General features: G+C 32.5%; 95 protein-coding genes, 6 rRNA genes and 1 pseudogene (1 of these 102 cut by a window edge). 81 read left to right on the forward strand and 21 right to left on the reverse strand.

Annotated elements, in window-relative coordinates; all coding sequences use genetic code 11:
* Window positions 1-42 precede the first annotated feature (42 nt).
* The 29 genes from ACZ5N4_RS02120 to ACZ5N4_RS02260 all read left to right on the forward strand — a co-directional run bounded on the left by ACZ5N4_RS02120 (window position 43) and on the right by ACZ5N4_RS02260 (window position 23,182).
* On the forward strand, window positions 43-1,077 hold the full coding sequence (locus ACZ5N4_RS02120; RefSeq protein ID WP_464206745.1) for a siphovirus Gp157 family protein: 1,035 nt from the start codon (window positions 43-45) through the stop codon (window positions 1,075-1,077).
* A gap of 711 nt (window positions 1,078-1,788) precedes the next feature.
* Entirely contained in the window at window positions 1,789-2,115 is a 327-nt protein-coding gene (locus ACZ5N4_RS02125) for a hypothetical protein (RefSeq protein ID WP_464206747.1), read from the forward strand.
* A gap of 168 nt (window positions 2,116-2,283) precedes the next feature.
* Window positions 2,284-3,252 carry a hypothetical protein gene (locus tag ACZ5N4_RS02130; RefSeq protein ID WP_464206749.1) on the forward strand — a complete coding sequence of 323 codons (969 nt, stop codon included), beginning with the start codon at window positions 2,284-2,286 and terminating at the stop codon, window positions 3,250-3,252.
* Window positions 3,253-3,274: 22 nt separating this feature from the next.
* Entirely contained in the window at window positions 3,275-3,736 is a 462-nt protein-coding gene (locus ACZ5N4_RS02135; protein ID WP_464206751.1) for a hypothetical protein, read from the forward strand.
* Between the two features lie 254 nt (window positions 3,737-3,990).
* Complete coding sequence (locus ACZ5N4_RS02140; RefSeq protein ID WP_464206753.1) at window positions 3,991-4,632, forward strand: tyrosine-type recombinase/integrase; 642 nt, start codon at window positions 3,991-3,993, stop codon at window positions 4,630-4,632.
* Between the two features lie 234 nt (window positions 4,633-4,866).
* The gene (locus ACZ5N4_RS02145) at window positions 4,867-5,346 is read left to right on the forward strand and encodes a Xaa-His dipeptidase (RefSeq protein ID WP_464206755.1); all 480 of its coding nucleotides are present in this window, start codon (window positions 4,867-4,869) and stop codon (window positions 5,344-5,346) included.
* Between the two features lie 12 nt (window positions 5,347-5,358).
* Window positions 5,359-5,685: an HNH endonuclease signature motif containing protein gene (locus ACZ5N4_RS02150; RefSeq protein WP_464206757.1), complete on the forward strand. Its 327-nt coding sequence runs from the start codon at window positions 5,359-5,361 to the stop codon at window positions 5,683-5,685.
* Between the two features lie 112 nt (window positions 5,686-5,797).
* Complete coding sequence (locus tag ACZ5N4_RS02155) at window positions 5,798-6,106, forward strand: P27 family phage terminase small subunit (protein ID WP_464206759.1); 309 nt, start codon at window positions 5,798-5,800, stop codon at window positions 6,104-6,106.
* Window positions 6,093-7,745, forward strand: a complete 1,653-nt coding sequence (locus ACZ5N4_RS02160) for a terminase TerL endonuclease subunit (RefSeq protein WP_464206761.1) — start codon at window positions 6,093-6,095, stop codon at window positions 7,743-7,745. Before ACZ5N4_RS02155 ends, ACZ5N4_RS02160 begins: the two co-directional genes overlap by 14 nt.
* A 56-nt stretch (window positions 7,746-7,801) precedes the next feature.
* Window positions 7,802-8,959 carry a phage portal protein gene (locus ACZ5N4_RS02165; protein WP_464206763.1) on the forward strand — a complete coding sequence of 386 codons (1,158 nt, stop codon included), beginning with the start codon at window positions 7,802-7,804 and terminating at the stop codon, window positions 8,957-8,959.
* Window positions 8,952-9,692 (forward strand): head maturation protease, ClpP-related, encoded by a 741-nt coding sequence (locus ACZ5N4_RS02170; protein WP_464206765.1) that lies wholly within the window; start codon window positions 8,952-8,954, stop codon window positions 9,690-9,692. Before ACZ5N4_RS02165 ends, ACZ5N4_RS02170 begins: the two co-directional genes overlap by 8 nt.
* 2 nt (window positions 9,693-9,694) lie before the next feature.
* Window positions 9,695-11,155, forward strand: coding sequence for a phage major capsid protein (locus ACZ5N4_RS02175; protein WP_464206767.1), 1,461 nt, complete (start codon window positions 9,695-9,697; stop codon window positions 11,153-11,155).
* 14 nt (window positions 11,156-11,169) lie between these two features.
* Window positions 11,170-11,463, forward strand: coding sequence for a phage head-tail connector protein (locus ACZ5N4_RS02180; RefSeq protein ID WP_464206769.1), 294 nt, complete (start codon window positions 11,170-11,172; stop codon window positions 11,461-11,463).
* Window positions 11,460-11,792, forward strand: a complete 333-nt coding sequence (locus ACZ5N4_RS02185) for a hypothetical protein (protein ID WP_464206772.1) — start codon at window positions 11,460-11,462, stop codon at window positions 11,790-11,792. The genes ACZ5N4_RS02180 and ACZ5N4_RS02185 overlap by 4 nt, the downstream gene beginning before the upstream one ends.
* A gap of 8 nt (window positions 11,793-11,800) precedes the next feature.
* Window positions 11,801-12,199, forward strand: a complete 399-nt coding sequence (locus ACZ5N4_RS02190) for a hypothetical protein (protein WP_464206774.1) — start codon at window positions 11,801-11,803, stop codon at window positions 12,197-12,199.
* Window positions 12,183-12,500 (forward strand): hypothetical protein, encoded by a 318-nt coding sequence (locus ACZ5N4_RS02195; protein WP_464206776.1) that lies wholly within the window; start codon window positions 12,183-12,185, stop codon window positions 12,498-12,500. The genes ACZ5N4_RS02190 and ACZ5N4_RS02195 overlap by 17 nt, the downstream gene beginning before the upstream one ends.
* 11 nt (window positions 12,501-12,511) lie before the next feature.
* Window positions 12,512-13,339, forward strand: coding sequence for a hypothetical protein (locus tag ACZ5N4_RS02200; RefSeq protein WP_464206778.1), 828 nt, complete (start codon window positions 12,512-12,514; stop codon window positions 13,337-13,339).
* A gap of 41 nt (window positions 13,340-13,380) precedes the next feature.
* A complete protein-coding gene (locus ACZ5N4_RS02205) occupies window positions 13,381-13,677 on the forward strand; it encodes a hypothetical protein (RefSeq protein ID WP_464206780.1) in 297 nt (98 codons plus the stop codon).
* A gap of 107 nt (window positions 13,678-13,784) precedes the next feature.
* On the forward strand, window positions 13,785-13,949 hold the full coding sequence (locus ACZ5N4_RS02210; protein WP_464206782.1) for a hypothetical protein: 165 nt from the start codon (window positions 13,785-13,787) through the stop codon (window positions 13,947-13,949).
* Window positions 13,950-14,006: 57 nt separating this feature from the next.
* The gene (locus tag ACZ5N4_RS02215) at window positions 14,007-17,357 is read left to right on the forward strand and encodes a phage tail tape measure protein (protein WP_464206784.1); all 3,351 of its coding nucleotides are present in this window, start codon (window positions 14,007-14,009) and stop codon (window positions 17,355-17,357) included.
* Window positions 17,358-17,369: 12 nt separating this feature from the next.
* Window positions 17,370-18,236, forward strand: a complete 867-nt coding sequence (locus ACZ5N4_RS02220; protein WP_464206786.1) for a phage tail family protein — start codon at window positions 17,370-17,372, stop codon at window positions 18,234-18,236.
* A gap of 3 nt (window positions 18,237-18,239) precedes the next feature.
* A complete protein-coding gene (locus tag ACZ5N4_RS02225; RefSeq protein WP_464206788.1) occupies window positions 18,240-19,334 on the forward strand; it encodes a siphovirus ReqiPepy6 Gp37-like family protein in 1,095 nt (364 codons plus the stop codon).
* Between the two features lie 4 nt (window positions 19,335-19,338).
* Entirely contained in the window at window positions 19,339-20,907 is a 1,569-nt protein-coding gene (locus tag ACZ5N4_RS02230) for a hypothetical protein (protein ID WP_464206790.1), read from the forward strand.
* Between the two features lie 13 nt (window positions 20,908-20,920).
* Window positions 20,921-21,214: a hypothetical protein gene (locus tag ACZ5N4_RS02235; RefSeq protein ID WP_464206792.1), complete on the forward strand. Its 294-nt coding sequence runs from the start codon at window positions 20,921-20,923 to the stop codon at window positions 21,212-21,214.
* An 11-nt stretch (window positions 21,215-21,225) separates the two neighbouring features.
* Complete coding sequence (locus ACZ5N4_RS02240; protein WP_464206794.1) at window positions 21,226-21,570, forward strand: hypothetical protein; 345 nt, start codon at window positions 21,226-21,228, stop codon at window positions 21,568-21,570.
* Window positions 21,560-21,778, forward strand: coding sequence for a hypothetical protein (locus ACZ5N4_RS02245; protein WP_464206796.1), 219 nt, complete (start codon window positions 21,560-21,562; stop codon window positions 21,776-21,778). Before ACZ5N4_RS02240 ends, ACZ5N4_RS02245 begins: the two co-directional genes overlap by 11 nt.
* A 66-nt stretch (window positions 21,779-21,844) precedes the next feature.
* Window positions 21,845-22,060, forward strand: coding sequence for a BhlA/UviB family holin-like peptide (locus ACZ5N4_RS02250; protein ID WP_464206798.1), 216 nt, complete (start codon window positions 21,845-21,847; stop codon window positions 22,058-22,060).
* Window positions 22,061-22,072: 12 nt separating this feature from the next.
* Window positions 22,073-22,927, forward strand: a complete 855-nt coding sequence (locus ACZ5N4_RS02255) for a peptidoglycan-binding domain-containing protein (RefSeq protein WP_464206800.1) — start codon at window positions 22,073-22,075, stop codon at window positions 22,925-22,927.
* A 60-nt stretch (window positions 22,928-22,987) separates the two neighbouring features.
* A complete protein-coding gene (locus ACZ5N4_RS02260) occupies window positions 22,988-23,182 on the forward strand; it encodes a phage holin (RefSeq protein WP_464206802.1) in 195 nt (64 codons plus the stop codon).
* 240 nt (window positions 23,183-23,422) lie between these two features.
* Here ACZ5N4_RS02260 and ACZ5N4_RS02265 read toward each other — a convergent pair whose 3' ends face one another.
* The 5 genes and pseudogenes from ACZ5N4_RS02265 to ACZ5N4_RS02285 all read right to left on the reverse strand — a co-directional run bounded on the left by ACZ5N4_RS02265 (window position 23,423) and on the right by ACZ5N4_RS02285 (window position 26,459).
* Window positions 23,423-23,776 carry a DUF5412 domain-containing protein gene (locus tag ACZ5N4_RS02265; RefSeq protein ID WP_464206803.1) on the reverse strand — a complete coding sequence of 118 codons (354 nt, stop codon included), beginning with the start codon at window positions 23,774-23,776 and terminating at the stop codon, window positions 23,423-23,425.
* 219 nt (window positions 23,777-23,995) lie between these two features.
* On the reverse strand, window positions 23,996-24,901 hold the full coding sequence (locus ACZ5N4_RS02270) for a polymorphic toxin type 44 domain-containing protein (RefSeq protein ID WP_464206805.1): 906 nt from the start codon (window positions 24,899-24,901) through the stop codon (window positions 23,996-23,998).
* Between the two features lie 815 nt (window positions 24,902-25,716).
* Window positions 25,717-25,911 (reverse strand): annotated as a pseudogene (locus ACZ5N4_RS02275) (manganese catalase family protein); the annotation flags it as partial.
* 3 nt (window positions 25,912-25,914) lie between these two features.
* On the reverse strand, window positions 25,915-26,199 hold the full coding sequence (locus ACZ5N4_RS02280; protein ID WP_464206807.1) for a spore coat protein CotJB: 285 nt from the start codon (window positions 26,197-26,199) through the stop codon (window positions 25,915-25,917).
* Between the two features lie 14 nt (window positions 26,200-26,213).
* A complete protein-coding gene (locus ACZ5N4_RS02285) occupies window positions 26,214-26,459 on the reverse strand; it encodes a spore coat associated protein CotJA (protein WP_464206808.1) in 246 nt (81 codons plus the stop codon).
* Between the two features lie 342 nt (window positions 26,460-26,801).
* Here ACZ5N4_RS02285 and ACZ5N4_RS02290 point away from each other — a divergent pair, with 342 nt between their 5' ends.
* Window positions 26,802-27,521, forward strand: a complete 720-nt coding sequence (locus ACZ5N4_RS02290) for a Crp/Fnr family transcriptional regulator (RefSeq protein WP_464206810.1) — start codon at window positions 26,802-26,804, stop codon at window positions 27,519-27,521.
* Between the two features lie 81 nt (window positions 27,522-27,602).
* On the opposite strand, the gene ACZ5N4_RS02295 is transcribed toward ACZ5N4_RS02290, so the two are convergent.
* The gene (locus ACZ5N4_RS02295; protein ID WP_464206812.1) at window positions 27,603-28,841 is read right to left on the reverse strand and encodes an FprA family A-type flavoprotein; all 1,239 of its coding nucleotides are present in this window, start codon (window positions 28,839-28,841) and stop codon (window positions 27,603-27,605) included.
* A gap of 265 nt (window positions 28,842-29,106) precedes the next feature.
* Between ACZ5N4_RS02295 and ric the strand changes: the two genes are divergently transcribed.
* The 4 genes from ric (at window position 29,107) to ACZ5N4_RS02315 (ending at window position 34,307) form a co-directional block, all read left to right on the forward strand.
* Window positions 29,107-29,823, forward strand: a complete 717-nt coding sequence (ric, locus tag ACZ5N4_RS02300) for an iron-sulfur cluster repair di-iron protein (RefSeq protein WP_464206814.1) — start codon at window positions 29,107-29,109, stop codon at window positions 29,821-29,823.
* Window positions 29,824-30,040: 217 nt separating this feature from the next.
* Entirely contained in the window at window positions 30,041-31,756 is a 1,716-nt protein-coding gene (gene hcp, locus ACZ5N4_RS02305) for a hydroxylamine reductase (RefSeq protein WP_464206816.1), read from the forward strand.
* Window positions 31,757-31,936: 180 nt separating this feature from the next.
* Window positions 31,937-32,416 carry a spore coat protein gene (locus tag ACZ5N4_RS02310; RefSeq protein ID WP_464206818.1) on the forward strand — a complete coding sequence of 160 codons (480 nt, stop codon included), beginning with the start codon at window positions 31,937-31,939 and terminating at the stop codon, window positions 32,414-32,416.
* A gap of 199 nt (window positions 32,417-32,615) precedes the next feature.
* Window positions 32,616-34,307, forward strand: coding sequence for a sensor histidine kinase (locus tag ACZ5N4_RS02315; protein ID WP_464206820.1), 1,692 nt, complete (start codon window positions 32,616-32,618; stop codon window positions 34,305-34,307).
* 153 nt (window positions 34,308-34,460) lie between these two features.
* Here ACZ5N4_RS02315 and ACZ5N4_RS02320 read toward each other — a convergent pair whose 3' ends face one another.
* The gene (locus tag ACZ5N4_RS02320; protein ID WP_464206822.1) at window positions 34,461-35,009 is read right to left on the reverse strand and encodes a nitroreductase family protein; all 549 of its coding nucleotides are present in this window, start codon (window positions 35,007-35,009) and stop codon (window positions 34,461-34,463) included.
* A gap of 552 nt (window positions 35,010-35,561) precedes the next feature.
* Here ACZ5N4_RS02320 and ACZ5N4_RS02325 point away from each other — a divergent pair.
* The 3 genes from ACZ5N4_RS02325 to rrf (ACZ5N4_RS02335) all read left to right on the forward strand — a co-directional run bounded on the left by ACZ5N4_RS02325 (window position 35,562) and on the right by rrf (ACZ5N4_RS02335) (window position 40,611).
* A 16S ribosomal RNA gene (locus tag ACZ5N4_RS02325) occupies window positions 35,562-37,070 on the forward strand.
* Window positions 37,071-37,413: 343 nt separating this feature from the next.
* A 23S ribosomal RNA gene (locus tag ACZ5N4_RS02330) occupies window positions 37,414-40,307 on the forward strand.
* A 187-nt stretch (window positions 40,308-40,494) separates the two neighbouring features.
* Window positions 40,495-40,611: ribosomal RNA gene (gene rrf, locus ACZ5N4_RS02335) — 5S ribosomal RNA — on the forward strand.
* Together the 16S, 23S and 5S rRNA genes form the textbook arrangement of a ribosomal RNA operon.
* Window positions 40,612-40,905: 294 nt before the next feature.
* Here the strand turns inward: rrf (ACZ5N4_RS02335) and ACZ5N4_RS02340 are convergent.
* On the reverse strand, window positions 40,906-42,576 hold the full coding sequence (locus ACZ5N4_RS02340) for a hydrogenase maturation protein (RefSeq protein ID WP_464206824.1): 1,671 nt from the start codon (window positions 42,574-42,576) through the stop codon (window positions 40,906-40,908).
* Window positions 42,577-42,939: 363 nt separating this feature from the next.
* Here ACZ5N4_RS02340 and ACZ5N4_RS02345 point away from each other — a divergent pair, with 363 nt between their 5' ends.
* From ACZ5N4_RS02345 to treR, 4 genes are all read left to right on the forward strand, one after another.
* Window positions 42,940-43,368, forward strand: a complete 429-nt coding sequence (locus tag ACZ5N4_RS02345; protein ID WP_464206826.1) for a flavodoxin — start codon at window positions 42,940-42,942, stop codon at window positions 43,366-43,368.
* 444 nt (window positions 43,369-43,812) lie between these two features.
* Window positions 43,813-45,234, forward strand: a complete 1,422-nt coding sequence (gene treP, locus ACZ5N4_RS02350; protein WP_464206828.1) for a PTS system trehalose-specific EIIBC component — start codon at window positions 43,813-43,815, stop codon at window positions 45,232-45,234.
* Between the two features lie 99 nt (window positions 45,235-45,333).
* Window positions 45,334-46,998: an alpha,alpha-phosphotrehalase gene (gene treC / locus ACZ5N4_RS02355; RefSeq protein ID WP_464206829.1), complete on the forward strand. Its 1,665-nt coding sequence runs from the start codon at window positions 45,334-45,336 to the stop codon at window positions 46,996-46,998.
* Window positions 46,999-47,033: 35 nt separating this feature from the next.
* Window positions 47,034-47,744: a trehalose operon repressor gene (gene treR / locus ACZ5N4_RS02360; RefSeq protein ID WP_178908881.1), complete on the forward strand. Its 711-nt coding sequence runs from the start codon at window positions 47,034-47,036 to the stop codon at window positions 47,742-47,744.
* A gap of 73 nt (window positions 47,745-47,817) precedes the next feature.
* Here the strand turns inward: treR and ACZ5N4_RS02365 are convergent, their stop codons facing one another.
* From ACZ5N4_RS02365 to ACZ5N4_RS02375, 3 genes are all read right to left on the reverse strand, one after another.
* Window positions 47,818-49,158, reverse strand: coding sequence for an APC family permease (locus ACZ5N4_RS02365; protein ID WP_211143667.1), 1,341 nt, complete (start codon window positions 49,156-49,158; stop codon window positions 47,818-47,820).
* A 94-nt stretch (window positions 49,159-49,252) separates the two neighbouring features.
* Window positions 49,253-50,425: a MalY/PatB family protein gene (locus ACZ5N4_RS02370; RefSeq protein ID WP_464206833.1), complete on the reverse strand. Its 1,173-nt coding sequence runs from the start codon at window positions 50,423-50,425 to the stop codon at window positions 49,253-49,255.
* A 170-nt stretch (window positions 50,426-50,595) separates the two neighbouring features.
* Window positions 50,596-52,671: a sigma-54 interaction domain-containing protein gene (locus tag ACZ5N4_RS02375; RefSeq protein ID WP_464206835.1), complete on the reverse strand. Its 2,076-nt coding sequence runs from the start codon at window positions 52,669-52,671 to the stop codon at window positions 50,596-50,598.
* Between the two features lie 330 nt (window positions 52,672-53,001).
* On the opposite strand from ACZ5N4_RS02375, the gene recQ reads away from it, so the two are divergent.
* The 15 genes from recQ (at window position 53,002) to rrf (ACZ5N4_RS02450) (ending at window position 72,204) form a co-directional block, all read left to right on the forward strand.
* Complete coding sequence (gene recQ / locus ACZ5N4_RS02380) at window positions 53,002-55,122, forward strand: DNA helicase RecQ (protein ID WP_464206837.1); 2,121 nt, start codon at window positions 53,002-53,004, stop codon at window positions 55,120-55,122.
* A 32-nt stretch (window positions 55,123-55,154) separates the two neighbouring features.
* Entirely contained in the window at window positions 55,155-56,030 is an 876-nt protein-coding gene (gene citG / locus ACZ5N4_RS02385; RefSeq protein ID WP_464206839.1) for a triphosphoribosyl-dephospho-CoA synthase CitG, read from the forward strand.
* Between the two features lie 137 nt (window positions 56,031-56,167).
* Complete coding sequence (locus ACZ5N4_RS02390) at window positions 56,168-56,659, forward strand: hypothetical protein (protein ID WP_464206841.1); 492 nt, start codon at window positions 56,168-56,170, stop codon at window positions 56,657-56,659.
* A 37-nt stretch (window positions 56,660-56,696) separates the two neighbouring features.
* Window positions 56,697-56,843 (forward strand): cyclic lactone autoinducer peptide, encoded by a 147-nt coding sequence (locus ACZ5N4_RS02395; protein WP_464206843.1) that lies wholly within the window; start codon window positions 56,697-56,699, stop codon window positions 56,841-56,843.
* 63 nt (window positions 56,844-56,906) lie between these two features.
* A complete protein-coding gene (locus ACZ5N4_RS02400; RefSeq protein WP_464206844.1) occupies window positions 56,907-58,622 on the forward strand; it encodes an HD-GYP domain-containing protein in 1,716 nt (571 codons plus the stop codon).
* Window positions 58,623-58,852: 230 nt separating this feature from the next.
* Window positions 58,853-59,020, forward strand: a complete 168-nt coding sequence (locus ACZ5N4_RS02405; RefSeq protein WP_178908889.1) for a zinc-ribbon domain-containing protein — start codon at window positions 58,853-58,855, stop codon at window positions 59,018-59,020.
* A 229-nt stretch (window positions 59,021-59,249) separates the two neighbouring features.
* Entirely contained in the window at window positions 59,250-60,818 is a 1,569-nt protein-coding gene (locus ACZ5N4_RS02410) for a DEAD/DEAH box helicase (RefSeq protein WP_464206847.1), read from the forward strand.
* A 314-nt stretch (window positions 60,819-61,132) separates the two neighbouring features.
* Complete coding sequence (locus ACZ5N4_RS02415; protein ID WP_464206849.1) at window positions 61,133-61,507, forward strand: Na-translocating system protein MpsC family protein; 375 nt, start codon at window positions 61,133-61,135, stop codon at window positions 61,505-61,507.
* Between the two features lie 113 nt (window positions 61,508-61,620).
* Window positions 61,621-63,756 carry a formate dehydrogenase subunit alpha gene (gene fdhF / locus ACZ5N4_RS02420; protein ID WP_464206850.1) on the forward strand — a complete coding sequence of 712 codons (2,136 nt, stop codon included), beginning with the start codon at window positions 61,621-61,623 and terminating at the stop codon, window positions 63,754-63,756.
* Window positions 63,757-63,915: 159 nt separating this feature from the next.
* Window positions 63,916-64,503, forward strand: coding sequence for a 4Fe-4S dicluster domain-containing protein (locus ACZ5N4_RS02425; RefSeq protein ID WP_464206852.1), 588 nt, complete (start codon window positions 63,916-63,918; stop codon window positions 64,501-64,503).
* Window positions 64,504-64,539: 36 nt separating this feature from the next.
* Window positions 64,540-65,916 carry a [FeFe] hydrogenase, group A gene (locus ACZ5N4_RS02430; protein ID WP_464206854.1) on the forward strand — a complete coding sequence of 459 codons (1,377 nt, stop codon included), beginning with the start codon at window positions 64,540-64,542 and terminating at the stop codon, window positions 65,914-65,916.
* A gap of 5 nt (window positions 65,917-65,921) precedes the next feature.
* Entirely contained in the window at window positions 65,922-66,497 is a 576-nt protein-coding gene (locus tag ACZ5N4_RS02435) for a 4Fe-4S dicluster domain-containing protein (RefSeq protein ID WP_464206856.1), read from the forward strand.
* A gap of 519 nt (window positions 66,498-67,016) precedes the next feature.
* Window positions 67,017-68,525 (forward strand): 16S ribosomal RNA (locus ACZ5N4_RS02440).
* A gap of 343 nt (window positions 68,526-68,868) precedes the next feature.
* A 23S ribosomal RNA gene (locus tag ACZ5N4_RS02445) occupies window positions 68,869-71,762 on the forward strand.
* A 325-nt stretch (window positions 71,763-72,087) separates the two neighbouring features.
* Window positions 72,088-72,204, forward strand: a 5S ribosomal RNA gene (rrf, locus tag ACZ5N4_RS02450).
* 145 nt (window positions 72,205-72,349) lie between these two features.
* On the opposite strand, the gene pfkA is transcribed toward rrf (ACZ5N4_RS02450), so the two are convergent.
* Window positions 72,350-73,303 carry a 6-phosphofructokinase gene (gene pfkA, locus ACZ5N4_RS02455; protein ID WP_464210789.1) on the reverse strand — a complete coding sequence of 318 codons (954 nt, stop codon included), beginning with the start codon at window positions 73,301-73,303 and terminating at the stop codon, window positions 72,350-72,352.
* A 479-nt stretch (window positions 73,304-73,782) separates the two neighbouring features.
* On the opposite strand from pfkA, the gene ACZ5N4_RS02460 reads away from it, so the two are divergent.
* Window positions 73,783-74,940 carry a CapA family protein gene (locus ACZ5N4_RS02460; protein ID WP_464206858.1) on the forward strand — a complete coding sequence of 386 codons (1,158 nt, stop codon included), beginning with the start codon at window positions 73,783-73,785 and terminating at the stop codon, window positions 74,938-74,940.
* Between the two features lie 90 nt (window positions 74,941-75,030).
* Here ACZ5N4_RS02460 and ACZ5N4_RS02465 read toward each other — a convergent pair whose 3' ends face one another.
* Complete coding sequence (locus tag ACZ5N4_RS02465) at window positions 75,031-75,975, reverse strand: glycoside hydrolase family 73 protein (RefSeq protein WP_464206860.1); 945 nt, start codon at window positions 75,973-75,975, stop codon at window positions 75,031-75,033.
* A gap of 273 nt (window positions 75,976-76,248) precedes the next feature.
* Between ACZ5N4_RS02465 and ACZ5N4_RS02470 the strand changes: the two genes are divergently transcribed.
* The 3 genes from ACZ5N4_RS02470 to ACZ5N4_RS02480 all read left to right on the forward strand — a co-directional run bounded on the left by ACZ5N4_RS02470 (window position 76,249) and on the right by ACZ5N4_RS02480 (window position 81,129).
* Window positions 76,249-79,341, forward strand: a complete 3,093-nt coding sequence (locus ACZ5N4_RS02470; RefSeq protein ID WP_464206862.1) for an efflux RND transporter permease subunit — start codon at window positions 76,249-76,251, stop codon at window positions 79,339-79,341.
* The gene (locus ACZ5N4_RS02475; protein WP_464206864.1) at window positions 79,331-80,581 is read left to right on the forward strand and encodes an efflux RND transporter periplasmic adaptor subunit; all 1,251 of its coding nucleotides are present in this window, start codon (window positions 79,331-79,333) and stop codon (window positions 80,579-80,581) included. Before ACZ5N4_RS02470 ends, ACZ5N4_RS02475 begins: the two co-directional genes overlap by 11 nt.
* A gap of 107 nt (window positions 80,582-80,688) precedes the next feature.
* Window positions 80,689-81,129 (forward strand): MarR family winged helix-turn-helix transcriptional regulator, encoded by a 441-nt coding sequence (locus ACZ5N4_RS02480; RefSeq protein ID WP_464206865.1) that lies wholly within the window; start codon window positions 80,689-80,691, stop codon window positions 81,127-81,129.
* A gap of 75 nt (window positions 81,130-81,204) precedes the next feature.
* Here ACZ5N4_RS02480 and ACZ5N4_RS02485 read toward each other — a convergent pair whose 3' ends face one another.
* Window positions 81,205-81,633 (reverse strand): MarR family winged helix-turn-helix transcriptional regulator, encoded by a 429-nt coding sequence (locus tag ACZ5N4_RS02485; RefSeq protein ID WP_464206867.1) that lies wholly within the window; start codon window positions 81,631-81,633, stop codon window positions 81,205-81,207.
* Between the two features lie 391 nt (window positions 81,634-82,024).
* Between ACZ5N4_RS02485 and ACZ5N4_RS02490 the strand changes: the two genes are divergently transcribed.
* From ACZ5N4_RS02490 to ACZ5N4_RS02525, 8 genes are all read left to right on the forward strand, one after another.
* Window positions 82,025-82,837 carry a histidinol-phosphatase HisJ family protein gene (locus ACZ5N4_RS02490; protein ID WP_464206869.1) on the forward strand — a complete coding sequence of 271 codons (813 nt, stop codon included), beginning with the start codon at window positions 82,025-82,027 and terminating at the stop codon, window positions 82,835-82,837.
* 31 nt (window positions 82,838-82,868) lie between these two features.
* Window positions 82,869-83,963: an ABC transporter substrate-binding protein gene (locus ACZ5N4_RS02495; protein ID WP_464206871.1), complete on the forward strand. Its 1,095-nt coding sequence runs from the start codon at window positions 82,869-82,871 to the stop codon at window positions 83,961-83,963.
* Between the two features lie 77 nt (window positions 83,964-84,040).
* The gene (locus ACZ5N4_RS02500) at window positions 84,041-84,886 is read left to right on the forward strand and encodes an ABC transporter permease (protein ID WP_464206873.1); all 846 of its coding nucleotides are present in this window, start codon (window positions 84,041-84,043) and stop codon (window positions 84,884-84,886) included.
* A 4-nt stretch (window positions 84,887-84,890) separates the two neighbouring features.
* On the forward strand, window positions 84,891-85,682 hold the full coding sequence (locus tag ACZ5N4_RS02505) for an ABC transporter permease (RefSeq protein WP_464206875.1): 792 nt from the start codon (window positions 84,891-84,893) through the stop codon (window positions 85,680-85,682).
* Between the two features lie 12 nt (window positions 85,683-85,694).
* The gene (locus tag ACZ5N4_RS02510) at window positions 85,695-86,720 is read left to right on the forward strand and encodes an ABC transporter ATP-binding protein (RefSeq protein WP_464206877.1); all 1,026 of its coding nucleotides are present in this window, start codon (window positions 85,695-85,697) and stop codon (window positions 86,718-86,720) included.
* A gap of 13 nt (window positions 86,721-86,733) precedes the next feature.
* On the forward strand, window positions 86,734-87,546 hold the full coding sequence (locus tag ACZ5N4_RS02515) for an alkaline phosphatase family protein (protein WP_464206879.1): 813 nt from the start codon (window positions 86,734-86,736) through the stop codon (window positions 87,544-87,546).
* Window positions 87,547-87,651: 105 nt separating this feature from the next.
* A complete protein-coding gene (locus tag ACZ5N4_RS02520; RefSeq protein WP_464206881.1) occupies window positions 87,652-88,434 on the forward strand; it encodes a DeoR/GlpR family DNA-binding transcription regulator in 783 nt (260 codons plus the stop codon).
* A 296-nt stretch (window positions 88,435-88,730) separates the two neighbouring features.
* Window positions 88,731-89,132 (forward strand): EamA family transporter, encoded by a 402-nt coding sequence (locus tag ACZ5N4_RS02525; RefSeq protein WP_464206883.1) that lies wholly within the window; start codon window positions 88,731-88,733, stop codon window positions 89,130-89,132.
* A 122-nt stretch (window positions 89,133-89,254) separates the two neighbouring features.
* On the opposite strand, the gene ACZ5N4_RS02530 is transcribed toward ACZ5N4_RS02525, so the two are convergent.
* The 3 genes from ACZ5N4_RS02530 to ACZ5N4_RS02540 all read right to left on the reverse strand — a co-directional run bounded on the left by ACZ5N4_RS02530 (window position 89,255) and on the right by ACZ5N4_RS02540 (window position 91,012).
* Window positions 89,255-89,944 (reverse strand): YjjG family noncanonical pyrimidine nucleotidase, encoded by a 690-nt coding sequence (locus ACZ5N4_RS02530; RefSeq protein WP_464206885.1) that lies wholly within the window; start codon window positions 89,942-89,944, stop codon window positions 89,255-89,257.
* Window positions 89,945-90,034: 90 nt separating this feature from the next.
* Entirely contained in the window at window positions 90,035-90,499 is a 465-nt protein-coding gene (locus tag ACZ5N4_RS02535; protein WP_464206887.1) for a DMT family transporter, read from the reverse strand.
* Window positions 90,500-90,589: 90 nt separating this feature from the next.
* Window positions 90,590-91,012: a DMT family transporter gene (locus tag ACZ5N4_RS02540; RefSeq protein ID WP_464206889.1), complete on the reverse strand. Its 423-nt coding sequence runs from the start codon at window positions 91,010-91,012 to the stop codon at window positions 90,590-90,592.
* A 94-nt stretch (window positions 91,013-91,106) separates the two neighbouring features.
* Here ACZ5N4_RS02540 and ACZ5N4_RS02545 point away from each other — a divergent pair, with 94 nt between their 5' ends.
* Window positions 91,107-91,796: a helix-turn-helix domain-containing protein gene (locus ACZ5N4_RS02545; RefSeq protein WP_464206891.1), complete on the forward strand. Its 690-nt coding sequence runs from the start codon at window positions 91,107-91,109 to the stop codon at window positions 91,794-91,796.
* 78 nt (window positions 91,797-91,874) lie between these two features.
* Here the strand turns inward: ACZ5N4_RS02545 and ACZ5N4_RS02550 are convergent, their stop codons facing one another.
* Both ACZ5N4_RS02550 and ACZ5N4_RS02555 read right to left on the reverse strand, forming a co-directional pair.
* Window positions 91,875-93,413 (reverse strand): sensor histidine kinase, encoded by a 1,539-nt coding sequence (locus ACZ5N4_RS02550; RefSeq protein WP_464206893.1) that lies wholly within the window; start codon window positions 93,411-93,413, stop codon window positions 91,875-91,877.
* The gene (locus ACZ5N4_RS02555) at window positions 93,413-94,099 is read right to left on the reverse strand and encodes a response regulator transcription factor (protein WP_464206895.1); all 687 of its coding nucleotides are present in this window, start codon (window positions 94,097-94,099) and stop codon (window positions 93,413-93,415) included. The genes ACZ5N4_RS02550 and ACZ5N4_RS02555 overlap by 1 nt, the downstream gene beginning before the upstream one ends.
* A 442-nt stretch (window positions 94,100-94,541) precedes the next feature.
* Here ACZ5N4_RS02555 and ACZ5N4_RS02560 point away from each other — a divergent pair, with 442 nt between their 5' ends.
* From ACZ5N4_RS02560 to ACZ5N4_RS02590, 7 genes are all read left to right on the forward strand, one after another.
* On the forward strand, window positions 94,542-95,843 hold the full coding sequence (locus tag ACZ5N4_RS02560) for an FMN-binding protein (protein WP_464206897.1): 1,302 nt from the start codon (window positions 94,542-94,544) through the stop codon (window positions 95,841-95,843).
* Window positions 95,844-96,195: 352 nt separating this feature from the next.
* Window positions 96,196-97,362: a galactokinase gene (locus ACZ5N4_RS02565; protein WP_464206899.1), complete on the forward strand. Its 1,167-nt coding sequence runs from the start codon at window positions 96,196-96,198 to the stop codon at window positions 97,360-97,362.
* A gap of 20 nt (window positions 97,363-97,382) precedes the next feature.
* Complete coding sequence (gene galE, locus ACZ5N4_RS02570) at window positions 97,383-98,372, forward strand: UDP-glucose 4-epimerase GalE (protein WP_464206901.1); 990 nt, start codon at window positions 97,383-97,385, stop codon at window positions 98,370-98,372.
* A 34-nt stretch (window positions 98,373-98,406) separates the two neighbouring features.
* Window positions 98,407-99,921, forward strand: coding sequence for a UDP-glucose--hexose-1-phosphate uridylyltransferase (galT, locus tag ACZ5N4_RS02575; RefSeq protein WP_464206903.1), 1,515 nt, complete (start codon window positions 98,407-98,409; stop codon window positions 99,919-99,921).
* A gap of 46 nt (window positions 99,922-99,967) precedes the next feature.
* Complete coding sequence (locus ACZ5N4_RS02580) at window positions 99,968-100,957, forward strand: LacI family DNA-binding transcriptional regulator (protein WP_464206905.1); 990 nt, start codon at window positions 99,968-99,970, stop codon at window positions 100,955-100,957.
* Window positions 100,958-101,194: 237 nt separating this feature from the next.
* Window positions 101,195-102,244, forward strand: a complete 1,050-nt coding sequence (locus tag ACZ5N4_RS02585) for an aldose epimerase family protein (RefSeq protein ID WP_464206907.1) — start codon at window positions 101,195-101,197, stop codon at window positions 102,242-102,244.
* Between the two features lie 32 nt (window positions 102,245-102,276).
* Window positions 102,277-103,380 carry an ABC transporter ATP-binding protein gene (locus ACZ5N4_RS02590; protein WP_464206909.1) on the forward strand — a complete coding sequence of 368 codons (1,104 nt, stop codon included), beginning with the start codon at window positions 102,277-102,279 and terminating at the stop codon, window positions 103,378-103,380.
* 122 nt (window positions 103,381-103,502) lie between these two features.
* Here ACZ5N4_RS02590 and ACZ5N4_RS02595 read toward each other — a convergent pair whose 3' ends face one another.
* Together ACZ5N4_RS02595 and ACZ5N4_RS02600 are read right to left on the reverse strand one after the other, a co-directional pair.
* Complete coding sequence (locus tag ACZ5N4_RS02595) at window positions 103,503-105,278, reverse strand: sensor histidine kinase (RefSeq protein WP_464206911.1); 1,776 nt, start codon at window positions 105,276-105,278, stop codon at window positions 103,503-103,505.
* A complete protein-coding gene (locus ACZ5N4_RS02600) occupies window positions 105,263-106,849 on the reverse strand; it encodes a response regulator transcription factor (RefSeq protein ID WP_464206913.1) in 1,587 nt (528 codons plus the stop codon). Before ACZ5N4_RS02600 ends, ACZ5N4_RS02595 begins: the two co-directional genes overlap by 16 nt.
* 307 nt (window positions 106,850-107,156) lie before the next feature.
* On the opposite strand from ACZ5N4_RS02600, the gene ACZ5N4_RS02605 reads away from it, so the two are divergent.
* The 5 genes from ACZ5N4_RS02605 to ACZ5N4_RS02625 all read left to right on the forward strand — a co-directional run.
* Complete coding sequence (locus ACZ5N4_RS02605; RefSeq protein WP_464206915.1) at window positions 107,157-108,470, forward strand: ABC transporter substrate-binding protein; 1,314 nt, start codon at window positions 107,157-107,159, stop codon at window positions 108,468-108,470.
* Between the two features lie 122 nt (window positions 108,471-108,592).
* The gene (locus ACZ5N4_RS02610; protein ID WP_464210791.1) at window positions 108,593-109,441 is read left to right on the forward strand and encodes a carbohydrate ABC transporter permease; all 849 of its coding nucleotides are present in this window, start codon (window positions 108,593-108,595) and stop codon (window positions 109,439-109,441) included.
* Complete coding sequence (locus tag ACZ5N4_RS02615) at window positions 109,438-110,256, forward strand: carbohydrate ABC transporter permease (RefSeq protein ID WP_464206917.1); 819 nt, start codon at window positions 109,438-109,440, stop codon at window positions 110,254-110,256. Before ACZ5N4_RS02610 ends, ACZ5N4_RS02615 begins: the two co-directional genes overlap by 4 nt.
* A 113-nt stretch (window positions 110,257-110,369) precedes the next feature.
* Window positions 110,370-113,393 carry a beta-galactosidase, LacZ type gene (lacZ, locus tag ACZ5N4_RS02620; protein WP_464206919.1) on the forward strand — a complete coding sequence of 1,008 codons (3,024 nt, stop codon included), beginning with the start codon at window positions 110,370-110,372 and terminating at the stop codon, window positions 113,391-113,393.
* A 112-nt stretch (window positions 113,394-113,505) separates the two neighbouring features.
* Window positions 113,506-115,343, forward strand: the 5' portion of a protein-coding gene (locus ACZ5N4_RS02625; protein ID WP_464206921.1) for an alpha-galactosidase. The gene runs 232 nt beyond the window's last position; the window shows 1,838 of its 2,070 coding nt (coding positions 1-1,838); the start codon lies at window positions 113,506-113,508; the stop codon falls past the right edge of the window.

The following is a 115,343-nucleotide window of genomic DNA, read 5'->3' on the forward strand; positions in this document are numbered from 1 at the left end:
AAATAGTTTTTGTCGAATAATTAGTTTTGGGAAGGTGTTAGTATGAATTTTGAAAAAGATATACTAAAGAAATTATGTATCATAATCGGGTGCATTTTTTCTGTAGCAATAGTAGGTTATTTTGTATTTTGGCTTACAAAGCTATTAAGTGATTCATTTGGGTATTTTAAAAACTTAAACAATTCAAATGAGGCTATAAGAGCAGTTTTCATATTTTCAATAGGAACTGTACTTGGAGTATTGTTAAAACCTAAATCAAAGAAAAATAATGAAGGTTTAGATACTAATGAGAGCAACAATTGGAGGATTAGAGATTGGGTATGGGTCACAGGAATTTTAGTTGTTATCATTATTGTTTTGCTTACAAAACAGTTTGGAGAAAATGATAAAATAGGAGGATATGTTTCATTTGGTTCGAGTGCTGTTTCTATAGCATTGGCTTTAGTTGCAATAGGATATGCTATATATCAATCACTAGACTCAAGTCAACAAAATTCTATTTTGAGAAAAACTTTAGAAGAAATAAAAATAGAAATAACTAAAGTAAGTCATGCGAAGAGTCAATTAGCAGTATTGCAAAGTGAATCAGAAGAGCAAGCTCAAGTAAAACTCAAAGGAATAGAGGAATTAATAAAGTCGGTTGAAGAAAATAAACCAGATAAATCAGAAGACTACTTAAAAGTTATTGATGATTTGAAAAAACAGATAGAAGGATTCAAAGAAGAAGAAGCTAGAAGAACAAAAAGGATGAATGATTTATATAATCAGACACTATTTTATAAGAATGATACATTAGCAAAAACAAAGAAAAGATTTGAACTAGAAGTAAATGTATTAAATGAAGAATTTAGACCCGTTAGCTTCATGGATAACTTTGCAGAAGTATGTTCAAATGCAGAAATAAGTGTAGCTAGTAAAGGCTTTACGAGAACTAAATCAGGAACTAAGTTCTTATTTCAATTCATCTATGATGCAAGAGATGGATATATTAGTGATGTAACGATGCAAAGAGTTATAAAACAAGCATCTGAAGGTGATCATTCATTTGAAGTAGTCAATTATAATATTTATTATTAATTCAAAAAAAGAGTCATAATGGCTCTTTTTTTATGTAAATGAAATAATTTGCTAACACATAAATTTGGGTCCTTCTGAGAGGGTGGGGGATATGCGGGTCAAACGAGGCCCGAGATTTTTCTCAGTGAAAATTAAAAAACTATTGGTATTTTTGTTATTAGGGAGGTGATAGCTTGGTAGCTAAGCAACTTGTAAAGGTGATTGATGGAAAACCTGTTTAACAAATACAACCATGACAGAAATATTTAGAATATCTCAACAAACATTGTCATTTTGGGAGGGGCAAGGGTGCCCAAAAGAAGCACGAGATTGGTGGAGCATAAAAGATGTTTTACAGTGGAAAGGAATTCTTACATAATTAGGTGTAAAGTCAGATGAAGATCAAGATAATGTATCATGGAATTAAAAAAAGTTAGAGGCAGAGGCAATGTGTAAATCAGAAAGGTAGTGTAGAAGAATAAAAGATAGAGCATTAGAAAAAATAGTTGTAGTTTTCTTTGGCATATAGAATAAGGATGTCCGATTTATGTCCGATTAATGGCCGTTCTTTCTTAAATATATGAGTTATAATAGTATCATAGAAAATTTAATATAAGGCTGCAGCACAGCAGGGAGTACAAAGGCAGCAGTATTATAAAATAATTCCTCGAGAAAAGGTTGGTATTTAGAAAATACCGCCTTTTTATTTTTTTGTAAAAGGAAGTGAGTAAATTGAATCAAATCTATAAGAAAAATGAATATATAATAGTTCCAGTGAATGATGACTTTTTAATTATAAATATTAATAAAGTATTTAAATCCGGGCATACACACGTTAAAAGGTTTGATGTTTGCAAATTACTTATAAGTCTAGCAATTAACAAAAAGCTTTCTAAAAACATTAAGTTTGTTGATAACTTAATAAGAATTAGTGTGGATAGAAATTATATAAAAGAATTAGAAAATTTTAAAAAGAATAATAAAGAAATAAAAATTAAAAATTTGATGAGTGCTTCGATATATAAAAGGCATAAAGGAGCTATTAGGCAAGTTAGATGAACTTTCACTATAATATTTGCACATTTACTAAGTCTAATTATAAAAATATATATAAAATTATATAATTAAGTTATCGTATAAAATAATTATCAAAATTTGCGATATTTAAATTGGAGGATTCTAGTTGTAATTGTAGAAATTATAATTTAGAATAGGGGGAATTATTAAGTGGCAAATGTATATTTTTATAAAATTAGAGTACATGAGGAAAAATATGATTCAAGTGGTAAGCAAGATTTGGTGAAAAAATATAAAAGTCAAGAAGAATTTGTAAAAATGTTCAAGGATATTTTGGAAAAAAGAGATGCAAATAATTGTATAAGTATTAATGATGCTCCAGAATGGGTAGTCTTAGAAGTATTGAATTATGATAAATCTGTTAACTTTCAGGTTGAAAGTCCAGTAAAATGTGAGTTAAAGGACTCAGATTATGTATTTGCTAGAATTGGTCGAAAAAAAGATATAACAAACGTACAGATAAGAGACAGAATTACACATAAACCAGAACAAATAAAAAAAGGAGAACAACAAGATTTAGAGATATATACCTATTTCTATTTATTTTTTGATACTTCAATTATTGTTTACTTAGGAGCTCAAGCGGCACCTGGCATTTCTAAGATAGCAGATATGGTCAATCGGTATTATAAATGTAGTAACCTAAGTGCTCAAATAATTCCAGTAACTGCAGATGACATGATAGAAATATTGAAGAATAAAGATATAGTAAACTCTATTGAAATAATATCTACATTACCTTCTGATGAAGTAATTAATATTGATAATTTAGGCTTAAATGAGGATACTTTTGATGATATGAGAGACATTAAAAATATGAAGATAACAGTTTCAATTGCTGCTAAGCATAGAAACGAAAATCTATTTAAGAACAAAAACCTTATTCGTAGCGTAACAGATAAAATTTTGGGAAAAAAACCATCTAAATTGAGATTTAAAGCTAAAAATAGTGGAGAACACACTCAAACATATGACATAATAGAAAAACTATTTACTAGAAGTGTACATTTTAAATATACTGCTAATGAAGGATTAAATAGACAGAAAGAAATAGAAACAACTTTATTTAGGTTATATAATGAAAATCGTAATGATATACTTAAATATAGTAGAGAGTAAATTCAAATAGGAGTTGATAGAAATGGAATCTCCTAAAAAAAAATATTTAAAAAGAAATAAATTAAACATAATTACTACAGTAGTTTTATGCATTTTGTTATTCTTGGGGTATAAAAATAAGTGTATTACTATTAGCTATGCAGAAAATAGTAGCATACATCTCAATATATTAACAATAAATTCTGTATTAGCGGGGTTTATTTTTACTTCATTGGGTATAATATCAGGATCTATAGATAGGCCAAGAATAGCTAGATTGAATCAAGGAGGTTATCTTGACGACTATTTCAATGGTATGTATATAGCTATATTTTCACATATAATTTCAATAGTATCATCGATTTTTATTATTATGAAAATTATGGAAAAATATAGGTTTACCTTTATATATTTGCAACAGCTTGGCTTGCTTGTTGGAGTAACATTTTTTGTGAAATCTATTTTTAGATTATTTAAAATTATAAAAAAAATAAGAGAAAAATAAGTTTTATAGAGATATTTTATATTTTAGACTATAAACCAATCATAGTTAAGTTCTTAATTTAATGAATAGAGTATTATATATGTTAAAATAATTATATATATTTTTTAAAATTAAACAATTTAAGTAGTAGAGTGCTAAAGAATAGCTAATTCAAGAGCTCATGAAGAGCTCTTTTTCTATGCAATAAAATAAAATCTTATAACAATGAGGTGGTGATAAGCATGAAAATTAGATATAAGGCAGGTGAGAGATAAATGAGTAGAAAAAGGCCTGCTAAACCAATTCCGGAAAGCCATTATGAAAGATTTAAGTATAGGTTGGAAGAGGTCAGCGGTGAGTGGTCTGAAAGAAACCTAACTATTTTTTTATTAGATATTGCAACTGGGTATAGAATTCAGGATATGGTTGGTTTGACTATAGCAGAACTAAGAGAATCTATAAATAATGGTTATTTCGAAATTCAGGAAAAAAAGCAATATAATGCATGGTTAACTCATATGAAAAAAAATCCTAAATCATTAAAGAAAGTCCCAGAAAAGCGAAAGCATGATATTGTACCACAACTAGAAACAGTGTTATCAAAGTATATAAAAGGAAAAAAGAAATCAGAATATGCATTTCCTTCGCAAAAAGGGTCTGGAAGTAATCATATTAGTGCAAAAGCATATGCAGATATTCTAAAGAAAGTTGCAGAAGATAAGGAAATCAATTTGAAAAATATAACTGGACACAGTTTAAGAAAGACATATGCACGTAGATTATATGAAGCTACTAATGATTTAGAGTATGTAAGAATAGCTTTAGGACATTTAAGTATAGAAGTTACGAAGAAATACTTAGGTCTTGATGATGAAGTAAAAGAAAATGCTGCTAAAATAGCTGCTAGAAAGTTATAATCAGCCAATAGATGAAGGTTACTTATTTTAAATAAAAATAAAAATTTCTACTAAATATATGCACAAAAAATAATAATCAGTAATCCTATATGTTATTGCGGATTTTCAAAACAATTAGAAAAGTGGCTCAAAGCATTGATAATGAAAGGCTAGAAAGAAAATGATTTAAAAATGATAAAAAATAAACATTGAGCCCATGTTATAGAGCAATAGCTCAATGTTGGAGGTGATAAAATGAAGTCTATTGAAGAGATTATAAGTAGTAATTTAAGCCTTATAGAATCAATGGTTGAGGATAATAAAACAGATAAACAAATAGCAGAATCATTAGGGATTGGGTATTCAACTTTTAAGAGATATAAAGCCTCAAATGCTGATTTAAAAGAAGCAATAGCTGAAGGTAAAGATAAAAAGAATCAAGCTGTAGAGCAAGCATTATATAAAACCTGTTTAGGCTATGTGTATTATGAGGAAGTAGCGACTAAAGTTAAAGTGCAAGAACTAGCTGAAGATGGGCATACTGTTTTAGAAAGTGAAAAAGTTAATATAAGTGAGGTTAAGAAATATAAAGGTCCTGATTTAGCAGCTCAAAAGTATTGGCTTAACAACAAAAAGAAATCTAATTGGAGTGAAGATCCGAACAAAGTCGCTAATGATAAGAAGCTTACTAAACTTAAAGAGAAAGAAGTTGAAGCCAAGACAGCTCCAATATAAGGGCCAAACAATATGACAAATACTGAACTGGTGCAATGGATAAGAGCTTTGATAAAACATAATAATATCAAAGCTTTTTATAATTCAATACTTTGGTTAAGCAAAAGAGCAGAGGCATTAGACAGAGACAACAACGAATGCCAGAAGTGCAAAGCTAAAGGATTGTTTAGTCCAGCTAACTGTGTACATCATAAGGAGCATGTAAAGCAACATCCTGAGTTAGCGTTAGACTTAGATAACTTAATATCCTTGTGCAATAGCTGTCACGATGAAGAGCATCCAGAGAAGTTAAAAAAATATGTATCGAAAAAAAGATTTATAAATGAGGAAAGGTGGTAGTCCCCCCGGTCGAAAAAAATGAAAAAACTCTGGACACTGGAAGAACGGGTAAAAGGCAAGACAAAACCGATTTGCCTCGCATGTGAGAAAAAATTTATGAAAGGAGAAAATAATGGCAAGTTCAAAAAGTATAAAAGAATCATTAATAAAGCAGCTGGAAAATAAAGGAGCTAATGTAGATCATTTTTTAATCTTAATTGATGATTATGCTAATTATTATGAACGAGAAAAAATTGCACAAAAAGATATTAAAGCTCGTGGTAATATAGTTAAAGCAAAGTCTTCTTCTGGAATTATAATCGAGAAAGAGAATCAATCAATTAAAACTGCAATAAATTGTAATAAACAAAAATTAGCTATTCTTAAGCAACTAGGATTAACAGTTGAAAATACAGTAAGTGATGACGATGACGAATTATAGGCTAATCCCTGAAATACAAAATTATATTGATTTTGTTAGAAGTGGAGAAATTGAAGTTTGTGAAGAACAGCTATTATTATGTGACTATGTTGAGAAATGTTTTAGAGAAGAAAAGCTGTTTGTGAATGAAGAGCAATTAAAAAAATATCTTGATTTACAAAAGTACTTTCCGTATGAACTTTTAGACTGGGAAAAGTTTTGTTTTGCATTACATAATTGCGTGTATAAAGAAAACGGACAGTTAAGATGGCCAGTGCTTTTCATTTTAGTCGGTCGTGGAGCCGGTAAGAATGGATATCTAGCTTTTGAGGATTTTTGTTTATTGACACCAATAAATGGTGTTAAATATTACTTTATAGATATATTTGCTATGGCAGAGGATCAAGCTAAAACAACATTCGAAGATGTTTATAATGTACTTGAAGATAATAAAGCTAAACTAAAAAATCACTTTTATTGGAATAAAGAAGAAATAACAAATTTAAAAACTAAATCAAGATTAAAGTTTCGTACAAGCGGGATTAAGTCAAAGGATGGAGGAAGACCAGGAAAAGTTGATTTTGATGAATACCATGCTTACGAATCTATGAAGCTTGTTGATGTTGCAACAACTGGTTTAGGTAAAAAAGCTCATCCCAGAAGGACGATTATAACAACAAATGGAGATGTAAGAGATGGACCATTAGATACTTTAATATCAAAAAGTGAATTGATTTTAAAAGGTGAAATACACGATAATGGTACGCTGCCTTTTATCTGTAAACTTGATGATAAAAAAGAAATTAAAGATAAAAGAAAGTGGCCTAAAGCTAATCCAAGTTTACCGTTTTTCCCGATATTACAACATGAGCTTGAAATTGAATTTGGGGATTACCTTCTTGATCCTATAGGTAATTCATCCTTTGCAACTAAAAGAATGAATATGCCACAAGGTAATAAAGATGTAGAAGTTACTTCATGGGAAAATATATTAGCAACCAATGAGGAAATTCCAGATTTAACAGGTTGTATGTGTGTAGCTGGTATTGATTATGCTAAAACAACAGACTTTGTAGCTGTAGGATTGCTATTTTTATTTAAAGGAAAATATTATTGGATAACTCATACATGGGTATGTAAAATGTCGGCAGATTTAGGAAGAATAAAGGCACCATTAAAAGAATGGGAAGAGAGAGGTTTATTAACATTTATTGATGGCCCAGAAATACCTCCAGATATTCCTGCTGAATGGCTTGCAGAAAAAGGTCAAATATACAATATAACTACACTTGGCATGGATAATTATAGATATACACTATTAGCAAAAGCACTCAAAGCAGTTGGTTTTGATACAGACAAAAATGGAGCAAATAATATTAAGCTTACAAGACCTAGCAATGAAATGCTAATAGCACCAACTATAACAAGCTTATTTATTAATCATAATATAATTTGGGGAAATAACCCACTTATGAGATGGTATACAAATAATAGTTGTATGATAACTTCTCAAGCTGGGAATATAACATATGGTAAAATTGAGCCTAAGAGTAGAAAAACAGATGGTTTTAAAGCTTTTGTATCAGCAATGTGTGCAAGCGGCGATTTAGAAGATAGTGGAGAAAGTGCAGATGTAGATTTTGATGTACACACATATTAGAAAATAAAGTCTTAGTAGTAAGGCTTTTTTATTTTGCCCTGAAAGGGGGTGAGAAATTGAGATTTTTGGATTGGATAAAAGATTTTTTTGGAGTTGATCAAAGCACTGTATATCTTAATCAGCAAGCTATAGCAACGCAGGAGATTCAGCTTGCTATAGAAGCTTTCGCTATATCATCAGCTATTAGTTTAATATCAAGTGCAATAAGCAAATGCGAGTTTAAGACTTACTTAAATGGAAAAGAGCTAAAAGGTGAGGAATATTATCTTTGGAATATAGAACCTAATAAAAATCAGAATTCAAGCCAGTTTATACAAGAGTTTGTTTCAAAGCTACTCTACAACAAGGAATGTCTTGTAATAGAGATTAATGGACAGCTAATTGCAGCAGACAGTTTCTATCAAAATGAATATGCAACAAAAGAAAATTCTTTTGTAAATGTTGTTAAGGGAACTATGAACTTTGATAAAACATTTAAAATGAATGAAGTTTTATATTTTAAGCTTGGAAATGATGATATAAGAGCTTTATTATCCAATCTGCTAAAAGGGTACAATAACCTTTTAAATATGGCTATAGGAAAGTATAAAAGGTCTGGTGGAAGAAAAGGAATATTAGATATTGATGCAACAGCAAGCGGAAATCCAAATTTTCAGCAAAGATTTGATGATTTGATGAACGACAAATTTAAAAAATATTTTGAAGCAGAAAATGCGGTACTTCCACTTCATAAAGGATTTAAATATGAAGAACAAAATGGAGAGGGGAATAAAAAGTCCACGAGTGAAATGGTGGATATTTCTTCTATAACAAAGGAGGCCTTTGAAAGGGTTGCTCAAGCATTTAAAATGCCACCAGCATTACTTAGAGGTGACATAGCAGATATAGGAAAGCTTACAGATAACTTTCTAACTTTCTGTATAGACCCAATTGTAGATATGATAAGTGAGGAGGCTAACCGTAAGAGATTCGGTAAAAGTGCATTTTTAAAAGGATCATATTTGAAAGTAGACACAACCTGCATTAAACACATAGACATATTTTCTATTTCAGAGGCTTTTGACAAACTTGTTGCAAGTGGTGGATATAGCATAGATGAATTAAGGCAAAAGGCAGGTGATACTCCATTGAATACAGAGTGGAGTAAAAAGCATTGGATGACTAAGAATTATCAAGATATAGAAAATTTGAAAGGAGGCGAAAGCATTGAATAAATCAGTATATTTAATAAAACAATCTGTACAACCTAATGCATTGGATTTATATATTTATGACTATGTAGAGGGTGATAGCTATGATTGGTGGACAGATGAAAAAATAGAAAGTGAAACATCTGCAAATTATATTCAAAAGCAGCTAGAAGGTGCTAAGGAAGTTACTCAAATAAATATATATATAAACTCTTATGGTGGAGAAGTTAAAGAAGGTCTAGCAATTTACAATCAACTTAAAAGGCATCCAGCACAAAAAACAGTATATATAGATGGGTTTGCTTGCTCCATAGCCTCTGTAATTGCTATGGCTGGAGATAAAGTTGTTATGGGGAATAATACTCTCATGATGATACATCATGCTTCTATGGGTGCATTTGGTAATGCAGAAGAATTGAGAAAGGCAGCTAATGATGTTGAAGTGATTGATAAAGCCAGTTGTTCAAGTTATCTTGCAAAAGCTGAGGATAAACTCTCAGAAGAAACATTAAATCAATTATTAGATAATCAAACATGGCTCAATGCTGAACAATGTTTGCAATATGGACTATGTGATGAGATAGCTGGAAAAGAGGATGACAATATATCAAAGGCACAGCAAAGATTTAATAATGCCATAAAGCAACAAATGGAAAGTTTAAGACAAGAGGTTAAGGTGCCAGAAAACTTAGTAAAACAAAAAACCAATGCTGAAAAATTAATGGCAGCATTTAAAAAGAATATGGGAGGAAAATAATTATGGGAATGAAAAGTAAAGATTTAATACAACAGGAATTAAAGGATAATTTAGTACAAGCCTTCAAAAGTGATGATGAAAATGCAATAGCTCAAGCCTTTGCAGCATTTGCAGATTCGGTGCAACAAAATGTAATGGACGAATTTAATGCTTATCAGAGAACAAATGACAGTAATATACTTGCTAACAGAAATATCCATCAACTTACATCAGAAGAAAATAAATTCTATCAAAGTATTATGGGAGCTATGAAGTCAGGAAATCCAAGACAAGCAATTACTGATTTAGACATAGCTTTTCCTGAAACAATAATCGACAACGTAATTGCTGATATAAAGGAAGCTCACCCATTATTGGATGCAATAAGCTTCACAAATACGACTATATTAACTAAGATGATCCTTAATAAGCAAGGAACACAGCTTGCATCATGGGGACCTTTAAATTCTGCAATTACTGAGGAACTAAGCGGAGCAATCGGGAAAATTGATCTTACTATCTGTAAGTTATCTGCATTTATGATTATATCAAAAGATATGCTTGCAGCTGGACCTACCTGGATTGATGCATATGTAAGAGCAACTTTATCAGAAGCAATAGCATTAGCACTAGAAACATCAATTATAACAGGTACTGGTAATAATGAACCTATAGGAATGGACAGAAATGTTGCTGACAATGTAACAGTAACTGGAGGAATTTATCCTAAAAAAGCAGCAGTAGTTATTACTAATCTTGAGGTTCAAACTTACAGTGCATTGTTAGGGAAACTATCCCAAGCACCAAACGGAAAAACAAGAGCAATAGACAAGGTATTACTTATTGTGAATCCTACAGACTATTTTACTAAGGTTATGCCTGCAACTACAATCAGATCAACTGATGGAACATACACAAATAATGTTTTCCCATATCCAACCCAGGTTATTCAGTCTTGTGGAGTTGGGGTAGGAAGTGCAATCATTGGTATAGGAGAGAAATATTTCATGGGAATAGGAGCAGGAACAACTGGTGGAAAAATAGAGTATTCTGATGAATTTAAGTTCCTTGATGACGAAAGAGTATATCTGACTAAGTTATTTGGTAATGGCAGATCTTTAGATGATAATGCATTTATACTGCTTGATATCTCTAATTTAACACCTGCAAAACTTAAAGTTGTAATTGAAAATTATGAACAAGCATTAAAGGCTCTTACTGTTACTTCACAGGCTGGTTCAGCATCTGGTAAGACAAAAATTACTATATCACCATCAATTACTGAAGGTAATACTTATAAATATAAAACAGGTACAACAGTTACATTACCAGTATTCAATCAAGTTCTTACAAGCGGCTGGACTTCATGGGATGGTACTTCTGAAATTACAGCTACTACAGGTAATAAGATTGTAATTACAGAAGTTAATGCAGCTAATGAATGTAAAGCTATCGGTGAGGCAACTGTAACATCTATGGTTTAATTGAGGTGATATAAATGGAGGATGTATTACTTGCTGATGTAAAAAGCTATCTTCATATAACATGGCAGGATGAAAATACAGACAAAAATTTAACTGATGCAATAAATAGTAGTAAGGCACGTTTGCAAGAAATTGCTGGTGTGCCTCTTGATTTTACAGTTGAAGGATTAGCAAAAGATTTACTAAAGGATAGATGTAGGTATATTAATAGTAATGCCCTTGAAATGTTTGAGAAGAATTTTGCTAGTGAGCTTATGAGTTTGCATATTCAAGGCCAAGTATTTGCAATGGGAAGTGAAACTATATGAAAATAAAAGTAGATAATATAGAATTTATTAGTTTCTCTGATGGAATATGTGATATTTATTCTGAGGATGAAGAAGGTAATAAAGTAGGTAAATACACAAATTTAGGATTCAGTAATAGGGTGTTAGGATTTAAGAGATATTTTACAGCTGCAGCTAACCAGATACAAGTTAATAGAGTGATAAGAATACCTCCGGTACCTAATATAGATAATCATGACACTGTAGAGGTCAAGAACGTAGGTAAATATAGTGTTGAGTTGGCACAAGTTGTTTTTGATACTAATCCGCCTAGTATTGATTTAACTCTTAGACAATTAGAAATGTTTTAGGTAGTAAAATGAGTACAGTAGGAATAGATGGACTTGCGGACTTAATAGCTGAGTATATGGAGAATTATTCTCAAGAGGTTACAGATGGTATTAAAAAGGCTATTGATACTGTTGCAGATGAGGCAAATCAAGAAATTAAAAATCATATTATTTTCAAAGAACGTTCAGGTAAGTATGCAAGGGCATTTAGATTAAAAACATCCTATGAAGATAGATATAATAAAAGAAAGACATGGTATGTTGCAAATGGACAACATAGATTAACTCATTTGCTTGAGAAAGGTCATGCGCTTAGACAAGGTGGAAGAACAAGAGCATATCCACATATAAAATATGGCGAGGAGCTTGCACAGAAACGAATGGAGGAATTAGCAAAGGAGGCTATAGAAAATGCTAACGGACGTTAAAGCATGGTTAGAAACTACAGGAATGAAAGTTGCAGAAGAGCGTTTTTTTAAGCCTCCTGCACTTCCATATATCGTATTTTTAGAGGATAGAGCTGTAAGTGGTGCAGATAGCAAAAACTGTATAGCAGATAGGGAAATAAGCATTGAATTATATTCTGATAAAATTAATCAAAGTGATGAACAGGCAATTGAAAACTTGTTAAATGAGAAAGCAATAAACTACAAGAAAGATCGTACATGGATTCAAGCAGAAATGTTTTTTCAAACTGTGTACGATTTTAATTTAATTGAAAAAATTTAGGAGGAGATATAATGTCAACAGCAGGCGAAAAAATTGTTTTAGGCTCAGGAAAACTTTATGTTATTGAGTTTACAAATAAAACTATACCAGATGATGCAACTATCGAAGTTGAGACAAATTTATTAGGGTTAATTTCTGGAGGTGCAAATTTAGAGTATAAACCAAAATTCTACGAAGTTAATGATGATTTAGGGATTGTACAGAAGGTTATTCTTACTGATGAAGACATAACACTTAAGAGCGGTGTACTAACATGGAATGGTAAAACACTTGCTAAGTTATGTTCAACTGCAAGGGTGACTGAAGCAAATGGAAAGAGAACTGTCAAAATAGGTGGTTTAGGCAATCAAGATGGGAAACAATATGTAATTAGATTTGTACATGAAGATAAAATTGATGGAGATATTAGAGTAACAATTGTGGGTAGCAATCAATCAGGATTCTCCTTCAAGTTCTTGAAAGATAAGGAAACAGTAGTAGATGCAGAATTTAAGGCAGCTCCTATGGACAGTGAAGGAACTAAAATTATCTATGAAGAAGATATTCCTGGTGTAATTGGTTCTTTAACTGTAACATCTATAGCTGGCTCAATAAGTGGTAAAACTGCAATAACTGTAAATCCTACGCTTACTAGTGGAAATAGTTATATGTATAAGACAGCAGCTAATGTTGCGTTACCTTCATTTAATGATGTTTGTAATGTATCGGCTGGATATACTTCATGGGATGGAACTGCTGAGATTACTGCTACTACTGGTAATGAAATTGAAATTATTGAAATTAATAGTGAATTCAAAGCTGTTAAAGCTGGTAAGACTACTGTTACAGCAAAGGTATAAAATAATAGGCGGTTAAATACCGCCAGAAAAGAGGTAATATAATGTTTAATATAAATACTGTAAGTAAAAGATATTTTAGTATTAAGATTGGTGACTTGGCACTTGATGTCGAGCCGCCAAAACTTAAAGCTTTAAAGAAAATTACATCATTGGCAAAGTCAAGAAATGAAGATGCTATAGATGATTTGGCGGAAGCTGTAGGGATGATTCTAAGTAAAAATAAAGCTAACTATAAAGTACCAGACGAGTTAATTGATGAATTAGATTTAGATCAAATGAATCAGATTTTAACAGCATATTTTGAATGGCTCGCTAAAACTAAGAATGACCCAAACTAAAACTCCCTTATTATCCTAGTGATGAAGAGGGAGATAAGGGACATTATGAGGTCAATACAATTGAAGAGAAAATTATATGTGAATATACAGGATATAATTTTGATAGGTTGGAAGACTTAGATGTATTTGAATACTGGCTGTTGCTCCGTGACGCGGTAATTTATAACCATATGCAGACTGAAGAGGGTAGAGAATATCTTGAAAATTGCTGGAGAATGGAGCAAACTAAGCCAGATAGAGAAAGCTTAAGAGAAAAAATGAAAAAGAATTAGCTTAGGTAATTTCAGTGAGCTAGCTCTTTTTTTTATTCTCCAGAAAGGAGGTATGTGATGGCTAATAATATAAAAGGTATTACCGTTGAAATTGGTGGAAATACATCACCATTGGAGCAATCTCTTAAAGTAGTAAACAAAACGAGTAGAGATTTACAAAGTGAGCTTAAAGAAGTAAACAAGGCTTTAAAATTAGATCCTACTAATACTACTTTATTGGCTCAAAAGCAAAAATTACTTGCTGAAAGTATCACAAATACAAAAGAAAAACTTGATACTTTAAAAGAGGCAGAAAGACAGGCACAACAACAGTTTTCACAAGGAAAAATAAGCGAAGAACAATATAGAGCCTTACAAAGAGAAGTAATAAATACAGAGAGTAAGCTTGGAGGTTTGAAAAAACAACTAAATGAAACTAGTTCATCAACGAAGAGTTTTTCCAAAAGTGTCACTGAAGTAGGAGAAAATTTAAATAAAGCAGGAGAGAAAATATCTAGTGTAGGCGAATCTATGACCACGAAAGTTACAGCTCCAATAGCAGCAGCAGGAGCTGTAATGGTAAAGGGAGCCTTAGATGCAAGTAATGCACAAGGACAATTACAAGCCTCGTTAGGGATTACATCTAGTGAGGCAGCTAATTTAGAAAAAGTTGCGCAAGATGTATGGAAGAATGGTTTTGGTGAAAATATAGGACAAGTAACAGAAACAATAACAACCATAAGAAAAAATATGAAGGGGCTTTCTGACAGTGAACTGAAAGGTGTAGCAGAAGGTGCTTTAACTATATCTAGGGTATTTAATCAAGATGTAAATGAAGTAACTAAAACAGCAGGCACAATGATGAAAAATTTTGGGATCTCTGGACAGGAAGCACTTGATTTAATAACAGTTGGGTTTCAACAAGGTGGGGACTATTCTGGGGAACTTCTAGATACTTTGAATGAATATTCACCTCAATTTCAAAGTTTAGGATTATCAGCGGATCAGGCTATGAAAATTCTGATAGAGGGTGCCAATAATGGAGCATTCAACCTTGATAAAGTTGGTGATGCCATGAAAGAGTTTAATATAAGGGCACAAGATGGTAGTAAAACAACACAGGAAGGATTTCAAGCCATAGGACTTGATGCAAATGAAATGGGTCAAGCCATAGCGGAAGGTGGAAATAAAGCACAACAGGCATTTATAGCTACCGTAACAGCTCTTGCAAATATGAAAGACCCTTTACAACAGAATCAAGCTGGGGTAACACTTTTTGGAACACAATGGGAAGATGTTCGCTCTAAAGTAATTTTAGCAATGAAAGATGGTACGAGTGGCATAGATAATTTTAAAGGAGCTACTCAAAATGCTGCTGATGCTATAAATAAAAATAATCCAGGATTAGTACTACAAGCAGCATTAAGGCAATTACAAGCAGCTGTTATCCCACTTCTACAGCCAATAGTAAATTTTATAACTAGTTCTCTTATACCAGCAATACAATCTATTGCAATTGGCTTTGCTAATTTATCTCCAGGAGTTCAACAATTTATAATTGTGATGCTTGGGGTATCGGCTGCGATAGGTCCCATATTAGTTATTATAGGGAAAGTTGCAACTGTTATAGGAACAATTAGTGGAGCTATAGGGTTATTAACTGGTACTTTAACAGTTGCGACCCCAGCAGCAACAGCGTTAGCTGGAGCTATTACACTTATAACTGGACCAGTAGGAATAGTTATAGCTGCAATATCAGCATTGATAGCAGTATTTGTAGGATTATATAAATATAACAGTGATTTTAGAGAAAGTGTAAATAATACATGGAATCAAATAAAAAGTATTATAGGTACAGTTATTGAAGAAATAAAAACTATAATTTCTGTATTTGTTCAAGTCGGAAAAGAATTATGGGCAAAGTATGGAGATGACATTGTTACAATAGCTAAGAATAGTTTTAATTTAGTTGCCAGTGTATTACAAACTGCAGTAGATGTATTAAGTAATATTTTAAAAGTTTTTTCAGGCATATTTACAGGTGATTGGAGTAAGGTGCTAGAAGGACTTAAGGGTATATTTAAATCTATATGGGATGGAATGGGTAATATACTCAAAAATGCAATTACTCTTTATAAATCCATAATAACCACAGAGTTTAAAATAATATCTAATACAATAGAGGCAATATTAACACCGATAAAAACTTTCTTTAGTAATTTATGGAATGGTATTGTAAATGGAGTAAAAACAGCAAAAAATAATATATTAAATGTATTTAACAGCATTGGTACTGCATTAACAAATGTGTGGACCAATATAGCAACTAGTGCTGTTACAGCTTGGAATAATATAAAAACTTCTATTATTGCAATAGTTACACCTATTGTTGCATCTATATTAAACATATTCAATAGCATTAAGCCGGGATTACAGACAATATTTACAGGATTAAGTAATATAATAACAGGAATTTGGGAAGGAATCAAAAATATCATATTAGGTGTTGTATTAATAATTTTAGATTTAGTAACAGGAAACTTTACTAAATTATCGCAGGATGTACAAAACATATGGAATAATTTAAAAAATGCATTTGCACAGATTTGGGAAGGAATAAAACAAGTATTTACAGGATATTTACAAGCTATAGCTGATTTCTGTAGCGCTATATGGAACGAAATGGTTTCTAGTGGACAAACAATTTGGAATAGTTTTTTACAGTTTATGTCTAATTTATGGAATAATATAAAAACCACAGCAATAAATGCTTGGAATAATATAAAAACATCTGTAGTAAATACTTGTAACAATATTAAGACAACAGTAATAAATATTTGGAATAGCATCCTTAACTGGTTTTCTGAATTGCCTAGTAAGTTATATAACTACGGTGTTGAGATGTTCACTAGTATGAAGAATGGTATCGAAAGTACTATAGGAAATGTGAAAAGTGCTATTGAGAGCGGAATAAATAGTGCATTAGAGTTTTTGGCAAGTTTACCAGGTAAAGCATGGACTTATGGATCAGATTTTGTTGATGGAATTGTAAAAGGAATTAAGGATTCTATGCAGAAAGTTGAGGATGCAGTATCTGCACTAGCAGCCAAGATAAGATCTTATTTACATTTCAGTGTTCCAGATGAAGGGCCACTTACTGATTATGAGACATGGATGCCTGATTTTATGGATGGGCTCGCAAAAGGTATTGAAAAAAATAAACACCTTGTAACTAATGCTATAAAAGGTTTAAGTGGAGATATGGCTATAGGCGTAAAATACAATGCAATACCAAATACGACTGCAACAGCAAATAATTCTAAAGCTATTACACAGAATATAACAATTAATAGCCCAACTGCTTTAAGTCCTGCAGAAACTGCAAGACAAAATAAAAGAGCGTTACAAGAACTAGCATTAAATTTTTAAGGGGTGAATTAGTTGGCTAAAAAACTAACATATATAAATACTTTAGGAGCAGAGTTAGAGTTAACTAATTCTGCTCCATTCTTATTACAGAATTTTGATACAAATAATAATGTGAATATCTACAATAGTAAAGGTATGGTACAAGATGGATGTACATACTTAGGCAATACTTTGGATATTAGAGAGATGTCTTTAGAGATTGCGGTAATAGCTGATACAGAAGAAGAATTAATAAACTATAAGGATAAAATAAACAAGGTTTTTAATCCTAGAAATGGTGAAGGTTATTTAATATATAAAGATGATATTAAAGAAAGAAGAATAAAGTGTATAGTCAATAAGATTCCTTATTTCTCTGTAATTAATAACAAGGTTAACAAATGTTTAATATCTTTAACTGCTAACAATCCATTTTGGACAGATATTCTTGAAACTAGAGAAGAAATAGCCCTTTGGAAAGGTGATTTTGCTTTTGAACTTGAAATACCTTCTGATGGTATAGAGATGGGACATAGAGAACCTTCTTTAATCGTTAATGTAAATAATACTGGCGATGTAGAAAGTGGTATGAGGATTGAATTCAAAGCACTTGCAACACTTATTAATCCAAGCTTATTAAATGTAAATACGCAAGAATTTATAAAGATAAATAAAACTATGAGTGTTGGAGAAGTAATTAGTGTAAATACTTACTTTGGAAATAAAAGCGTTACAAGCACCTTGAATGGTGTTAATACTAATGCATTCAACTATATAGATTTTCAAAGTACTTTTTTACAATTGCATCAAGGTGATAATCTGCTCCGTTATAATGCTGATAGTGGCTTAGATAATTTAGAAGTGTCAATTTATCACCAAAGTCAATATCTGGGGGTGTAAAGCATGGAATTGTACATTTTCAATAGAAATCTAGAATTTCAAGGTATAATTGATAATTTTACATCTCTAAGATGGGTAAGAAGATACTACAAGAGTGGAGAATTTGAATTACAATGTACTTTAACTCCTGAAAGCTTACAGTTACTACAAAAAGAAAATATTATCTATAAAAAAGGTGATGTTGAAGCTGGATATATTGAGTATAGGAATCTAAAATTAGATTTAGAGGGCAAAGAAATATTAGTAATTAAGGGTAAGTTTTTAGCATGGTATTTAAACCGTAGAATTATTTGGGGTACTGAAATAATTAATGATACTGCGGAAAACGCTATGAGGATACTTGTAGATCATAACTGTATTAATGCAACAGATAGCAATAGGATTATTAATAATTTGATGCTGGGCAACCTAAATAACTTTACTGGAAATGTAAATTATCAAGTGTCTTATAAAAATCTTGCGGATGAAATTGAAAATCTAAGCAATGTAAGTGATTTAGGACATAGAGTAAACTTTGATATAACTAATAGAAAACTTATATTTGATGTATACAAGGGAATTGATAGAAGTATAAACCAATCTGTTAATCCTAGATGTGTTTTTTCTAAAGAGTTTGAAAATATATTAGAACAAGAGTTTACAGATAGTCTTAATAATTATAGAAATTTATGTCTTGTAGGAGGAATAGGAGAGGGGACTGCTCGTAAAATGGCTATTGTAGGAAATGCTACAGGACTAGATAGATTTGAAATATTCAACGATCAGAAGAGCTTATCCAATGTAGATAAAAATAATGATCCTATAAGTGATACTGACTATACTAATCTACTAAATGAGAAAGGCAATGAAACACTTGCAGAAACTAAAGAAATTAAGACATTTGACAGTAAGGTAAACTTAAATTCTAATTTAGTTTATAAAGTAGATTTTGATTTAGGAGATATAGTTACTTGTGTAAGTAAAAAGTGGGGTTTAATTTTAGATACTAGAATTACAGAGGTAGAAGAGATTTATGAAACAAGTGGGAAACAAATTAATGTAGTTTTTGGTAATAATATTCCCACTATAATTGATAAAATAAAGCAGAAATTGAGGTGATAATATGGCTGAGAAAAGTAGCTTTTTTAATAGTGTAAATGGCGATAGGAAGTATAAAGCTAGTGATTTTGCAGAGTTTTTTAATTCCTTTATAACAAACGGTGTGTTCCCTAATCCCTCAACCAAACTCCAGGTATTCGCAAATAACAATATGACAATTACGATAAAAGCAGGGAAGGCATGGATCAATGGTTATAACTATTATAATGATAGCGATTTAATACTTAATATAGATGTCGCAGATGGTGTATTAAATAGAATAGATAGAGTTGTTCTTAGAATGGATACAGTAGGGAGAGCTATAAATGCAAAAGTTAAAAAAGGCACATTTGCAAGTTCTCCAATTGCTCCCGCACTGCAAAGAGATGCCGATGGCTATGAATTAGCCTTAGCTGATATATATGTAGTTAAAGGTGCAGTAAGTATAGTACAAACTAATATAACAGATTTGAGATTAAATGCAGATTTATGTGATTTAGTAAGTTTCATAGCACCTATAGATACAACAGCTATATTTAATCAATACCTGGACTGGTATAACACTAAAACTTCCCAATATCAAACAGAAATGTCTAACATGGAGCAGCAATTCCAAAACGACTTTAATGCATGGTTTAATAGTATAAAAAATACACTTAGCGGAGATGCTGCAGGTAATTTACTTAACATGATAAATGATCTAGCTGGAGTTGGCAGAACCAATCAAACTGTAAAGGGAGTCAGTGATGCTCTTGAGTCGCATAAGGCTGATAATATGTATAAAACTGCAGGAGGAACTGCTACAGCAATAGCCTTAAATATAAATGGCACATTGGTAACAGGATATCCTATAACATTTATAGCAAGTGCTAATAACAATGGCAGTGCTACAACTATAAATAATAAAAAATTATATAAACCAGGAACAACTACGGCACCTAATCTGATATCAGGAAAAGCATATACTGTTTGGTATAATGCTACAGGAGACAACGGTAATGGATGTTTTTTTATCAAAGCTAGTGCTGAGGGAGATGTTACCCCCGATAAAGTACTAGCTAATTATAAATATAGTTCAGATGATGTAGTTGGTGGAGTTGGAACTATGCCAAATCGTGCAGGAAGTGTGTTAGGTAGTGGAGCTACTACTAATGGCTCATATACAGGAAATAAATTTGAATATGATATAGTGTTACCTACTAGTGGTTATATGGATAATACAACTAAACTACACCAGACTTTAACTAATTTACTACCTTCAAATTTCAAGAAAGGCGTTACCATACCAGAAATTGAATTTACTGGTACTATGGTTGAAGCTGATAATTTAGACGGTCGTCCATTCTATGTTGCGGGAAGTGGTACACCAACAACAGATAAAACATTGTTGGAAGTTACAGGGAGTGGTTGGATTATTAGCCTTATGAATTATAATTCATCATCCTACGCATACAGAATTACAATTGATGGTTCACTAGTAGTTAATGATTCAGTCAATGGGAATGGTTCAACTTTATTTATTTATAGGTTTAACTCTTCATTAAAAATTGAAATTTACGGTACATCAGTAAAAGCTTTTTATATTTTAGATTGATAGGAGGTTTATAATGACAAATCATTCTATATCAAATGGGACATATTTAGGTGCAGATTTTTCACCATCTACATTAACTAGTAAATATACTGTTCTTGATATAAGCGGTAGTGGATTTTTAACATCTATTCATGGAAATAATGCCAACATTAGAGTTGAAATTGATGGTCATAAATGTATACCAAATAGTGATTCAAACGTCGGAACAACATTACAGGACACACCTTTAATATTAAGATTTAAGAGTAGTTTGAAAGTGTATACTCAAACTACAGGCGGAGTAAGAGTAAGATATATGTTAGATTAAGGAGGAAAATTATGAATTTAGAAGTACAAGGAAAACAAGTTTTAAAAGTTGAGGAAATCACAACAGAAACACAAACAGCTATAGTAAAATCATTTTACTGTTATTACTATAAGACAATTTTGTTATATGATGCTGTAACTAAGAAAGTAAGAGCAACAGTTTATAATCACTTAGACGAAATTCAATCAGATTTTAATGAGGATATAATATTTGATTATGAAGGTAATAAAATTACTATTACAACAGTACAGGGAGTAGCAACAATAGATTTTAATGTAACTTTATCTGGAGAACATACTATAAAAACAGCTAATGAAATGTTGGATAATGGGGAGGTAGTTGTTCATGTTGAATAAAAGTGATATAGAAGCTACATCTACAGGGTTTAATATAGTTCCTAGTGAGGAATACTTAGCAAAAAAAGATAGGGAACAAAGAATAAAAGAAGCTAAAGGAATTAAAGATAATATAAGCAATGAACAAATTTATTCTTTAATGTTGGACTTCATGGAGAGACAATCAGAAATATATGATATGTTGAAAGAATTAGTTAAGTCAAAATAGAAAAATTATGCGACTTAAATAAGGACCTATAGGTCTTTTTTATTTTACTTTAAATGGAGGTGTAGCGTGGAAGGCAAAGTATTAGACCTAGCAATGCAACAAGGTATATGGGCAGTGCTTTTTGTAGCACTGCTTTTCTTTGTATTAAATGAAAATAGTAAGAGGGAGTCAAAATATCAGGACATAATAGCTAACCTTACAGAGAAATTTGAATGCATAGAGCAAGGGCTTAATTGCATCAAGGATGATGTGAAAGAGGTTAAAGATAAAATATTTAAGTAGGAGGTATAAACCTTGAACATAATAGAAACAAATTTAAATTTCAATGGATTAACATATGGAAATAGCCCTAAGGAAATTATAATGCATCATGCCGAAGCAAAGAATTGTAGTATCTATGACATACATCAATGGCATAAAGAAAATGGTTGGGCTGGTTGTGGTTATCATTTCTTTGTTAGGAAAGATGGAAGTATCTATAGAGGAAGGCCAGAAGGTGCTATTGGATCTCATTGCAAAGGTAAAAACTCAGTTTCTATTGGAATATGTGCCGAGGGTGACTATATGACGGAAACTATGACACTAGCACAGAAACAGGCCATAATAGAGCTTATAGCTTATCTAAGAAGCCAATATGGTAATTTGCCTATATGCGGTCATAAAGAAGCTATGAATTATGAGACAAGTTGCCCAGGAGATAACTATCCATTAGAAGATATTAAAAATTCTATTGTATTAACACAACCACAATATTCATTAGATTTCATAAGATCCGTTCAACATGATTTGCAAAGAGTCAGTTGCCTAGCTGCTGGTGAAGTTAATGCAGATGGAGTATTAGGTCCTAAAACCAAAGCAGCAATAAAACAATTTAGATACGCGGTGGGGTTACCAGACAGTGAAAATATAGATTCTCAGCTTACAGATGCGTTGAATGTAATCACTAAAATGCCGACCATAGGAGCAGGGTGGACAGCAAACGTAGTTGCGACTAGATTTATACAGTGGTTCATAGGCATTAACCCTAAGAGTGGTGCATTTGACCCTAATACAGTACAAAAGGTTAAAGAATGGCAAAAGAAAGAAGGTATATGGGGTAATCCTGATGGTGTAATAAGAGCGAAAGATTGGAATAAAATTTTAAAATAGAAAAATTGGAGAGCTGAAAAGGCTCTTTTTTAATTTATAAAAATTTTGGAGGAATGTAAAATGGATATTAAGAAAAGATTACAAAATAAAGCATTTTGGGTTGCAGTAGCTGCATTTGTAGCACTTATGGGAAAGACATTTAATTTATTTAATGTTCCAGATAACTATAATGAGCTTGTAAATATGTTTTTAGGTTTACTTACTATGTTAGGTATAGTAATAGATCCTACTACTCCAGGAATATCAGATAAGTAATTTTAAGGGAATGTCCCTTTAAATGATTTTTCAATCATTTTGAGACATCCCCATCTTTTGCTTTATCATTAGAAATATATATCATAATGCATAATGCTTGTCTAGGATTAATATTTAGTTATTATATTGATTTAATTTAAAATCAATAACCATTAGAAAAAGGGCTGTTTTTCAACTAAATATTTAGTTCTGAAACACCCACTTCTGATAAGATTAATCATGGTTATGCATGTCCTCATTTTAATGTCGCCTATAATCAAACTTTTCATCAGGCATATTTAACTTATGGCCATTAATTATAACAGTATTATCATCAACCCATTCAATTATAGCTTTGTCTTCTCGATAGTTCCAATATATATTTTTAGGACTCTTTTTAACTTTGTTATAGTTTAATTCTCCTCTTATAGCAAATGAAGTTGTTGCACCTCCACTTGTAATGTATGCTTTAACTGTATATGTGCCATTAGGTGATTGTTTTTCAGATATTAAATCACCTTTTGGCAACCTACTCATACTAAAACCAAACCAGTAAAATATACAAATTAAAAATACCATTATGATTGGAATTGATATTAGTATTTTTTTCCTCAATTTCATTCCTCCTATCTATATATAGTTTTAGAATTTTAAAATAACTTATAACTAAATTATATCATTAATTCTTAAGGCTTACACTATTTTTAAAATATGTCATTTTTATTTAAGTGTCCTTTTAATTTTTTATTACCAGTGATTTTAATACTATGCTATACAAAAGAGCTTCAGGTAAATACACTTGAAGCTCTTTTGTATTTAGTATGTTAAGAAAGCTTATCTAAAGGTATAGGTATCACGCCAGTTTATACCTCTATTAATCTCTACTTGATCGCGTGGGTCATCAAAATAGCTTGACCAAAAACTTGGGTCAGAAGTGCCAGCCGCATACTGTGCTGCTCCTGCTGCTGATCTTAAAGTTATGGCCGGAATTTCAGCTGCTCGTCCTACATATCCATAGTGTATATTTCCGATTTGTTCACCAGTTAATGAAAATGTTGTTCCTCCAATTGTTACTGAATATGTTGAAGTTGATCCAAGAGTTTGTTTATAATCCCATGGGCCACCATTTCTTACAAATTGGTAAAATGTAGCATAAACAGAGGCTCTTCCAGGAATACCAAGTGGTCGTGCTGCGGCTGCAAGTTCAGCCATATATTGTCCGTTTCTCCATGCAGCCCCATTTAAGTCGAAAGTAGCTGCATAGCTTTGTACTCTTGCAAGATTTGTTTTTACTGGACTTTCAAACAAAGCAGTTCTTTTTTCAGTATCCATTTTTTCAAGAGGAATAAATTCAGGTTGAAACATATTATTAAATTTAAAACTACCTTTTTTTATGCAAAAGTTAATACTTGTAAGCCAATTTTTATATTCTTTTTTGAACTTTTTATCCGAAATCAGCTTGTCCAAATTTGAAATCTCAATAGTACCATCTTTATTTAGCTTAATATTGTCTTTGTAGTTTTTAACAATATATTGATGAATTTCATTAATTCCTTTAGCTTGTTCTGATTCATAAAAGTCAGTAGTGCTTGCAGATACTGTAGATTTAGGTATTTCTTGATTTGTTGATATAGTTGATACCTCATTGGGAATTTCTGTGCTAGTAGCTGCATGTGCTGTAATTGAAATTCCAGAAACTAAAGTACCGCACATAATCATAGTAATAATTGATTTTTTCATAAATATTTCTCCTTGTCTCAATATGTTAATTATTGTGCAATTAAATACAAATTATAATTATTTTGTAAAAAAAGTAATGTTTATGTATTTGACACACAATAATTACATTTTAGTAACTTATTACATTATTTTCAATACATTTCGTACTATTTTAACAAGACAATTTTCTACATTTTTACATATTTCAAAATTATGAAAATTCGCAACATACGAAGAAAACAATGAATTATATTCATTTCAACTTATTTGCAGACTTGTATATTAATGAGTTATTTTGTAGACTTTTGACATATTTTTTTTATAAGTCAACATATTTTATTTATGAATTCATAAGAATAAGTTTGTAAATATTTGGCTGGCCAAGAGCAGATTACTTTTGCATATTTAATGATGAATAATCTACTTTTAAGTAATTTAACTTATTAAAAATAAGCAAATTATAGTAAATAAAACCAACATGAGCTATAGTTATTATATACATATATTTTCTACATAAGTCTTCATTTAGTAATTAACGTAATTATGATAAGCATTGAATAAATAAGAAAGAGGATTAGAGATATTAGTGATAATATTATTGAGAATGAAGAGTTTTGCAAATGTCAAAATAAATTAAGCTATTTATTTAATGAGATAAAGAAAAATCTTTTATAAAATCATAGTTATCTACTTTATACTTTAGAAAAGGTTGTAAATATACAATCAGTAATAGCTTAAGAAATTATATATAAATAAGCTGTAAGAAGTAAATTAACTTTAATTATTTTAATAATATAATTTTATTATGCATATTACTTATAACATCATGGCACCTATTCTTCTGTACCAATATCATTTAATGTTGCTATAGCTTGACCTGTAATCATGGTAAATCTTTGGCTTAGATACCTTAAGGATGCGGCTAATTCTCCATCAGGTCCACCGTACTGTGTGATTATTATTTTTGCCATTTCAGGATTAGGATTTTTTATTTTTACAGGATACTCAAGAAACTTTTCGTATGTCCACATATGCTACATCTCCTCTCCACAAAGCTTAAAGTTAGCCTCACATTCCCAAGGCCAAGGTTCATTTATCCATTGCCATGGACAATGACTATAGGATCCATAAGACAATGGTCCGTAGCATTTCTCATACTCCTGTCTTAACATACGAGACTGTGTTACAAGTGAATTATATGCTGTAAGGGCATTCTCATCAGTTGGATGGGTATTAAGATATAAGTGGAGGTCTATTAGTGAAAAATTCACGGCGGTAATTTTTTTTAAAAGTTCTTTTTTACTCATATCATGCTTCATAATAGTACCTCCTTCTAACAACAGTCAGAGACTGGTCTGCATTTTTTATCTTTTCCTTCATAAGGACTATAAAGCTCAGGAAAAACAGTTCCATGTCTAAGAGCTTCTATAGGAGAGAGAAGAGTACAAAGTCTTTGGTAAGGTACATATGCAGCTGCTAGTCTTACATTTCGTATTACTAGTTCTTGCGGAATACATTGTTGCTTTGGTGGACAGTTAGTAGTATACATGTTAACTCTTGAATTTGTGTCTTTTGCCATAGTTGTGTTTATCCTCCTTGTTTATGTTGCTTACACAATAACATCATATGATGCTAAATATAAACTTGTTACAGTTAATATAGATTTTTTATCATAAATTGCATTTATTTTTAATATACTTATAAATTAGGACATAATAAGAAGGAACAAAGGGTCAATTCAATATAATGCCGCATGATATATAGGTATGTTTAATACACTAATTTAGTGAATAAGATAGCTAAAAGAATTAAAAATTTACAAGTGTAGTATTAGAAGGTAAAATTATTATAAACAGGTTTAACGATATATATTTAGTTAATTTATATTTTTACAATATGCAAATGAGGTGATTTTAGTATAATGGAGAAGAATTTAATAAACTCATGCCACTGCGAAAAATGCACTGGGAAATATTGCGCTAAAAAAGTATATATTTTTTCAACGTTACATGAAAATCAACTAGCAGAGATTGCGAGTATCGTTATAAATAGAAGATATAAAAAGGGTCAAATGATATTCTTCGAAGGAGATGTATCAGATAAGCTCTACATTGTTAATAAGGGAAAGATTAAAATATTTAAATACACAAAGGAAGGCAAGGAACAGATATTATACATACTTACTGATGGAGACTTTATCGGAGAATTGAGTTTGTTAAAGAGGAGCAAAGTTGAATTTAATGCAGAGGCTTTGGAAGACACAGCTATATGCGCATTAACTAAGGAAAACTTTGATAGAATAATAGAAAAAAATCCTGAAATAACCTTTAAAATATTAGAAGTAGTACATGATAGATTAATAAACCTTGAGAGTCTAGTACAGAGATTAAGCACAAAGGATGTAGAATCTAGAATAGTAGGAGTTCTATTAAGTCTTGCAAAAGATTTTGGAAGAGAAGAAGGAAATACAGTAATATTAGATTTGCCTTTAAACAGAGAAGAAATAGGAAGTTATGCTGGTCTTACGAGAGAAACGGTAAGTAGAACCTTAACAAGTATGCAAGATGAGGGAGTAATTGAGCTTCAGGGTAATAAAAAAATAATTATAAAGGATATAGAATATCTCAAAAGTATTGATTAAGTCAAGTATCAAAGTCACTTGTACAAATAGAAAGAGCTACTAGAATTAAGCTCTAGTAACTCTTTCTATTTGCACGAGTAACTAATTACTTTGTTTTAAAATTAATTCTCCAATTTCTTTTCCTGTATCAACACATAATTTTCTTGAGATGTCTTCGTCGAAATAGTTAATTTTTAAAGGTAGTTTTATGTGATTAGCACCAGTACTTTTAACAATGTAAGAAGTATCCACTAGAGTCATATTGCTTTGTTTTATATAGTCATTTATTATTTCTATTGCTTCGCCACTCCAACCGAAGGATCCAAATGCTATACCAAGTTTGTTAGATAAATCTAAAGTCATCAAGTCTTTAATTATATCTTCTAGATTGTCTATCATATCACCATATTTTGTAGAACTTCCTATAAATATAGTATCTGATTTCAAGGCTGATTCTTTTATATCATCTATATTGGCACTTTTAATATTAAATATCTCAGTTTTAATGTGTGTGGAATTTAAACCTTCAGCTAGAGCTTTAGCTATTTTCCCTGTATTTCCTGTCATGCTACTAAATAATATAAGAGCTTTTTTATCTATTTTATTAAGATCAACGGTGCTCATTTCATCGTAAAGATCAATATATTTTTTAGCATCACTTCTCAATACATATCCATGAGAAGGAGCTATCATATTAATATCAAGCTCTTTAATTTTATTAATCATGTTTCTGACATAAGTTCTGTGTGGGCTCATTATTAAGTTATAATATACTTTAAAATCTTCAGTTATATCTTCTTTGGCTAAATCATTAAATAATTCATTGTTAGCAATATGAGTACTAAAGATATCACATGGGTAAAGTATTTTATCCTCAATGCAATAAGTAATCATAGTTTCTTCAGTGTGTAGATATGGTGTTTCAAAGAATTTTAATGTCTTTTCACCGACATTAAGAGTATCTCCATCCTTAACTATTAAGTACTTTTGCTTATTAAGTTTAAACATTCCATTTAATAACTCTCTTGCTTTCTCTGTAGTTACTATAATTGCATTTTTAGCTTTATTTAATAATATAGGTAATGCACCAGCGTGATCTGGCTCAACGTGATTAATTACAACATATTGAATTTTGTTTAAATCTATTATTTCTTCAAGATTTTTAACAAATTCTCTTCCATACATAATATCAACTGTGTCTATAATAGTAGGCTTTTCTGTATTTAATAAATATGAATTATAAGTTGTTCCTTTTTCTAATATTAATCTGTGAAAAGGTACTTTCCTGTCATCTACTTTTCCAATCCAGTAAGTTTTTTCTGCTAATTTATTATTTATCATATAAAACATCTCCTTTTGAATTTTTAATTGATGACTTCATTATAGATTTAATAAGAATTGAATACAGTGATTAAAATCAACTAAAAATTTGATTGTAGTCACAGATTAATAGATAAACTTTTTATATAATTGACTCATAAACACGAGATACTGCTGATAAGTAAGTAGAGTAAGTAAGATTTATCCGATGACTACCCGCTCTAATACTCCCTGCTTACAAACCAGTACAAATTATATTTATAAAAAATATTTGGAGGGATAAGTAATGAGTAAATTTATATTTAAAAGTTCAGATAGTATAGGATATATTGCAGCAAATTTTCCAAAAGCTATGGATATATTTAAAGACTACAATATTGATTTTTGCTGTGGAGGAAATAGACCATTAATAGATGCAATAAAAGAAGGAGGTTTAAAGGAAGAAGAGATTATGAGTAAGCTTGAAGAAGCATATAACAACTTACTAATAATAAAAGATAAAGATATAGATTTTAATGTGATGTCTTACAGCGATTTGGTTGATTATATAGTAAATACTCACCATGCATATTTACAGATTGAACTACCTAAAATCTACGAACTTACAACAAAGATACTAAGAGTACATGGTGATAATCATAAGGAACTAACAAGAGTGCATAGATTATTTGCAAGTCTTAAAACAGAGTTAGAAGAACATCTTATTAAAGAGGAAGAAATTGAGTTTCCGTTAATAAAGAAGTATGAGTTAAATCCATCGAATGAGTCATTAGAGAAGGTAGTTTCAATAATGGAGGAGTTAGAAAATGAACATGAGGGGGCAGGAGACATACTTAAAGAGCTAAGAAAAATTACAAATGGATATGAAATACCTGCAGATGTGTGTAACACCTTTAAATTGACTTATCAAAAGCTTCAAGAGTTAGAATCAGATACTTTTCAACACATACATTTAGAAAATAATATTTTGTTTCCGAAGCTTAAAGAAAAAAATAATAAATAAGTAAAAAATATTTTATATTCGTAACAATTGTTACGGAACAAATTTATAGATGAAGTTATAATTAAATCATCAAGTGAACAACAACAATCTAGCACAAACTTATCTGCAGGACTCCTAGTTAATGGAGTTCTGCAGGCATAATGTTTACTAAAAAGGTAAAGTTTTAGAAAGTATATAATCAAATGAAATAAATTAATATTATGGAGGTTAGGATTAAATGAGTATGTTTTGTTATCAATGTCAAGAAGCAGCGAATTGCAAAGGATGTACAATAAAAGGTGTATGTGGAAAGACAGAAGACCTAGCAAAAGCACAAGACTTATTAATATATATAACAAAAGGAATTTCTGTATTTAGCACAAAGGCGAGAGAATTAGGAGTAGAAAATAAGGAAGTAAATAAATTTGTAGTAGAGAGTTTATTTGCAACTATAACTAATGCAAACTTTGACAGAAATATATTTATAGAAAGAATAAAAAGAGGATTACAATTAAGAGAAGAAGTTAAACAGCAATATATAAAAGCTGGTGGAAAACTTATTGAATCAAAAGAAAATACTTCATGGCTTAAAAAAATCTTTGGATTTGGTGGAGCACAAAAAGAAAAAGATCTTAATCTGCCAGAAGCAGCAATATGGTTTGCTGATAACGTAAATGATTTTGATGCAAAAGCAGGGTCAGTAGGTGTACTAGCTACTAAGGATGAAGATATAAGATCATTAAGAGAGCTTTTAATTTATGGATTAAAAGGTATGGCAGCATACATTAAGCATGCTAATAACTTAGGATATGATGATAAAAATCTTCATGGATTCATGCAAAAGGCATTAGCTGCAACTTTGGATGATAGTATAGCAGTAGATGGATTAATAGCTTTAGTACTTGAAGCAGGTAAATATGGGGTAGATGCTATGGCCCTACTTGATAAGGCTAATACTGAATCTTATGGAAATCCTGAGATAACAAAAGTTAATATAGGTGTTGGAAATAGGCCTGGTATCTTAATAAGCGGACATGATTTAAAAGATATGGAAGAATTATTAAAGCAAACAGAAGGAACAGGAATAGATGTATACACTCACAGTGAAATGCTTCCAGCAAACTACTATCCAGCATTTAAGAAGTATAAGCACTTTGTAGGAAACTACGGAAATGCATGGTGGAAGCAAACAGAAGAATTTGAAAGCTTTAATGGGCCAATTTTAATGACTACAAACTGCGTAGTTCCGCCTAAGAATTCATATAAAGATAGAATGTACACTACTGGTGCAACAGGCGTTCCAGGAGTTAAGCATATAGCAGATGGAAAAAATGGTCAACCAAAAGATTTCTCAGCTATAATTGCACATGCTAAAAAGTGTCAGGCACCAAAGGAAATCGAAAAAGGAGAAATAGTTGGTGGATTTGCCCACAACCAAGTTTTAGCTTTAGCTGATAAAGTTGTAGAAGCAGTTAAAACAGGAGCTATAAAAAGATTCTTCGTTATGGCTGGTTGTGATGGAAGAGCTAAGAGCAGAAACTACTATACAGATTTTGCAAAGAAACTTCCAAAGGATACAGTTATTCTTACAGCTGGATGTGCTAAATATAAATACAATAAGCTTGATTTAGGTGATATTGGAGGAATTCCAAGAGTATTAGATGCTGGACAATGTAATGATTCATATTCACTAGCAGTGATAGCACTTAAACTAAAAGAAGTATTTGGATTAGAAGATATTAATGAACTTCCTATATCATATAATATAGCTTGGTATGAGCAAAAGGCAGTTATAGTTTTACTTGCATTACTTCACCTAGGAGTTAAGAATATTCACCTAGGACCAACTCTACCAGCATTCCTTTCACCAAATGTAGCTAAGGTTCTAGTAGAGAACTTTGGAATAGGTGGAATAACAAATGTTGATGATGATATGAAGATGTTCTTAGGATAATATAAAGTTAAATACTATCATTAAATATCCCCATCCATAAATTTGATGATAGTTGACTTAAATTTAAATTAAACTTGCACTAATAAAAGAGCTTGTGACTTATTTTAGCACAAGCTCTTTTTCATATTATTTTGTATAAATATTTCCTAATCTATGCAAAATATATTTGGAGGTGTTTTTATGAAAGTAAATTTATCACAAAAAGAAAGATTGTTACTTGAAGATCAAAAAAGCCATGAGGAAGCTTGCATAGTAAAGTATACTAATTATGCAAATCAGGCTACGGACAGTCAATTAAAAGCAATATTTAATGCTAGCTTGCAGTCCGAGAGAACACATTTAGACAGCATAAACCAATTATTAAGTGGAAATATTCCTCAGATGAATCAACAAGGTAATCAGCAAAATAATAATCAAGCTAATACTCAAAGTACAAACCAGAATATGACTTCAGGAGTACATAATTTATCTGACTATGACATGTGTACAGATATTTTAATGACAGAAAAATATGTTTCTGGAGCTTACGATACTGCAATCTTTGAATTTAGAGATACAAATGTTCGTGATGTTTTAAACCATATACAAAAAGAAGAACAAAAGCATGGGGAATCTGTATTTCAGTATATGGAAAGTAAAGGTATGTATAAAGTTCAATAATTTTAGATTAGGCTGTTGATAACTACTTAGTTATCAACAGCCTTTAAAGTTTAGATGTTTATTATTAAAAAGTTTACACATTTGAAGGAATGTTTAACAAGTTGTAGAATTATATAAAAATGCATGATCTGTAAATTTTTATATCATACAAGTGTATATTCTAAATGCTAGATAAAATACTTCAAAAGGAGTTTATATAATGGAGCAGCAGAATTTTTTAAATCTCTTATCTGATAGCATTTTCATATTTTATAATAACAGAATAATATTTGCGAACGACAAAGCGCTATGCCTTATAGGGTATAAAAGCATATATGATATAGTAGGCAAGTCAATAATTAATGGTTTATCTCCGCACCAAGACTGTATAAAGACAATAAAGAAGATAATAAGAAAAGTAGAAAATAATGAAATGGTATCTAAAGTTGTTCAAAAGCTAATTAGAAAAGATGGAACTACGTTGTCTGTAGAAATATCAGGTACACCATATGTTTACGAAGAAAAGCATGTAATTATGTTTATAGTACGTAATATAAGTGAAAATATACCGCTTGTTGAACATAGGGGCAAAAGACTAGATAAAAAGGCTGTATTTACAGAAGCCATGTCCACTCCTTTTGTACACAATGGAACGGAAGCAATACTTACAGTTGCCCATGATATAACGAAAAGAAAAATGACTGAAGAAGCTTTAAAAGAAAGTGAAGAAAGATATGTAAAGTTAGTAGAACTTTCACCAGATGCTATTTTTATTACTGATAGAGATAAATTTACTTTTGTGAACCACACAGGGGCTGCATTACTAGGAGTTTCATATCCTAAAGAACTTGTTGGACAAGATTTTCTTAAGTTTTATCATCGTGATTGCTATGACAAAATTAAAGAAAGGTCAAATAACCTATATACTAAAGAAAAAAATCTGCCATTAGTTGAAGCTAAAATGATAAAGTTGGATGGAACAGTTATAGATGTTGAACTATCCAGCACAGCTCTTAATTATAATGGTGAAAGAACTATATTAAATATTACAAGAGATATAACAGAGAGAAAAAAAGCTGATGAGAACAAACGTCAACTAGAAGAAGCGATTCAATTCGATAAATTAAAAACAGAATTTTTCTCAAATATATCACATGAATTAAAAACTCCGTTAAATATAATATTAGCATCAATTCAGTTAATAAATGCACTACATAGAGATATAGAAAAATGCCAGATTTATGATAGATCTAATAAATATATAGGTACTATGAAACAAAATTGCTTTAGATTACTGAGATTAATAAATAATTTAATAGATATTACAAAATTAGATGCAGGATTTTTAAATATGAATTTCGGCAATTATAATATAATATCTGTGGTTGAAGATATAACTTTGTCTATATTAGAATATACACAAAGTAAGGGAATAACACTGTTATTTGATACAGATGTTGAAGAAAAAATAACTGCTTTTGATTTAGATAAAATAGAGAGAGTTATGTTAAACTTACTTTCTAATGCTATAAAATTTACAGGTGAGAATGGAAATATATATGTAAACATATATGATAAGGATGATAAAATTATTATTTTAGTTAGAGATACTGGTATAGGTATTCCAGAAAATATGATAGATAAAATATTTGATCGATTTAGACAGGTTGAATCTTCCCTCACTCTGAATCAAGAGGGAAGTGGTATAGGTTTATCACTTGTAAAATCTATTGTAGAAGCTCATGGGGGCACAATTACAGCAAAGAGTAAATATGGAGTAGGGAGCGAATTTACAATAGAACTTCCTATTAGATTAGTAAAGCAAGATAATGATGTTAAGCAAGAAAGTATTCCTTTTGAGAGACAAAAGGTAGAGAAAATTAGTATTGAGTTCTCTGATATATATTCGTAGAGGAATTGTATTTAAGCAAATTTATATAGGGGTTCTAGACCGAAAGTTAACTTTCTAGTTCTCAACTCTATAGACAACATATAGAATATAAATTAGGAGATAGATAAGGCAATTTCTACCCATAATAGAAATTGTCTTATTTATCTATAATATTTATGAATCAGTTAAATTGAAAGTAGACATTTCAGATATGGGTTTTCTATTTTTATTTCTTATGCTCTCTGATTTTGGATAGCCTACAGCAATTAGTAGTGCAACCATTTGATCTTTACTCATATTCAAGTGCTTTTTTATTTTCTTTTCATTAAACCATCCTATCATACAGGTACCTAAACCTTCTTCAGCAGCTTGAAGACAAAAGTGCTCTGCTGCAATTCCAATATCAATTAAATAATAAGGAATACTAGTAATCATTTGTCCAACTTTTGTCTTTATATTTCCTTTCGTTGCAGTAACTACTACTAGAATAGGTGCATTTAATGAAAACTTATTAAAAGACACAAGCTCATTAAAAGTTGATCTTGCGATTTTATCTCTCAATTCAGGAGTGTCGATAATGGTAAAACTCCATGGCTGAGAATTGCAAGCAGATGGAGACAGACGAGCTGCTTCAAGACACCTATCTATCTTTTCCCTTTCGATGGGCGCATTTAAATATTCACGAACACTTTGACGAACTTTAACTAATTCTAAAAAATTCATAGGTACACCTCATTATATATTAAATCTTCATATAAATAATATTATAGCTTATTTAGTTGAGAAGAAAATCTGTAAATTGTTATAATTTGAGTTTAATATTAATTTGGCTAGTAAACTAAATCTGGCGTGTCAATATGCTTAATATCTAGTATTATCTTGAGATATGTAGAATTAATGAGCTAGTTTAATCTAAGGTAAACTTTAGAATATAATCTATTAATAAAAAGGTGGTAAGATAACATTCGTCGCTTGAGTGAGCGGCAAACAAGTTAAAAAAGTTAGTCAAAAATATGTTGACAACAAGTTAGCTTGTATGATACTATGATGAAGCTGTCAAGAGCAGCTAAGCTTAACAAAAAGAATTTAAAAAAAGTTCTTGACAAAGTTAAGTAAGTATGAGAAACTGTATAAGCTGTCTTGAATGGCAGATGATCCTTGAAAATTAAACAGAGGTTAAAAATCAAGATGATTTTTATTAAGTAAACTAAACCAGCAATTCTTTTGAACTACTTGTTAGTAGTCAAAAACAACAGTAATGAGCATTCAAACTTTTAAATTGAGAGTTTGATCCTGGCTCAGGACGAACGCTGGCGGCGTGCCTAACACATGCAAGTCGAGCGATGAAACCCTTCGGGGTGGATTAGCGGCGGACGGGTGAGTAACACGTGGGTAACCTGCCTCAAAGAGGGGGATAGCCTCCCGAAAGGGAGATTAATACCGCATAACATTAGTTTTTCGCATGGAGAACTAATTAAAGGAGCAATCCGCTTTGAGATGGACCCGCGGCGCATTAGCTAGTTGGTGAGGTAAAGGCTCACCAAGGCGACGATGCGTAGCCGACCTGAGAGGGTGATCGGCCACATTGGAACTGAGACACGGTCCAGACTCCTACGGGAGGCAGCAGTGGGGAATATTGCACAATGGGCGAAAGCCTGATGCAGCAACGCCGCGTGAGTGATGAAGGCCTTCGGGTTGTAAAGCTCTGTCTTTTGGGACGATAATGACGGTACCAAAGGAGGAAGCCACGGCTAACTACGTGCCAGCAGCCGCGGTAATACGTAGGTGGCGAGCGTTGTCCGGATTTACTGGGCGTAAAGGATGCGTAGGCGGATTTTTAAGTGAGATGTGAAATACCCGGGCTTAACTTGGGTGCTGCATTTCAAACTGGAAGTCTAGAGTGCGGGAGAGGAGAGTGGAATTCCTAGTGTAGCGGTGAAATGCGTAGAGATTAGGAAGAACACCAGTGGCGAAGGCGACTCTCTGGACCGTAACTGACGCTGAGGCATGAAAGCGTGGGTAGCAAACAGGATTAGATACCCTGGTAGTCCACGCCGTAAACGATGAGTACTAGGTGTAGGAGGTATCGACCCCTTCTGTGCCGCAGTTAACACAATAAGTACTCCGCCTGGGAAGTACGATCGCAAGATTAAAACTCAAAGGAATTGACGGGGGCCCGCACAAGCAGCGGAGCATGTGGTTTAATTCGAAGCAACGCGAAGAACCTTACCTAGACTTGACATCTCCTGAATTACTCGTAATGGAGGAAGCCCTTCGGGGCAGGAAGACAGGTGGTGCATGGTTGTCGTCAGCTCGTGTCGTGAGATGTTAGGTTAAGTCCTGCAACGAGCGCAACCCTTATCATTAGTTGCTACCATTAAGTTAAGCACTCTAGTGAGACTGCCCGGGTTAACCGGGAGGAAGGTGGGGATGACGTCAAATCATCATGCCCCTTATGTCTAGGGCTACACACGTGCTACAATGGGTAATACAAAGAGAAGCAATACAGTGATGTGGAGCAAAACTATAAAATTACCCTCAGTTCGGATTGTAGGCTGAAACTCGCCTACATGAAGCTGGAGTTGCTAGTAATCGCGAATCAGCATGTCGCGGTGAATACGTTCCCGGGCCTTGTACACACCGCCCGTCACACCATGAGAGCTGGCAACACCCGAAGTCCGTAGTCTAACCGTAAGGAAGACGCGGCCGAAGGTGGGGTTAGTGATTGGGGTGAAGTCGTAACAAGGTAGCCGTAGGAGAACCTGCGGCTGGATCACCTCCTTTCTAAGGAGTCGACAAAGTAGGTAATTCTACTTTGAAGGTTTGTTTACACTCTGTTTAATCTTGAGGGATTATTTACTAGTTGATTTTGAATAATCAACATGATAAAATAAATCTCCAATTGTTCTTTGAAAATTGCACAGTGATATTAAATAAAAGTAAAGCTGAAGGTAAAACTACTTATTATATAAGTAAGTAACCTTTGTAGATTTAAGAATTAATATAAATTAATAGTAGCGAGCAGTACAAGGAAGTAACTGAATGAGGAGCAGAGTTTACTTAAGGTAAATGAGCACCGCAATGAAGGAAGCTGACGCAGTAATGCGAAGGTAATATTAATTTAGATGGTCAAGCTACAAAGGGCGCATGGTGAATGCCTTGGCACCAGTAGTCGAAGAAGGACGTGATAAGCTGCGATAAGCTTCGGGTAGGCGCAAATAGCCTGTGATCCGAAGATTTCCGAATGGGGCAACCCACACTACTAACGTAGTGTACTGTAAACTGAATTCATAGGTTTATAGGGATATACCCGGGGAACTGAAACATCTAAGTACCCGGAGGAAGAGAAAGAAAAATCGATTTCCTAAGTAGCGGCGAGCGAAAGGGAAAGAGCCCAAACCAGGAACTTGTTCCTGGGGTTGCGGACAGATCACAAAAGTTGTGATTTCTTAATTGAAGAGAGCTGGAAGGCTCCGCCGTAGAAGGTAACAGCCCTGTAAGTGAAAAGAATAGCAACGAGATCTGCTCCAGAGTACCACGAGACACGTGAAACCTTGTGGGAAGCAGGGAGGACCACCTCCCAAGGCTAAATACTAACTGGTGACCGATAGTGAAGCAGTACCGTGAGGGAAAGGTGAAAAGAACCCCGGGAGGGGAGTGAAATAGAACCTGAAACCGTGTGTCCACAACCGGTCAAAGCACTTTTACGTGCGATGACGTGCTTTTTGTAGAACGAGCCAGCGAGTTACGATATGTAGCAAGGTTAAGCACTTAAGGTGCGCAGCCGAAGGGAAACCGAGTCTGAATAGGGCAATAAGTTGCATGTCGTAGACCCGAAACCGGGTGACCTATCCATGGACAGGTTGAAGCGGAAGTAAAATTCCGTGGAGGACCGAACCACGTTGGTGTTGAAAAACCATGGGATGAGCTGTGGATAGCGGAGAAATTCCAATCGAACTCGGAGATAGCTGGTTCTCCTCGAAATAGCTTTAGGGCTAGCGTTGAGAATGAGTAATGGAGGTAGAGCACTGAATGGGCTAGGGGCTGACAACAGTTACTGAACCCTATCAAACTCCGAATGCCATATACTTGAATCTCAGCAGTCAGACTACGAATGATAAGATCCGTGGTCAAAAGGGAAACAGCCCAGATCATCAGCTAAGGTCCCAAAGTGTAAGTTAAGTGGAAAAGGATGTGGGATTTCTAAGACAACTAGGATGTTGGCTTAGAAGCAGCCACTCATTCAAAGAGTGCGTAATAGCTCACTAGTCGAGAGATCCTGCGCCGAAGATGTCCGGGGCTAAAACTTACCACCGAAGCTATGGGCTCGAAAGAGCGGTAGAGGAGCTTCCTGTATGGATTGAAGTCGTACCGAAAGGAGCGGTGGACTGTACAGGAGTGAGTATGCTGGCATAAGTAGCGAGAAATAAGTGAGAATCTTATTGGTCGAAAACCTAAGGTTTCCTGAGGAAGGCTCGTCCGCTCAGGGTTAGTCGGGACCTAAGCCGAGGCCGAAAGGCGTAGGTGATGGACAATCGGTTGATATTCCGATACCGCCAACTGACGTTATTACAAATGGGATGACGCAGGAGGATAAGATGTGCGCACTATTGGATGTGCGTCTAAGCACTTAGACATGTTTAACAGGCAAATCCGTTAAACTTAGTTGAGGTGTGATGGGGAGCCCTTATGGGCGAAGTATCTGATTCCACGCTGCCAAGAAAAGTCTCTATGGAGGAAGTTGGTGCCCGTACCGCAAACCGACACAGGTAGGTGAGGAGAGAATCCTAAGACCAGCGGAAGAATTGTTGTCAAGGAACTCGGCAAATTGACCCCGTAAGTTAGCGATAAGGGGTGCCTACGCAAGTAGGTCGCAGAGAATAGGCCCAAGCAACTGTTTAGCAAAAACACAGGTCTCTGCTAAAGCGAAAGCTGATGTATAGGGGCTGACGCCTGCCCGGTGCTGGAAGGTTAAGGGGAACACTTAGCGCAAGCGAAGGTGTGAACTTAAGCCCCAGTAAACGGCGGCCGTAACTATAACGGTCCTAAGGTAGCGAAATTCCTTGTCGGGTAAGTTCCGACCCGCACGAATGGCGTAATGACTTGGGCACTGTCTCGACAACAAATCCGGCGAAATTGTAGTGCAAGTGAAGATGCTTGCTACCCGCGATTGGACGGAAAGACCCCGTAGAGCTTTACTGTAGCTTAGCATTGAGTTTCGGTATTGTCTGTACAGGATAGGTGGGAGACTGAGAAACAAGGGCGTCAGCCTTTGTGGAGTCATCCTTGGGATACCACCCTGACAGTACTGGGATTCTAACCGGCGGCCATGAATCTGGTCACGGGACATTGTTAGGTGGGCAGTTTGACTGGGGCGGTCGCCTCCTAAAAAGTAACGGAGGCGCCCAAAGGTTCCCTCAGAACGGTTGGAAATCGTTCGTAGAGTGCAAAGGCAGAAGGGAGCCTGACTGCGACACATACAAGTGGAGCAGGGACGAAAGTCGGGCTTAGTGATCCGGTGGTTCCTCGTGGGAGGGCCATCGCTCAACGGATAAAAGCTACCTCGGGGATAACAGGCTGATCTCCCCCAAGAGTCCACATCGACGGGGAGGTTTGGCACCTCGATGTCGGCTCGTCGCATCCTGGGGCTGAAGTAGGTCCCAAGGGTTGGGCTGTTCGCCCATTAAAGCGGCACGCGAGCTGGGTTCAGAACGTCGTGAGACAGTTCGGTCCCTATCCGTCGCGGGCGTAGGAAATTTGAGAGGAGCTGTCCTTAGTACGAGAGGACCGGGATGGACTGACCTCTGGTGCACCAGTTGTTCCGCCAGGAGCACAGCTGGGTAGCTATGTCGGGACGGGATAAACGCTGAAAGCATCTAAGCGTGAAGCCCACCTCAAGATTAGATTTCCCATAGCGTAAGCTAGTAAGACCCCTTGAAGAACACAAGGTTGATAGGTCAGAGGTGTAAGCATGGTAACATGTTCAGCTGACTGATACTAATAGGTCGAGGGCTTGACCAAATACAATTCACTGTGCAATTTTCAGAGAACAATAGTTTCTGAACACAAAAAGTAACAACTAAAAATTGATAGAAGCGAGTAGTACAAGGAAGCGACTGAGCGAGGAACAGAGTTTACTGATCTGTAAATGAGTACCACAGGGAGGGAGCTGACGAAGTAATGCGAAGCTTATAGCAATTTTTGTAGATCTGGTGGTAATGACGTGAAGGTAACACCCGTTCCCATTCCGAACACGAAGGTTAAGCTTCACAGTGCCAATGGTACTGCAGGGGAGACCCTGTGGAAGAGTAGGTCGTCGCCAGGTAATAGTAAAAACACTAAGCATATGCTTAGTGTTTTTTATTTATGTAAAAAAGTAAGTAACATACCCATTCCTAACAGGTTGGTTAAGATTCACAGTGCCGATGATACTGCAGGGAAGATCCTGTGGAAGAGTAGGTCGTCGCCAAGTAAATAACGAGAAAAACACTAGGTATTATGCCTAGTGTTTTTTTCTGTGAATAAAGTTAAAGCAACAAAAGAAGTAAGGGATGTGTGTAAGTGTAAATTATAAATCTATGTACAGCTCAAAATCATGTAAAGAGCAAAATAGATACATTTAGAAACCATTAGGTAATTCTTCGTCACAGGATAATTTGTAGACAAATCTCTTTCGTGCAATGTGATAAGTTTGATCTGAACCATAAAAATTATTCCACATTTGTTCTAATTCTTCTTGGCGATAGGATTCAAGAGGTTTTAAACTCTCATCCCTTTTTCTTTTATATTGTTTTTGTTCTAACATTTTATTGTAGCATGGGCTTGTGGCTAACTCCTCAGCCATTTTTATAATTTCATTTTTAAAGGTTGCTGCATCAAATGTATAGTCTATTAACCCAATTTTCTTAGCAGTTTTAGTACTCATAGGAAGACAGGTTTTTGATATTTCAATTGCTTTTTCAGCGCCAATACGTTTAGGCAAAAGATATGTCCAATATTCAGAGCCATATAAGCCCATTTTTTTGTAATGAGGGTTTAATACAACTCCATTCCGTGCAATTACTTTGTCAGCAGCTAAAGCTAGTGACACTCCTCCTGCTGCAGCATTACCTCTTATTGCTGAAATAACAAGATGAGTATCTGTTAGAATAATTTCCTTTACAAGGTTATCAATACTATTAATATTTTCCCATGATTCATCAGCAGAATTATCAGCCGCCTCAATTACATTAAGATGAATCCCGTTTGACCAAAAGTCAGAACCACCCATTAACACTATTACATTGGTATTGCGTTTTTTTGCTTCAATCAATGCATTTTTTAGTCTAAGGCACTGATTCGTACTCATAGCTCCGTTATAAAACTCAAAGTAAAGATAACCGACTTTATTTTTCTCTTCATACCATATTTCTTTAAATGTACGTCCTTTATAGTTATCTTTAACTGGTAACTCTGGAACGTTCTTTAGTTGTTCATTAAGAACTTGAACCGAAGGAAGTTTAAAATATGTATGATATTCATTGTTTTTTTTCTTAAGATGAGTAATCCAAACAGCACTATTACCCGTGGCACGACAAATAGCGCCGTTTCTTTTAGCAATAATTTCTCCTGGTTTTCCTTTAAGATTATCTTCTTCATGAACTCCATATAGATAATAATTTTCCCCATAAATTGTATCTAACAACCCAGGCTGGCTATCAGCAGAACGAATTTTTCTCACAATTACTTCAGTAGGTTCTGTCCAATTAACAGCACGATAAATTTGCTTAATAGGTTCGTGACTCCTACCTTTAACATCTTTTTGGCTATAGTCAAGTTTTAGTGGTGTAAATTTCTTGCTTTTAAATCGTTCTACTGTCTCTAATAGGCATTTAATAGCCGCATCAGCTAATTCATGACGATATAAATAACTCTTACTTGTAGGTTTCATTTTAAAGTTATGTGATGACCAAATGTCTCCAGCATCTAATTTTTCATTTGCTTGTAGAAGTGTAACTCCCCATTCTGCTTCTTTGTTGAGAATTGCCCAATCCAAAGAAGAGGGGCCACGGTCACCTTTAATACCAGGATGAATAATAATACATGTATTATTATTCCAAATTGTTTCTGGAATATATTTTTTTAAGAAAGGTGCAATAATTAAATCGGGATTATAATCTTTTACAGCATTCTCCATGATCTTAGTACTACTTACAATTTGAACATAAACGTCGTGACCAATATCAGTTAACTCCACAAAAGCTCTTTGACTTAAGCTATTATGAGCTGTTGATAAGAATAAAATACGCATAGTGCTTTGTACCTCCAAAAGAGTTTATTAAATAGTGAATAAAAATGAAAATGATTATTAATATCAATCAATTATTTTTATCAAAATTTAATATTGATGTCAACAGTAAATTTTATCCAGAATATCACTCTGAAAATTAGCATGCTAGTTTTTATTACTAGAATAGTAGAAATTTTTCTTATTCGACTGTATAAAAAATGTATTTAGAGTTAAAACTTTCATAAATTAACTTATAACTACAAAAATGTAGTATTTGTTTAACTATAATAAATAAATTTCAAGAAAATATATTTTTATTGACAAATAAGAAAATAAGACTTACATCATTGATAATGAGATTCATTATCAATAAGGAGGGGTAATATGAAAAATATAGTTGTAATTTATTGGAGTGGAACAGGAAATACAGAAGCGATGGCACATGAGTTAGTTCAAGGTGCTAGCATAGATGGAGTAACTGTTTCATTACTAAATGTAAATACAGCATCAATTGAAGACATAAAAAACGATGATGCCGTAGCTCTTGGATGCCCATCAATGGGAGCAGAACAATTAGAAGAATCAGAGATGGAGCCATTTATTGAATCAATTACAGAAGCTATAAGAGGAAAAAAACTTGTTCTATTTGGTTCATATGGATGGGGTAGCGGTGAATGGATGCGAGATTGGGAGGAAAAAATGAGATCCTATGGAGCAAATCTTTTAAAGGATGGATTGATAATTAATAGTTTTCCAGATGAAGAAGGACTTGAATTATGCAGAAAACTAGGTGAAGTATTAGCAAAGGATTAGTAAGGATTCGTAATAATTCATAAGTTTGTATAGAAAGAGTAAGTTATTACGAATTTACATTGTATATAACTGCATTGTAAATGATATAAATAATAAAATAACTTCGTAATTTATAACTACTTATGCTACTGTGTTTTTAGCATAAAACTCAGTTATAAAAGAATAGATTACTTTAGACAATTATAAAATACACTAAGCCTATGCTTGGTGTATTTTATTTATGTGAGACATTGGATAATATATATAATCAGAGCGTTATTAACGAATGTATTAGATTCATTTAACATAATTATTTATTTTTATTATAAATTATGAAAACGTATTGACTAACATGTACGTACAGGTTATAATTTATTTACAACACAACTTGTACGTATAGGTTTTAAGAGACAGTAATAATATGTTCATGAGTAATAAAATAAAAAATATGGTGGGGGTTTTGGTATGGGTAAGTTCTCAAATGAAGCGAAACAGTTGCTAGAGTATATTGGTGGAAAAGAAAACATTGCTGCAGTAACTCATTGCGCAACACGTATGCGTTTTGTATTAAACGATGCTAAAAAAGCAGATGTAAAAAAAATCGAGGGTATTAAGGCTGTAAAAGGTACCTTTACGCAGGCGGGGCAATTCCAAGTTATTATAGGTAATGAAGTATCTTTATTCTATAATGACTTTGTAGAACTTACTGGTGTAGATGGTGTTAGTAAGGAACAGGCTAAGATTGCTGCTAAAAGCAATATGAGCTTCATTCAGAAATTGCTTGCTAATTTAGCAGAAATATTTACACCACTTATTCCTGCTCTTGTAGTTGGAGGTTTAATACTAGGTTTTCGTAATATAATTGGAGATATTAAGTTGCTTGAAGGTGGAACTAAAACAATAGTACAGCAGTATCAGTTTTGGGCTGGTGTTCACTCATTCTTATGGTTAATTGGAGAGGCAATTTTCTTCTTCTTGCCAGTGGGAATAACATGGTCCATTTCTAAGAAGATGGGTACAACTCAGATATTAGGGATTATATTAGGTATAACACTAGTATCACCACAGCTATTAAATGCTTATGCCGTTGCAGGCACTCCTGCCGATAAAATACCTTTTTGGGATTTTGGCTTTGCAAGAATTCAAATGATAGGATACCAAGCTCAGGTTATTCCAGCTATACTTGCAGGATTTCTTTTAGCTATATTAGAAAAAAATGTGCGTAAGATTGTTCCTGAATATATATCCATGATAGTAGTACCATTTCTAGCATTAGTTCCTACTGTATTAATAGCACATACTATTTTAGGACCAATAGGTTGGTCGATAGGGAAGTTTATTTCAAGTGTTGTATATTCAAGTTTAACATCATCATTCGGATGGCTATTTGCAGCCATATTTGGATTTACTTATGCACCGTTGGTTATTACTGGATTGCACCATATGACGAACGCTATAGACTTACAATTAATGGCTCAATTTGGAGGAACAAATTTATGGCCGATGATTGCATTATCAAATATTGCTCAAGGTTCAGCAGTTTTAGCAATAATATATTTAAATAGAGGTAATAAAGAAGAGGAACAGGTATCTATTCCTGCAGCAATATCATGTTATTTAGGTGTAACTGAACCAGCTATGTTTGGTATTAATTTAAAATATATATTCCCATTTTTGGCCGCTATGATAGGTTCAGCAATTGCAGCTGTTATTTCAGTAGCCTCAGGGGTTATGGCTAATTCAATTGGGGTTGGAGGCTTACCAGGTATTTTATCAATAAAGCCTCAGTATATGCTAATCTTCGCGTTAGCAATGCTTGTAGCCATTGTTATACCATTTATATTGACAATTATATTTGCCAAAAAGAAAATTGCATTGAAAAAATAAAAACAAACAAAAGATATTAATATTATAGTGCGTATAAGAGAAGAATTATAAATCCTTCGTTTATACGCATTGTATATTTAGACTAAAGGAGTGAATTTCATGAAAGATTTTAAAAAGAGTGTAGTCTATCAAGTATATCCAAAATCATTCAATGATTCTAATGGAGATGGAATCGGTGATTTAAAAGGCATAACTGGAAAGTTAGGCTACCTAAAAATATTAGGTGTAGACTATATATGGGTAACTCCTTTTTATGTTTCTCCTCAAAAAGATAACGGATATGACATAGAGGACTATTGTAATATTGATCCAAGGTTTGGAACTATGGATGATTTTGAGGAAATGGTCTCAGAGGCTAAGAAACTAGGTATCAGTGTTATGTTAGATATGGTATTTAATCATACATCTACAGAACATCAGTGGTTTAAAAATGCTATAAAAGGTGATAAAAAATACAAAAATTATTATATTTTTAAGGAAGCAAAGGATGGCAGAGAGCCAACGAATTGGACATCAAAATTTGGTGGTTCATCTTGGGAATATATAAAAGAATTTGAAGAATACTATTTGCACTTATTTGATATAACTCAAGCTGATCTCAACTGGGAAAATGAAGATGTGAAGAAAGAAGTTTTTGATATTATAAATTTTTGGATTGAAAAGGGAGTTAAAGGATTTCGTTTCGATGTTATTAATTTAATTTCAAAACCAGATAACTATGAGGATGATTATGAAGGTGATGGTCGACGATTTTATACAGACGGACCACATATTCATCAATATTTAAAGGAACTAAATAAAGAAACCTATGGTAAACATGAAGATATCATAACTGTCGGCGAAATGTCATCAACAACAATAGATAATTGTGTTAAATATTCAAATCCGAAAGAAAAGGAATTATCTATGGTATTCAACTTTCACCATCTTAAGGTTGATTACAAAGATGGAGATAAGTGGACGTTAATGGATTTTGATTTTATAAAGCTTAAGGCAATTTTTAATTCATGGCAACTTAGAATTCAAGAAGGTAATGGATGGAGTGCAGTATTTTGGTGTAATCACGATCAACCGCGTATTGTATCTCGTTTCGGAGATGACCAAAAATATCATAGGGAGTCAGCAAAGATGCTGGCGACTTCAATACACATGTTGCGTGGTACTCCATATATTTATCAAGGTGAAGAAATTGGCATGACAAATCCGTATTATGATAATATTAATTTATATAAGGATGTAGAATCCATTAATTACTATGATATATCAAAACAACAAGGCAAGGACGAAAAAGAAATAATTAAGGTACTACAGTCAAAATCACGTGATAACTCACGTACTCCAATGCATTGGAGTAAATGTAGTCAAGCTGGATTTACCACTGGAACTCCGTGGCTATCGATAAGTAAGAATTATGAAGAAATTAATGTTGAGAATTCATTAGAGGATAATAATTCAATTTTTTATTATTACCAAAAGTTAATCAAACTGAGGAAAGAATATGATATTGTTGCCTATGGAGATTTTAAATTAATATTAGAAGATCACAAAGATATATTTGCTTATATAAGAAATTATAATAACGAAAAGTTACTGGTAGTAAACAATTTTTATGGAAAAGAAACTGTATTTCAATTGCCTTCTCAATTTAATTTTGATAATCATAAAAGTAATATTCTAATATCGAATTATAAAGACTCGAGTGAGGATTTTAAGAGAGTCAATTTAAGACCATATGAATCAATAGTTTATCATCTTGAGAAATAACAAAAGAGGTGTTAAAATATCATTGGTGATAGAATATGGATAGTAAATACTTAATTATATATAACGAACTAGTAAATAAAATAGAAAACGGTAAAGTTGATGCTAACTCAAAACTTCCATCAGAAAATGAGTTAATGCAAATGTATACTGTATCTAGAGATACAGTGAGAAAGGCTCTAAATTTATTAGAAGGAAACGGATATATTCAAAAAGTAAAAGGAAAAGGGTCTTTTGTAATTGATATTAATAGATTCGATTTTCCTGTATCAGGTCTAACAAGTTTTAAAGAGTTATCTGAAAAAATGGGTGTAAAATCAAACACAATTTTACAAGAACTGGAGCTAGTTAAACCAGATAAATTCTTAAAAAAGCAATTAAATGTCTCAGAAGAAGATGACATTTGGAAAGTTATAAGGGTAAGAGAGATAGGGAATAAAAAAATTATCTTAGATAAAGATTTTTTAAACAAAAAGTATGTACCATTGTTGACTAAGGAAATTTGTGAGAATTCAATATATGAATATCTTGAAAAGGAACTAAGTCTGAAAATCAGCTTTGCTAAAAAGGAAATTACAGTACAACAAGTTACAGAGGAAGATAAAAAATACTTAGATTTTGAAAATTATAATATGATAGTAGTGGTAAAAAATTATATATATTTAGATGATATGAGTCTGTTTCAGTACACTGAATCTAGACATAGACCAGATAAGTTTAGATTTGTGGACTTTGCTAGGAGAAAATAAAATACAAGTAATAAAATAAGAAGAGAATGCGAAATTCCCTTCTTATTTTATTATTTATATATGGAGAGATATTTTATGCATCAATTTTAGTAGACTGATCTTTATTTTTGCTTTTGCAATAGTAATACACTGGTAATCCTAATAAAGTAAGACCTATTCCCAATAGAGCGCTAGTAGGTGAATCTTTAAGCGTAGAAACCATTAAATAAACTCCTCCTGCTATGCCTATAAGAGGAACTATAGGATATAGTGGGACATGATAAAGTTTTGGATTACGAGGCATTCTCTTTCTAAGGATGAATATACTTATAACGCCCAAAGTATAGAAAATCCACAAAGCAAATACAATTAAATCTGTTATTGAGTTAAATGTGCCTGATAATATATATAATATTGCAACTACGCCTTGGAATATTAATGCGTTAATAGGAGTACCTAATTTAGGGTGTATAGCAGAAAATGTTTTAGCCGCTGGAAGATGGTTACGTTGTCCCATTGCAAAAGTGTATCTTGAACCACAAGTTAACATCCCATTTAAAGCTCCAAATACAGAAAGCATCATTCCAATTGTTATAAAAGTGGCACCGCTAGGACCAAAAAGCTTCTGACATGTATCTACACCTATTCTTTCAGAAATAGCTGCAGTAGGTCCTGGTAATACATTGAAAATCGCTATATTAAATGCAACATATACTAGCATAACAAATGATATCCCTATGATTATAGCTTTAGGTATATTTTTTTCAGGTTCTTTCATATCAGCGGCTAGTGTGCAACAGCTAAGCCATCCATCATATGCCCATAATACACCAAGCAATGCAACACCAGCACCAGCGCTTTTTATATGTCCTACTGATGCAAAACTTATATCATGTGCAGTTCCATTAATTAAACCGAAAATAGCTATAACTGCAATTGGAACAAGTTTACCTATTGTTGCTACAGTCTGGAGCCAAACACCATATTTAGTTGAAATTATTTGTGCTATAACTAGCAGCACTACTAGAGAGATAGCAAAGCATTTTTGTTGTATAGCGCTCATTGGCACAAAGAATGTTGCAAAGGTTGCGCAAGCTATTGCAAGTGCAGCAGAAGATCCAGGGCAATTTATTAAATTTCCTACCCAACCAAATAAATAACCAATAGTATCATTATATAATTCCGATAGATAGGTATACATTCCACCAACCTTAGGGATGTATCCAGCAATTTCCGCAACAGTAAGTGCAGCTGCTATTGTAATTATACCTCCAAAAACCCACATGAAAATTGCTCCACCTGTAGAATCCATGTTTCTTAATACTACTGCTGGTTTTAAGAAAACTCCAGAACCAATTACCAAACCGATTACATACATTATACCTTGAAATGCATTCATACTTTTTGCCAGTTGCTGTTTCTGAGTTTCACTCATGTAAACTTCCTCCTATAATCAAATGATTTTTATTTTATATTGTTTAAACTATTATTTCATAATTTCAATTAAGTCCCCAATGAATATAATACTTTTATAATTTGTCTATAGCTGTTTTTAGCCTTTCTAAAGCTTGTTCAATTATTGATCTTGGGCATGCAATATTCATTCTTACATATCCTTCGCCCATGGAACCAAACCAGAAGCCATCATCCATGGCAACTCCTACTTCTTCAATCATAAACTTGCTTAATTCTTCACTATTCATTCCAAGTTCTCTACAATCAAACCAAACAAGATATGTTCCTTGCGGTTTATTAGGTTTTATCTTAGGTATATTTAACTTACAGTAATCATATATATAATCAATATTTGTCTCTAAATATTCTAAAAGCTGCTCAAGCCACTCTTCTCCATGTCTATATGCTGCTTCAGTTGCTACAACACTAAAAGGACTATTTCTCTTTATATCAAGTGCACCTAATATATTATCAAACTTTTCTCTTTCTTCTTTTCTAGGGAAAATTACAAGTGAAGCTTGTAGACCTGCAAGATTGAATGTCTTACTCGGAGCAACACAAGTTATAGTATTCTTACAAAATTCTTCTGAAATCATTGCAAATGGAATATGTTTGTTGTTTTTATATATAAGATCTGAATGTATTTCATCAGAAATAACTCTAACACCATATTTTAAGCAAATGTCTCCAAGCTTTACTAATTCCTCTCTAGTCCATACACGTCCTACAGGGTTATGAGGATTACATAAAATAAGCATCTTTGCTCCTGCTTTAGCTGCTTCTTCAAGTCCCTCATAATCCATTACATAATTTCCATCTACTAATTTTAATGTATTAAGTACTAATTCTCTGCCGTTGTTTCTTACTACATCAAAGAATGGATAATAAACAGGATCTTGAATTATTATTTTATCACCAGGATCTGTAAATTCTTTAACTAATATGCTTAATGTTGGAACTACTCCCGGACTGTGAATCATCCATTTACTATCAGCATCCCAACCATGTCTTTTATTCAACCACTCACTAACTGATTCATAATAAGAATTTGGTCTTGATGTATATCCATATATTCCTTGCTCTACTCTGTCTTTAATTGCATCAATAATAGGTTGTGCTGTTTTAAAATCCATATCAGCAACCCACATAGGTATTAAGTCATCTTTTCCAAATTTAAGTTTTAATTCATCATACTTAGCAGAATAGTTATTTTTTCTGTCAATAATTTCATCAAAGTTATACTTCATTTTTGTTCCTCCCTAAATGTCCTTTTTATTTTTAATAATATAATTTAATGTATTTGCAAATACATTTATAGTATAAGCAATTAATATGCCAAAGTATTTTGTACGGAAAATGTAATCATTTACGTGAAAAAGTAATATAATTATTAAAATAAATGGGTCAAATGGAGAAATTAATACTCCACTTGACCCGTTTTAATTTTATCTAAAAACTTAAGACCTAATTCTGTTATTTTACTTCCACCTCTACCTTTTAAAACCTTAACCAGTTTAAACTTTTCGAGATTTGTAAGGAGATTTCTGACTTCCTGCTCAGTTAAAAAAATATTTGCATTTTCAGAAGCCTTAGAAATAGCTTTTCGTCCTATTGTAGTTCTATTTGCATGGTTTATAGATAATTGGTTAAGCACAAATAAATATTCATCAGCTCTTTTTTTAGTAAATCTCTTAAAATCTTCAAAATAAGTATTTTCATTTTCAATTGTTTTATAACTATTATTTTTATTAGTTTGCAATTTAAAAGGTAAATCACTTACACAAATTTTATCATCACCCAAATATGTTAGGTACTCAACATAGTTATTTAGTTCTCTTATGTTTCCGTCCCAAGAGTAGTTTAAAAAAGCGTCAACTGCTTCAGGTGTTAATGTAAAGTGACTATTTAAATCCTTTTTGAATTTTTCAATAAGAAGCAAAATATCTTCACCTCTATGACTTAGAGGAGGGATAGTTAAAGGAAGAACATTAAGTCTATAATAAAGGTCTTTTCTAAAGGTACCTTCTTGCACCAGCTGCTTTAAGTCTCTGTTAGTAGCAGCAATCACTCTAACATCAACTTTTATAACATTATTTCCGCTAATACGTACAAATTCTTTTTCTTGTAAGATTCTTAGTAATTTTGCTTGAAGGTTTAAACTCATTTCGCCTATTTCATCTAAAAATAGAGTTCCCATATGTGCAAATTCAAACAGACCTAGTTTTCCACCTTTTTTAGCTCCTGTAAAAGCGCCATCTTCATATCCAAAAAGCTCACTCTCAAGAAGATTTTCAGGTATGGCTGCACAGTTAACGGCAACAAAGGGATACTCCTTTCTATTTGAACTGTTATGTATTGCCTGGGCAAAAAGTTCTTTTCCCGTGCCGCTTTCACCCGTAATTAAAACAGAGGAATCAGCTTTGGACATTTTCTTAGCAATTTCTTTTGTTTTAACTATTGTAGAACTTTTTCCTATTATATTGTCAAAAGTATATTTTGCTATATGACCTTTATTTAAAAGCTGCAGTCTGAGCTTATGTTGTTGATGTTCTGTATCTTTAAATCTTTGAAGAATGACAAAAGCGCCAATATATTTATTAGAGCATACAACTGGCTGAATATTAAGATTTATATAAGTATCATTTATTTTTATAAGCTTTGATTTTATCGATTCAAAAGTATTTGATACATAATCGAAAGAAACTTCAGGAAGAATAACCTTGAGCATTTTTCCTATTACAGAATCTTTTCTCATATTAATGATTCTTTCAGCGCTGTTATTACATGCGAAAATTAATCCTTGAGCGTTTATTCCTATTATCCCTCTATCTAATACTTCAAGAAGTATATCAAATTGAGTTTCAAGTCTATTGGTTTTACCCGTTAACTCTTCCAAGCTATAGCTATTTGTCGCTATACTATTGAAATAGTTTTTAAAATTATTATTTTGAAGCAAATGTTCAAGTTTAAGCTTTAAAGCAATTTCAATTATCGTGGATGTATCCAACAACCTATGACCTATATCTAGTATTGTGCTTACATTACTAGGAACGTATCTTGCTTCACCAGGAGTTACTGCTAAATCAAGATTTGGGATATCCTTCATACCTGGATAGAATGGAACTAATTCAATATGATTAACGCCTAACTGGTAGATTAATGATATTGTTTCAATACACATTTCTGCGCTTAAGTTAACTAACATAGCCTTAGTTTTATGTGGGATGTTCATTACTTGACAGAGTCCTTCTTTTGATAAGGTTATGTTTGTTATTACAACTTCACTTTCGTTAGGGATGTTTTTTCTTATTGTTTGATAAATAGAATAAGTAGATATTATAAACATATCTGCATGTACAATTTTATCTATATTGTTATCCTCAAAGGAATAAGCTTTGACTTTAATAAGTTCACCGAATAATTCATTTAATTGTTTGCAATAAAATTTTACAACTTCGGATGCAAATGCGACTATTGCAATTACTTTTGGCATAAGTTTTTCCTCCTAATCACAATTTAATAATATTTTACTTAGGTAGTCTTATTCTGTCTACTGGTTTATACTACTATAATAAGCTTTATGCTGGAATTTATAAAATAGATAACAGTACATTCTATATTTTTGGTATGGGTTTAGCGGAGGGGATTAGGTATTATGTATACTAAGAAGCTTTTAATGGGTTATTTAATTTATAAAGTGGATATAATGCAGATATGATACAATATATAATAAAGCAAAGAATGAATAGTTTTAGGCAATTATCTAAAACTATTTATTCTTGATTATGTATCTTTAACTAAGTAACAAGGGAGTATATATAAAATGTTGCAAAAATCAAGAGAGATTTTAAAAAAATATTATGGATACTCTGAATTTAGAGTTGCTCAAGAACAAATAGTAGAAAGTATATTAAAAGGCAAGGATACTTTAGCTATTATGCCTACAGGGGCAGGAAAATCTATATGTTTTCAGATACCAGCATTGTTAATGGAAGGTATAACTATAGTAATATCACCTTTAATATCTCTTATGAAGGATCAAGTTGATTATCTAAGGGAAATTGGAATAGAGGCAGCTTATATAAATAGTTCATTAGATAATATAGAACTTCAAGAAACTCTATTTTATGCTAGAAGCGGAAAGTATAAGCTTATTTATATTGCACCAGAAAGATTAGAATCAGAAAGTTTTTGTAATCTTTTAAAGGAGTTGAACATTCCACTTATAGCAGTAGATGAAGCACATTGTGTATCTCAGTGGGGTCATGATTTTAGACCAAGCTATAGAAGAATTAGTTCATTTATAAACAAACTTTCTAAGAGACCAGTAATAGCAGCCTTCACGGCTACAGCTACCGAAGTGGTAAGGAAGGATATGTTAGAACTTTTAGATTTATCAAATCCTAAGGTGTTTGTAACTGGCTTTGATAGAAAAAATTTGAGGTTTACAGTTATAAAGGGTGAAGATAAAGATAACTTTTTAAAGGAATATATAGCAAATAATGAAAGTAAAATTGGAATTATATATACCTCTACAAGAAAAGAGGCAGAAAGTCTATATAGTAAGTTGCATCAAAAAGGGCACAAAGTAGGAGTATATCATGCTGGTTTAAGTGAAAATCAAAGGAATCAAGTTCAAGAAGACTTTTCTTTTGATAATATAGATATTATTGTTGCAACTAATGCCTTTGGTATGGGAATAGACAAGTCAAATGTCAGATACGTTATACATTACAATATTCCTAAAAATATGGAGGCATATTATCAAGAAGCAGGACGTGCAGGAAGAGATGGCGAGGACAGTGAATGTATTATTCTATTTTCGCCAAAGGATATTCAAATTCAGAAATATTTTATAGATGAGAGCACTATGTCTGAGGAAAGAAAAAACTATGAATATAATAAACTTAGAGTTATGGTAGATTATTGTTATACTTCAAAGTGCCTTAGAGCTTATATTCTTCAGTATTTTGGTGAAATAGAAGTGATGGAAAACTGCGGGAATTGCAGTAATTGCAATGATACTAGAGAAGAAAAAGACATTACTTTAGAGGCTCAGAAAATTTTTTCTTGTGTTTATAGAATGAAAGAACGATTTGGAGTAAATATGATAGCGGATGTGCTTAAGGGCTCAGAGAATAAAAAGGTTTTATCCGCTTCTTTAGATAGGCTTTCTACTTATGGAATAATGAAGGAATTTACTCAAAAACAAATATCATCATTAATAAATAAACTAATAGCTGATGAATATTTATCTATTACAGATGATGCATATCCAGTAGTAAAATTAAAACCTAACTCCTATGCAGTATTAAAGAACCAAGAAAAAGTATTTATGAAGATAAGTAAGGTTCAAAAAGCTGTGAAGATAGATAACGAATTATTTGCTGTCTTATCAGCATTAAGAAAAGAAATTTCATTAAAAGAAGGTATTCCACCTTTTATGATTTTTCATGATTCAACCCTTAAGGAAATGAGCGAATATATGCCATCAGATTTAGATTCTTTACTTTTAATTAAGGGAGTAGGAGAGAGAAAAGCAGAGGTATATGGGAAAAATTTTTTAGAAGCTATATGTAAATATATGAAGGAAAATAATTTAAAATCAAATATTAAAGCAGAAAAAGAGCTTCCAGAAAAAATAGAAAAGATAAAAACTCATATAATAACATACAATTTGTATAAAGAGGGAAAAAGTTTAAAGGACATATCAAAGGAAAGAGAGCTAGGTATTACTACTATACAAGATCACATATTTAAATGTTTAATGGATGGAATGGAAATAAATATAGATGATTTTATACAAAAACCTTATGAGAATTTGATATTAGAGACTATAAAAAATATAGGAGGAAACAAGTTAAAGCCAATAAAAGATGCTCTTCCACAGGAAGTAGATTATATGTCTATAAAAGCAGTTTGGTATAAAGCAAATATTAATTAAATAATCTTAAAAATAGCATATGGAGAGATATAATGAAAAACAAAGAAATATTTACTATAAATGAAATCTCAATGACAATTAGCAGTTTTGCAGTTCAAGCTATGATATATGAAGTTTCCTGTTATCCATCACCGGGGCTGGTATCACCTATATCTTCAGGGGCTCATAAGGACATGAATTTCTTTAATTTTATTGATAGTACATCTGTATTAAGTAAATATTTAACACTATTTGTTCAGGAAGGATTGACAGATAAATCTAACGAAGAAATATTTAATAATATTAGAAAAATAGGCGTAGAAGCCGAAAAAGATATGTTTTTTAAAACAGGAGGAGTTAACACGCATAAAGGTATGCTTTTCTTGATGGGAGTAGCATGCGCAGCGGTAGGAAAAGCTATTTATGAGGAAAAAGACTTTAAACAAGTACAAAGTATTATAAAGAAAATGACTAAAGGTATAGTGGAGAGTGAACTTTTTACCTTAAAAGAAAAAGATAAATTAAGCCATGGTGAAAAGTTGTTTCTTAAATATAAAACTGAGGGGGTACGAGGCGAAGTAGAGAGAGGAATGCCAACGGTTTTCGATTTCTCTTTAGACTTTTATAGACAAAATAGAGATTTAAGTATCAATGATAGATTGGTTCATACACTTATTGGCATAATGCAAATTTGCGATGATTCGACTATAATATATAGACATTCTCCTATGGTTCTAGAAGAGGTCAAAGAAAAATCAAGAGACATAATAAAGCTTGGCGGAATGAAAACTTCAGATGGTAGAGATAGAATAAATAGATTATGTAAGGAATTTATAAAAAGAAATATAAGTCCAGGGGGAAGTGCAGATCTACTAGGAGTAACAGTATTTTTATATCTTGTAGAAGAATACATGAATAAATACAGATAATTAATTAGAATTAACAGATTATAAGTATTAAATATTCTAGTGAATTTCTATATTTCAATATTCACGAATGTAGGGTTTAATGGTATAATTATCTAAAGTGTAAAATATTTAGTACATTTTATAATATGAGGTAAACTATGTTGAAATTATCTATAATAGAGTTTTTTTTTAGGGCTTTGCCAGAGTCGTTTATATTAGTTTTAGGAGCATATGCATTTTGTAAAAAAAATATATGCATAAAACCTTTTTTTATATCTACTGTTTTATTCTCAATAGTTGCTTATTTAATAAGAATGCTTCCAATACACTTTGGTGTACATACTATAATAATTCTTATAGTTTATATTTTATTAATGTATTTTATTAATGATCTCGATATAATTAAATCCGCATCATCAGGCTTAATTTTAATTATTATGCTTTTTGTAGTAGAATGGCTCAATGTATATGTACTAACAAATATATTAAAATTAGATATTAATGTTATATTTAAAGAGCCATTAAAGAAATTATTATATGGTATTCCTTCTTTGTTATTGTTTTCTATTATTATAGTTACAATAGCCTATAAAAATTTGTATTTAGAAAGAACAACTAAAAATATTTCTAGTATAAAATATATCAAATAGTATAAAAAATATTATTTTAAATTGGAGGAGAAAAATAATGAAAAATAGTCAAAACAAAATACTTAAAGGGGCTCTAATGCTAGCAACCTCTTTCTTTACGTTCTTTGCACTTTCAACATCAGCTTCAGCTTGTATATGGTTCTCATATCAGCCAAAAGAGCCAAAATGTTTAAGAGACGAATAATATAAAGGTCGATTTTTCGACCTTTATATTATTCGTAATGTAAAAATATAATAGGTGAAAAATATGAATAAAATTATAAATAATAGGCAAAAAAGAGTACATGAAATTGTATCTATTGTAAAGCTAATCTCTTTACTTTTTTGTGGTATTATAATTTTTAAAAATTTTTTTGATAAAAAAAGTACAATAGCTAAAGTAGGTTGGGGATTTTTAGAAGATGGAATTTCAATAGGGTTAACAATTTCTGTATTAATAATGATATATGTCATATGGTTAACTTTTTCTATAAACAAAATAGATGTAAGATATATTAAAATTATACAGATGTTTGAAAATTTTATGTTTATTTTAATATTTACAGCTTTAGTAATTTCATCTGGTGCTCACATAAGTCAATATAAGTTTTTATTTTTATTTATTATAATAACATCAACGATACAATCTGGAATAAAACATGGAATTATAATAGCTTGTGTAGCATCAACTATAGTTTTAGGCATAGACTTAATTTACGTACCCAATGTAGATATTAATCAATATTTTGAGAATGATTTAATTCTATGTGGAATTTTTATTTTAACCTCTTGGTTACTAGGATATTATGTGAAAATTGAAAATGAATACGCTGAAGGCTTATCCAACTTAGTCAATATAGATGGATTAACCGAAATTTATAATCATAGATTTTTTCATGATGCTTTAAAGGAAATAATTGTACAAGCAGAACAGTCAAAACTACCAGTCTCATTAATTATAGCTGATATTGACTATTTTAAACATTACAATGATATCCATGGACACCAAAAAGGTGATGAAGTTTTAAAAAAGATAGGCTATATACTAAAGAATAATGTAAGAGAAAGTGATATTGTTGCCAGATATGGGGGAGAAGAATTTTCTATTATATTACCAAATACAGATGAAAATGCTGCATTGGTAGTTGCTGAACGAATTAGAGCAGCAGTAGAAATGTGGGAATTCGAGGGTGAAAAAAATCAGCCTAAAGGAAAAATTACAATATCAGTAGGTGTGTCTACTTTTCCAATTAAAGCAAAAAATGAAATGGAGCTAGTAAACAGTGCAGATGATGCACTTTATAGGGCGAAGTTTTTTAATAAAAATAGAGTTGAAACCTATTATTCTGTAATCGAAGAGCTGAAAGAGGATATTGAAGCAGAACATATAGATTTAATTACATCCATAAAGACACTAATAAGTGTAATAAATGCAAAAGATAGATATACGTATGGTCATATTGAAAGAGTTGTTATGTTTGCTAAGTTACTAGCAAATAGACTAGAACTTACTGACGAAGAGAAAAAAACCTTAAAATATGGAGCATATTTACATGATATAGGAAAAATAAATATTTCTAAAGAGATCCTTAATAAAAAAATGACGTTAAATAGAGATGAATGGGAGATACTAAAACAACATCCTGCAAATGGAGTAGAACTTATTGATTCTGTTGAATCTCTAAAAGATGTAGTACCTTTAATTTTACACCATCATGAACGCTATGATGGAACAGGTTATCCAATGCAGTTAAAAGAAAAATCAATACCATATCTTGCAAGAGTACTAACAGTAGTAGACAGCTTTGATGCAATGACTTCAAATAGACCATATGGTGTAAGAAAGACTTACGAGGATGCTATTTTAGAACTTAAAAGATGCAGTGGGAGCCAATTTGATCCTGATGTTGCAGAGGCATTTATTAAAGTGGTTGAAGATAATAAAGATAAATTTGACAATTTAACTTTGTTCAACGAGAAGTAAAATTAGAATTAATAAATTTTATCTAATTAATAATGAAATGTTAATATATACAAAAAAATATTATATAAAACTATTGCTTATTGTTTATATCTATGTTAAACTAAAATAGTTGTGAGTTTAGTAATTACAACATAAAGGATTTAATATTGTTGACAACATCTCCTCTTTTTTAGGAAGTTATGTGAATCAGCTTTAAATCTTAATCTTAAATTATAAGGAGGAATGTTGAAATGGCAGATAAGACTTTAGTTTGTAAAGATTGCGAAAAAGAGTTTGTTTTCACTGAAGGCGAGCAAGCTTTCTACAAAGAAAAAGGTTTCGAAAATGAACCACAAAGATGTCCAGATTGTAGAAGAGCTAGAAAACAACAAAACAACAACAGAGGATTTAGAAGATAATTGAATTTGTTGATAAACCCTATAAGAGATATCTCTTATAGGGTTTTTTGTCCTGTAAATATATAGTTTGTTAATAATATAAATAAAATTGTAAGATGTTGTAAAAAATTATTATATAAAAATATAGAACTAAGAACTTTAGGTAAAATTAATGAACAATACATAATGAATTTTTACTAATATGTAAATACTATTAATACAGTAATGGTAGATTAAAGGAGTGAAATTAATGGGAAATAAGAAGTTTTCTGATTTGGGGCTTAAAGAAGATGTACTTAAATCAATAGATGATATGGGTTTTGAGGAACCATCTAAGATTCAAGCAGAAGTAATACCTGTTCTTCTCGAAGGATTTGATGTTATTGGTCAGGCACAGACTGGAACTGGTAAAACACTTGCCTTTGGGGCTCCGATACTAAGTAGTATAGTTAAATCAGAAGGAAAAATAAATACGATTATATTGACGCCTACAAGGGAGTTGGCAATTCAGGTTAATGATGAGTTGAATCGTATAGCTAAACATGTAAAAGTAAAATTACTGCCAGTTTACGGTGGTCAGCCTATTGATAGGCAAATTAAGGCTTTAAAAAGAGGAATAGATATAGTAGTTGGTACTCCTGGAAGGGTATTAGACCTAATGAGAAGGAGAGTCATAGACCTTAGCAATATTAAATTTTTTGTACTTGATGAGGCTGACGAAATGCTCAACATGGGTTTTATTGATGATATAGAAGAAGTGATCAAGAATTGCAGTAAAGAGAGGCAGACGATGTTATTTTCTGCTACAATGCCAAGTGAAATTAAGAAGCTGGCTCAAAGGTATATGAAAAAGGATACTAAGCATATATCCATTGTAAAGAATGAAATGACTGTGTCTACTGTTCATCAGTATTATTATGAAATTAAACAAAAGGATAGATTTGAGTCTCTTTGTAGAATACTAGATGTTGAAGAACCTTCTACTGCAATAATTTTTTGTAAAACTAAAAGAGGTGTAGATGAATTGGTAGAATCTATGCAGGCAAGAGGTTATAACGTAGAAGGTATGCATGGAGATATGAATCAAAATCAAAGATTGAATACTTTGAAGAAGTTCAAGGAAGGTAATCTTGATTTCTTGGTAGCTACAGATGTTGCTGCTAGGGGAATAGACGTTGAAAATGTAACACATGTCATTAACTATGACCTTCCACAGGATACAGAGTCCTATGTTCATAGAATCGGCAGAACTGGAAGAGCTAAAAGGGAGGGAGTAGCATATACTCTTGTTACCGCTAGAGAATATATGGCTCTTAAGCAAATTGAAAAAGCTACAAAAGGAAAGATAAAGAGAAAAGACATTCCAACAGTTGATGAAATATTTGAATCAAAGTATAAAAGCATGTTGGTAAAGGTAAAAGAAACACTAGAAGATGAAGAGTATAAAAGATTTGTTCCGTTAGCTGCCGAACTTGATGATGACTTTAATCTTGTTGATGTAGCAGCAGCCTTGCTGAATATGATTTATGATAGAGAGGTAAGTTACGATTATACAAAAAATGATATAGGCTCAACTTCTAACTACACTAGATTGTTTCTAACAGTAGGACGTATGGATAGACTTAATCCTAAACAATTAGTCCAATTTCTTAGCGAGACTGCTAAAGTAAATAAAGAAGACATTGGCGATATAGACATTCTTGAAAAGTTTTCATTTGTTAATGTAAATGAAGGAGCAGTAGATTCTATAATTAAATACTGTACTGGCAAAAATCTATCTGGAAGAAGAGTTAAAATTGAGGTTTCTAAGAAGAGATAACATATTTTTAAAATTAATCAAGAAAGTATTGTTAAATACCAATAAATAGCGAGAAATTCATAGCATTATACAGAAACTTGCAGAAATATAATTAGAAAATATAAATATTCAATAATATATATATTTGACCAAGAATCAAGACAGAGTTAAAATATAGGGTATGATATTAATAAGTTTCATGGCATAATAATATTTAAGATGCAAGGAAATGTTATGAACAAACTGTAGTTAAGATATATATATTTTATGATTACAGATGAATTACTATATAATACATTTTGAAATATGATAACTAATTAAATTGAGGTTTTATTATGTCCGATGAAAAGTTCCAATTGCAAGAAAATATAAGAAAATTAGCAACTAAAATCATAAAGCATTATAGAGGAAAAGGGCCAGAATGTGTTAAAGTTAAAATAGAGAATGATATTATAACTATACATATAAATGGTATTCTTTCAAATCTATCGGAAATCCTAGTTAAGGAAGGTGCTATTGATATAGTAAAAGATTATTGGAAGATAATGAAGCCTCATCTTGAGAAGCAGTTTCTAGAGGAAGCCTATGAAATAGTTGGAAAAAGATTTGAGTATAGTTGGCAAATACGTGATTTAGAAAATAATAATAGAACAATAATTATATTTTTAAAGTTAATAAATGATGGTTCGATTGAAAAGAAGAATGTTTAGTTTTAAATATTTTAGCTTTTAATAAGCCAGTACATGTGTGATAACGCACTTTGTACTGGCTTTTTTATTTTGTATAAATTCTGTAAATTTAATTATTAAGGAGTGCAATAGAAATGGAAGAAAAGGTGTTAACGGTTTGTCCTTATTGTGGTACTGGATGCAAAATGTATTTAGTTGTTGAAGATGGACAGATAATAAGAGCTGAAGCAGCAGATGGAAGAACTAATGAAGGAAACTTATGCTTAAAGGGATATTATGGCTGGGATTTCTTAAATGATCCTCAGATTTTAACTGCTAGACTAAAAAAACCTATGATAAGAAAGAATGGAGAATTAGAAGAGGTTTCATGGGATGAAGCTATTAGATTTGTTGCAGATAGATTAATAGCTATAAAAGAAAAATATGGTCCAGATGCTATTATGGGAACTGGTTCTGCAAGAGGACCAGGAAATGAAGCAAATTATGTGATGCAAAAATTTATGAGAGCAGTAATTGGAACTAATAATATAGATCACTGCGCGAGAGTTTGACATGCTCCTTCAGTAGCCGGTCTGGCTTACTCATTAGGAAATGGTGCAATGTCTAATTCTATACCTGAAATAGAAAATACAGATCTATTATTTGTATTTGGATATAATGGTGCCGATTCTCACCCAATTGTAGCAAGAAGAATAATTAAGGCTAAAGAAAAGGGTGCTAAAATTATTGTAACTGATCCAAGAATAACTGAATCAGTGAGAATTGCTGATTTATGGCTGCCTTTAAAAGGTGGTACAAATATGGCATTAGTAAATGCTTTTGGTAATGTTTTAATAAATGAAGGTCTTTATGATAAAAAATATGTTGAAAAGTATGTTGAAGGTTTTGAAGATTATAAGGCTTCTGTGGAAAAATATACACCTGAATATGCTGAAAGAATAACTGGAGTTAGTGCAGAAGATATCAGAAAGGCTATGAGAGAATATGCAAGTGCTGAGAATGCTATGATTTTATATGGAATGGGTGTTTGTCAATTCTCTCAAGCAGTTGATGTTGTAAAAGGATTGGCTTCTTTAGCATTGTTAACAGGTAATTTTGGAAGACCTAACGTAGGTATTGGACCAGTGCGCGGCCAAAATAATGTACAAGGTACTTGTGATATGGGGACACTTCCTAATGTATTCCCAGGATATCAAGATGTTACAGATGATAAAGCAAGAGAAAAATTTGAGAAAGCATGGGGAGTTAAGCTTCCAAGTAAACCAGGATATAAGCTAACAGAGGTACCTCATTTAGCGTTACATGAAGATAAAATTAAGGCTTACTATATTTTTGGAGAAGATCCTGTTCAGAGTGATCCTAATGCTGGTGAAGTAAGAGAAGTTCTAGATCATTTAGAATTAGTAATAGTTCAGGATATCTTCATGAACAAGACAGCACTTCATGCTGATGTAATATTACCTGCTACTGCATGGGGAGAACATGAGGGAGTATATTCATCTGCTGACCGTGGATTCCAAAGATTTAGAAAAGCAATAGAGCCAAAGGGAGATGTAAAACCTGACTGGCAGATTATATGCGAAGTAGCTACTGCTATGGGTTATCCGATGAGCTATAAAAATACAGAGGAAATTTGGGATGAAATGAGAAGCCTGTGTCCAAGTTTTGCTGGAGCAAGCTATAAGAAGCTTGATGAATTGGGAAGTATTCAATGGCCTTGTCCTACTGAAGAACATATAGGCACTCCATACTTATATGAAGGTAATGAGTTTACTACGCCTAGTGGTAAAGGACAATTATTTGCTTCTGAGTGGAGACCTCCTATGGAATTACCAGATGAGGAGTATCCACTAAGTTTATCAACTGTAAGGGAAGTAGGTCACTACTCTGTAAGAACTATGACTGGAAACTGCCGTGCACTGCAGCAGCTAGCGGATGAGCCTGGGTATATACAAATGAGTCTGGAAGATGGTAGAGAACTCAGAATCGAAGATCAAGAGTTGGTAAGAATAAGCTCACGTAGAGGAAGCATAATAGCAAGGGCGCTAATTACTGACAGAGTAAAAAAAGGTGCTACCTACATGACATATCAATGGTGGATTGGAGCTTGTAATGAGTTAACAAGTGATCATATGGACCCTATTTCCAAAACCCCTGAGTATAAGTATTGTGCAATAAAGGTAGAAAAAATTCAAGACCAAGCATGGGCTGAACAATATGTAAGAGATGAGTATGATAAGCTTAGAAAACAGATGCATGTAAAAAGATAGATAAATTTATGTAATATATCATATTGAAATGTTATACTAATATAAGTGGATAATAATTGTAAAAATTTAATATTTTAGATATGTAGACTAAAAATAAAAGAGTAATAATAAAGCACAATATTAAAACTTATATATAAAATTAAGAAAGGTGGAGTGAAGATGAAAACAACTTCTAATTCATTTGTTGTAGCTAATTCAAACAAATGTATAGGGTGTAAAGCCTGTGAGGTAGCATGCTTTGCGGTTCATAATGGAAATAACAATGTTGTTGCTACCGTTGGAACTGTTACAACTCCTATTATTCCAAGATTAAATGTTATTAGAGCAGAAGGCTATGCTATGCCAGTTCAATGTAGACAGTGTGAGGATGCACCTTGTGCTAATGTATGCCCTGTAGGAGCAATTAAGCAAGAAAACAACATAATTGTAGTTGATGAAAAAGCTTGCATAGGTTGTAAGACATGCCTAATGGCTTGTCCTGTTGGAGCAATAGATTTACTGCCTCAATATAATAACGGGGAAGAAGTAATTCAGATCAACTTAATGGAAGATGGAGAAGATGGTCTTAAGGAGAAAGTAAAAAGCGTTGCTTATAAATGCGATTTGTGTAGGGAAAACGGAAAGTCAGCTTGTGTAAATGCTTGTCCTCAGAAAGTCCTAACTCTAGTAACACCTGAAAAAGAGAAAAAAGCTCGTAATAAAGCGGCTGCATTGAGTTTATTGGAAACAGTAAAAAACTACAAATAGAATATTACTTCAATTGTAAAGAGAGGAAAGTTAAATATGTCAATAAATATAATTAATATTGATAAGGAGCTATGTACAGGATGCAGACGTTGTGCGGAAGTTTGCCCTGTTAATGCTATAGAAGGTGAAGATGGAAAACCTCAAGTTATAAATTCAGATTGCTGTGTTGTTTGTGGACAATGTGTGCAAGTATGCAATGTATATGCTTCAAGTTTTGAAGAGGATATAGAGCCTAGAAATAAAAAGCTTGAGCAAAGAGGAGTACTAGAAAGCGTTAGAGAACCACTTTTTGCTGCATACAATGTAGGACATGCTAAGTTAGTTAAGGAAGCACTATCTAATCCTAAACTTTATAAACTTGTACAATGTGCTCCTGCTGTAAGAGTTGCTTTAGCAGAAGAATTTGGGATGCCACTTGGAACTTTAACTCCTGGAAAGATGGCGGCAGCTCTTCGTCGTTTGAATTTTGATAAAGTATATGATACTAACTTTGCTGCAGATCTGACCATAATGGAAGAAGGCAGTGAATTAATACAAAGGGTGACTGATGGCAAAAATTTGCCAATGTTTACTTCCTGCTGCCCTGCTTGGGTAAAATTTGCTGAACAAGAGTACCCAGAGCTCTTAAATCATCTTTCAAGTTGTAAATCACCGCAGCAAATGGGGGGAGTACTTTTTAAAACTTATGGAGCTAAAATAGATGACATAGATCCAGCTAAAATTTTTAGTGTAGCTATTATGCCGTGTACATGTAAGCAATTTGAATGCGACAGACCAGAGATGAACGATAGTGGATATAAAGATGTGGATGTAGTTTTAACTACAAGAGAGTTAGCTCAGTTAATTAAAGATAAAGGAATTGATTTTAATAATTTACCGGATGAAGAATTTGATTCAGCATTGGGAAACTATTCTGGTGCTGGTACTATTTTTGGTGTTACAGGCGGTGTTATGGAAGCAGCATTAAGAACGGGTTATGAGCTAATTACTAAAGAAACCATTCCTAACATAGACTTAGAGTTTGTTAGAGGGGGTAATGGAGTAAGAAAGGCTATCGTTGAAGTAGGAAGTTTGGAATTAAAGGTTGCCGTAGTTTCAGGATTAAAAAATGTAGTCCCATTATTGGAAGATGTGAAAAAAGGAAAATGTGATTTCCATTTCATAGAAGTAATGACTTGTCCAGAAGGCTGCATTAGCGGTGGAGGACAACCAAAGCTTCTTCTAGAAGAGCACAGAGAAATTGCATATAAACAAAGAAAGGCTGCTACCTATAATCATGACTCTAAATTAGAAATAAGAAAATCTCATGAAAATCCTGATATTATAAAATTATATGATGAGTTCTTAAGTGAGCCATTAGGTCACCAATCTCATCATCTTTTACACACTAAGTATACGTCAAGAAAGGAGTAAGGGTAATGAATACTTTTGTAGTTGCAGATCCTAATAAATGCATAGGGTGTAGAACCTGTGAAATTGCTTGTGTTGTGGCTCACTCTGATACAAATATATTTACATCACAAAGCTCTGAGATTGAATTTTATCCACGTTTAAGTGTTGTAAAAACTGCTCAGGTAAGTGCGCCAATTCAGTGTAGACAATGTGAGGATGCACCTTGTGCCAATGCATGCCCAAATGGCTCTATTACAAATAAGAATGGAGTTGTTTATATTAATAGGACAACTTGCGTAGGTTGTAAGACATGTCTTGTAGCATGCCCTCTAGGAGCTATTGAGTTAGTCTCAGAGTATAATAAGGGAGAAAAAGTGTTGCAGCAAGGACTAAGGGTTATTGATTCAGGAAAGTTATGTTTTAAAGAAAAAATAGTAGCTAATAAATGCGATTTATGTATAGGAAGAGAAAAAGGGCCAGCTTGTGTAGAAGTTTGTCCTACTAATGCATTTAATATAATTAAGTCTGATGAACTTAGTCAATCAGTTAAAGATAAGAGAAAAAAGAGCGCATTAGAATTATCTCGTATGACAGCAAAATAATAATCGAGATTAATAATTATCATATGAAAACTCCAGCATGCTAGCTGGAGTTTTTAACATATAGCCGATTCTGAGCAGTAAACTAAATCTGGCGTGTCAATATGTTTAATATCTAGTATTATCTTGAGATATGCAGAATTAATGAGCTAGTTTAATCTCAGGTAAACTTTAGAATATAATCTATTAATAAAAAGGTGGTAAGATAACATTCGTCGCTTGAGTGAGCGGCAAACAAGTTAAAAAAGTTAGTCAAAAATATGTTGACAACAAGTTAGCTTGTATGATACTATAATGAAGCTGTCAAGAGCAGCTAAGCTTAACAAAAAGAATTTAAAAAAAGTTCTTGACAAAGTTAAGTAAGTATGAGAAACTGTATAAGCTGTCTTGAATGGCAGGTGATCCTTGAAAATTAAACAGAGGTTAAAAATCAAGATGATTTTTATTAAGTAAACTAAACCAGCAATTCTTTTGAACTACTTGTTAGTAGTCAAAAACAACAGTAATGAGCATTCAAACTTTTAAATTGAGAGTTTGATCCTGGCTCAGGACGAACGCTGGCGGCGTGCCTAACACATGCAAGTCGAGCGATGAAACCCTTCGGGGTGGATTAGCGGCGGACGGGTGAGTAACACGTGGGTAACCTGCCTCAAAGAGGGGGATAGCCTCCCGAAAGGGAGATTAATACCGCATAACATTAGTTTTTCGCATGGAGAACTAATTAAAGGAGCAATCCGCTTTGAGATGGACCCGCGGCGCATTAGCTAGTTGGTGAGGTAAAGGCTCACCAAGGCGACGATGCGTAGCCGACCTGAGAGGGTGATCGGCCACATTGGAACTGAGACACGGTCCAGACTCCTACGGGAGGCAGCAGTGGGGAATATTGCACAATGGGCGAAAGCCTGATGCAGCAACGCCGCGTGAGTGATGAAGGCCTTCGGGTTGTAAAGCTCTGTCTTTTGGGACGATAATGACGGTACCAAAGGAGGAAGCCACGGCTAACTACGTGCCAGCAGCCGCGGTAATACGTAGGTGGCGAGCGTTGTCCGGATTTACTGGGCGTAAAGGATGCGTAGGCGGATTTTTAAGTGAGATGTGAAATACCCGGGCTTAACTTGGGTGCTGCATTTCAAACTGGAAGTCTAGAGTGCGGGAGAGGAGAGTGGAATTCCTAGTGTAGCGGTGAAATGCGTAGAGATTAGGAAGAACACCAGTGGCGAAGGCGACTCTCTGGACCGTAACTGACGCTGAGGCATGAAAGCGTGGGTAGCAAACAGGATTAGATACCCTGGTAGTCCACGCCGTAAACGATGAGTACTAGGTGTAGGAGGTATCGACCCCTTCTGTGCCGCAGTTAACACAATAAGTACTCCGCCTGGGAAGTACGATCGCAAGATTAAAACTCAAAGGAATTGACGGGGGCCCGCACAAGCAGCGGAGCATGTGGTTTAATTCGAAGCAACGCGAAGAACCTTACCTAGACTTGACATCTCCTGAATTACTCGTAATGGAGGAAGCCCTTCGGGGCAGGAAGACAGGTGGTGCATGGTTGTCGTCAGCTCGTGTCGTGAGATGTTAGGTTAAGTCCTGCAACGAGCGCAACCCTTATCATTAGTTGCTACCATTAAGTTGAGCACTCTAGTGAGACTGCCCGGGTTAACCGGGAGGAAGGTGGGGATGACGTCAAATCATCATGCCCCTTATGTCTAGGGCTACACACGTGCTACAATGGGTAATACAAAGAGAAGCAATACAGTGATGTGGAGCAAAACTATAAAATTACCCTCAGTTCGGATTGTAGGCTGAAACTCGCCTACATGAAGCTGGAGTTGCTAGTAATCGCGAATCAGCATGTCGCGGTGAATACGTTCCCGGGCCTTGTACACACCGCCCGTCACACCATGAGAGCTGGCAACACCCGAAGTCCGTAGTCTAACCGTAAGGAAGACGCGGCCGAAGGTGGGGTTAGTGATTGGGGTGAAGTCGTAACAAGGTAGCCGTAGGAGAACCTGCGGCTGGATCACCTCCTTTCTAAGGAGTCGACAAGATAGGTAATTCTATCTTGAAGGTTTGTTTACACTCTGTTTAATCTTGAGGGATTATTTACCGGTTGATTTCAAATAATCAACATGATAAAATAAATCTCCAATTGTTCTTTGAAAATTGCACAGTGATATTAAATAAAAGTAAAGCTGAAGGTAAAACTACTTATTATATAAGTAAGTAACCTTTGTAGATTTAAGAATTAATATAAATTAATAGTAGCGAGCAGTACAAGGAAGCAACTGAATGAGGAGCAGAGTTTACTTAAGGTAAATGAGCACCGCAATGAAGGAAGCTGACGCAGTAATGCGAAGGTAATATTAATTTAGATGGTCAAGCTACAAAGGGCGCATGGTGAATGCCTTGGCACCAGTAGTCGAAGAAGGACGTGATAAGCTGCGATAAGCTTCGGGTAGGCGCAAATAGCCTGTGATCCGAAGATTTCCGAATGGGGCAACCCACACTACTAACGTAGTGTACTGTAAACTGAATTCATAGGTTTATAGGGATATACCCGGGGAACTGAAACATCTAAGTACCCGGAGGAAGAGAAAGAAAAATCGATTTCCTAAGTAGCGGCGAGCGAAAGGGAAAGAGCCCAAACCAGGAACTTGTTCCTGGGGTTGAGGACAGATCACAAAAGTTGTGATTTCTTAATTGAAGAGAGCTGGAAGGCTCCGCCGTAGAAGGTAACAGCCCTGTAAGTGAAAAGAATAGCAACGAGATCTGCTCCAGAGTACCACGAGACACGTGAAACCTTGTGGGAAGCAGGGAGGACCACCTCCCAAGGCTAAATACTAACTGGTGACCGATAGTGAAGCAGTACCGTGAGGGAAAGGTGAAAAGAACCCCGGGAGGGGAGTGAAATAGAACCTGAAACCGTGTGTCCACAACCGGTCAAAGCACTTTTACGTGCGATGACGTGCTTTTTGTAGAACGAGCCAGCGAGTTACGATATGTAGCAAGGTTAAGCACTTAAGGTGCGCAGCCGAAGGGAAACCGAGTCTGAATAGGGCAATAAGTTGCATGTCGTAGACCCGAAACCGGGTGACCTATCCATGGACAGGTTGAAGCGGAAGTAAAATTCCGTGGAGGACCGAACCACGTTGGTGTTGAAAAACCATGGGATGAGCTGTGGATAGCGGAGAAATTCCAATCGAACTCGGAGATAGCTGGTTCTCCTCGAAATAGCTTTAGGGCTAGCGTTGAGAATGAGTAATGGAGGTAGAGCACTGAATGGGCTAGGGGCTGACAACAGTTACTGAACCCTATCAAACTCCGAATGCCATATACTTGAATCTCAGCAGTCAGACTACGAATGATAAGATCCGTGGTCAAAAGGGAAACAGCCCAGATCATCAGCTAAGGTCCCAAAGTGTAAGTTAAGTGGAAAAGGATGTGGGATTTCTAAGACAACTAGGATGTTGGCTTAGAAGCAGCCACTCATTCAAAGAGTGCGTAATAGCTCACTAGTCGAGAGATCCTGCGCCGAAGATGTCCGGGGCTAAAACTTACCACCGAAGCTATGGGCTCGAAAGAGCGGTAGAGGAGCTTCCTGTATGGATTGAAGTCGTACCGAAAGGAGCGGTGGACTGTACAGGAGTGAGTATGCTGGCATAAGTAGCGAGAAATAAGTGAGAATCTTATTGGTCGAAAACCTAAGGTTTCCTGAGGAAGGCTCGTCCGCTCAGGGTTAGTCGGGACCTAAGCCGAGGCCGAAAGGCGTAGGTGATGGACAATCGGTTGATATTCCGATACCGCCAACTGACGTTATTACAAATGGGATGACGCAGGAGGATAAGATGTGCGCACTATTGGATGTGCGTCTAAGCACTTAGACATGTTTAACAGGCAAATCCGTTAAACTTAGTTGAGGTGTGATGGGGAGCCCTTATGGGCGAAGTATCTGATTCCACGCTGCCAAGAAAAGTCTCTATGGAGGAAGTTGGTGCCCGTACCGCAAACCGACACAGGTAGGTGAGGAGAGAATCCTAAGACCAGCGGAAGAATTGTTGTCAAGGAACTCGGCAAATTGACCCCGTAAGTTAGCGATAAGGGGTGCCTACGCAAGTAGGTCGCAGAGAATAGGCCCAAGCAACTGTTTAGCAAAAACACAGGTCTCTGCTAAAGCGAAAGCTGATGTATAGGGGCTGACGCCTGCCCGGTGCTGGAAGGTTAAGGGGAACACTTAGCGCAAGCGAAGGTGTGAACTTAAGCCCCAGTAAACGGCGGCCGTAACTATAACGGTCCTAAGGTAGCGAAATTCCTTGTCGGGTAAGTTCCGACCCGCACGAATGGCGTAATGACTTGGGCACTGTCTCGACAACAAATCCGGCGAAATTGTAGTGCAAGTGAAGATGCTTGCTACCCGCGATTGGACGGAAAGACCCCGTAGAGCTTTACTGTAGCTTAGCATTGAGTTTCGGTATTGTCTGTACAGGATAGGTGGGAGACTGAGAAACAAGGGCGTCAGCCTTTGTGGAGTCATCCTTGGGATACCACCCTGACAGTACTGGGATTCTAACCGGCGGCCATGAATCTGGTCACGGGACATTGTTAGGTGGGCAGTTTGACTGGGGCGGTCGCCTCCTAAAAAGTAACGGAGGCGCCCAAAGGTTCCCTCAGAACGGTTGGAAATCGTTCGTAGAGTGCAAAGGCAGAAGGGAGCCTGACTGCGACACATACAAGTGGAGCAGGGACGAAAGTCGGGCTTAGTGATCCGGTGGTTCCTCGTGGGAGGGCCATCGCTCAACGGATAAAAGCTACCTCGGGGATAACAGGCTGATCTCCCCCAAGAGTCCACATCGACGGGGAGGTTTGGCACCTCGATGTCGGCTCGTCGCATCCTGGGGCTGAAGTAGGTCCCAAGGGTTGGGCTGTTCGCCCATTAAAGCGGCACGCGAGCTGGGTTCAGAACGTCGTGAGACAGTTCGGTCCCTATCCGTCGCGGGCGTAGGAAATTTGAGAGGAGCTGTCCTTAGTACGAGAGGACCGGGATGGACTGACCTCTGGTGCACCAGTTGTTCCGCCAGGAGCACAGCTGGGTAGCTATGTCGGGACGGGATAAACGCTGAAAGCATCTAAGCGTGAAGCCCACCTCAAGATTAGATTTCCCATAGCGTAAGCTAGTAAGACCCCTTGAAGAACACAAGGTTGATAGGTCAGAGGTGTAAGCATGGTAACATGTTCAGCTGACTGATACTAATAGGTCGAGGGCTTGACCAAATACAATTCACTGTGCAATTTTGAGAGGGCAAATGTCTAAATGACATTTGCCGGGTAATTTAGCTAACACCAGTTAGCGTTAAGAATTACCCGGTGTTCCTTAAAAATGAAAAAACAAAAAGTAACAACTAAAAATTGATAGAAGCGAGTAGTACAAGGAAGCGACTGAGCGAGGAACAGAGTTTACTGATCTGTAAATGAGTACCACAGGGAGGGAGCTGACGAAGTAATGCGAAGCTTATAGCAATTTTTAATAGGAAACTCACTCAGCATAGCTGAGGAGTACTGATTCGTTACTAAAATCAAAGATTTTGACAAATCAGCATCTGGTGGTAATGACGTGAAGGTAACACCCGTTCCCATTCCGAACACGAAGGTTAAGCTTCACAGTGCCGATGGTACTGCAGGGGAGACCCTGTGGAAGAGTAGGTCGTCGCCAGGTAATAATAGAAACACTAAGCGTATGCTTGGTGTTTTTTATTTGCATGAAGAATTACGTAACATACTTAAGTAAAAAATATTATGCCTATATTTGTTTCTATACAAATATAGGCATAATCTATAATAGAACTCTATGATTTGCAAAACTAATATAGAAGTATATCTAACAAATCATAAGTATTTTGTTTGTCAATATTTGCAGCATTCACATTTTCAAGTTCTATATCTACTATTTTATTTTCTTCGATTCCAACAGCTCGTCCGGAATAACCGTTAATCAATAACTCTACTGCCTTGACTCCTAGTTTACTTGCCAGTACCCTATCGAACGCTGAAGGATTTCCACCTCTTTGTATAAAGCCCAGAACTGTGGTTCTCACACTTATTCTTAAGTTTTCTTCAATATAGTTTTGAAGCTCTTGCAAATCATACATTCTCTCTGTTACTATAACCAAATTATCATTTTTTCCGTTATTCATTCTCAAACTTAATTTTGAACAGATAGCAGCAAAATCTAATTTTTTTTCTGGAGTTGATATTATTTCTCCTCCACCTGCTAATGCCGAATATAATGCTAAATCGCCACAATATCTCCCCATAACCTCAACAATAGTAGTTTTGTCATGTGAAGCATCTGTATCCTTTATTTTACCAATACACTCTAAAACCGTGTTTAAAGTGGTATCAAAGCCTATAGAATAATCTGTATATGTTAAGTCGTTATCTATAGTTCCAGGTATACCTATAACTTTAATACCTAATTTATGTAACTGATCTGCCCCTTTAAATGAGCCTTCGCCACCTATTACAACTAAAGCATCTATATTAAGTTTTTTTAATGTTTCTAGGGCTTTTTTTATTCCTTTTTCCTCCATAAATTCTAAGCATCTAGCAGTTTTTAGGATTGTTCCTCCTTTATCAGCGATGCTTTCTACATCAGAAGAAGTTAATTTACATATATCACTATTAATTAATCCTTGATATCCGTGCCTTATTCCAATCACATCCAGATTATTATAATTTGATGCTTTTACTACTGCTCTTATAGCTGAATTCATTCCTGGAGCATCTCCTCCACTTGTTAAAACTCCTACTCTCATCAATATTAAACACTCCTTATATAAATAGTTATGCTATGTTAAAAATAAATATTTTCTATTTTTTAGAAAATATATTTTGCTACCTTTTATAATTTTCTAACTGAATTTATATACAATATATGACTATTATAATTTATAAATTGAGTGTTTTGTATATTAATTTTGAAAATTCCTAAAAATTAATTGATATAATAGTTACTTATTAAGAAATTCATTATATTAGAAGCACAATTTAATATATTAGTAAGAATTAACCGTATCGAACCAATTCTAATTTAGTTTTAAATCAAATCTATGAAATTTTATAGATTTAGTCTTATTAAAAGACTAATACATAAATTAGAATTGGTAGATGTTAGGTAAAATTATATCTGATATAATGAATATAAGAAATAATTAACTTTAAATTTATATCTTGTAAGCAAGGAATTTAATAGCTAAGTTCAGATAACTTAAAACATGTAAGGGTAGGTGAAAATATGGATAAAAGAAAAAAGATTAAATCAAAAAAGAAAAAAAACGTAATCTTTATAGCTACAGTATGCTTATTCTCAACTATCATAGTGGCTTTTAGTACAATTAAGTTTATGAACTTCATGAGAGATACAACAAAAACAGACTATGCTAATTCTAAAGTACAGGAAACTAAGAAGATAAGCAATGAAGACGATAATAAAAATAAAAATGCTAAAGAATCTGCTTCCAATATAGAGATTCTATTAAGCAGTGCTGGAGATTGTACTATTGGAACTGATCCAAGATTTGATGTGGATACATCCCTTCCAACTATGGTTAGAAGACATAATAATGATTATTCATATTTATTTAAGAATGCTGTTCCAATTTTCGAAAAAGATGATATAACTATAGTAAATTTAGAAACCACTTTTACTAATGCCAAAACTAGAGCTGACAAAACATTTACCTTTAAAGCTCAGCCAGAGTTTGCAAAAGCTTTAAATTTGGGATCTATTGAAGGAGTAAATATATCTAATAATCATATATATGATTTTTTAGATAAGGGTTTCAATGATACTATAGAAACACTTAAGCAGTATAATATTAACTATTTTGGTGAAGGTAATAAGTGGATAAAGGAAGTAAAAGGAGTTAAGTTTGGATTTTTAGGTTACCAAGGCTGGAATAATAGTGATAGGTTTATGAATAAATTAAAACAGGATATAGAAGAATTGAAAGATCAAGGGTGTATTGTAGTGATTAATTTCCATTGGGGGGAAGAAGGCAGATATTATCCTAATTCCATTCAAAAAAGTATTGCTCATTATGCTGTCGATCAAGGAGCAGATTTGATAATTGGCCACCATCCACATGTAGTTCAAGGATTAGAAAAATATAAGGGTAAAATTATATGTTATAGCCTAGGCAATTTTTGTTTTGGAGGAAATTCTAATCCTTCGGATAAAGATACCTTCGTGCTTCAAGCCAAATTTTCTTTTGATGATAACAAACTTGTAAAGTGTGATGTAAGAGTTATTCCTTTTAGTGTTTCTTCGGTAGAATATACTAATGATTATTGTCCAACGCCTCTAAATGGGGATGAGAAAGAAAGGGTATTGAAGAAAATTAATAATATATCCACTGATTTAGGATTTAAGATAACAGATTCATTTAACTAAAGGTATACAACAGTATAATATTTATAAGCAACAAGATAAGAGAAGCATGAGGTTCTTACAAAAGTACCACATGCTTCTCTTATTATAACTTTATTGACTATTCTTATTATAATTCATTTCACACTGAAAATCTAAAAGCTGAAGATTCTGTTCCTGAATAATATCAATTACTAGCTCCGAATAAATTTGTTGTCCTTTGCTATTTTCTACAGTGCTGTATCCGGCTTTCTCTATAGCATTTGCCTGATCTATATAATGTGTGGCTTGAAAAACTCCACTTTGTTTATATCTTTTATTATTTTTTAAGAACTCTCCATAATCCTTTATGGATTCCTGTTTATTATTATATACCCGAAATTCATCTACAATCTTTTGATTATAATACTCTGAGGTATTCATTTTAATTTTTTTCCCCTTCCAACTAATATCTGCCTTTATTCCAAACAAATTATTTGCTTTTGTGCTTAATTCTGATTTTCCCCATCCACTTTCTAAAATAGCTTGGGCAATTGTTACAGAAGGAAGGACACCATACTTATTGTATATCTCAGCAGCCTCAGGATATAGCTCTTGGATAAATTGCTGCATGGAAACATTCTTCAAATTGTTCTTCAGAGTTCCTGTGTATTTTAAATCTTCTATATAGGTATATACCCTTTCTTTTTGTTTTTTATCAAAAGATAATTTCTCCAATACTACATCTAGATCAACTAATCTATAGTTACTATTTCTAACCTTATTGCTTGTACTATTTTTTTCTAAAAACATAGCAGCTAATTCATTTGTATTGCTGTTAGTTGCCTTGGAGAAATCATTCTTATACCTAACTCCATCAATAGCTGCTAGGTACTTCCAATTAACTTGAAGTTTTCCTTTGCTTGCGTTATCAGCAGCTTGTATATAAAATTTTGTATTTAATCCGCTTAAATTAATGTGTTTGTTTTTTGATGTAAGATGCATAAAAGTTCCTAGGAGAATAGATAAGCTAAGTAATAAAACTATTGTAATTGTAATCTTTTTCTTTAAATTAATCATTTTTTCTTCTGTTCATCTCCTAAGTTAGGAGATACTCCATTTATTATTTTTAGTAATCATTTATATAACTAAATATTTTTCAATTTTAATTATACATCAAATATTTTTTTCTTTCAGCTTTAATTTTTAGAAATAATAAAAAGGAGGTTAGTATTATTTACTAAAAACACTATTGATTTCTATATGGGATGATACTATAATTTAACATATATTAATATTTAATATATGTTAAATATTTAGTTGTGAATAAATGCTACTGTGAGGAGGATAAAAATGAATATAACCGAAATATCAGTAAAAAGACCAGCTGCAATGTGGATCGTAGTAGTCTTACTAATTGGGCTTGGTATTATAGGATATAAAAGCATGGGAGCAGATTTATTGCCTTCTATGAATATCCCTGTTGTATCAGTAATGACAACATATAGTGGTGCTAGTGCTGAAGATATTAAAAAAGATATTATAAAACCTATTGAAGATGCAGTATCGGGAATAAGTGGTGTAGATACAATTAATTCCAATGCAAAAGAAGGATATGGTACTGTAACAATAACTTTTAAAATGAAGGCTAATCTAAACACCGCATACTTAGATGTGCAGAAGGCTATCGAAAATGCTAGTGGAAGACTTCCTAAAGCTGCGGACAAGCCTGTTATATTTAAGATGGATACAAATGCTGTTCCAATACTAGGGATAGCTCTAAATGGCGATGTTAATTACGATGAACTTTACAATGAATCTGATATCTTAAAACAAAAATTAGAAAAGATACCGGGTGTAGGAAAAATTGACTTGATGGGTGCTGATAAAAAACAGTTAATAATAAAGCTTGATAAAACTGCTATGGAGTATTATGGCATAAGTACTAACACTATAATCGGCAAATTAAACTCAGTTAACATAAATGTACCTGCTGGTGAAATTAAGCAGGATAAGATGGATCAATCTGTTAGAGTTATTGGACAATTTCGTAAAATAGATGATGTAAAAAATATGTTGGTTCCTACAGCTAATGGTGGAACTGTGCGACTTGATGAAATTGCTAAAATAAATTTAGAAGCTCCAGAGGCTACTTCGCTAACAAGATTTAGTGGTAAGAAAACCATGGCGCTTATTGTTGGAAAGCAAAGTGATGCTAATGTAGTAGAAGTAGCAAATAGTGTGAAAAAGGAGTTAGAATCAATTAAGAAAACTATTCCTAGTGGAATTAAGATAGATATTGCATTTGACACTACTACTTTTATTAATGCTTCATTGACTCAAGTAAAGCATAACCTCATAGAGGGAATTATAACTACCGCAATTGTGCTTTATCTATTCTTCCGTAGTTTCCGTTCTTCTATAGTTGTTTTAGTTGCTATACCTACATCACTTATAGCCACATTCTTCATGATGTATAAGTTTAATTTTACATTAAATATGATGTCTTTAATGGGGCTATCCTTGGTTGTAGGTACACTAGTAGACGATTCTATAGTTGTAATAGAAAGTATACAAAGACACTTAGGTTTAGGAAAAAATCCTATAACTGCAGCTATTGAAGGTCGTAGAGAAGTAGGAATGGCAGCAATAGCAATAAGTCTTTGTGATATAGTTGTGTTTGCTCCCATTTCTCTTATGTCTGGTATGATAGGACAATTATTTAAAGAATTTGGATTGACAATAGTTGTAGCTACGTTATTTTCCCTTTTAGTGTCTTTCACAATTACACCAATGCTTTCATCGCGTATACTAAAAAATGAAAATAAAGAGAAAGAAACTAAAAATAAAAAGAATGGATTTTTTAGTAAACTTTTAGAAAAGTATAGAAAGGCTCTTATATGGTCCCTAGAGCATAGAGGAAGAGTTTTATCTTATGTTATTATATGCATTGTACTCAGTGTTGCCCTTATCCCTATGGGATTATTAAAATCTGAGTTTATACCTACAGCCGATCAGAGCACTTTCACTATTCAGATGTCACTTGCTCCTGGATCAACTTTAAAGCAAACGAATGAGAAAGTTACTGAGGTAGAAAAGTATTTACATGAAACCAAAGAAGTAAAGAATTATTTTTCAATGATTGGACAAAGTGGACAAGGCAGCAAAGATAAAGCTAATGCTCAGATTTATGTTAACTTAGTTCCGAAAAATGAGCGTAAAAAGAGTCAAAGTAAACTAGCAACTCAAGTTCGTGATTTTGGTAAGAAAATGACTGGAACAGACTTTACTGTAACAGAATCCCAATCTGGTGGTGGAAGCAGCAAACCGGTTTCTATTAGTATAAAGGGAGATAATCAAGATACCTTAGAAGCTTTGTCAAAGGAAGTTGAAAAAATAGTAAAAACAGTTCCTGGGGTCATTGATATAAGCAATTCTTCTAGTATAAAAAGTAGCGAGCTAAGAGTAAATATAGATAGTCTTGCTGCTGCAGAATATGGTGTTTCTACAGCAGATATAGGAAGTTCTATTAGAACTGCACTGGCAGGTACTCAAGCAGGAGTATATAGATCAAATAATGAAGAAAATGATATAACAGTTAAGTTTATGGATGGACAAATAAAAAATGCTGAGGATATTAAATCTGTAAAAATTATGAATCAATCTGGACAACAAATAGCCTTAAGCCAGGTTGCATCAGTTTTAAAGGCAGATAGTCAGCCGTCACTACTTAGAGAAGATAAGCAGGATGTAGTTACTATTCAAGCAAACTTACAAGGCAGGGTTCTTGGAGAGGTTACTAATGACATTCAGGCTAAACTAAAGTCATTTTCATTGCCTGAAGGATATAGCATAAACTACGGTGGAACTCAAAAGGATATGGCAGAATCCTTTAGGTCTCTTGTCCTAGCTCTAGCAGGTTCATTAATTCTTGTTTATATGATACTAGTAGTACTTTATGAATCCTTCTTAACTCCAGCTATAAGAATGATATCACTACCTTGTGCCATAATAGGTGCATTTGGTTTACTAGCGCTAACTGGACAAACTTTAAATTTAATGTCAATGATCGGTTTAATAATGCTTGAAGGATTGTCATCTAAAAATGGGACTTTATTAATAGACTATACAAATACTCTAATGAAGAAAGGTATGAATTTAAAAGATGCACTTATTGAATCTGGTACTACTAGATTAAGACCTATAATAATGACAAGTGCAACGATGATAGTTTCAATGCTTCCCGCTGCGTTATCTATGGGAGAGGGAAGTGAAATGAAGAAAAGTATGGCTATAGTAATAATTGGAGGTATGATAGCATCAACTGTACTTTCACCTATAGTATTACCAGTAGTTTATACCTTAATGGATGATTTAACTAAATCTGTGTTTAAGATAAAAAGAAAAAAAGGAAATGCCAAGGGGGTCGAGCAGTATGAAGTTTAATGTTTTAAATAAAAAGAACTTAGTAGTAGGTATAGTTTTAGTGCTCATTGTTGTTGCCTGCGCTTCTATTTTTGGCAGAGGTAAAAAAGTAGAAGGAAAACAAGAGATTAAAAATGTAAAAGTGCAGAAGGTAGCTGTAGGTTCAATATCCACTGAGGTGGAATATGCAAGTAAATTAAACCCTGTACAAGAGATACAGGTTTTCCCTAAATTAGGTGGAAAGGTCGCTAGCGTAAATGTAGATATTGGAGATAAGGTTACAGCAGGACAAATATTATTTACGCTGGACACGGCAGAGTTACATGCACAGCTGCAGGCTCAACAAGCAGCCGTAGATGCATCAAAGGCTAACCTAGAGAGAACAAGTGATTCGGGATTGGCACAACAAATATCTCAAGCTGAGCAAGCAGTAAGTAAAACAAGAATTCAATATAGTAACATAAAAGATAACTATGAAAAGCTTCAAAAACTATACGCAGCAGGAGCTATATCTAAAAAAGAGTTAGATGATATGAAAACGCAATATGATTCAGCTTCTGTAGATTTAAATACTGCTGAGGAAAATTTAAATCTTCTACAAGAAAAAATAGGACCTCAGTCTACAAAAGCTGCAGCAGCTCAGGTATCTCAGGCACAGGCAGGAGTAAATGCTGCACAAGTTCAATTAAATAATGCTACCATTACCTCACCTATTTCTGGGGTAGTATCTGCTAAGGATGTTAAAGTAGGCCAACTTGCTAGTGGTCAATCTGGGTCAGTTACCATAATTGATTCAAGTAGCTTTATAGCAGACATAAATGTACCAGATAAAATTATTGGAAAGATTCAAATTGGGCAATCAGTACAAGTAAGTATAAATGCATTAGAAGATAAAAAAGTATCTGGAGTAATAGATAAAATTAGCCCAAATTCTAATTCTAAAGACAACTCTTATCTTGTAAAAGTAAAAATTGATAACTCAAATGGCGAGTTAAAAGCTGGTATGTTTGCTAAAGTGTCTTTGCCAGCCGAAAGTAAGGATAACATCTTAACTGTTCCAAATGAAGCAATTAAAATGGAGAACAATGTAAATTATCTTTATGTAGCTGATAATGGAAAGGTTAAAAAAGTATCTATTGACATTGGTATCTCTAATAACAAGGTTACAGAAATAACTGGAAATATAAAAGAAGGTATAGATGTAATTACCGAAGGACAGAATCTATTAAGTAATGGAGATAAGATTAACGTAGTTAAGTAAACTTTTCGACTATCAAAATAACAACATGATGTTTTCTTAATAAAATGCGTTGGTCCTATTTTTGAAGAACCAACGCATTTTAAATTAAAACTATAGGAGGAAAGCATATGTGTAAGGACTCTGTGGATATGTTAGCTGAGAAACTGCTTACTTTTATTCCAATAATGACTAAAAAAATTATAAGACTTGATATGCAAGCTAATGAAATATTACCTATAAATCAATTAGTTGTGTTAGGAATTCTTGGTGATGAAGGAATCTTATCTATTTCGGAAATATGTAAGAAGATTTCTGTTTCTAAACCTCAGATGACAATTATTATAGATAAGTTAGTGAAGAAAGACCTTGTGTATAGAGTTTATAGCAAAGAGGATAGACGAATAATAAACATTGATCTTACTGAAAAAGGTAAAGAGTATCTTAGAAGCTTATTAGAAATGTTTAAAGAAAATTTGAGCCATAAGTTAATATCGCTGCCAAGAGAAGAGTTAGCAAAATTGCTAAACTTAATAGAAACTATAGAAAGCATATTCAGGCAACTTGAGTAAGAGTATACATTTTTTTAATAGCTGTAAAGTAATAAATTAGTGCAACATTTATTTTACAACTATTTATCTATAATCTTATATATCAATATTGCCTAGTTTTTCATAAATGGAAGCTAAAAATTCTAGCTCATTAGGTTCTAAATGAGTTAGATATTTTCTTAATGTTTCACGACACTTTTTATCAAATCTATCTATTAATTCTTGCCCTTCATTAGTTATAGCTACCAGTACAGCTCTTCGATCATTATCATCATGGCGGCGATATACTAATCCGTTGTTAGCTAATCTATCAATCATTGTAGTAATAGCACTTGGTTTAACTCCCATTATTTCAGCTAAATATGTAACCTTGCATGCTCCTTTTCTATAAAGTAATTCTAATACATGAAATTGAGCTTCAGTTACACCGAACTCTGATAGATCCCTAAGGCTATCAGCAATTTTTATAGTAGTATTCCATAATGCATTTTGTGCACGAGAAACGTAATCATCTTTATTCGTCATAGGTATTTCCCCCTTTTGGGTACATAGTATTATTTACTTTGAATAATATAATGAAGTGGATAAAAAGTCAAATTATTTTCCAATATCTTTATATGATTATAGACTCATATAGCAGAAAAAGCATGTAGCTTATAATAAAAATGTTATAAGTGATACATGCTTTCTTTATTTTATTACAATTTTATCTCAACATTGTATTCTTTTAAAACAATTAAAAGAGACTATTTTTCTAGTAAAATCATGTTGTTTTAGTGTTGATATTTATCTGGAAAACAACATTAAAACAAACAAGTTAACACAAAACAAACACAAAGTAACATTTACATAATCTTGATTTAACAAATAGTTTTTATAATACAATTAGACAATGAATCTTAAGAGGAGGTAAATGATGGACATTATTCCTGACTACCATGTGCATACAGAATTCTCAGGTGACTGTAATACGCCAGCGAAGGAACTTGTAAGCAGAGCAATAGAACTAGGCTTAAAAGAAGTAATATTTACAGATCATGTAGATTTTGATTACCCAAGCAATAAAATATTATTTGAAATAAACTTTGAAGAATACATAAAAAAAATTGAAAGTCTTAGAGATTACTATAAAAAAATTAATATTTTAATGGGAATTGAAATCGGGTATCAACCCCACTTACCGCATTTAAATGATAAATATAATAAATTGTTAAATGCATATCCCTTTGATTTCGTAATATGTTCAATGCATGCTTTTGAAGGAGTAGAACTTGATAAAGGTGATTTATTTAGAGAAAACAGTCAGCAGGAAGGATATAAAATATATTTCGAAAATCTAAAGAAAACTGTTGAGAATTTTGATAACTGCGATGTATATGGACATTTAGATTTTGTAGTTAGATATGGTAATTTTAAAAACAAAGTATTAAGGTATGAAGATTATAAAGATATCATAGATGAGATATTGACAATAATAATAAGCAAGGGAAAAGGAATTGAACTTAACACCTCAGGATTAAGATATAAACTTAACTCTATGCATCCTAACAGGCAAATACTAAAAAGATATTATGAGCTTGGGGGGAGAATTATTACAGTAGGCTCAGATGCACATGTTGCAAAGGACTTCTGTGCAGATTTTGATAAAGCAATAAAAGAACTTAAAGAAATTGGGTTTAAAGAAGTTACAACATTTAAGAACAGAAAACCAAGCTTTATAAAAATATAAATTTAATTATATATTTTAGGAGGGTCTTTTAATGAATATTAAAAAAGTTTTAACGGTATTATTTGCATCAACTATTATAGCTACTTCAATGGTTGGATGTGGGTCAAAAGTACAAGAAAGCGCAAAGCAACCAACAGAACAAAATATTAGTGTTGAAGAACTAACTAACTTAGCAAAGAAAGAAGGACAAGTTGTTAGTGTTGGTATGCCAGATAGCTGGGCAGACTGGAAGGATACATGGAATGATTTAAAGGTAAAGTATTCACTTAATCATTCAGATACAGATTTATCAAGTGCTGAAGAGATTGCAAAATTTGACGCTGAAAAGAACAACGCTACAGCTGATATTGGTGACATGGGTGCGGCCTTTGCTCCTATAGCAGTTGAAAAAGGGGTAGCACAACCATATAAGACTTCACACTGGAACAGTGTACCTGACTGGGCAAAAGACAAGGATGGTAACTGGATGGTAGCCTATACAGGAACAATGGCTATTTTGACAAATAAAGACCTAGTTAAGAATCCTCCAAAGTCTTTCCAGGATATTTTAAATGGAGATTATAAAGTAACTATTGATGACGTTGCTGGTGGTAATCAATCGCAAATGTCTGTTTTAGCAGCTGCTAGAGCTTTTGGCGGAGATGAAAATAATATTCAACCAGGTCTTGATTTCTTTGCAAAACTTGCTAAGCAGGGAAGATTAGTTATTAATAAAAATGATTTAGCAAGTGTTGAAAAAGGAGAAGTCCAAGTTACTCTAGTATGGGATTTTAATGGATTAGGTTACAGAGATAAGATTGATGCAAAGAGATTTGATGTATGTATTCCACAAGAAGGAAGTATTCGTACAGGATATACAACTATAATAAATAAATATGCTCCACATCCTAATGCTGCAAAGTTAACTCGTGAATATATTTTCAGTGATGAAGGACAAATTAACTTAGCAAAAGGATATGCTAGACCTGTAAGAGAAGATGTTAAACTTCCAGATGACGTAAAAGCTAAGTTATTACCTAATGATCAATATAAAAATGTTAAATCAGTAGATTATAGTGCATGGAACAAAACAGTTAAAGAACTTCCACAATTATGGCAAGAGCAAGTTTTAGTTAATATAAAATAGTTAACTTACATAGGTAATAAAAGATTTAATCTTTTATTACCTAAACCATATTTACTCTATCAGAAAGAGGTAATTAAATGTATAAAAATAAAAAATCATTATTGTTTATAGTACAATCCTTAGTGCCTTTTGCAGTAGTAACTTTATTATTTTTGTTATTACCAAGTATTATGATGATTTTAGACAGTTTTAAAACTAGCAGTGGCAGCTTTACTTTAGAAAACTATAAAACTGCACTTACAAATAAGTTTTATTTAAAAGGAATAGTTAACAGTATTCAAATATCCTTAATCTCTAGTTTTATTGGACTTATGATTGCTTTAATATGTGCTTATTCTATTTCCAAGTTAAGTGAAAAAGGACAAAATCGCATTATTACGATTTTAAATATGACTTCAAATTATTCAGGAGTTCCTTTAGCTTTTGGATATATTATACTTCTTGGAAACACAGGTATGTTTATTCTATTATTTAAGCATTTAGGATTAAATGCATTAAGTAGTTTTAATATATATTCATGGATCGGGCTTGTCATAATCTATATCTATTTTCAAATACCTTTAGCTATAATGCTTTTATACCCATCATTTTTGGGTATAAAAAAAGAGTGGAAACAATCAGCAATGTTATTAGGCGCAAATTCATCTCAATTCTGGGCTAGAATCGGCATACCGGTACTATTACCAAGTTTGGTTGGAACTTTAAGTATTTTATTTGCAAATGCTATGGGTGCTTATTCAACTGCATATGCATTAGTAGGAAGGAATTATAATTTGCTAACTATAAGAATCGGTTCCTTAGTAGTTGGTGATATGATGCCTAACCCTGAGCTTGCTGGAGCACTAGCAGTAATACTTGGAATAACTACAATAAGTGCCATGATGATAAATGAAAAAATGAGTAAATACATTAGGAGAGGATAACATTATGAAAAAGAAAAGTTGGTTGCATTATGTAATAATAGGACTACTCATAATCTATCTTGTAACTCCTATAATAGCAACCTTTGTATATTCTATTGCAACTGAATGGTATAAAACAGTAATACCTCCATCATATACTTTAAACTGGTATAAAAGTTTATTTTCTGATACAAGATTCTGGTATGCTATGGGGCGTTCGTTGTTTGTCTCTATAGTTCCAATAATAATAAGCTTGATTGCTATATTGTTAGCACTTTTTGTAATAACAGTGTATTTACCAAAGTATGAAAAGATATTACAAACTATTGTATTACTACCGTATGTAATTCCAGGAGTAGTAATTTCAATTGCTTTAATAAAATTATATTCCAATACTCTTGGTAATTCGGTATGGCTCCTTATATTTGCTTATTCAGTATTTATACTTCCATTTATGTATCAGGGAATTAGAAATAGTTTAAGAAATATAAATGTTAAACAATTAGTTGAAGCCTGCGAGCTATTAGGAGCAACAAAGATACAAGCATTTACAAAAGTAGTTGTGGCAAATATTTTACCAGGAATAAAGGTTTCGGTTTTATTATCCTTTTCAACATTGTTTGGCGAATTTGCATTAGTAAATCTTCTTATTGGCGGACGTTATGAAACAATACAAATAATGTTATATAAAATGCTTAGGGAATCAGGGCATACTTCAAGTGCACTGGTTACAACATATTTTACAATTGTATTGATAATTTCTTATATTGCATTAAATTTAAGTAAAAGTGTGGAAATGAAAAAAGTACAAAAATAGGAGTGGAATAAAATGAGTTATTTAGTTATAAAGGATGTTGAAAAGAGTTTTGGAGATTTAAAGGTATTAAAGAAAACTTCACTAAGTATTGAAAAAGGAAAATTAATCACATTATTAGGACCAAGTGGAAGTGGTAAAAGCACGCTTCTTAAAAGCATTGCGGGGCTAGAGAGTATAGATTGTGGATCTATCATGGTTGATGGAGTAGATATAACAAACATGGAACCAAGAAAAAGAGATGTAGGAATGGTATTTCAACAATACGTTCTTTTCCCTAATATGAATGTTTATGATAACATATCTTTTGGCTTAAAATTAAGAAAAATGAACAAAAATGATATAGATAAAAAAGTTAAGGAAGCTTTAAGCTTAGTAGAGTTAGAAAATAAAATGTATTCATACCCACATGAACTATCAGGCGGACAGCAGCAGCGTGTTGCTTTAGCACGTTCTATAATATTAGAACCTAAAATATTATTATTCGATGAGCCACTTAGTGCATTAGATAGAAAGATAAGAAAGAATTTACAAATGCAAATTAAAAAAATACAAAGAGAGTTGGATATAACAAGTGTATTTGTAACACATGATCAAGAAGAAGCAATGATTATTTCTGATGAAGTGTATGTAATGAATAATGGAATTATTGAACAAAGTGGTACGCCTAAAGAAATCTACAATAATCCTAAAACTTCATTTGTGGCAAGATTTATAGGAACTTATAACGTACTTAATAAAAATGAATTTGAACAACATTTTAAGATTAGAATAAATACGAAAGAAGTTGCAATAAGACCTGAAGTGATACAGATAACAAAAGAAGAACTTGGAAGCGAAGTAGAATATAAATTAAAAGGCTGTGAAGTAACGGATGTCTCAGTAATAGGGAATATAATAAGATATGAAGCTAGAAAAGATAACCTTATTATGAATATAGATGCTATTAATAATGATATTAAAGGTATTGAAGATATAAGACTAGGAGATAAAGTAAATATTTTTGTACCTAAGAAACAATGTATTTTTCTTTCAGCATAAATAGGAGGTTACAATGAATAAGGTAATACTGGTAGTACTAGACGGATTAAATTATGAGACAGGTAAATCTAGAATGGGATTTATGAATCATCTTGTAGAAATGAACAAAGCTCAATTTTATAAGGTGGTGTCTGCTCTTCCAAGTATGTCAAGGCCTTTATATGAGACGATATTAACTGGGACAAACCCTATAGAGCATGGTATTACTAACAATAATATAAATAGAATGTCTAAAGAGGAGAGTATATTTAGTATAGCCAAAAAGTCAGGGTTGAAAACCGGAGCAGCTGCATATCACTGGGTAAGTGAGCTTTATAATAAATCTCCATTTGATTATATTGAAGATAGAATTCAAGATGATCCAACAAAGAATATTCAAAATGGTATGTTTTACTTTGATGATACTTATCCAGACAGTCACTTATTTTTAGATGCTGAATATATAAGAAAAACTTATGATCCAAACTTTTTGTTAATACATCCTATGAATATTGATTTAGCTGGACACTTATATTCTAGTGATTCTAAAGAATATAGGAAAAAAGCAATAGAAGTTGATACTGTTCTATCAAATCATATTCCTATATGGATGAGTGAAGGATATCATATTATTGTTACAGCTGATCATGGCATGAACAAAGATTATACTCATGGAGGAATAGAAGATGATGAAAGGCACGTTCCTATGTGGACTATCGGAGAACAATTTGTTGGTGCTGATTGCTCTAAGGTTAATCAATTAATAATTGCTCCAACGATATGTAGAATTCTAGGGGTAGATCCTAGTGAAAAAATGTTAAAGGAAAAGTTTATAGGACTAAGATAGTATTAGGAACAACTGAAAAAAGAGTGATAGTCATAGGAAATGTATTCGGTTATAATGTAGATGTAAAAAAAACAAATTTAAAAATATTGGATAAAGGTGATTAACTTGACAGTTTTTTTAGATGAAAGAAAAAATCTTATATTGTATGAATTAGACAATTACGGAAAAGTATCCGTTACTCAGCTTGCAAAAAAGTTTAGAGTTACTACAGAAACTATCAGAAGAGATTTAGATGCTTTAGAGGCTGAATATAAATTAAAAAGAACACATGGCGGGGCAATAAAAATCTCATTTGATAAACATGAACCTTCTCATATTCAAAAAAAAGATGTATATAGAGAAGAAAAACAAAGAATAGGGAATAAAGCAGCAAGTTTAATAAATGATAACGACGTAATAGCTATAGATGCGGGAACTACAACTTGTGAAATACTTTATCATATAAAAAATAAGAAAAATATAACGGTTTTACTTAATACAGTAGCAGGACTAAATATAATGATTGACTTAAAAAATAAAGGAATTTTTGATGGTAAGATAATTTTTCTCGGTGGAGAAATAAATGCGGATCAATTATCATGTTATGGGCCTGTAAGTGAAAATCTTTTAAATAACTTTTATGTAGATAAGGCGTTTATTGGAGTTGGAGGAGTAAGTCTGCAAAATGGACTAACTGGCTATGATGTAAATGAAGCAAATTTATCAAAAAAAATAATGGAAAACGCTAAGGAAGTTATTATAGTTGCGGACCATTCTAAAATAGGAGTAAGAAATTTTTATAAAATATCAGATATTGAGGATGTTGATGTAATAGTTTCTGATGTAGAAGCCCCTAATGAATGGAATAATGGTTTAAATGAATACGAAATCAACTGGATTAAAGCATGAAGTGAAACTTGAATCAGATGGAGTTTGTCTGCGACCACTGGGCAGTTCTGCCCGTAAAATGCCATTTAGGCATTTTACCTCCATCTGATTCTTAGTTGAACGAATCCAGGGACGTAGCCGCTCTTTACTCCTACTTTGAAGAAAAGCAGAGAACCAAAATCTCTGATTTTGTGTGAATCGCTTTCACAGAGTGCGATGGGAGTATTAGAGCGGGTAGTCATCGGATAAAAATAATTAAAAGACCATTAAGAAATGTTTTTATTCAGAAAGGAATGAGAAAAATTTATTACTTTTCTATGATATTAGTAGTTTTTGCTAGTGTATTGTACAATATATGTCAAAAGTCTATAAAAGAAAGTGTAAATCCTTTCACATCAATGATTGTTACGTATACAATAGCATTGAGTCTTTCTTTTATTGCCATTATATTTTTTCCAAATAAAAATATAATAGATTCATTTAAAGAGTTAAATTGGGCCAGTTATGCTCTAGGAGTTGCTATTTTTGTTTTAGAAATAGGATTTTTATTAGTATATAGAAGTGGTTGGAGTATAAATATTGCACCACTTTTTGCAAATGTTGTTACAACTATTGTATTAATATTTTTTGGTGTATGTGTTTTTAAACAACAGCTATCTTTTACCAATGTAATAGGAATAATTGTAAGTATTATCGGGTTAATTATAATGAAAAAATGACTAGAGTCCTTGATTTCAAAGAGTTTGTAACATGTCGTGAAATAAGAAAAGCATGTAGGCTTTATAACAAAAGGTTATAGTCCACATGCTTTGTTCTACTATAATTCTTCCTTAATCTATATCTATTTTTCAAGTATATCCTTAAGCTCCATCAAATTAGAAATCTCATAGGTAGGTTTTATCCCTGTTTTATTTACAATTTTATTAGGGTTAAACCAGCAGGTATCTATACCAGAATTTATTCCGCCTTGTATATCAGAGGTTAAGCTATCTCCTACTATCAACACTTTGCTCTTGTCAGTATGCTTTATATTGTTTAAAGTGAGTTTAAATATTTTAGGATCTGGCTTTGACACCTCAACCTCTTCAGATACTACTATATCTTCAAAGTATTTTGCTATAATAGATTTTCTTATTCTCTTATCCTGAACATCCTTAAGACCATTAGTAACTATAGTAAGTCTATAATCTTTATGAAGACTTTCTACAAGGTCTATACTATCATCATATAGAAAGGATGCATTAGCTAAATGCTTCATATATGATTTTGCAAATTCAACCTCAGCAAAGCCAGCATTTAAGCTATCTGATAATCTTTTAAATCTTTCAACCTTTAATTTTTCCTGAGTAATAAGTCCCTCCTCAAATTCTTTCCATATAGCTGTATTTATGCCCTGATATATTTTCAAATGATGATTTTCGTCATATTCTATATCAAATTCAAGCATAGCATTTTTAAAAGCATCTCTTTCAGATTTCTTAAAATCAAATAAAGTATCATCTGCATCAAATATTATAATCTCGTATTTCATAATAATTCCCTCCATATAGTTAGCTTTTATAATTATAGCATACATACTTTTTTATAAAAAAGCCTTGGACTGCTGAGTAATTTAACGCTCTTAAACATTCTCACTTAATTTAAGATTTTCTTGTGCATATTTATTATCAACTTTTGCATTTATTATAAGTCCTATAAGGAATAATACCCCTCCGATTACCTTGCCTTTAGAAAAAATATCTAAGTATATATAATCTATAATCGCACTTGTAAGCATTTGACCTATAAAGCGTAGTATAACTACATATACTGCTGGTACTTTAGGAACTATAATGTTAAACAAATAAGTTGTTAAAACTCCTATAAGACCTCCTAAAAAATACGGTAGGGGAACAGCCCCTATAGCCGAATAAGATGGCATAGACTTCATCATAATAGCACACAGCATAATAGAAGATATGGTAGCCATTAAATAGTTTATAAAAACTCCATTTATCATACCTTCCCTTTGAGCAAGCTTTCCATTTAACATCATATTTATAACTATCGTTATTCCAGTTAGAAATGATAAGAATATATACAACATTTTTTCTCCCTCCATTCGGAAAAATAGGTAGACTAGGCGATTCCTATGGACTAGCCTACCCGTTAAAGCCCATTTAGGGCTTTAACCTTCTTACATAGTAATCATGAATATTATTCCAAGTGAAACTATTGAAAGCCCTAATATTTTTTCTTTCTTTATCTTATTAGCTGGCATCCCAAACAATCCAAAATGATCTACAAAGCTAGACATTACTAGTTGTCCCAATAGCCCCACTCCTACAGCAAGTGTTACACCTATTTTAGGTATGGATATATTATTTAAAAGTATAGTTATAACACTTAGTATACCTGGCAGTAAAAATATAAGCGGTACTTCTTTTAAATTTGAAAGCCTATTTTTCTTTATTATTGATATAAATATAATCAATAATAGTCCTAGTGTGTGATATATTAACGTGCTCATATAAGGCCCTGTTATACTGGCTAGCATCCCGTTAAAAAAAACCATTATGGCAAGTATAACACCATTTATGAGAGCTGAATTTTTATACATATATTAATTCCTCCTATGATTTACAATGCTATATAAATAAAATATAATATTTATATAAGTTTGCACATGACATATGTCATGTGAAGGAGGATTTATGAAGAAAATTTCAGACAATAATCTTTTAAACCATTATATTGTTAAGCATAATATAGAAAACATACTTGATAAAGATATATTAAGGCATGCACAACTTCATTTTTATGAAAAAGAGGAATATATATTGGAAGCGGAGTCTAATCTTGAATACTACTATTTGCTTGTGGATGGGAAAATCAAAATTTCTTATCTTTTTGAAAACGGTAAATCAATGCTTTTAAAGTTCTATAGAGACTTTAATACTATAGGAGACTTAGAGCTTTTAAAGAACATTCCTATACTTTGCAACATTGATGCTGTAGAAGATAGTTATTTGATAGCATTACCTTCAGATATACTTAGAAAAAAATATTTAAATAATATAAAGTTTTTACATCATTTAATAGACTCTTTAAGCGAAAAACTTTATGCGACTATTAATAATAGTTCGTACAACTTCGTATATCCACTTGTAAATAGATTATCTAGCTATTTAGTTGAGCATATAACAGATAAAAACTATATAGTTTTAAATTCATCATTCTTAGAAATAGCTCAATTCTTAGGAACAACCTATAGGCACTTGAATAGAACCTTTAAAGAGCTTGAATCAAAAGCAATTATAAAATGTGAGGATAAAACAATATATATATTAGATGAGGATAGACTTCGAGAGTTATCTAAAAACGTATATATAAAATCCCTGTAGTAAAAATATGACAAAGCATGTGATTTATAACAAAATGTTATATAAGTATCACATGCTTTTTTATATTATAAGTCTATATTAACTTATTTGAGTTAAGTATACGGTAAAGGCTGCACCTTTCCCCAATTCGCTATTTACTTCAATTCTCCCGTTATGAGCATCTATTATAGATTTAACTATGGAAAGGCCTAATCCATAACCTCCATGCTTACGAGACCTGTGAGCTTCGCTTCTGAAAAATCTATCAAATATTTCATTTAGGTGTTCTTTAGGGATACCTGTTCCGTTATCTTTTATCTTTAGAACTGCAAAGTTATCTGAATCAATTTTTATAGAATTTGTACTAATGGTAATGACTCCATTTTTTTCATCAGTATGATGTACAGCATTTTGCACCAAGTTAAAAATCACTTGTTTTATCTGGTTCCTATTAGCATTGACTAATAAATTATTTTCTAACTGTAAATCAATCTTTCTATCAGACGCAAGTATTTGAAGTTGAGGATAAACTTCTTCAATAATATTTTTAATATCTTCTACATCCATTTCAACAGGAGCTTTCTCTTCTAATTTAACTAAAAATAATAAATCATTAACTAATTTAGTGAGACGGTCACTCTCTATCAAAATGCTATTTAATGCTAAGTTTAACTGCTTTTCGTTTTTGGCAGCACCACGTAGCAAGACTTCTACAAAGCCATGAATTGAAGTAAGAGGTGTTCTTAATTCATGAGAAGCATCAGAAATAAATTGCCTCATTTTTTCTTTAATATATTGTTCTTTCTCAAAAGAAGTTTCTATTCGTTCAAGCATGGTATTAAAGGCTGTTGACAATCTATCAATTTCTAGTTGGCCAGTTTCTAAAGGTAACCGCATATTTAATTGTTCCACATCAATCTTAGCAACCGTATTAGTGACATTATGCAGCGGCTTTAGGGTGTACTTAAAAACAGTTCCGCCAACAATAATACCTACAATTAATACTAAAATCGAAGCTCCAATAAATATATATATTTGACGGAAAAGTATGTCTTGTACAGGTTTTGCTGAAATACTAATTTGAATTAAGCCCGAGGGTGAATTAAGGTCTCCAATTTTACGCCAAGCAACTATTTGCAGATTTTTATTTTCATCTCTAACCAATCTATATCCCTCTAAAGTTCCATGTTGATGAAGTAGTTTCATATAATCATTTTGAGATAACTGAGGGATAGGGAGAGGAATAGGAAGAGGAGCAGGAACTCCAATTTCGCCTGTATTTTCATGAGCTCCGACACCACCATGTCTTTTCAAATTTTCCACTTTAGTAGTGCCTGCTATACGATTTCCATGCCTATCTATAACTGCTACACTCATATTAACATCAATCATCTTTTCTATGATGTCAGGCGCATTTTTCACAACAGCTTCTGGTGTTTGTATTTGTTGCAAGTTAGGTATTTCAACATTATGAAAGCGAGCGTCTAATACCTGCTCCTTACTATTGTATAAATACTGTTTCAAAGTCACATATTGGTATGTTTCCATTATTACTAATAAAAGCATTAATATTAAAAAGAATCGAGATAATAGCTTCCACTGCAGACTCCTAGTGTTCGGTAAGCTTTGTTTTTTCATTATACTACCACCTTATAGCCAACGCCACGTACAGTGCGGATAATATTATGATCTTTATCTCCAATTTTATCGCGTAGATATCTTATATATACTTCAACAATATTAACTTCACCATTAAAATCGAAGCCCCAAACTTTTTCGAGAATTATAGACTTGCTTAAAACTAATCCATTATTAATTAGCAAGTATTTAAGTAGATTATATTCTGTAGGGGTAAGCTCCAAATGTTTTCCTTGAAAAGAGATCTCATGGGCGCCGTCATCTATATTAAAATCTCCGACATTGATAATGGTAGTTAGGCCTGGAAAACTATTACGTAATCTAGCATTGATTCGAGCTAATAATTCCTTGAAACTAAAGGGTTTTACCATATAATCATCTGCACCTAAGTTTAAGCCCTTTACACGATCATCTATATTATCTCTGGCTGTAAGCATAATAATTGATGTCTTTATAGATCTTTTTAGCTCAGAGCACACCTCATAACCGTTAATTCCTGGCAGCATAATATCTAGTATAACTATGTGTGGATTTAATTCTCTTGCAAGAGAAATAGCTTCATTTCCATCGAATGCAGTATGCACAGTAAATCCTTCTGCTTCTAATCCCATTTTAATAAATTCAACTATACTTTCTTCATCATCAACAATAAGAATATTAATTTGTTTCTCAATTAATGAGGTCATAAAACTATCTCCTTTTTATATCTATTATATACTGCGATATATTGATTTATTTTACTTGTTTTAATTATAAACAATTAAAACATAAAGAGATGTTGAAAATCAATAAGAACTTTTACATTCAAAGCTTTTAAAAATAAATATATTTATTTTTTGATTCGATAGATTTTAAACCTTTAAATTTAAATTTTAAATTTGTTAACATTCTTCTCAGAATTCTTTAAGGTAACTCTCAGTTTAAATTAAGATAAGTCTTATATAATTTTTAATGTGGATAAAGAATGTGGATAAGTAATTGTAGGGAAATTATGCTGTGGTTTAAAAGAAATGCTGAACAAGTTACTATAATTAAAGATTTTATTTATGTTAACTAATAATTTAATAAAAAAGTATAACAAGAATTAACAATTTTTGTAGTAATCTAAGAAATACAGGGAGGATAAGGATGGCTAATTTAAAAAGGAAGATATCTAAAATTCAAATAATAAGAAGTGTTATACAACTTTTAGGATTAATACTCTTTTCAGGAGCATTTATATTAGCATTTAGTGAAATAAGAGATGTATATTTAGCAGTACTATCAGGAAAATTTAACTTTTATCAAGTTATTCCTAAATCAGTAGAGGTAATTACCATAATACCTATTACTATTATACTTGGAAGATTTTTTTGTGGGTGGTTATGTGCTTTTGGAACTTTTAAAGATTTTATTTATATAATCTCAAATAAGTTATTTAAAATAAAGTTTAAAGTGAATGAAAAGTTAGATTCAATTTTAAAATCCTTGAAATATATCTTACTATTATTTATAGTCTATTTTATTTGGACTAAAGGTAGTACATTGTTTGAAACTTCTAGTCCATGGGATGCTTTTGCACAAATACCTCAGTTTAGTGATGCAATATCTCAATACACTATAGGCTTAATTTTTCTAGTATTTATACTAATAGGAGCAATGTTTATAGAGAGATTTTTCTGTAGATACCTATGTCCATTAGGAGCAGTTTTTGCAGTAGCATCTAAAATTAGAATTTTTGATATTTTAAAGAAAAAGGATAAGTGCGGAAATTGCAGATTATGTACTAATAACTGTTCTATGGGTATACAAATGTATAAGCATGACAAGATAAAGAATGGAGAATGTATAAATTGTTTTAAATGTATAGATGCATGTCCGAGAAAAAATACTAAAGCAGAAATATGCGGAGAGCATGTTAGTCCAATGCTAGCAACTTGTATTGCTATTGGAGGATTTACTGCATTGTATTCAGGAACTAATTTTATAAGTAAGAATATGACTAATACATCAATATCTCAAAATACACAAAGTCAGAATGTGAATGATTTACAAACAAATAATAATGAAACCACATATAACTCAAATAATAATTCTATAGATAATAGTAGTAATGTAAATAACTCAAATAACAATAGTGCAGCAACTAAAAATAGTTCATCTACAAATAACCAACAACAAAAATATAAGGACGGAGTTTATACTGGTATTGGTAAAGGATATAGACCTAATCTTGAAGTAGAAGTGACAATAAAAGATGGTAAAATAGCAGATATTCAAATAGCTTCAGATAATGAAACACCAAGGTTTGCAGAGCGACCATTTACTGTAGTACCAAATGAAATAATTCAAGCTCAATCTACAGAGGTAGATGGAGTTTCTGGAGCTACTAGAAGTAGTAATGGAATTAAACAAGCAGTAGAGGATGCACTTAGCAAAGCTAAGATGTAGTAAATAGAGAATACATATGATACAAGGAGGTTAAAGTCCTAAATGGACTTTAACGGGTAATTTTGCTAGGTAAAAGTTCTAAATGAACTTTTCCGGGTAACTTGTGAGCGGAAGCGAAAATCTTAAGTTACCCAGTGCCCGAAGGGAAACAAGCAAAATTACCCAGTGTTCCGACTAAAAGGAGGAATGTTACAAGTATCACATGTTTTTTTATTTTTCACTAAAGGGAGCCACTGTTATGAAAATATTGATAAATTGCTTGGTAAAATTTTAGTAAAAAACAATTGAACGTTTAGTAAAAAAATGATAAACTGAATTTAGATATTTCTATGAAAATTGGGGGATGTGTGTAATGAAGGATAGATTAATATTTGATTTTGGGAAAATTTTTGGTAATACGGTAGGAACGGCAGTATATTTTGCTCCGGGAAGAGTAAACCTTATAGGAGAACATACCGATTACAATGGTGGGCATGTTTTCCCATGTGCATTAACTATTGGCACTTATGCTGTTGCAAGGATGAGAGAAGACAAACTAATTCGTGTATATTCAAAAAACTTTGATGATATAGGAATAATAGAATTTAGTATAGATGAACTAGTAAAGAAAAAGGAACATGATTGGGCAAACTATCCTAAAGGAGTAGTTTGGGCATTTAATCAAGAAGGTTTTGGTATAAATAAAGGTTTTGAAATGTTATTTTATGGCAATATCCCAAATGGGGCTGGATTGTCATCTTCAGCTTCTATAGAATTAGTTACTTCAGTAATACTTAAGGATTTATACAAGTTTGATTTAGATATGATTGAAATGGTTAAATTAAGCAAGCTTGCTGAGAATAAATTTATTGGAGTAAACTGTGGAATAATGGATCAATTTGCTATAGGCATGGGTAAAGAAAATTGTGCAGTTTTACTAGATACTAACAATTTAAATTATACTTATGCTGGAATTCATTTAAAGGATGCATCTATAGTTATAGCTAATACCAATAAAATTCGAGGTCTGGCTGATTCAAAATACAATGAAAGAAGAAGTCAGTGTGAAGAAGCTTTAAAGGACTTGCAGCAGAAACTAGAAATAAATTCATTAGGAGAGCTAACAGAAGAAGAATTTGATAAACATAAGCATTTAATAAAGAATAGTATAAATATAAAACGTGCAAAACATGCAGTATGCGAGAACCAAAGGACTATAAAAGCTGTTAAGGCTTTACAGAAAGAGGATATAGAAACCTTCGGTTTATTAATGAATGCTTCTCATGTTTCCTTAAGAGATGATTATGAGGTTACAGGCGTAGAGTTAGATACATTAGTAGAGATTGCTTGGAATCAAAAGGGAGTTATAGGTTCACGTATGACAGGTGCTGGTTTTGGAGGATGTACAGTTAGCATAGTTAAAAATGACTATATAGATGATTTTATTAAAAATGTTGGAGAAGCTTATGCTGAGAAAATAGGTTACGAAGCAAGCTTCTATGTTGTAAATATTGGAGATGGAGCAAGAAAACTAAATTAAAAAAGAGAGGTTGAATTAAAATGAGTGTTTTAGTTTGTGGAGGAGCAGGTTATATAGGCTCACATTGCGTTTATGAATTAATTTCTAGGGGAGAAGAGGTTGTTTTAGTTGATAACTTACAAACGGGCCACAAGAAGGCAATTCATCCAGAAGCAAAGTTTTATGAAGGAGATATAAGAGATTTTGATTTTTTAAATAATGTATTTAAGGAAAACCAAATAGATGCAGTAATACATTTTGCGGCTAATTCACTAGTTGGTGAGAGCATGCAACTACCACTTAAATATTACAGCAATAATGTTCATGGTACTCAAATACTTTTGGAAGCTATGGTGGCAAATGATGTTAAGAAAATAGTTTTTTCATCAACAGCAGCTGTATATGGAGAACCGGAAAGTATTCCAATATTAGAAACAGATAGAACTAATCCTACAAATACCTACGGAGAAACAAAGCTTACTATGGAGAAAATGATGAAATGGGCAGATACTGCCTATGGAATCAAATATATATCCCTTCGTTATTTTAATGTAGCAGGTGCTCATGAAAATGGATTAATTGGAGAAGATCATAATCCTGAGACACATATCATACCACTTATTTTACAAGTTCCATTAGGAAAACGTGAAAAAATAATGGTATATGGTGATAACTATCTAACAAAAGATGGCACATGTATAAGGGATTATATACATGTAATGGACTTAATAGATGCGCACGTATTGGCACTTGAAAAGCTAAGAGAGGGATATAACAGTGATATATTTAACTTAGGAAGTGGCAGCGGTTTTACTGTTAAAGAAATGATTGATGCAGCAAGAAAGGTAACTGGACATGAAATCCCAGCTGATATTGAAGAAAGACGTGCAGGTGATCCAGCAGTATTAATAGCATCCAGCGAAAAGGCTAGAAAGATTCTTGGGTGGGTGCCTAAATTTACAAATGTTGAGGAAGTAATCAAATCAGCATGGAATTTTCATAGTACTCATAAAAATGGCTTTGAAGAATAAAAGGAGAGTAAGAACAGGGGAGAGGGGATTATTTATGGATATAAACATTTCTTATGAAATAGAGAGCTTGCTCCAATATGGTCTATATAAAAATTTGATCAGTGAAGAAGATGTGGTTTATACAAGAAATAGGATATTAGAAGTTTTGGGGATTGATGATATAGAAGAGGTACAAGTAAAAGAACAAGTCCACGAATCCCCTGACCTAATACTTAAGAATATATTGAGTTGGTGCTTGGGAAAAGATATTTTAGAGAGCAGAGGAGTAGTTTACGAAGATTTGCTAGATACAAAAATTATGGGATGTCTAATTCCGAGACCTTCTGAGGTTATAGCGACCTTTAACAGGCTATATTTTGAAGACAAAAAGAAAGCCACAGATTATTACTATGATTTAAGCAAAAGCTCTAATTATATTAGAACTGATAGGGTAAAAAAAGATTTGAAGTGGGAAACAACTACTGAATATGGAGATTTGGACATAACTATTAATTTATCCAAACCTGAGAAGGACCCTAAAGCTATTGCAGCTGCAAGAAATATGGTTTCTAGTTCATATCCCAAATGTTTATTATGCAAGGAGAATGAGGGGTATGCAGGAAGAGTAAATCATCCTGCAAGACAAAATCATAGGATAATTCCTATAACCTTAAATAATGAAAAATGGTTCCTACAGTACTCTCCTTATCTATACTATAATGAACACTGTATAATACTTAAAGACAACCATCATCCTATGAAAATTTCAAAAGAAACCTTTATAAGGCTATTGGATTTTGTAGAAAAATTTCCTCACTACTTTATTGGGTCCAATGCAGACCTACCAGTTGTAGGAGGATCTATTTTATCTCATGATCACTTCCAGGGAGGAAACTATGAATTTGCTATGGCAAAAGCACAGGTTGAGAAAGAGTTTAGCATAGAAAAATTTAAAAACATAAAGGTTGGAAAGGTTAAGTGGCCTATGTCTGTTATTAGACTAGAGGCACAAGATAAAGAAAAGGTAATTGAAGCGGCATATCATGTATATAAAAAGTGGGTAAATTACTCAGATGAAACAGTTGAAATATTGTCTAATACTGATGGAATACCACATAACACAGTAACTCCTATTGCAAGAATGAAGGATGGAAGTTTTCAACTAGATTTAGTATTAAGGAACAATAGAGTAACAGAAGAGTATCCAGAAGGAATATTCCACCCTCATAAAGAACTACATCACATAAAGAAAGAAAATATAGGTCTTATAGAGGTTATGGGACTAGCAATCTTACCGGCTAGATTAAAGTCTGAGCTTAAAGAGTTGGAAAATTATCTAGTAAATAAAAATGAGGTTGAACAAATCAGTGGCGAGGAAGAATTGTTAAAGCATAAAGAATGGTGTAAGGAGCTAATTAGTAAATACGGTAGTATAAATGGTGAACAGGTTGAGGAAATACTTCAAAGGGAAGTAGGTCTTAAATTTTTAAAGGTACTTGAACACGCTGGAGTCTTTAAAAGAACGGAACAAGGACAAAAGGCATTTGATAAATTTATCAACCTATTATAATTAATTTGTTTAATTTTTAAAATTGATAAGAAAGTAGGTCATGTAAATGGCAACCATAAGGGATATTGCAGCAAAAGCAGGAGTTTCTATAGCTACTGTCTCAAGAGTTTTAAATTTTGATGAGACTATAAATGTTTCAGATAGTACAAAAAAGAAAATTTTTGAGATTGCTGAGCAATTAGACTACGTAACGCTTCGTGAAAGAAAAAGCAAAAAACAAGATTTTTTAAATATTGGAATTGTATATTGGTACTCAGATAAAGAGGAATTAGAAGACCCATATTATTTATCTATAAGAATGGGAATAGAAAAGCGATGCCTAGATGAACATATTTATTTTACAAGAGTTAACAAAGGTGATAAATACGATAAGCTGGAGAACCTAGATGGCATAATTGCTATAGGAAAATTTGCAAGTTGTGATATAGAAAAATTTAATATATCAACTAGCAATATAGTTTTCGTAGATTCATCTCCAAATGAAGAACTATACGATTCCGTAGTTATAGATTTCCGAAAAGCTGTAACAAGCGCATTAGATCATTTGACTTCACTAGGACATAAAGAGATTTTCTATATAGGCGGAGAAGAATATATAAATGATGGCAAGGACAAGGTAAAAGATTATAGGGAAGAAACTTATATAGATTATATGCAAAATATCGGTAGCTATAACAGCAGCAATATGTTATTAGGAAACTATACTCCTGCTGATGGATATAGACTAATGAAAGAGGCACTGTCAAAAAAGAATTCACCAAGAGTCTTTTTCATAGCAAGTGATTCAATGGCTATAGGTGCATATAAGGCAGTAATTGAGTCTGGACTTAGCATTCCTAAGGATATAAGTATTATTGGATTTAACGATATATCTACAGCTAAGTATATGACACCTGCATTAAGCACTGTTAAGGTTTATACAGACTTTATGGGGGAAACAGCAGTTGATTTGATATTAGAGAGATTAAAAAGTGAAAGAGAAATTAGTAAAAAGGTAGTCATACCGACAAAGCTTGTAATACGAGAAAGTTGCTAGTATATGGTATAAGGCATCTTCAAAAAAATAACTAGTCAGTATACTAGTCTATTTTGAGCCATACCGCGTCAGCAGAACCCTTAGATAGGGTTCACTATCTGCGGAACCTGCTTCCTTGTCTGGCACAAAATATCCGTCGCATCTTTGACTTGCTATTTTCTTTCATATGCCTAAAATAAATTTAAGGTAATAATTTTTATTAAGAACAGATACTTATGAACTTGGGGGAAGTATATTATGGGAATTACAAAGAATTTTTTCGGCAATTTAGTAGATGGAACTGAAATACACATTTTTACTTTATCTAACATTAAGGGAACAGAAGTAAAAATAACAAATTACGGTGGAATAGTGGTTTCTATTGTTGCTCCTGATAGAAATGGTAGGTTCGATGATGTTGTGCTAGGCTATGATAAACTAGAGGGCTATTTGAAGAATAGGGCATATTTCGGTGCAATTATAGGACGTCATGCTAACAGAATTGAAAATGCAGGTTTCGAAATTAATGGTATAGCTTATAATGTAACAAAAAATGAAGGGGAAAACCAGCTGCATGGTGGACTTATAGGCTTTGATAAAGTTGTATGGCAAGCAGAGATAGTAACAAAAGAACAGGATGAATCCCTTCAACTTTCTTATACTAGTAAGGATGGCGAGGAAGGTTATCCAGGAAATCTTGATGTTAAAGTTACATATACATTAACTAATGATAATGCTCTTAAAATTGATTACTATGGGATTTCGGATAAGGATACGGTAGTAAACCTAACAAACCATTCATACTTCAATCTGTCCGGTCATAAATCTGGAAATATTCTAAAACATGAAGTAATGATTAATTCAGATAAATTTACAGTTAATGATAGGTATAGTATTCCTACAGGAGAAATAAGGGATGTTAAGGGTACTCCTATGGACTTCACAAAGCTAACTACAGTAGAAGCAGGGATATTTGCTGATTATGAACAATTAGTTTTTGGCAATGGCTATGATCATAACTGGGTATTAAACTCAACTAGAGAAAAGGCAGCAGAAGTGTTTGATCCAGCTAGTGGGAGAGTGATGGAGGTTTACACAACTAAGCCAGGTATACAGTTTTATACTGGAAACTATGTTGACGAGTCTGAATATTGCAAAGAGGGCGCTAAATACACTAAAAATAGCGCACTATGTCTTGAGACGCAATATTTTCCTAATGCTTTAAAACACAAACATTTTCCTTCACCAATATTAAAAGCTGGAGAAGAATATAATCATACAACTATTTATAAATTTGCTACAAGATAATAACATAATTAAAACGCAAGGGAGATTTTATTATGGCCAATTTATCATTAAAACATATCTATAAAATTTACTCAGGTAATGTTGAAGCTGTAAAGGATTTTAATCTTGAAATAGAGGATAAAGAATTTATAGTTTTTGTAGGACCATCGGGATGCGGTAAGTCTACTACCTTAAGAATGGTTGCGGGTCTTGAAGATATATCGAAGGGAGAGTTATATATAGGGGATAAACTTGTTAATGATGTTGAACCAAAGGACAGAGATATAGCAATGGTATTTCAAAACTACGCACTATATCCACATATGACTGTATATGATAACATGGCTTTTGGACTCAAGTTAAGAAAAGTTTCAAAGAATGAAATAGATAAAAAAGTTAAAGAAGCAGCTAGAATACTGGATATAGAACATCTTCTTGATAGAAAGCCAAAAGCTTTATCAGGTGGACAAAGACAAAGAGTAGCTATGGGAAGAGCGATAGTTAGGGAACCGCAGGTATTTCTTATGGATGAGCCTTTATCAAATCTTGATGCTAAGCTTAGAGTTCAAATGAGAACAGAAATATCAAAACTGCACAATAAATTGCAGACAACCTTTATATATGTTACACATGATCAGACAGAAGCCATGACACTTGGGTCAAGAATTGTTGTAATGAAGGATGGTATTATTCAGCAGGTTGACACTCCTCAGCAGATATATAATAATCCTATAAATATGTTTGTTGCTGGCTTTATTGGAAGTCCACAAATGAATTTTATTCAGTGTAAACTAGAAGAAACAGATGGAAAGGTATCGATTAATTTTGATGAAGAGAGCATAATATTGCCAGAGAATAATGCAAAGATAGTTAAAGACAAGGGATATGTAGGAAAAGAAGTAATACTTGGGATAAGGCCTGAAAATATATATGAAGGAGTAACTTCTGAAAATGAAAATATGGTAATAGAGGCAAGGGTTGAGTTAACTGAACTTATGGGAGCGGAAACATATATTTATTTATCAAAAGGTAAAAGTAATATTACAGCAAAAGTAAGTGGATGTTCGAAAGCTAAAATAGGAGACAATCTAAAAATAACTTTAAATATAAATAAGATTCATATATTTGATAAAGATACAGAAATGACAATTCTATAAGGGGTATAGAAATAAATAGCTTCAGAGATTTTCTAGGTAGTTTTGCTTAAACACTGGCATAAAGCTTAATTTATTTAAAAATTTACTATAGCATAGGAGGCATTTGGAGATCTTCATGCCACCTATGTTATAATTAAAGGCAAATATATATTTATAGTAGTTCCAATATTTATTTTGCTATCAATAGTCACACCATATTCATTTCCATAAAGTAGTTTAATTCTATCATCTACATTTTTAATTCCGATACCCGTAAAATGCTTATGTTTAGAAGAATGAGAGGAATACAGACTTGATACTTGTGTTTCATTCATACCTTTACCGTTGTCCACTATTTCGCAAAATAACTTATTATTTTTTTCAGATATAAATACGTGAATACGTCCTTCCGTATTTTCTGTAAAGGCATGGAAAAAAGCATTTTCAATAAAGGGCTGCAGTATAAGCTTTGGGATTTTATAATCATTACAGTTATGGAGTACATGAAAATTCACCTTTATGTTATCTCCATATCTAGTTTCATTTATAAAAACATAATTTTTTAGATTCTCTATTTCTTGAGCTACAGTAATAGTTTCACTAGTTTCACTAACAGTATTTTGCAATAATGAAATAAAGGAATTTATAGTCTCACTAGACTTCTCCTTATCTCCCTTTAGAACCAACCATTTAATTGAAGCTAAAGTGTTGTAAATAAAATGAGGATTAATTTGCATTTGAAGTGCTGATAACTCAGCTTTTCTTTGTTTTTTTTGAGCTTCCAGTAACCTTTCTACATAATCATTTAAACCGTCTAGCATGTAATTAAAGGAAGTGCTCAATTTCCTTATTTCAGAACTTCCTTCTAATTTTATATGATTATTAAAATTCCCCTCAGTTATTTTAGACATTTCCGTTACCAATACTCTTAAAGGATTTGTAGTTCTCCTTGTAACTACAAAAAATATTGAAACTGAAAGGCATATTATTACACTACAAATTAAAATTATTTCTTTTATATTATACATGTCACTTAAAGCTCTATCAGTGTCTATAATGTTAACTAAGTAAAAATTATAGATAGGCATATACTCTGATAAGATAGTATAATGTTTTTTGTTTAAATTCATATTTAGATATTTAAGGTCATCATTATGTATTTTTTTAGCTGTATTAAGTAAATTTTTATCATTAGTTCCAATAAGGTTTTGTTTATTAGAAGATAGTATAGTACCCGTTGAGGAAATTATTACAACGTCATTGCCATTGGTAGTAAAATTAGAATAGAGCTTATTAAACACACTTTCATGTATTATTACATATATCATACCAAACTGTTTTCTTGTATTTCGGTCTTGTAATACTTTGGTAGCTATAATACAATTATTATTTTTAGTTAAACTGGTAAAGCCGGAGTTGCTATATTGATATAGCAACTTATCTGGAGCATTAAGAGAGTTTAGGGTTATTTTATTTTTTTTAATGTCTTCTACAGGAGTTGTTAATAAAGCAGAACTTCCTATATAGGTGGAATTGTTAGTGCCAATTAATAAAAAATCAATATTTTCAGAGTCTAAAGATGATTCTTTAATTTTTAAATCTTGCTTAAAATTATATATTATATTAAACTGCTCTATGGAATTACAATCATATTCACTAAGATATCTTCTAAAGGCCCAGCTGTCATTCACAGTATTTATAACATTTATAACTTTGTCATTTAAATCCGAAGAATTAGCCTGAATTTGTTTTAAAATCTTAGTGTTTGTTATACTAAAGTTATTAATAAAAAGTTTTTTTGAAATATTTATTATTGCGAAGGCTGTGATAACAGAAACACTTATACTGCTAATTACCATAATTAATGTTAATTTAAAAAATAAGCTATTGCTTTTTAATTTTTCTATAATCCTAGCCATGATTTGCCCTCTTTATGGTCTATAACATTTTTTCTGAATCTACTTGGTGTAAGTTTTTTAAACTTTTTAAATACTTTACAGAAATAACTGTGATCTGAATATCCCACCATAAAGCTTATCTCGGAAACTGGAATATCTTCGTTTCTAAGCAATTCAGCTGCTTTATCCACACGGATTTTATTAAGATATTCACTAAACCCTTCTTTGTTATGCGAACTAAAATAGGAGGATAAGTAGTAATAATTAAAGTGAAATTTATCTGCTACCTGTTTTAAGGATAATTGTTCAGCATAGTGATTAGATATATATTCAATGATTTTATTTATCCTTTGATCGTTTAATCTACTTTGCTGATTATTTAATAATTCATCTATATCTCTTATTATAATATCTAACAAAGATAACAATTCTTCCGTAGATTTAGTTTCGTCTATGCAGCGAAAATATTCGATCTTCGAATTATTCATTTCATCCATATTGAAATGAAGTTCATCTAAAATATTTATAATATTATACAAGGCATTTTGAAAAAGTGTCTTTAATTCAAATTCATTAAGGCTGTAATTTTTTATAGAGGAGCACATATATTCCTTTAAATAATTTAAAGCTTTATCTATATTAAGCATGTATATTTGTTCAGAATAATGTTTGAAATCAAATTTCTCTTTTATTTTATTTTTAGGTAATTCTTCATAGGACATAATATTTTTATTTTCAAAGTAGAATTTATATCCGAATAGTGGTTTGAAGTTATTTATATATATATGTTCTAATTCATACAAGGAATTAAAAGTCTTACTTAACACAAAAAATATTTGTGGAATTTCCTTTGAAATTTTTGAAAGCATACTGTTTATTTGTTGTAAAACTTTATGATAATTTTCATTTTTAAAATTTATTATAATTAAAAACAAATCATTAGAAACATCTATTTCGTAATATATTAAACCCTCTAAACAGTTTTTTGCAGAGCTAGATAAAATAGAGCGTAAAGATACAAGTTTAGTAGAATTTATATTGGTTAACTTTTTTATGTTATCTCCTAGTAAAAGGAAAGAATCATAAGGAAAGTTGTTTAGGATAATTTTTTCATCCAATTTTTCATCAAAGCCAGAAATTAACTTTGATAGAAAGTGCTGTATAGTTAAGTTATCACTATTTTCAGATGGTGAAAAGGTAAAATTAGGAATATTATTGGCAATATTTTTTAGAAGTAAAACTAGCTCCTCAGGATTTAATTTTGGTTTTAAGATGTAATCATTTACACCTAGCTTAAAGGTGTCTTTAACATAATTAAAATCGCTGTGACTGCTTAAAATTACTATTTGTATTTCAGGATAGGTTGTCTTTATTATTTTTGCTAAGTCTACACCATCCATTACAGGCATAACTACATCAGAAATTATTATATGAGGCTTAAATTTTTCTATCAATTCTAAAGCTTCCTTTCCATTGGACGCTTCACCTACAATATTAAATCCCTCTTTGTTCCAATCTACTAAATGCTTTATACCTTGCCTTAATATATATTCATCATCTACTATTAAAATTTTGCATAAATTATAAAACAATATTAAATCCCCCAAAGTCATTTTATAAAATTAGAGTTTTCTTTTCATATGCCTTAAGTAGTATTATATAGCAATATTACATTTATTTCAATTATCGTAAAGGGTATGTACATAAAATGTATATAAAAATAATTCTAAAATATTAAAAAAGTACAAATTTTCTTTTGAGTGAGATTTTTCATACTTAAAATAGCACAAATTTATGTAAACATATTACTATTTGATTTTTTAATTTTCAGATAAAATAAGATTAAGGATAAAAGTAAACGTTTAATAAAGAAACTAAATTTAGAGGGGGATTTTAGAAATGAAATTCAAAAAGTTAATGGCTATGGCTGTAGCTGCTGTTGTGACCTTAGGGTTAGCGGGATGCGGACAAAGTAATTCACAAGGAACTTCTTCAACCAATAAAGATAGCGGAAATAAAAAAATCGTAATATGGGCATGGGATGGAAGTTTTAACATAGTTGCCGCTAAAGAAGCAAAGGCAATTTATGAAAAAGAACACAAAGGTGTAGAGGTTCAAATAGTAGAAATGGCTCAAAAGGATATAGTTCAAAAGTTAAATACTAACTTAAGTTCTAATACTTTATCAGGGTTACCTAATATAGTTCTTGTAGAAGATTATAGAATTCAAAACTTCTTAAATTCTTATCCAGGTGCTTTTAAAGATTTATCTAGCAAAGTTAAGGCTTCAGACTTCATGGATTACAAGGTTAAAGCTAATAGCTTAGGTGGAAAACTCTATGGGGTACCTTTTGACTCTGGTTCAACAGCTTTGTTTTATAGAACAGACTTAATAGAACAAGCTGGATATAAAAAAGAAGACATGCAAAATATAACTTGGGAAAAGTATATAGAAATTGGTAAAGCAGTAAAAGCAAAGACAGGAAAAGATATGTTAACTTTAGATCCTAATGATATAGGACAACTAAGAGTAATGATGCAATCTGCTGGTCAATGGTACGTAAAAGATGATGGAAAAACTGTGAATTTAGCAGATAATCAAGCATTAAAAGAATCTATTAAAATATATAAACAAATGATAGATGCAGGCATAGTAAAACAAGTTTCTAATTGGGATCAATTTGTAGGTGCTTTCCAAAAAGGTGATGTTGCTTCTGTTCCAACAGGCTGCTGGATTTCAAGTTCAATAGTTAAATCCGAAGACCAAAGCAAAAAATGGGCAGTAGCTCCAATACCAAGACTAGGTGCAGTTCAAAACTCTGTCAATGCTTCTAACCTTGGAGGATCAAGTTGGTATGTTTTAGATAAGGTTGGAGATTCTGAGTTAGCAGCAGATTTTCTTGCTACAACTTTCGGTAGTAATAAAGACCTTATGAATACTTTATCTGAAAAAATTAATCTTGTAAGTTCACTAAAAGTTTCTGCTACTTTAGAAAACTACCAAAAACCTGTAGAGTTCTATAATGGACAAAAAACATTACAAGACTTATCTAAATGGACACAACAAATACCTCCAGTAAACTACGGATTATACACATATAGTATAGAGGATATATTAACAGGAACAGTTCAATCTATAATTAAGAATGGTGCAAATATAGACTCAGCCCTTAAAGATGCTCAGAAACAAGCAGAAGCATCTGTAGTTAAATAATCTCTAATAATAAATATAGACTAATCCTTTGCTAATTGATATCCAGCAAAGGATTAATCTATAACAGGAGGTTTTGACAATTGGAAACTAACAAAAAAGGTACATTATTTAAAAAATATGATATGGTAGGTTGGGGATTTACTCTCCTTAGCATAATTATAATAATTTCTTTTGTTTTTTATCCTATGATACAAGCTTTTATTACCTCATTGAGATCAGGTATGGGAAACAATATGAAATTTGTAGGAATTGAAAATTACAAGAGATTGTTTACAGATACTATATTTCAAAAAGCGGTTATAAATACCCTTATTTATTTAGTAGTACAGGTTCCTATAATGATTTTATTAGCTCTGTTTATATCTGTACTTCTAAATGATAAAGCTCTTAAAGGAAAAGGATTTTTTAGAACAGCAATATTTTTACCTTGTGTAACATCTTTGGTAGCCTATTCTGTAATATTTAAAAGTTTATTTTCAAATGATGGGCTAATGAATAAAATTTTATTGTCTATGCATTTAATAAATTCACCAATACAATGGATTACGGATCCTTTATGGGCTAAGGTTACTATAATTATAGCTATAACTTGGCGTTGGACGGGCTATAACATGATATTCTACTTAGCAGGTTTACAAAATATTGATCCATCTATGTATGAAGCTGCAAAAATAGATGGAGCGCCACCAGTTAAGCAATTCTTTTATATTACTGTACCCCTATTAAAACCAATCATTCTATTCACAACTATTACCTCAACTATAGGTACTTTACAATTATTCGATGAAGTAATGAATATAACTGAAGGTGGACCAGGAAATGCTACAGTTACAATATCACAGTATATATATAACTTAAGTTTTAAATATAGCCCAAACTTTGGTTATGCAGCAGCAGTTTCTTATACTATTGTATTCATGATTGTTATATTATCATTAGTACAATTTAAAGTGGCAGGTGATGATAAATGAGAAAAATAATAAATTTAGCTAAATATATATTTTTAATAACAGCATCTCTTATATCAATTTTCCCTTTTTTATGGATGGTTATAAGTATGACAAACAAGTCATTAGATATTACTAAAGGTTCCTTAATACCAGGTAGTCATATTGTAGAAAACTTTAAAAATCTTTTTGCTTCAGATTTAAACTTTTCGATATCATTATGGAATTCCGCTAAGATTGCAGTTATAACTACAATACTAGCTCTAATTATATCTTCTTTAGCAGGATACGGCTTTGAGATTTATAAAAATAAGGTAAGAGATAGAATTTTTAATATACTATTACTATCTATGATGGTTCCTTTTGCGGCCTTAATGGTACCTTTGTTCAAGATGTTTAGTAGTTTCAAGATTTTTGGATTAAATACTGCAGCAGCAGTAGTAATTCCTAGTATATCTACAGCTTTTTTAATATTCTTTTTTAGACAGAATACAAAAGCTTTTCCTAAAGATATTTTAGAAGCGGGGCGTATAGATGGATTAAGCGAGTTTCAAATATTTACAAAAATTTATTTTCCTACAATGAAATCTACTTATGCAGCGGCAGCTATTATTACTTTTATGAGTAGTTGGAACAACTATATGTGGCCACTTATTGCTTTGCAAACACCAGAAAAAAGAACAGTACCTTTAATTATTTCTACTATGGGTTCCTCTTACACTCCAGATTACGGAATGATTATGGCTGGAATTGTAATAGCAACTATTCCTACAGCACTAGTATTCTTCTTTATGCAAAAACACTTTGTGGCAGGAATGCTTGGATCTGTTAAAGGATAGTTTTAAGGCATAATAATTTTTATTAAAAACAAATCAAAACATTTATCTTCGTATATATTTACAAAGATAAATGTTTTTCTTAAATAACTATATATTTAAAAGGAGATAAATTTATGACTTTTAAGATTTCAAGTATAGATTGGCTTTCTGATCCATCAGTTTTTGCTGTTGGCAGAATTAAAGCTCATTCAGATCATAAATACTATTTAACAGAAGATGAATTAGCAGCTGGAGAAATGAAATTAAGACAAAGTTTAAATGGTAATTGGAAGTTTAGCTTTGCATTAAATCCAAGCTCTAGAATTAAAGAATTTTACAAACAAGAATTTGATTGTTACTCATGGAAGGACATAACTGTTCCTGGACATATACAACTTCAGGGTTATGATAAACCACAATATATAAATACTATGTATCCTTGGGATGGACACAGCTGTCTAAGACCTCCAGAGATATCAGAAGAGTATAATCCTGTAGGAAGCTATGTGAAATATTTTACTTTCGAGGAAAATATGAAAGAAAAGCCTATATATATTTCTTTTCAAGGGGTAGAAAGTGCTTTTTATCTTTGGTTAAATGGAAATTTTATAGGCTATAGTGAAGATAGTTTTACGACCGCAGAGTTTGATTTAACATCATATATTAAAGAAGGAGAAAACAAACTTGCCGTAGAGGTATATAAAAGATCTACAGGCAGTTGGCTAGAGGATCAAGATTTTTGGAGGTTTTCAGGTATATTTAGGGATGTGTATCTATATTCCATACCTAAAACCCATATACAGGACATTTTTGTAAAAACAGATTTAGATAAAAACTACAAAAATGCAGTGTTGAAATTAGACTTAAAAGTAAAAGGAGATTTTAACACTGTTATAGATTTAAAATTAAAGGATAAAGAAGGTAACTTGGTGGGAGAATGTAAAGAAAAATCTGTATTAGATACTATGTCTTTAGAATTATCTGTAAATGACGTAGAACTTTGGAGTGCAGAAAGTCCTTATCTTTATACTCTGCATATTGTTATTAGAGATAAAAAAGGTGAGATAGTAGAAATTGTTCCTCAAAAGATAGGTTTTAGAAAGTTTGAAATGATTGATAAGACTATGTGTATAAATGGAAAACGTATAGTTTTTAAAGGAATAAATCGTCACGAGTTTAACTGCCGTAGAGGTAGAGCTATAACTAAAGAAGATATGATTTGGGATATAAAATTTTTAAAACAAAACAACATAAATGCTGTTAGAACTTCTCATTATCCTAATCAAAGTTATTGGTATGAGCTTTGCGATGAATATGGTATATACTTGATAGATGAAGTTAATTTAGAAACCCATGGTTCGTGGCAAAAGATGGGCAAGGTGCAGCCGGATTGGGTTATTCCGGACAGTAAGAAAGAATGGCTAGATATTGTGCTAGATAGGGCAGTTTCTATGATAGAAAGGGACAAAAATCATCCCTCTATTTTAATATGGTCCTGTGGAAATGAATCTTTTGGTGGAGAAAATATATATAAAATGTCTCAGTATTTCAGGAAAAAAGATCCTTCAAGATTGATACATTATGAAGGTGTATTTCAGGATAGGCGTTTTAATGAGACTAGCGATATGGAAAGCAGAATGTATGCTAAGGTTTTTGATATTGAAGAGTACTTAAACAATTCACCAGAAAAACCTTATATAAGTTGTGAATACATGCACGCTATGGGAAATTCCTGTGGGGCAATGCACAAGTATGTGGAGCTAGAGGACAAATATGAACTTTATCAAGGAGGATTCATTTGGGATTATATAGATCAATTTATAGTTAAAGAGGATAGGTTTGGTCAAGAGTTTTTGGCTTATGGAGGAGATTTTGATGACAGACCAACAGATTATAATTTCTGTGGTAATGGTATAGTATATGCAGATAGAACACCATCTCCAAAGGCACAGGAAGTAAAGAAGCTTTATCAAAATTTAAAACTTTTCACAGATAAAAAGGGTGTTAAAGTTTTAAATAAAAACTTGTTTATAGACACTTCAGTCTATGTTTTAGAGTATTCTCTAGACTTTAATGGAGAAGAAATTTATAAGAATTCTATCCAGGTGTTAGTAAAAGCTGGTGATGAAAAGTATATTGAGTTAGGATTACCTGAAGCTAACACTCCAGGAGAATATGCAATAAATACTCGTTTTAAGCTTAAAGAAGATACTCTTTGGGCAAAAGCGGGACATGTAGTAGCCTTTGATCAATATGTTTATTCCGTAGAAGGAATAAAGACTCCGGAAAAGCTAGATAAACTTACTGTTATACATGGAGATATAAATATTGGAGTTAAAAATAAAGACTTCAGCCTGTTATTCTCAAAGCAAGAGGGTGGCATCGTATCTCTTAGATATGCAGGAAAAGAAATGATTACTCGTACACCAATGCCTATTTATTGGAGAGCCATGACAGATAATGATAAGGGGAATAACCATGGGTTCAGGTGTGGACAATGGCTGCAAGCAAGTATGTTTCAGCGATATTGTGATTTTAAGTTAATGGAAGATGACTACAAAATTGTTGTAGAGTATACTTATGTATTACCAACAACTCCAGAAATAGAGGTGAAAGTTTCCTACGCTACCTATGCTAATGGTGAAATTAAAGTAAGCTGCCACTATAAAGGTGTGGAAGGTTTGCCGGAACTTCCCATGTTTGGAATGAGTTTTAGATTATCTGCAGACTATAATATCTTTAAGTGGTATGGAAGAGGGCCAGAGGAAAACTATATAGATAGGCTTCATGGAGCTGCCTTAGGCATCTTTGAAAAATCTGTGATTGAGAATGTTTCTAAGTATGCTGTACCACAGGAAAGTGGAAATCATACTGGCGTAAGATGGGCCCAAATAAAAGATAAAAAAGGCTTTGGTATAGAATTTGTTTATGAAAAGGAACCTTTTGAATTGGGAGTATCACCATACACAGCCTTTGAACTTCAAAATGCATTACATCATTATGAGCTTCCAAAGGTGAACTACACCGTAGTAACTATTGCAGCGAAACAAATGGGAGTTGGGGGAGATGACAGTTGGGGAGCACCAGTTCATAATGAATATCTTATAGACTCATCTAAGGATATTCACTTTGAATTTATTATGAGAGCCTGTAAATAATCAAAGGCAGAAGAATAGAAAACTTCATAAATAATATAGGGTTACTAGGCGGTTAGTTAACTTTCTAGTTAGTTTCCCTATATAATACAGAAAGATGGAGGCTAAAATTTTCATGGCTATTTGTATAAGTAAGAAAAATAAGATATTTGGGCTTCATACTAATAATACTTCCTACGTCTTTGGAGTGGATAGTTTAGGTTTAATAAGGCACATATACTGGGGAGAAAAAATCAATGATTTGGATGAATTTAGCCTGTCGGAGTTATGTGAAGTATCAACTAACGACCCTGTATATGAAATAACTCCAGAAGAGTTTCCGGTGTATGGAGGTTTAAGATATAAGGAACATTGCTTAAAAGTTAGTTTTAGTGACGGTACAAGGGAGTTGGTTTATAAGTATATAGGGTATGAGATAAAGGAAGAAGAACTAATTATTAATTTAGCAGACACCCATTATAATTTCCAGATAAACCTTCACTATAAGCTTTATGAAGAAGAGGACTTAATTGAAAGATGGGTTTCGCTAAAGAATAGTAGTGCGGATATAATAGAAGTGGAAAAAATCCATAGTGCTCAGTTTCATATACCCTATGAGAATCTAAATTTTTCAAATGTTCATGGTCATTGGGGAGCAGAACAGCAAAGATTTGCTCAAAGAGTTAGTTATGGAAAGATACTTGTAGAAAATAGAAGAGGAATTTCTACTCATAATCATAATCCTTATTTTATTCTAGATAAGGATGCTACAGAAACTAACGGGGAAGTATTTTTTGGGGCTTTAAGATTAAGTGGAAATTTCAGTGGAGTAGTAGAGCAAACTCAATATGGAGAAACTTTAGTTCAAATGGGCATAAATTCACATGATTTTATGCTAAAACTTAAACCTAAAGAAGAGTTTACAGCGCCATCAATTATAAGTGGATATACGAGCAAGGGTTTTGAAGCAATGAGCCTCAATCTTCATAACTTTGCCAAGAAAAACCTGCTAAGACCTGGTTTAAGACCTGTACTTTATAATTCTTGGGAAGCTACGGAGTTTAAAGTTAATTGTGAAGAACAAATAAAGTTAGCAAAAATAGCGAAGAAAATTGGTGCAGAATTATTTGTTGTGGATGATGGATGGTTTGGAGAAAGAAATAGTATTGATAACGGACTAGGAGATTGGTATGTAAATAAGGATAAATTCCCTAAGGGCTTAAAGCCTCTAATAGACGAAGTGAAAGCCATGGGAATGATGTTTGGAATTTGGGTGGAGCCAGAAATGGTTAATCCCTTATCACAACTTTATAAAGATCACACTGATTGGATATATCACTTTGATACCAGAGAAACTGACACCTCAAGAGGACAATATGTGTTAAATGTTACAAAACCCGAGGTTAAAGAATTTATATATAATATGCTGGATAGCTTATTATCTACTTATGACATTGACTATATTAAATGGGATGCTAATAGACCTATAGCGCAAAGTGGAACAGATAAGGCTATTTGGTATAAGCATATAGAGGTTATATATGATATTGTTAAAGAGTTGAAGAAGAAACATCCTAAGGTGTTATTTGAAGCCTGTGCCTCTGGTGGAGGAAGAATAGATTATGGTATATTAGGTATCTTCGATGATTTCTGGACAAGTGACAATACAGATGCCTATGATCGATTAAAGATACAACACAGTTATTCCTACATTTATCCAATAAAAGCTATGAGAGCTTGGGTAACAGATTGTCCTAATTTCTTATCTATAAGAAACATACCTATGAAGTTTAGATATCATAGTGCTATGATGGGAAGCTTAGGAATAGGTTGTAACATACTAAAGTTTAGTGAAGAGGATATAAAACTATCAAAAGAACTAATAGAAGAATATAAAAAAATACGTCCTATAATTCAAGAAGGAGATTTTTATAGAATTCAAAACAACTTCCAAAATGATTACCATTGTTTTCA

It is taken from the genome of Clostridium nitrophenolicum (genome assembly GCF_055391695.1).

Bases quoted from the DNA above. Each gene is read 5' to 3' on its own strand.
- ACZ5N4_RS02120 (WP_464206745.1), top strand. From the start codon at position 43: ATGAATTTTGAAAAAGATATACTAAAGAAATTATGTATCATAATCGGG.
- ACZ5N4_RS02135 (WP_464206751.1), top strand. From the start codon at position 3,275: ATGGAATCTCCTAAAAAAAAATATTTAAAAAGAAATAAATTAAACATA.
- ACZ5N4_RS02140 (WP_464206753.1), top strand. From the start codon at position 3,991: ATGAGTAGAAAAAGGCCTGCTAAACCAATTCCGGAAAGCCATTATGAA.
- ACZ5N4_RS02145 (WP_464206755.1), top strand. From the start codon at position 4,867: ATGAAGTCTATTGAAGAGATTATAAGTAGTAATTTAAGCCTTATAGAA.
- ACZ5N4_RS02150 (WP_464206757.1), top strand. From the start codon at position 5,359: ATGACAAATACTGAACTGGTGCAATGGATAAGAGCTTTGATAAAACAT.
- ACZ5N4_RS02155 (WP_464206759.1), top strand. From the start codon at position 5,798: ATGGCAAGTTCAAAAAGTATAAAAGAATCATTAATAAAGCAGCTGGAA.
- ACZ5N4_RS02160 (WP_464206761.1), top strand. From the start codon at position 6,093: ATGACGAATTATAGGCTAATCCCTGAAATACAAAATTATATTGATTTT.
- ACZ5N4_RS02175 (WP_464206767.1), top strand. From the start codon at position 9,695: ATGGGAATGAAAAGTAAAGATTTAATACAACAGGAATTAAAGGATAAT.
- ACZ5N4_RS02180 (WP_464206769.1), top strand. From the start codon at position 11,170: ATGGAGGATGTATTACTTGCTGATGTAAAAAGCTATCTTCATATAACA.
- ACZ5N4_RS02185 (WP_464206772.1), top strand. From the start codon at position 11,460: ATGAAAATAAAAGTAGATAATATAGAATTTATTAGTTTCTCTGATGGA.
- ACZ5N4_RS02190 (WP_464206774.1), top strand. From the start codon at position 11,801: ATGAGTACAGTAGGAATAGATGGACTTGCGGACTTAATAGCTGAGTAT.
- ACZ5N4_RS02195 (WP_464206776.1), top strand. From the start codon at position 12,183: ATGCTAACGGACGTTAAAGCATGGTTAGAAACTACAGGAATGAAAGTT.
- ACZ5N4_RS02200 (WP_464206778.1), top strand. From the start codon at position 12,512: ATGTCAACAGCAGGCGAAAAAATTGTTTTAGGCTCAGGAAAACTTTAT.
- ACZ5N4_RS02205 (WP_464206780.1), top strand. From the start codon at position 13,381: ATGTTTAATATAAATACTGTAAGTAAAAGATATTTTAGTATTAAGATT.
- ACZ5N4_RS02215 (WP_464206784.1), top strand. From the start codon at position 14,007: ATGGCTAATAATATAAAAGGTATTACCGTTGAAATTGGTGGAAATACA.
- ACZ5N4_RS02225 (WP_464206788.1), top strand. From the start codon at position 18,240: ATGGAATTGTACATTTTCAATAGAAATCTAGAATTTCAAGGTATAATT.
- ACZ5N4_RS02230 (WP_464206790.1), top strand. From the start codon at position 19,339: ATGGCTGAGAAAAGTAGCTTTTTTAATAGTGTAAATGGCGATAGGAAG.
- ACZ5N4_RS02235 (WP_464206792.1), top strand. From the start codon at position 20,921: ATGACAAATCATTCTATATCAAATGGGACATATTTAGGTGCAGATTTT.
- ACZ5N4_RS02240 (WP_464206794.1), top strand. From the start codon at position 21,226: ATGAATTTAGAAGTACAAGGAAAACAAGTTTTAAAAGTTGAGGAAATC.
- ACZ5N4_RS02245 (WP_464206796.1), top strand. From the start codon at position 21,560: ATGTTGAATAAAAGTGATATAGAAGCTACATCTACAGGGTTTAATATA.
- ACZ5N4_RS02260 (WP_464206802.1), top strand. From the start codon at position 22,988: ATGGATATTAAGAAAAGATTACAAAATAAAGCATTTTGGGTTGCAGTA.
- ACZ5N4_RS02270 (WP_464206805.1), bottom strand. From the start codon at position 24,901: ATGAAAAAATCAATTATTACTATGATTATGTGCGGTACTTTAGTTTCT.
- ACZ5N4_RS02280 (WP_464206807.1), bottom strand. From the start codon at position 26,199: ATGAAGCATGATATGAGTAAAAAAGAACTTTTAAAAAAAATTACCGCC.
- ACZ5N4_RS02285 (WP_464206808.1), bottom strand. From the start codon at position 26,459: ATGGCAAAAGACACAAATTCAAGAGTTAACATGTATACTACTAACTGT.
- ACZ5N4_RS02290 (WP_464206810.1), top strand. From the start codon at position 26,802: ATGGAGAAGAATTTAATAAACTCATGCCACTGCGAAAAATGCACTGGG.
- ACZ5N4_RS02295 (WP_464206812.1), bottom strand. From the start codon at position 28,841: ATGATAAATAATAAATTAGCAGAAAAAACTTACTGGATTGGAAAAGTA.
- ric (WP_464206814.1), top strand. From the start codon at position 29,107: ATGAGTAAATTTATATTTAAAAGTTCAGATAGTATAGGATATATTGCA.
- hcp (WP_464206816.1), top strand. From the start codon at position 30,041: ATGAGTATGTTTTGTTATCAATGTCAAGAAGCAGCGAATTGCAAAGGA.
- ACZ5N4_RS02310 (WP_464206818.1), top strand. From the start codon at position 31,937: ATGAAAGTAAATTTATCACAAAAAGAAAGATTGTTACTTGAAGATCAA.
- ACZ5N4_RS02315 (WP_464206820.1), top strand. From the start codon at position 32,616: ATGGAGCAGCAGAATTTTTTAAATCTCTTATCTGATAGCATTTTCATA.
- ACZ5N4_RS02320 (WP_464206822.1), bottom strand. From the start codon at position 35,009: ATGAATTTTTTAGAATTAGTTAAAGTTCGTCAAAGTGTTCGTGAATAT.
- ACZ5N4_RS02340 (WP_464206824.1), bottom strand. From the start codon at position 42,576: ATGCGTATTTTATTCTTATCAACAGCTCATAATAGCTTAAGTCAAAGA.
- ACZ5N4_RS02345 (WP_464206826.1), top strand. From the start codon at position 42,940: ATGAAAAATATAGTTGTAATTTATTGGAGTGGAACAGGAAATACAGAA.
- treP (WP_464206828.1), top strand. From the start codon at position 43,813: ATGGGTAAGTTCTCAAATGAAGCGAAACAGTTGCTAGAGTATATTGGT.
- treC (WP_464206829.1), top strand. From the start codon at position 45,334: ATGAAAGATTTTAAAAAGAGTGTAGTCTATCAAGTATATCCAAAATCA.
- treR (WP_178908881.1), top strand. From the start codon at position 47,034: ATGGATAGTAAATACTTAATTATATATAACGAACTAGTAAATAAAATA.
- ACZ5N4_RS02365 (WP_211143667.1), bottom strand. From the start codon at position 49,158: ATGAGTGAAACTCAGAAACAGCAACTGGCAAAAAGTATGAATGCATTT.
- ACZ5N4_RS02370 (WP_464206833.1), bottom strand. From the start codon at position 50,425: ATGAAGTATAACTTTGATGAAATTATTGACAGAAAAAATAACTATTCT.
- ACZ5N4_RS02375 (WP_464206835.1), bottom strand. From the start codon at position 52,671: ATGCCAAAAGTAATTGCAATAGTCGCATTTGCATCCGAAGTTGTAAAA.
- recQ (WP_464206837.1), top strand. From the start codon at position 53,002: ATGTTGCAAAAATCAAGAGAGATTTTAAAAAAATATTATGGATACTCT.
- citG (WP_464206839.1), top strand. From the start codon at position 55,155: ATGAAAAACAAAGAAATATTTACTATAAATGAAATCTCAATGACAATT.
- ACZ5N4_RS02390 (WP_464206841.1), top strand. From the start codon at position 56,168: ATGTTGAAATTATCTATAATAGAGTTTTTTTTTAGGGCTTTGCCAGAG.
- ACZ5N4_RS02395 (WP_464206843.1), top strand. From the start codon at position 56,697: ATGAAAAATAGTCAAAACAAAATACTTAAAGGGGCTCTAATGCTAGCA.
- ACZ5N4_RS02400 (WP_464206844.1), top strand. From the start codon at position 56,907: ATGAATAAAATTATAAATAATAGGCAAAAAAGAGTACATGAAATTGTA.
- ACZ5N4_RS02405 (WP_178908889.1), top strand. From the start codon at position 58,853: ATGGCAGATAAGACTTTAGTTTGTAAAGATTGCGAAAAAGAGTTTGTT.
- ACZ5N4_RS02410 (WP_464206847.1), top strand. From the start codon at position 59,250: ATGGGAAATAAGAAGTTTTCTGATTTGGGGCTTAAAGAAGATGTACTT.
- ACZ5N4_RS02415 (WP_464206849.1), top strand. From the start codon at position 61,133: ATGTCCGATGAAAAGTTCCAATTGCAAGAAAATATAAGAAAATTAGCA.
- ACZ5N4_RS02425 (WP_464206852.1), top strand. From the start codon at position 63,916: ATGAAAACAACTTCTAATTCATTTGTTGTAGCTAATTCAAACAAATGT.
- ACZ5N4_RS02430 (WP_464206854.1), top strand. From the start codon at position 64,540: ATGTCAATAAATATAATTAATATTGATAAGGAGCTATGTACAGGATGC.
- ACZ5N4_RS02435 (WP_464206856.1), top strand. From the start codon at position 65,922: ATGAATACTTTTGTAGTTGCAGATCCTAATAAATGCATAGGGTGTAGA.
- pfkA (WP_464210789.1), bottom strand. From the start codon at position 73,303: ATGAGAGTAGGAGTTTTAACAAGTGGAGGAGATGCTCCAGGAATGAAT.
- ACZ5N4_RS02460 (WP_464206858.1), top strand. From the start codon at position 73,783: ATGGATAAAAGAAAAAAGATTAAATCAAAAAAGAAAAAAAACGTAATC.
- ACZ5N4_RS02465 (WP_464206860.1), bottom strand. From the start codon at position 75,975: ATGATTAATTTAAAGAAAAAGATTACAATTACAATAGTTTTATTACTT.
- ACZ5N4_RS02470 (WP_464206862.1), top strand. From the start codon at position 76,249: ATGAATATAACCGAAATATCAGTAAAAAGACCAGCTGCAATGTGGATC.
- ACZ5N4_RS02475 (WP_464206864.1), top strand. From the start codon at position 79,331: ATGAAGTTTAATGTTTTAAATAAAAAGAACTTAGTAGTAGGTATAGTT.
- ACZ5N4_RS02480 (WP_464206865.1), top strand. From the start codon at position 80,689: ATGTGTAAGGACTCTGTGGATATGTTAGCTGAGAAACTGCTTACTTTT.
- ACZ5N4_RS02485 (WP_464206867.1), bottom strand. From the start codon at position 81,633: ATGACGAATAAAGATGATTACGTTTCTCGTGCACAAAATGCATTATGG.
- ACZ5N4_RS02490 (WP_464206869.1), top strand. From the start codon at position 82,025: ATGGACATTATTCCTGACTACCATGTGCATACAGAATTCTCAGGTGAC.
- ACZ5N4_RS02495 (WP_464206871.1), top strand. From the start codon at position 82,869: ATGAATATTAAAAAAGTTTTAACGGTATTATTTGCATCAACTATTATA.
- ACZ5N4_RS02500 (WP_464206873.1), top strand. From the start codon at position 84,041: ATGTATAAAAATAAAAAATCATTATTGTTTATAGTACAATCCTTAGTG.
- ACZ5N4_RS02505 (WP_464206875.1), top strand. From the start codon at position 84,891: ATGAAAAAGAAAAGTTGGTTGCATTATGTAATAATAGGACTACTCATA.
- ACZ5N4_RS02510 (WP_464206877.1), top strand. From the start codon at position 85,695: ATGAGTTATTTAGTTATAAAGGATGTTGAAAAGAGTTTTGGAGATTTA.
- ACZ5N4_RS02515 (WP_464206879.1), top strand. From the start codon at position 86,734: ATGAATAAGGTAATACTGGTAGTACTAGACGGATTAAATTATGAGACA.
- ACZ5N4_RS02525 (WP_464206883.1), top strand. From the start codon at position 88,731: ATGATATTAGTAGTTTTTGCTAGTGTATTGTACAATATATGTCAAAAG.
- ACZ5N4_RS02530 (WP_464206885.1), bottom strand. From the start codon at position 89,944: ATGAAATACGAGATTATAATATTTGATGCAGATGATACTTTATTTGAT.
- ACZ5N4_RS02535 (WP_464206887.1), bottom strand. From the start codon at position 90,499: ATGTTGTATATATTCTTATCATTTCTAACTGGAATAACGATAGTTATA.
- ACZ5N4_RS02540 (WP_464206889.1), bottom strand. From the start codon at position 91,012: ATGTATAAAAATTCAGCTCTCATAAATGGTGTTATACTTGCCATAATG.
- ACZ5N4_RS02545 (WP_464206891.1), top strand. From the start codon at position 91,107: ATGAAGAAAATTTCAGACAATAATCTTTTAAACCATTATATTGTTAAG.
- ACZ5N4_RS02550 (WP_464206893.1), bottom strand. From the start codon at position 93,413: ATGAAAAAACAAAGCTTACCGAACACTAGGAGTCTGCAGTGGAAGCTA.
- ACZ5N4_RS02555 (WP_464206895.1), bottom strand. From the start codon at position 94,099: ATGACCTCATTAATTGAGAAACAAATTAATATTCTTATTGTTGATGAT.
- ACZ5N4_RS02560 (WP_464206897.1), top strand. From the start codon at position 94,542: ATGGCTAATTTAAAAAGGAAGATATCTAAAATTCAAATAATAAGAAGT.
- ACZ5N4_RS02565 (WP_464206899.1), top strand. From the start codon at position 96,196: ATGAAGGATAGATTAATATTTGATTTTGGGAAAATTTTTGGTAATACG.
- galE (WP_464206901.1), top strand. From the start codon at position 97,383: ATGAGTGTTTTAGTTTGTGGAGGAGCAGGTTATATAGGCTCACATTGC.
- galT (WP_464206903.1), top strand. From the start codon at position 98,407: ATGGATATAAACATTTCTTATGAAATAGAGAGCTTGCTCCAATATGGT.
- ACZ5N4_RS02580 (WP_464206905.1), top strand. From the start codon at position 99,968: ATGGCAACCATAAGGGATATTGCAGCAAAAGCAGGAGTTTCTATAGCT.
- ACZ5N4_RS02585 (WP_464206907.1), top strand. From the start codon at position 101,195: ATGGGAATTACAAAGAATTTTTTCGGCAATTTAGTAGATGGAACTGAA.
- ACZ5N4_RS02590 (WP_464206909.1), top strand. From the start codon at position 102,277: ATGGCCAATTTATCATTAAAACATATCTATAAAATTTACTCAGGTAAT.
- ACZ5N4_RS02595 (WP_464206911.1), bottom strand. From the start codon at position 105,278: ATGGCTAGGATTATAGAAAAATTAAAAAGCAATAGCTTATTTTTTAAA.
- ACZ5N4_RS02605 (WP_464206915.1), top strand. From the start codon at position 107,157: ATGAAATTCAAAAAGTTAATGGCTATGGCTGTAGCTGCTGTTGTGACC.
- ACZ5N4_RS02610 (WP_464210791.1), top strand. From the start codon at position 108,593: ATGGTAGGTTGGGGATTTACTCTCCTTAGCATAATTATAATAATTTCT.
- ACZ5N4_RS02615 (WP_464206917.1), top strand. From the start codon at position 109,438: ATGAGAAAAATAATAAATTTAGCTAAATATATATTTTTAATAACAGCA.
- lacZ (WP_464206919.1), top strand. From the start codon at position 110,370: ATGACTTTTAAGATTTCAAGTATAGATTGGCTTTCTGATCCATCAGTT.